The organism is Aeromonas sp. PS2Canimalfood6 (assembly GCF_048276795.1).
Classification (GTDB): domain Bacteria; phylum Pseudomonadota; class Gammaproteobacteria; order Enterobacterales; family Aeromonadaceae; genus Aeromonas; species Aeromonas caviae.
In genome coordinates, this window is the sequence record NZ_JBLUXC010000001.1 from 56,107 (window position 1) to 170,085 (window position 113,979).

Sequence of the window (113,979 nt, forward strand, 5' to 3'; positions counted from 1 at the left end):
CAACTGCTGCCGGATGTGAAGGTGATCGGGGTGGAGGCGGAGGGGTCCGCCTGCCTCAAGGCCGCGCTGGCGGCCGGCGAGCCGGTCAACCTGGAACGGGTCTCCCTGTTTGCGGACGGGGTGGCGGTCAAGCGTATCGGCACCGAGACCTTCCGCCTGTGCAACCAGTATCTGGACGAGGTGGTGACCGTCTCCAACGACCAGATTTGCGCCGCGCTCAAAGACATCTTCGACGACTGCCGCGCCATCGCCGAGCCGTCGGGGGCCTTGTCCCTGGCAGGCCTCAAAGCGTACAGCGAGCGAGAGCAGGTGAAAGGGGGGCGGATGGCGGCCATTCTGTCCGGCGCCAACGTCAACTTCCACAGCCTGCGTTACGTGTCGGAGCGCTGCGAGATCGGTGAGAAGCGCGAGGGCATGCTGGCGGTGACCATCCCCGAGCGCAAGGGGGCCTTCCTCGACTTCTGTCGTCAGCTGGGGCCGCGCATGGTGACCGAATTCAACTATCGCTATGCGGATGCCGAGCAGGCGTCGCTGTTCGTTTCGGTGCGCCTCACCGGCGGTGACGAGGAGCTGGGCCAGATCATCGATCAGCTCGGCGGCAACGGTTATCCGGTGGTCAACATGACCGAGAGCGAGCTGGCCAAGAACCACGTGCGTTACATGATTGGCGGCCGCCCGGCCCGGCCCCTCGGTGAGCGTCTCTACAGCTTCAAGTTCCCGGAGCAGCCGGGGGCCCTGATGCGCTTCCTCGAGACCCTGGGCTGTCGCTGGAACATCAGCCTGTTCCACTACCGCAACCACGGCGCCGACTACGGACGGGTGCTCTGCGCCTTCGAGCTGCCGGACGAGGACGTGGCGGCTTTCCACGACTACCTGCACGAGATTGGCTACGGCTGGAAAGAGGTGAGCGAGGATCCCGCCTACCGCTTGTTCCTGGCGAGCCAGGGCAGTCAGTGAGCGGGGAGCCATCCCCTTGCCAGATGAAAAACGAAGAGCCCGGCTCTTCGTTTTTTTATGGGCAACGCGCCGGCCCCCATGATTGGGGGCACGGTGGCTGATAATGTCGCCAATATCACACTCCTGAGTCCCTGGTCGTTTGAGGCTGGTTGCAGATGGGATAATCTGAATGCGGGGCTTGGGTTCAGGGCCCCGTCAGGGAAGAGAGACGCAGCAGCGTCATAACAATTCATTGCAGGGGCTCATCCATGAACAGATCTATGCTCGCCGTCCTGATCGGCGCTTTGATGGCAACAGGGACGGTGCAGGCTGCCGCCCAGGACAACACTTGGTATGTCGGCGGCAAGGCCGGCTGGTCAAATTATTACGGGGTGGATTACAACGCTCAGGTCGAAGAGCTGTTCGATGCGACCAAGGTGAACGAGAACAGCGATGATCTCGGTCTGGGGCTGTTTGCCGGTTATCAGGTGAACAGAAACGTGGCGGTTGAGCTCGGCTATGACTGGCTCGGCAAGTATCAGGTGGACAAGCACTACTCGGGCAACGGGGTTGATTTCGCACTCGATGGCGAGGCCAAGGCCCAGATGGTGCAGGCCACCATGAAGATCATCCTGCCTGCAACCTCGGCACTGGATATCTACGGCCGTCTCGGGGGGGCCTATGCCTGGACCGAGAGCTCACTCAACGTCAGGGCCAGCGATGGCACCAGCAGCCTCTCCGAATCCCATGAGGGCAACAAATATCATGGTGCAGCCTTTGTCGGGGCGCTGGGGGTCGAATACGCCATCGACAAGGATTGGGCCGCCCGCCTCGAATACCAGTACACCACCCCCCTTGGCAAGACTTCCCTCGACGAGTCAGGCATCGAGATGGACAACGGCCTGCTGTCGGTCGGCATGCTCTATCGCTTCGGCCAGATCGGCGACGAGCCGGTGGCACCAACGCCTGCGCCCGAACCTGCGCCCGCCCCGGCCCCCGTGCTGGTGGAGAAGCAGTTCAGCCTGGATTCCGATGTGCTGTTCGAGTTCAACAAGGCGACCCTGAAGCCGGCCGCCAGTCAGGCCCTCGACAACCTGTTTGCCCAGATCCTGGCGGCCAATCCGAAAGACGGGGTGGCGACGGTGATCGGTCATACCGACCGCATCGGCTCGGAGGCCTACAACCAGTCCCTCTCCGAACAGCGTGCCCGCACGGTGGCGGATTATCTCATCGCCAAGGGATTGTTTGCCGACAAGGTGCGTGCCGAAGGGCGGGGAGAGTCTTCGCCCGTGACCGGGGGCAGCTGCCCGGATGGCGCCAAGGCGCAGATGATCGCCTGCCTGGCCCCGGATCGCCGGGTCGAGGTGCGCCTGACCGGGGTCTCCCAGGTCGCCGAATAAGCCATCTTTGCCTTGCTATTAAACAACGAGGGGGCCTTGGCCCCCTCGTTGTTTATGTGGGTGTGAGCCGTGACGTTTGCAGCCGCCTGGCGCAATGGCTCACCATGATCAGCAGCAAGGCGCCGGGCAGCACTGTTTGCCAGAGGAAAGGCCAGGACTGGGTGGTGAGCAGGATCAACAGTGGATTGGCTCCGGCAGGGGGGTGGATCAGCCCCAGTCCCTGCATGAGTGCAATGGACAGGCCCACACCCAGCGCCAGCTTGAGCTCCATCGGTAGCGGGAGCAATTGCACCACCAACCCCACGGTGGCCGATAACAGGTGGCCTCCCAGCAGCACGTTCAGCGGACGGGCCAGCGGACTGTCCGGCAGTGAGAAGAGCAGCACACAGCTTGCCCCGAACGGTGCCATCAACAGGGTCGACTGCCAGCTCATGTCCAGCCAGCCGAGCAACATTATGGCCAGGCAGGCACCGAGCCCTGCCAGCCAGGCACTTCGCCATCGTCTTGTTTCCATCTCCTGTCTCCTTGTCTGTGCCGGATCACTTGATCCAGCCTGCGACATTAGGTAGACAGATCGGTGTACTTCAAGAGGAAAGTCACCATGAGCGAAAAACGGCAACAGCTGATGACGACAGCCTATCGGCTGTTCAATCGTCACGGCTTTCACGCCACCGGCATCGATCGCATCTGGGCCGAGGCGGGCAGTACCAAACGTACCCTCTATCGCCACTTCCCCACCAAGGATGCCTTGATCGAAGCGGTGCTGATGGCGCGGGATGCGGAGTTCTTTGCCCTGCTCGATGCCAGGATGGATGGGGTATCGGGGCGGGAGGCCAGGTTGCTCGCGCTGCTCGATGGCTTTGCGGACTGGTTTGGCCGCAGCGACTTCTACGGCTGCAACTTCATCAACGCGAGCGCCGAGTTCTCCGATCCTCGCCACCCGGTGCGCAAGCTGGTGGTGGCCCACAAGCGTGCGTTGCTGAACTGGGTCAGGGAGGCCCTCGAATGCACCGAGGTGCAGGCCACCGGATTATGCCTGCTGTTGGAAGGGGCCGTGGTGATGGCCCACAGCTATCAGCAGCCCCTGGCTCTGGAACAGGCCAGGGTGTTGGCGGAGGCCGTGCTGGCAGAGCCGCGCTAGTTCAGTTCCGTGGGGTCGATATCCAGACTCCAGCGCACCCGCTTGGTCTCGGGCCACCCCTCCAGCTCCGTCACTGCCCAGTCGAGCAACTGGGCCAGTGGCGCCCGGCTGGGCCCCTGCACCAGCAGCTGCATGCGAAACTTGCCCGCCTTGCGCTCCATGAAGCCGCTGATGGGCCCCAGCACCTGCACCTGGGGATAGCGGGCGCTGCGCAGGGTATCGGCGAGACGACTGAGGAACAGCTGTACCTCGTCGCGGCCGTTGGCCTCGGCCCGGAACAGCCCCTGATGGCTGAACGGTGGCAGCCCCAGCAGGCGGCGCTCTTTCAGCGCCGTGTCGGCGAAGTGGCCATAGCCGTTCTGGGTCAGATCTTGCAGCAGGGCGTGTTCGGGGTGGTGGCTCTGCAGCACCACCAGCCCGGGCTTGCTGGCGCGACCGGCACGGCCCGCCACCTGGGTGTAGAGCTGGGCCAGCTTCTCGGCGGCGCGAAAATCGGCACTGAATAGCGCGCCATCCACATCCAGCAGCCCTACCAGGGTCACATCCGGGAAGTGGTGGCCCTTGGCCAGCATCTGGGTGCCGATCAGGATCTTGTACTTGCCCGCCTTGATGTCGCCGAGGTGGGTCTCCAGCTCCCCCTTGCGACGGGTGTTGTCCCGATCGATACGCACCACCGGATATTGGGGGAACACGGTGCCGAGCAGCTGCTCCAGCATCTGGGTGCCGACCCCGGAGCCGATGAGCTCGCTGCTGCCGCACTCTGGGCAGTGATGGGGCAACGGGCGCACGCTGTCGCAGTGGTGGCAGTGCAGCCGCCGACCGGCCTGGTGCCAGGTGTACCAGGCGTCACAGCGCTCGCAGGCGGCACTCCAGCCGCACTGGTGGCAGATGAGTGCCGGCGCATAGCCCCGGCGGTTGAGAAACAGCATCACCTGGTTGCCCGCCGCCAGGTGTTCGGCCATCAGCTGCTCCAGCTGGGGGGAGAGCCCGGCCTGCAGCCGCACGTTCTTGATGTCGAGGATCACCTGGCGAGCGGTCTGGGCGTTGCCGGCGCGGCGAGTGAGAGTGAGGTGGTGATACTTGCCGCTACGGGCGTTGTGCAGCGTCTCCAGCGACGGGGTGGCAGATCCAAGCAGGATGGGAATGCCGGCGCGATGGGCCCGCATCACCGCCAGATCTCGCGCGTGGTAGCGAAAGCCGTCCTGTTGCTTGAAGGAGCCGTCGTGCTCCTCGTCGATGATGATGATGCCGAGGTCCTTGAACGGCGTGAACACCGCGGATCGGGTGCCGATCAGAATGGCGGCACCACCGTCGCGGCAGGCGAGCCAGGCGTCGAGCCGTTCCCTGTCGTTCATGGCGGAGTTCATTGCCACCACGGGCACGTTGAAGCGGCGGCGAAAGCGGTTGATGGTCTGGGGGGTGAGGCCGATTTCCGGCACCATCACCAGCGCCTGCTTGCCCGCCTTGAGCAGGGGCTCGAGGATGCTGAGGTAAACCTCGGTCTTGCCGGAGCCCGTGATGCCGTCCAGCAGGAAGGCACCGAACTTGTTGCTCTGGCTGGTGACGGCGGCCACCGCCAGCGCCTGCTCGCCGTTGAGGCGCAGCCCCTCACCCGGCTCGAAGCGGGTGGCCCAGTCGCCATCATGGCTCGGCTCCAGCGAGCGCTTCTCCAGCAGTCCCTTCTTCTCCAGCGCGGTGAGGGCCGCGCTCTGGATCTCCTCCTGTTTGAGGGCGGAGGGGGTCTGCGGCCCCTTGCGCAGCAAGGCGAGGGCCTGCTGCTGCTTGGCCGCCCGTTTGAGCTCGTTGAGGTCGATGGCCATGCCCGCCTCGGTAGCAAACCAGAATTCCAGCTCGCGATAGGCGGCGGGCTCCCCCTTGCGCACCAGCACCGGCAGGGCGTGGGGCAGCACCTCCCCCAACGGGTGCTGGTAGTAACCGGCGCTCCAGGCCATCAGCGCCAGGATGTCGGGCCCCAGCACGGGGGCGCTGTCGAGCACCCTCTTCAAGGGCTTTAATTTGTTGCGGGGGACCTGGCTCTCGGTCGGGTGATCCACCACCAGACCGACCAGGGTCTGCGGGCCGAACGGGATCTCGACCCGGCAACCGGGGGCAGGCAAGGGCAGGGGAGAGAGATAGTCGAAATGACGGCGTAACGGCACCGGCACAGCCACACGAACCAGATCCAGCGTTTGGGAAGAATTCACCAGGGGTTGCCTATTTTTTCTGCGAAGCCACTTGCCTGATCTCAGGCGTTTCCTATATTATTCGCAGCCTTTGAAACTGTGTTCAACAATCGTGTGGTGTCCGACAAGAGATCGGATGGCGACACGGCCTGATAATTGAGGTTGTCCATGAAAGCTGGTATCCATCCTGACTACGTAGCCATCACCGCCAAGTGCTCTTGCGGTAACGTCATCAACACCTTCTCTACCATCGGTAAAGATCTGAACCTGGACGTGTGCTCCGAGTGCCACCCGTTCTACACCGGCAAGCAGAAAGAAGTTTCTAGCGGCGGCCGCGTAGACAAGTTCAACAAGCGTTTCGGTGGCTTGACCTCCAAGAAGTAATCTTGCTTCTGAAGAATTCTGAAAAAGGCGCCCATCGGGTGCCTTTTTTATTGGCCGCCATTCTGTAATTCCCCGCTTTGCCCTATGGTGTTGGCTCAACCAAGGGAGAAGAGCCGATGCGCACATGTCTGGTGATGGGAGCTGCCGGGTACATAGGATCCTACCTGGTGCCTCATCTGCAGGGTCTGGGGTACAGGGTCATCGCCGGGGCCCGTCGTCCCTGCCGTCTGCCGGAGGGGGTGGCGTTTCGCCTCGCCGACAGCCTCAAGCCGGCCACCCTGCCCCCTGCGCTGGCGGGGGTCGACACCGTCTTCTATCTGGTTCACGCCATGGGGGCGGGGGCCGGTTTTCACCGGCTGGAGCAGCAGGGAGTGAAGAACTTCGCCGCCGCCGCCCGTGCCGCCGGGGTGCGCCGCATCGTCTATCTCGGCGCCATCCAGCCCGAGCCCTGCAACAGTCGCCACCTCAACTCCCGGCGCTACTGTGGGGAGCTGTTTCGCAGCGCAGGGGTGCCCACGGTAGAGCTGCGTGCCGGCATCATCATAGGCCCCGGCTCGGCGGCGTTCGAGGTGATGCGGGATCTGGTGTACAACCTGCCCATGATGGTGACGCCCAAGTGGGTGCGCTCCCGCACGCCCCCCATTGCCCTCTCCAACCTCTTGCACTATCTGGGCGGGCTGGTGGAAGCCGACGGGGTGGATGGCCAGATCTTCAATGCGGCCGGCCCCGAGCTGCTCAGCTACCAGCAGCAGCTCCAGAAGTTCGCAGCCCATATCGGCAAACGCTGCCCCATCATTCCGATACCTTTTTTGAGCCCCCGGCTCTCCGCCTGGTGGCTGCAGTTCGCCACCTCGGTTCCCCAACCCATCGCCAAGGCGCTGGTGGGGGGGCTCAAGCACGACATCCCGGCGGATGATGGCCCCTTGCGCGCCCTGCTGCCCCAGCATCTGCTCAGCTTCGACGAGGCGCTGGCCGAGAGCCTCTCTCTGGAGCAGCGGCTGGGCGCCGAGCAGCAGGGGGAGGAGACCCCGCTCGGCCTGCGCTGGCGCCATCCCGAGTACGGCTTCTATGACCGCACCGCCAGCGGCGATGCCATCTGCCTCGCCGCCCCCGAGGTGGTGTGGCAGGTGTTGCAACAACTGGGGGGTGAGCAGCGCTACTTCTACATGAACGAGTTGTGGGTGGTTCGCGAATGGATGGATCACCTGATTGGCGGCCCGGCCCGCACCCGTGGCCGCACCAATCCGGATCGTTTCGTGAAGGGGGACATGCTCGACTCCTGGCAGATCCTCGGGGTGGATGAAGGACGCAGGCTGGATCTGCTGTTCAACATGAAGGCCCCCGGCGTCGGTCGGCTGGAGTTCAACATCCAGCCCCTGGAGTCCGGCCTGACCCGGCTTAGGGTGACGGCCCACTGGCACCCGCAGGGGGCCTGGGGGCTGGCCTACTGGCTTGCCATGCTGCCGTTTCACCTCTTCATCTTCCAGGGGATGACGGAGGCCATCGCCCGGCAGGCAGAGGCAAAAGCCGGCATTCCAGTCATGGATTGAAATCGAATCTATAACTAATTGGGTAGTTTTGGGTGGCATGACATGCTACTGATTAGCCTGTCATTGCTATCCAGCGATATTTTATGCTGTGAAAGGGCGGGGGATTTCTTTATGATCCTCAGCCCTCGCCCGCTGGCGAGCCAACGCATCACTCATTCATTTCCGTATCGGGGTCCCCCATGTCCGATCAGCAGCACGATCTCCGCCAACAGGCACTCGACTACCACGCCCAACCTGTCCCGGGCAAAATCGCCATCGCCCTCACCAAGCCCGCCGAGACCGCTCGCGATCTGGCGCTGGCCTACAGCCCGGGCGTTGCCGAACCGGTACGCGAGATCGCCGCCAATCCGGCCGATGCCTACCGTTACACCGGCAAGGGCAACCTGGTGGCCGTCATCTCCAACGGCACCGCCATCCTGGGGCTGGGCAATCTGGGCCCGCTGGCCTCCAAGCCGGTGATGGAGGGCAAGGCCCTGCTGTTCAAGCGCTTTGCCGGCATCGACGCCATCGACATCGAGGTGAAGCACGAGACCAGCGCCCAGTTCATCGATACAGTGGCCGCCATCGCCGACACCTTCGGCGGCATCAACCTGGAAGACATCAAGGCCCCCGAGTGCTTCGAGATTGAAGAGGCGCTGATCGCCCGCTGCGACATCCCGGTGTTCCACGATGACCAGCACGGTACCGCCATCGTCACCGCCGCCGGGCTGCTCAACGCGCTGGAAGTGCAGGGCAAGGAGATTGGCACCAGCCGCATCGTCTGCATGGGCGCCGGTGCCGCCGCCACCGCCTGCATGGATCTGCTGATCAAGTGCGGGGCTGCGCCGCACAACATCTTCATGCTGGACCGCCAGGGTGTGATCCACAGCGGCCGCACCGATCTCAACCAGTACAAGCAGCGTTTCGCCAACGACACCCCCCTGCGTACCCTGATGGATGTCATCGACGGGGCTGACGTCTTCGTCGGCGTCTCCGGCCCGGACGTACTGCCTGCCGAGGCGGTGGCCCTGATGGCCCCCAACCCGGTGATCTTCGCCTGTTCCAACCCGGACCCCGAGATCAAGCCTGCCCTGGCTCACGGAGTGCGCGGGGATCTCATCATGGGTACCGGCCGCTCGGACTACCCGAACCAGATCAACAACGTGCTCTGCTTCCCCTTCATCTTCCGCGGCGCCCTCGACGCCCGTGCCAGCCGCATCAACGATGCCATGAAGATTGCGGCAGTGGAGGCGATCCGTGCTCTGGCCAAGGAGCCGGTGCCCGCCGAGGTGCTGACCGCTGCTGGCGTGAGTGAACTCGCCTTCGGCAAGGACTACGTCATTCCCAAGCCCATGGACGCCCGCCTGCTGCCGCGGGTTGCCCGTGCCGTGGCACTGGCGGCGGTTGCCTCCGGGGTGGCCCGCATCGAACTGCCGGCGGATTACATGCTGGGTTGAGTCACGGCAAGCGCGCAAAACAGAAGGGGCCCCCTGTCGGGGGCCCCTTTTTCATGGTGGAAGCGGGCAGCTTACTTGGTCTTGGGAGCAACCTTGACGGCCGGCGCCTTGGCGTGGGCAGCCTTGTGATGCTTTTTCACGACCTTGGTCTGGGTGGCGTGGGGAGCGGCGGCCTTGGTCGGGGTGGCAGCCATGGTGAAGCCGGAGGTCAGGGCGAAGACAGCGGCCAGAGTCAGGGGGATCAGCTTGTTCATATTCCAGTTCCTCGTTCGGTTTGATGACATGGAGCGTTTCTCCATGACTTCATCCTAGGGCGACGGCGTCTGGGGTTCAGTGAGGGACTGGTGACGGTTTGTATCCAAATGTACGGGCAGGGTCAGGCAGAAACGGGCACCGCTGCTGCCGGGCAGCAGTTGCACCTCGCCGCCGTGGTGGTGGGCGATGCTGCGCACGATGGCCAGCCCCAGCCCGGCGCCGCCGGTGCGTCTGTCCCGGCTCTGATCCAGGCGCACGAAGGGCTCGAAGATTTGCGGGGCCAGCGCGGGATCGATGCCGGGGCCATCGTCGGCGACCTCCAGCAGATAGTCGTCCCCCTGTCGCGCTATGCAGAGGCTTGCCTGGCTGGTGGCATGGCGCAGGGCGTTGCCGATGAGGTTTTCCAGCGCCCGGTCCAGCAATCGGGTGTCGCCGCGCCAGGGCAGAGCCATGGCCGGGCGCACGAAGTCGAGCCGCTTGTCCGGTCGCAGGGCCTGCCAGTCGGCCAGGCGGCTGCCGGCCCAGCTGCCGAGCTCCAGATCGCTGCATTGCAGCGGCAGTTCGGGGCGATCGAGCCTGGCATAGGTGAGCATCTCCTCGATGAGGGCATCGAGGGCGCCGAGGTCCCGCTCCAGTCCCTGCTGCTCCTCGGGTGAGGGAGGCTCGGCCAGCATGGCGAGGCGATAGCGCAGCCGCACCAGGGGGGAGCGCAGCTCGTGGGCGATGGCGTCGGTCAACTGCTTGCGACTGGCCAGCATGGCCTGCAACTGCGCCGCCATCTGGTCGAAGGTGCGGCCGACCCGGCCCAGGCTGCTGCCGGGCGGCAAACCGGTGCGACAGGAGAGATCCCCGTCGCCGACCCGGCGGGCGGTCTGTTCGAGCTGTTGCAGGCCGCGCCAGTGTGGGCGAAGCCAGAGCAGGATGGGCAGGCCGAGGGAAAGGCCGATGAGCAGCAGCAGCCCCACGTCCACCCAGTGCAGCTCGTGCAGGTAGGAGAGGTAGGGGACGGGGCCGACGATCAGCACCTTGTCGGTGTTCGGGATGCGCTGCAGGAAGGTGTCATCCTCCTCGACGATGACGATGTTTCCCGCCTCGAGGAAGGCCTGATCCTCGCTGGCCAGGGGCTGGTTGGCGAGGACGCCGATCTGCAGCGGCAGATTGAGCTGGCGGCTCTGCTCGCCGGTGCGGGTGGCCCAGTGTTCCGGCGGCAGCCGGGCCAGCTCGCCAGTGAGCAGGCCGAGGGAGCCCTGCATCATCCGCTCCAGATAACGGTCCCCCGCCCGCTCGGCGCTGACCTGATAGACCAGCCCGATGAGCAGAATGGCGAGGGTGAAGCAGCCTATCAGCAGCAGATAGAACTGGATAAACAGGCGTCGCATGGGGGCTCTCCTCTTGCCTGGATTGCGTCTGGGCATTGCCTTGTTGCCCCTCATCCCCAACCCTTCTCCCGCAAGGGGAGAAGGCTGAGTGCATCAAGGTCATTCGGCGGGGCTTATTCCCAGGCCTGGGGCACCAGCAGGTAACCTTTCTGGCGCACCGTCTTGATCCAGATCGAGTTGTTGCTGTCATTCCCTGGCTTCTGGTGTGCAGGCGTGTGAGACACCAGCTCATTCCCAAGCCTGGGGTACGAGTAGATAACCCTTCTGGCGCACCGTCTTGATGCGGGTCGGGTTGTTGCTGTCATCCCCGAGCCGGCGGCGCAGACGGGAGATGGCCACGTCCATGCTGCGATCCTGGCCGTCGTAGTCGCGCCCCCGCAGGCTTCGAAACAGCGCCTCCCGCCCCAGGATCTGGCCCGCGTGGCAGGCCAGCTCCCACAGGAGGTCGAAATCGGCGGTGGAGAGGGGAATGCTCTCCCCATCGAGGCGCACGTCCCGACCCGGGCCGTCTATCTGGAGGCGGCCGAACTGCAGGCGCTGGGGCGGGGCGGCGGGGACCACGGCCTGCTGGCTCTGCCCCTGCTGGCGGAACTGGACTCGTAGCCGGGCCAGCAGCACCGGGGGGGGCGTGGTCTTGAGGATGTAGTCGTTGGCCCCCAGCTCCAGGCTCAGGATCTGGTTCATGTCGCTGTCGAGCGAGGTGAGCATGACGATGGGGCCGGCAAAGCGCGGGCGCAGATCCCGGCACAGGGAGAGGCCATCCTGCCCCGGCAGCATGATGTCGAGCAGCACCAGATCCGGCTGCTCGGCCATGGCCCTGTCGAGTGCCCGGTCACCCCGGGTCTCCAGCAGCACCTCGATGTCGTGGCGACCGAGCCAGCTGCTGATGAGCTGACCTATCTCGGGATCGTCTTCAACAAACAGAACGCGTGGCATGGTGGCGTGGTTCCCCGGTCATGGCGTGAGTGGGCGTGTCGCCAGCATAACGGCTGCGTCCGCGCTCTGCACCGGGATAACTAATCAATGCGGGGGTTTTTGCCCCTTCTCCCGGGGGGAAGGGGGGGCAGGATGAACCGGTTGGCATCGGGCCGCCCCACTTGTCCCGTGGCGGGTCGGTCCGATGAGGCAGGATCCGCGCCCTTCAGTGGCCAAAGCGGCCCCGGCTGCCATGGGGCAGCCGGGGAACCGCCCGGATCAGCCGCCCTTGCGCTTCAGGTACACCCCGGCTTCCATGTGGTGGGTCCAGGGGAACTGGTCGAACAGGGCGAAGCGGGCGATCTCGTGGGTTTCACCGAGCACGGCCATGTTGGTCTGCAGGGTCTCGGGGTTGCAGGAGATGTAGAGGATGTTGTCGTAATCCTGCACCAGCTTGACGGTGGCGTCGTCCAGACCGGCCCGGGGCGGGTCGACGAAGATGGTGTTGCACTGGTAGGCGCCGAGCTCGACCCCCTTGAGGCGGTTGAACTCCCGCTCGCCGCGCATCGCCATGGTGAACTCCTCCGCCGACATGCGCAGGATGATCAGGTTGTCGACACCGTTGGCGGCGATGTTGAACTGGGCGGAGTCCACGCTCGGCTTGGCAATCTCGGTGGCCAGCACCTCGCGAAAGTTCTGCGCCAGGGCGATGGAGAAGTTGCCGTTACCGCAGTAGAGCTCCAGCAGGTCGCCCTCGCTCTCCTTGGTCACGTCCAGGGCCCAGCCCAGCATCTGTTCATTGATGGCGGCGTTGGGCTGGGTGAAGCTGTTTTCCACCTGCTTGTAGACCAGCTCGCGCCCCTGCACGGTCAACCGCTCGATGACGAAGTCATCCCCCAGGCAGATCTTCTGCTTGTGGGCGCGGCCAATCAGTTGCAGCTCGAACCCCTTGGCACGCAGGTCGGCCTGCAGCGCCTCGGCGGCCTGCTGCCACTCGGCTTCCAGCTTGCGGTGGTAGAGCAGGCTGACGCAGATCTGGCCGGACTGGGTGGAGAGGTAGTCTATCTGGAACAGCTTCTTGCGCAGCACGGGGTGCGGGCGCAGCCCGGCCAGCAGCACAGGCATCAGCCGGTTGATGAGCAGGCTGGCGGTGGGGAAGCTGTCGACCCGGATAATCTCCTTGGTGGCCGGTGCATACATGCAGTGGAAGAGGTCATCCCCCTCGTGCCAGATGCGGAACTCGGCGCGCATCCGGTAGTGCTCGGCGGGAGAGGCGTGCAGCTCCAGCGCGGGCGGATTGAAGGGGGCGAACAGCTGGGTGAGGCGATCGCGCTTCTCGTCGAGCTGGGCCTGGTAGTCGGCAGGAGTCCGTCTGCCCTGGGCGTCGGCGGAAGATGGCTGGGATTGAGTCATGGATACCTCGCATGCACCGGGCTGAGCCGGGGAAAGACCGGGGGAAGGCCGCAGCCAACCAAAGGGTGGGGATTTTAAAAGGCCGTTGCGGATTGTCCAAGTTTTTTGTGGTCAAGAAGTGGCCAGTCGGGCCGATAACCGATCCACCACTATAGGCGGGAGAGTAATGATGCAAATTGATGGCATGGGCACAGCCCAACCCAAGGGAGTGGGCATTGCTCCCAAATCGCCTCAACAGACGGAGTCGAAAACGGCGGACAAGGGGGATGAGGTCTCCCTGAACAAGCCCCCGAAATGGGCCCAGGTGCTGATCCAGCAGGCGCTGCAATTTGCGCTGGAGATCAACGGCCAGGGCTACAAGGCACCCAAGGTGCAGGAGCCCCAGGAGGTCACCCCGGAGACCCTGTTCGATTTCCAGTCGGTGGCGGACAACGTGTTGCAGTTCGTCACCGGGCGGATAGGCGCGGCCCGTGCGGACGGCAAGTCCGACGACGACCTGACCAAGATGATGGAGCAGGCCCGCAAGGGGGTGGACAAGGGCTTCGGTGACGCCAGGAAGCAGCTCGGTGACTGGGCGGACAACGAGGACATCAAGACCGGCATGGATCAGAGCTACAAGCTGATCCAGAAGGGGCTCGACGAGTTCGAGAAGGAGTTCTTCGGCAAGGTGTCGACCACGGATCTGGGGGATGCCAGGATGGCCAGCCGCCAGCAGGCCCTCCTCGAGATCGAGACACGGGACGGGGACAAGGTGATGCTGCGCTTCAGCGACAGCTGGCAGTTCAAGTCCCAGAGCGACGGGGGCGGCAGCCAGTTCAGCCTCAAGTCGAGCCAGAGCTTCGACTTCTCCCTGGAGGGGGATCTCGACAGTGCCGAGATGGATGCCATCGGCACCCTGGTCAAGGGGCTGGACGAGCTGGCCGGGCAGTTCTTCAAGGGGGGCGACGGCAAGACCCTGGCGGACGGGCTGAACGGGCTGCAACTGGATGACAGCCAGCTGGTGTCCTACTCCCTCAAGCTCAAGCAATCGGCCAAGTTGAGTCAGACCTACCAGGGGGCCAGTTCCCTGCAGGAGAGCCTCAAGCCCCTGGCGGACTACCTGCCGAGGCTCAGCCGGTTGCAGCAGCAGGCCGACGCCCTGTTGCCCCCTTCCCAGCAGGAGGCGCTGACGCCCACCGTGCTGGCGGCGCGGGGTCAGGACGGGGCGACCCAGGGGGCAGGCTTCATGGGCTTCAACCAGCGGATGCTGGAAGCCATGAGGCTGCTCGGCCAGCAGATGGCGACCGGCTAGTCTGGCGACGCCCCCGTGATGCTGGCGGGGGCGGGGTGTTTGCCAGCCCGTCCCCGGGCTGGCACACTGCCCTTTTCCCCAGCCCGGCGATGCCATGAACCCCAAGAAGCCAAGAGACAAGCGCGAGCTCTGCTACCCCTTCATCTTCGAAACCCAGTTCCAGTGCGACTACGAGATCGCCACCGACGAGCTCTGCTGCCAGGTGGGGGCCGTGCTCTCTCATCTGATGCCGGATGAGGATACCCGGCCCGTGATGGCGGATCTGGCGATCCTGCAGCGGCTCATCTACAACCTCAACGGCTCGGTGCGGGGACGGCTCGGGATCTTCGAGGAGGATCTGGACTGGCTGAAGGGGCGGTACGATCACTACAACGAGGCGAGTCGCGGCCGGGTGACCGGCTTCGTGCTGCCCCAGGGGCCCCAGCCCATTCCCACCCTGCACCTGTGCCGCTGTGGCAGCAAGAAGGTGGTGCGTCTGCTGGTACGCCTGGAAGAGAGCGGCGTGCGCTTCGATCCCATCCTCTATCGCTTCGCCAACCTGCTGGCCAACTTCTTCTTCGTGCTCACCGTCTACCTCAAGCAGGCGTGGGATGTGACCGAAGTCCCCTATGTCAGCATCAACTACTGATGAAGAGATGATGTTTGATGTATTCGTCGCATCACACATGGCGACGTAGGGCTATCGGATCGAAAAACAGCGATGAGGCAGCATCCGCCACTTCGGGGGATGCAGGCATAAAAAAACCGGCGCCCCGAGCGCCGGTTTTCTATTGCCGCGATCCCTAGCTCGACAGCAGTACCCTGGCGGAGTTGGCCGGGATGGTGAGCTGCACCTCCCCCTGCACCACCTCGAACTTGTCGCCGTTGAAGGCGTCGGTGAAGCGGCTGGCGGGGCTGGCGGTCTGCCACAGGGGCAGGCTGATGGTGCGCGGCTCCGTGGGGTGGCGGTTGCAGGCGACCACCACCTGATCGCTTTGCAGGGTACGGGCGAACACATAGCTGTGAGGGCCGGCGTAGAGGGTCTGGATGTCTCCCCGGCGCAGGGCCGGGCGCTGGCGGCGCAGCTGGATCAGGCGGCGATAGTGGTCGTGCAGCACGTGATCCCAGTCGGTGGTATCCCAGGGGAAGCAGCGGCGGCAGTCCGGGTCGTTGCCGCCGGAGAGCCCCACCTCGTCGCCGTAGTAGATGGAGGGCACGCCGATGTAGGTGATGAGCAGGGTGGCGGCGAGTCGCATCCGCTGCTTGTCTTCCCCCAGCAGGTGCAGGAAGCGGGCGGTGTCGTGGCTGTCCAGCAGGTTGAACTGGGCCAGCTGGTTCTTGAACGGAATATGGGCCCGCGCCAGCTTGAGCCAGTGATCCAGCTCGGTGGCGCTGATCTTGATGGGGTGATATGCGATGTCCTGCCCCGCCAGGAAGGCGCGGATGGGGTGGGCGAAGCCGTAGTAGTTCATGGCGCCGTCCTCCTGATCCCCCTGCAGCCACTGGCTCGCCTCGAAGAAGTGCTCGCCCAGCACGTAGGCGTCCGGATTCTCCTGCTTCACCGCACCGCGAATGGCGCGCACATGGCCGCGATTGCCCTCGGCAGTGCCCCGCTCCCCCAGCATGTGGATGACGTCAAAGCGCCAGCCATCGATCTGGTAGGGGGCGCGCATCCAGTAGCGCAGAATGGCGTTGTCTGCCCGATAAACGGCGTCCTGCACCTGTTCGCTTGAGAAATCCAGCTTGGGCAGGCTGCGGATCCCTTTCCAGCTAACATAATCCCCTTCTTGATCGAAGGTGTAGAAGCTGCGCCAGGGGGAGTCCGGGTTGCTCTGGGCGCCCAGCGGCGGGCAGAACCAGGGGTGCTCGGTGGAGGTGTGGTTGACCACCGCATCCAGGATGATCCTCATGCCGCGCTGGTGCAGGTTGCGGGTCAGCTCGGCAAACTGGGCATTGGTACCGAGGTGCGCATCCACCTTGAAGTAGTCCTGGGTGTCGTACTTGTGGTTGCTCGGCGAATCGAAGATAGGGTTGAGGTAGAGCGCCGTCACCCCCAGGGATTGCAGGTAGTGCAGTTTGGCGTCGATGCCCGCCAGATCCCCGCCGTAGAATTCACAGGCGCCGTGCCCCTCTTCGTGGCGGCTGACCGGCTCGCCCCAGGCCTTGCTGATGACCGCCTTGCCCCTGTACTCGTACTCGTGATGCTTGACGCTCAGCGACGGGTCGCCGTTGCAGAAGCGGTCGGGGAAGATCTGGTAGAACACCTGATCCTGCACCCAGGCCGGGGGCTGGTGATGGCTGTTGAAGCGGAAATGCTGCTCCCGCGGCGGCATGGCGGCACTGACGCCTGCCCCGTGCAGCCACCACTGCTCCTCGTCGGTGAGGCACTTGAAGCAGTAGAGGTGGATCTCCTGCCCCCTGGCCAGCGGCAGTTCGACCTGCCAGACCTGAAGCCTGTCCCGGGTGGCGACCGGCGTCATGGCGACCAGATACTCCTCGTTGTCCGGCTCGTGGCGCAGCCACACCTCGCGGATGGGGGCGTCCAGCTCGCTGAACAGGGTGAGCTGCAGGGTGTCGGCACTCTCTTTGAACCAGGGTGCCGCCTGGGGGTGAAACAGGAAGGGATGGGTCATGGTATCTACTGTGTCAGAGAGGCTCAGGAATGGGGGATGGGCGCAGGCCATCTTATCCCGTCCATGGGCGTGTGTATGTGACGACCGGCCAGAATGAGACGGTGCTTCCGGCTTGGCTGGGCGGTCTGCCGTGACGCGATTGGGTCAGCAAATCGGCCAGGGCGTTGCCCTGTTCGTGCAGCTGTTCGAGCTGATCCGCCAGAATGAGACGGGGATCCGGCTCCTGCTGATCGGCCGTTGTACATCTACTGGGTCAGCAAATCGGCAAGGGCGTTGCCCTGCTCGTGGAGCTGCTCCAGCTGATCCGCCAGGCTGGCGGGATCCAGCCCCAGCTGGTCAGCCAGGGTTCTGGGGAAACGGGCGATGATGGCCTGTGCCGGTACACCGGCCTGCCAGGCGAAGGAGACGAAGACGGCGAGCCGGATGAGCACGGCCTCCTTGCTGACCGGATCGTGGGAGAGGGGGTCGAGCTGCTGGGCGATGGCATCCACGAAGGCGGGCGACAGGTTCCAGCGCCGCGCCAGCTCTGCGCCGAGCTGGGCATAGTCGTAACCCAGCATCTCCCGCTGGGCATCGACCCGGCTGCTGCCTTTCTCGATGGCCAGATTGATGAGCCCCGCCTCTTCCGGCAGGGTGCTCTGGATCAGCAGCTCGCCGATGTTGTGAATGAGGGCGCAGGTGAAGGCGGTCTCGGGATCCACCGAGGTGGTCTGCTGTGCCAGGGTGCGGGCAATGGTGGCGACCTGGAAGGTCTGGGTCCAGAAGTGGAGCTTGTCAAAGCCGGGAGGGGCCTTGAAGCTGCTGATGATACCGGAGGCGACCACCACGGAGCGCAGGCGGTTGAAACCGAGGCGGATCACCGCCTGTTCGATGGAGGTGATTTCATTGCCACGGCGCAGGGCGGCGGAGTTGGCCATCCGCAGTACCTTGACGCTGATCACCTGGTCCATGGCGATCTTGGCCGCGATCTCGTCTATGCGGGCATTCTCGTCGTTGAAACTCTGCATCAGCTCGTGCAGCAGTTTCGGAATTGTGGGCAGTTGCTTGATCTTGCCAAACAGGCGATCCATCGACATGGCTGAGGCAGCCTCCATTGCTAACAATGCCTCATATTGTGCCACAGCCTGGCCAGTTGTTCCTGCTGGCGAGCGGTTTTGTGAGCCCTAGTACACCCAGTCTTGCAGCCTGTATTCCAAACGGTGCCGTTTTCCCTGAAGGATCAGGGTCTGGGTGGAACCGCTCAGTGTGGCCCCCTCCGTCAGGGTGGCGAGCACGGCCTGCTCTATCAGATCGAGCTCGGGGGGACATGCCATGGCGGTGCTGCCGAGGCTGGTGACCCAGAGCTTGTTCCCCTTGAGGTGACCCTGGCCGAAGTAGCGGTTGCAACCGGCGATGCCGTTGACGGTGAAGTGCTCACCGATCTCGATGTCGGGGGGATTGCTGCGGCGGCTGGCGATGGCCTGGCCATCCAGCCGATCGAGCACCCAGTGATGGTGTTGCAGATCTTGCGAGGCAAAGCGGGGAGCACTGCTGCAGGCGCTGAGCAGAAGCAGGGCGAGCAGCAGTAGCAGGTATCTGGGCATTGAAGGGGCTCCGGTGGTGGGTATGACAAGCATACCCGTCCCCGGGCCCGGGCGGCAGGGCGAGGGGGGAGGAGCCCGACCGCTTCTGTCGCCCCGGGGGAAGAGGGGGTGTCGGCAAATGGCAACACCCGCCCCGAGCGAACCTGTCTACAGGTCCCCCATGGCTCCCCTGGCCGTTTCAGTCCGCAAACAGGCGCTCGGCATAGCGGGCGAGGCCCGAGGCCACCGAACCGAAGTCATCACCCCCCTCCAGCGGTACCTTGGGCAGTTTCTGCTGGATGAAGGCCTTGATGAGGGGGGAGCGGGCACTGCCGCCGGTGACGAAGACCCGGTCAGGCTGCACGCCTGCCGCCAGGATAGCCTCGTCCATCAGCTCGCCAATCTTCTCCAGCAAGGGTGCGGAAGCACTGGCCAGCTGGGGGCGGGTGAGTGCCGCCTCCAGCCCTTTTTCCAGCTCGTTCAGGGTCTGGTGATTGTGCTCGTGGTCGGAGAGGGCGATTTTGCCCTGCTCGGCGCGCCACACCAGTTGATGGCTCAGCTTGTGGGCCCGCAGGCTGGCGAGGCGCGGGAGCTTGCTGCCGGGCTGGCTGTCGAGCTGGAGATCCTGCAACTGGCGGGCGGTATCCAGGCTGTAGAAACGGCTCTGGGCACTGACGTCATTGATGGCGGCGGCGTCCCAGAACAGGGGATGGGGCAGCGGCTTGCCGGTCTTGAGGGTCTCGTGCATGCCGAGCAGCGGCATCATGCCCTCCACGGTCAGGCGGATGTCGAAGTCGTTGCCCCCGATGCGCTGGCCGCTGTGACCGAGCAGGTCGCCGCTGCGATCCAGCTGGTCACGGTGGCTCGGGCCCATGCGCAGCACGGAGCAGTCGGTGGTCCCGCCCCCGATGTCCACCACCAGCACCACCGCATCCTCGGTGAGGCGCGCTTCGAACTCGAAGCCGGCGGCCACCGGCTCATAGAGGAACTCCACCCGCTCGAACCCGGCGAGGCGTGCCGCCTCGCTCAGGATGGCGATGGCCTGGCGGTTGCTCTCTTCCCCCGCCAGTCCCTGGAAGTTGACCGGTCGGCCGATCACCGCCTGGCGGATGGTGCTGCCCGTCTGCTGCTCCGCCTCCCGGCGCACGTGCAGCATCATGGCGCAGACGATGTCCTCGAACAGGGCGATCTGGGGAGCCTTGAGGCCATAGGCCCCGAGAAAGGATTTGGGGGACTTGATGTAGTAGCCCTCGTCCGGCTCTTCCAGATAGCGCGCCAGCGCCGCACCGCCGAAGCTCAGCTCGTCGATGAGTCCCTCTTCGCGCATCTGGCGGCGCACCGCCTGGGCCCGGGTCACCACGGGACCGCGCAGCTTGAGGTATTCGCTCTGCTGGACGGGGGCCAGCCCTTCGGCCAGGAGGCCGGCGATGGCGTCCCGGTGGGGGGCGTGCAGGGTGGAGGGAAGGTAATGGGAACCGGAGAGGGTCAGCAGCCTGGGGCTGCCCTGTTCCATCACGGCGACGGCACAGTTGGAGGTACCGTAATCAAATCCGATGAACATGCTGGCCAGACTCCTGTACAAAAAAGGGCTGGTAGCCTACCCGATGCCGCCGGGTCTCACAACCCGGCGGCGGGATCAATGGCGTGGCGACAACGCCTCAGGGATCACTCCACTTCGTTGTCAGAGCGGCCCTGGCTCTCGATGGCCTGGATGTTGCTGAGGGTGGTGTCGGCGATGGCGTGCAGTGCCTCCCGGGTCAGGAAGGCCTGGTGACCGGTGAACAGCACGTTGTGACAGGCAGACAGGCGGCGGAAGACGTCGTCGGTGATCACCTCGTTGGACTTGTCCTCGAAGAAGAGGTCTTCCTCCTCCTCGTAGACGTCCAGCCCCAGGGCGCCGATGCGGGAGGTCTTGAGGGCCTCGATGGCGGCGTTGGAGTCGAGCAGGCCGCCCCGGCTGGTGTTGATGATCATCACCCCGTCCTTCATCTTGGCGAAGGCCTCCTTGTTCAGCAGGTGATAGTTCTCCTTGAACAGGGGGCAGTGCAGGCTGATGACATCGGACTGACGGAATAGGGTGTCGAGATCCACGTACTCGGCGCCCAGATCGATGGCCGCCTGGTTCGGATAGGGATCGCTCACCAGCAGGCGCATGCCGAACCCCTTGAGGATGCGCAAGGTGGCGATGCCGATCTTGCCGGTGCCTATGATGCCGGCGGTGCGGCCATGCATGTTGAAGCCCACCAGCCCTTCCAGGGAGAAGTTGGCGTCCCGGGTGCGCTGATACGCCTTATGGATGCGGCGGTTGAGGGTCATCATCAGGCCCACCGCATGTTCGGCAACAGCCTCGGGGGAGTAGGCAGGCACCCGCACCACCTTGAGTCCCAGCTCCTTGGCGGCGGCCAGATCCACGTTGTTGTAACCGGCGCAGCGCAGGGCGATGACCCTGGTGCCGTACTGCGCCAGCTCGGTCAGCACTTCGCGGTCGGCATCATCGTTGACGAACAGGCAGACCACGGGGAAGCCGTGGGCGAGACGGGCCGTCTTGGCCTCCAGCCGCACGTCGAAGAACTCCAGATCGAAACCGTACTGGGCGTTGGCCTGGTGGAAATGTTCCTTGTCGTAGCTCTTGGTACTGAAAACGGCGACTCTCATGGTGCGCTCTCCGTAGATAATGATGTGGTTAAATTACAACAAATAGTGGCCGTCATCACGGGATAAGTGGTGCTGTTTCAACCCCAGGGCATGATGGGGACGGCACTCACTGCACTCTTGTACGAACCATCCACCAACTTGGTGCTGTAAGTCAGATAGACAAGGGCATTGCGCTTCTCGTCGTAAAAACGCACCACCTTCTGCTCCTTGAACACCAGCGAGGTGCTGACGTCGAACACCTCTTCCCCCGCCTTCAGCTTGGCGGGCAGGGTGATGGGGCCGATCTGGTGGCATGAGAGGGAGGCGTGGGAGGGATCTTCCGCCAGCCCGAGTCCGCCCTTGACGCCGCCGGTCTTGGGGCGGGCCAGATAGCAGGCGACACCGGCGATTTTAGGGTCGTCGAACGCCTCCACCAGGATCTTGTGGTTGGGGCCGAGCAGCTTGAAGGCGGTGCTCACCTCGCCGACGGGATCGGCCTTGTCGGCCAGCACCGGGCCGGCCATCAGTGCCCCCAGCAGCAGGGGCAGGGTGCGAGCAAGGGTCTGAAGATGTCTCATGGTCTCTCCTGTTGGCCTCCCTCAGAAAGGGATGCCCAAACGACGATAGAGGCTGGCCAGCACCCAGGCGGGGCCTACCAGCAGGAATTGCAGGTCGGTGAGAAAGGAGGGGCGTTTCCCCTCGATATGGTGACCGACGAACTGGGCTATCCAGAACAGCACGAACCCGATAAGGGCAGGCCACAGCAGCGGCCCCTGCCAGACGTGGCAGAAGGCCAGCCCCAGGGCGGTCAGGGCCGTCATCCCCGTAAAGATCGTCAACGACAGCCGCAGGTAGAAGACCAGCACCGGGATGGCCGCCAGCTCCGCCCAGTTGAGGGACGCTGGCAGGGGACCTGCGGGCAGGCACCAGAGCAGTGCCAGGATGCAGAGGTAGATGCCTGGCACCGCCACCTTGTGGATGGCCACATTGACGGGGTGTTGATGGCTCTGGCCATAGTCGCGAAACCAGTCATCCAGTCGTTTCATGGCACCTCCCTGGTGCGCGTATTGAGGACGGGCGACCTCGCGTTCCTGTGCGTCTGCGGCGGGCTGCGCCCACCGGATGGGATGACCCGCGGCTGATCACGCTCCCGGCGGCGGATATTCCCAACGTCGGAGGCCGTGTCCGTTCACGCTCGCAGCGGTGGATATTCCTAACGCCGGATACCGTGTCTGCTCACGCTCGCAGCGGTGGATATTTCCAACACCGGAGGCCGTGTCTGCTCATGCTCGCAGCGGTGGATATTCTCAACGCCGGATATCGTGCCCATTTACTCCTGAGACGGTGGATATTCCCAATATTGGGCCGGAATGCTTTTGAGCAAGGGGGTCATGTCGGGATTGGGCAGGGCGATGGTGACTCTCTGCTCCAGATTGGCGCTGGCCAGGGCCTCGCGGATCTTGGGGTTCTCCCGAAAGAACGCCATGAAGCTACCGTCGGCATAGGCACGCTCGAGGCCGGTCTGGATCGCCTTGGCCAGCTTCGGCGATTCCGGGCTGACGAAGAAGAACTCGGCGAAGGGGTAGCGGATCAGCAGGTGCTGATCGATCACCAGGTTGGGATATTGTGCCGCCAGCTCGCTGCGTTCGGCGAAGATTTCCACCAGACCACGGGGGAAGAAGTCCAGCTTGTCACCGTCATTCATCAGGCGAAACAGGTTGCTGTAGCGCCCGGCATAGGTGGGAATGCCTGCTAGTTCCAGGATCTTGTTGTCGGCCCAGCCCACTCCCTGGGCGGCTTTCAGTTTCTTGAGGTCTGCCAGGGTGTTGATCTGGTTGAACCGCTCCTGGGCATCGGCGTGGATGAAGGAGAGGCGCAGCCCTTCCAGGCCACGAAACAGCGGGATTGGCACTGCGGTGAGGGAGGATTCCAGCGCGCTGGAGGTACCCATCCAGAACACATTGATGACCTTGCCCTTGGCAAGCGCCTGCTGGAGGCTGTACTGGTTGAGATTGAGGTCGACCCGCTCCAGCTTGTAGGGCTGCCCGGCGTGGTTGAGCGCCAGTTCCAGCAGCTTGAGCTGGTATTCGTTGTCGAGATCGTTGATCGGTCGGCTGGGGACCTTGACGGTGAGCGTCTGTGCTTGTGCCAGCAATGGCAGGCACAAGCACAGCCTGATGAGCCATTTCACGCTTTGATCTCCTGTAGGATCCGGGACTTGCCCGGAGTCTAACAGAAGTTGTCATGCTCTTGCTGTGAAAGGGGCCGGGGATCACCCGGCCGCGTCATCTTCGGGCATGGCCTGCCCTGTGCCCGGCTCGTACCGAGGCCGGGCTTGTTCGCCGCATCAGGCGACGCGACGGAACACGTGAGTGTCGTTGAATTCCTTGGTGCTCTGGCATTCAACACAGAAGCGGGACTCGGGACGGGCCTGCAGCCGCTTGAGAGAGATCTCGTCGCCACAGGATTCGCAATAGCCAAAATCCCCTTCATTGATCCGCTTCAACGCCCCTTTCAGCTTGCGCAGGTGCAACTTGTCGTGCTCGATGCGGTTCAGCTCCAGGCGACGGGCCTCCTCGACACTGGCACGGTCAATTTCATCCGCCATCTCGTTGGTATCGGTGGCGATAGCCTGGCTGGCCTGGGAGTTGAGACGTTCTTCGAGCTCAAGGATTTGTCGCTCGATCTGGCCTTTGTAGAAGGTCAGTTGGTCTTCTGTCATGAAATCACACATACGGTTTGCTACCAGTCAGTTTCCCAATGTTACCCATTGATGGGGGCTGTCTGTCGTCAGACCAAGCCCTTGTATCCCGTTTTGCACCAAATCCATGCAGGAGAGTGCAAATCAGGGCGGGCCTTGTACCAAAAAAATGCAGACATGCAAAGGAAATTGGATAAGGAGTGTGCGCCCTTGCAAAGAAATGGGCCTTCTCCGACAGGGTCTGACTGAGTATCGAACGAGATCCCGCCGCCGTTGGCATCGAGCTTGCAGTGGGCTGATCGTGACACAAAGTGTTTAGTATTTGGTGCCGCGCTGGTCATTATACAGGCCGTTGTTTATAGTTTTTTAAACACCGCTGCTTGACAAAGGCCTTTATCACGGGCTTTTATGGTGTGGTCGATTACATTTTCTTAACAAGGGTGTTCCTTATATTAGACACCCTTGACAATGGCAACCGTAAAGTCGGGGTTTAACATGGACAGTATCAAGGGCTGGATGGAGAGCAATCGCATCACGGAAGTGGAGTGCCTGTTTCCGGATTTCACCGGCAATGCCCGAGGCAAGATCATTCCAGCCAACAAGTTTCTGCGCGAGGGGGGCATGCGGCTGCCCGAGGTCATCTTCACCCAGACGGTGACCGGCGAGTACCCGGATGACGACAGCATGATAGACCCGCTGGAGCGGGACATGCAGCTCTATCCCGATCCCAACACCATTCGTTTCGTACCCTGGGCGCTGGAGCCCACCGCCCAGGTGATCCACGACTGCTTTGACGTCAACGGCAAGCTCATCGACATCGCTCCCCGCTCCGTGCTGCGCCGGGTTCTGTCATTCTACGAGAAGCAGGGCTGGAAGCCGGTGGTGGCGCCGGAGCTGGAGTTCTACCTGGTGACCCGCAACGAAGATCCCGACTATCCGTTGGTGCCGCCGGTGGGCCGCAACGGCCGCCCGGAAACGGCCCGCCAGTCGTTCAGCATCGATGCGGTGAACGAATTCGACCCCATCTTCGAGGACATGTACGACTACTGCGAGGCCCAGGAGCTGGAGGTGGACACCCTGATCCACGAATCCGGTGCCGCCCAGATGGAGATCAACTTCCTGCACGGGGATGCCATCGATCTCGCCGACCAGGTGTTTCTGTTCAAGCGCACCATGCGCGAGGCCGCCCATCGCCACGGCATCTATGCCACCTTCATGGCCAAGCCCATGAGCAACGAACCGGGTTCCGCCATGCACATCCACCAGAGCCTGGAAGACATGGATGGCAACAACCTGTTTGGTACCAGCGAAGGGGGCAACTCCGATCTGTTCATGCATTTCATCGCCGGCCTGCAGAAATACACCCCGGCAGTGACCGCCCTGCTGGCGCCGAACGTCAACTCCTACCGCCGCCTCACCTTTGGCGAGAGTGCGCCGCGCAACGTGCAGTGGGGGGTGGAAAACCGCACCTGCGGCCTGCGGGTCCCCTTCTCCGAACCGAGTGCACGCCGGGTCGAGAACCGCTTCGCCGGGGCCGATGCCAATCCGTATCTGGCTCTGGCCGCCACCCTGGCCTGCGGCTACCTCGGCATGCTGGAGAAGCTCGAACCCATGCAGGAGATGAAGGCGAGTGCCTATGACCTGCCCTACAGCCTGCCCCGCTCGCTGGAGGAATCGCTGAGCCACCTGGAGCAGTGTGAACCCATCAAGGACATGCTGGGGGAGCGCTTCATCCGCGCCTTCGTGGCCGTCAAGCGCAAGGAGTACGAGACCTATTTCGGCGTGATCAGCCGCTGGGAACGGGAATTCCTGCTGCTGAACGTCTGATCTGTCCCCGGGGGAGGCGAGGCCTCTCCCCGTCATATCGCAAGCAAGGGGCCGAAGGCCCGCCTCGCGGCGGCGCCCGCGACCCGGAAGGCACCGAGTATAGGTGAGGCCCGCTCCCGCAATGGAGAGGGGCGTCACCTGCAATCAACTGGCGACGATGTTCGCCCCATGGAAAGGCATCGAGCAGGCAAGAGAGCGCCAGCCCCGTGAATGGCAGTGACCGGGCAGGCCACCCGCGCCCTCATGAATGGCGACAAGATTCGCCGAATCGAAGGAACCGAGGAGCAAGCAATGCAGCACACCACCCGTGAGTGGCAGCAACTGGAAGCCAGCCATCATCTGCATCCGTTTACCGATTTTCAGGCCCTGAACAAGAAGGGCAGTCGCATCATCACCAAGGCCGAAGGCGTCTATCTGGAAGACTCCGAAGGCAAGCGCATTCTGGACGGGATGGCGGGTCTGTGGTGCGTCAACATGGGCTACGGCCGTCAGGAGCTGGTGGATGCCGCCACTCGCCAGATGCAGCAACTGCCCTACTACAACCTCTTCTTCCAGACCAGCCACCCCCCTGCTGCCGAGCTGGCCACCCTGCTGGCCGAGATCACCCCTTCCCACCTCAACCACGTCTTCTTCACCGGCTCGGGTTCCGAGTGCAACGACACCGTGCTGCGCATGGTGCGCCACTACTGGGCCAGCAAGGGACAACCTGACAAGCAGGTGATCATCAGCCGCCACAATGCCTATCACGGCTCCACCGTGGCGGGGGCCAGTCTGGGGGGCATGAAGGGGATGCACGCCCAGGGCGGCTTGCCCATTCCGGGCATAGTCCACATCGACCAGCCCTATCACTTCGGTGAGGGAGAGGGCATGAGCGCCCACGAGTTCGGTCTGGCCCGGGCCCGCCAGCTGGAAGAGAAGATCCTGGCACTGGGGGTGGACAAGGTAGCCGCCTTCATCGGCGAGCCTATCCAGGGGGCGGGGGGGGTCATCATTCCCCCCGATAGCTACTGGCCCGAGATCCAGCGCATCTGCGACCAGTACGGCATCCTGCTCATCGCCGACGAGGTGATCTGCGGCTTTGGCCGCACCGGCCACTGGTTTGCCAGTGAAGGTTTTGGCATCAAACCGGACCTCATGTGCCTGGCCAAGGGCATCACCTCGGGCTATCTGCCGATGGGCGCCGTGATGGTGGGGGACAGGGTAGCCAGGGTGCTGGTGGAAGAGGGGGGGGAGTTCAACCATGGCTTCACCTATTCCGGTCATCCGGTCGCCTGCGCCGTGGCCATTGCCAACATCCAGCTTATGCAAAGGGAGAGCATAGTTAAGCGAGTTCATGATAGTATCGGCCCCTATTTGCAGCGCCGCTGGGCTGAGCTGGCGGACCATCCGCTGGTGGGGGAAACCCGTGGAAAAGGCCTGGTCGCCGCGCTGGAAATAGTGCAGGACAAGCAGACGAAACGTCGCTTCCCGGCCGAGCTCCATGCCGGGATGACCTGTCGGGAGTTCTGTTTTAACAATGGCTTGGTGATGAGGGCTGTCGGCGATACCATGATCATATCGCCCCCCTTGGTGATCACCGAGGAACAGGTGGATGAATTGGTCAAACTGGCCAGGCTCAGTCTGGACCTGACGGCTGCAAAGCTGCGGGAATAGGCGGGAACCGGGCAGGTTGGCTTACGCATACAATTTGCTTAGGAGACAAGGACTATGTCTTTTAAAAAGGGAATGATGGCTGCTTCCGTGGCGCTGGTCATGATGAGTACCGGGGCGATGGCCGACGAGAAGGTGCTGCACGTCTACAACTGGAGCGACTATATCGCGCCGGATACGCTGGAAAACTTCCAGAAGGAGACGGGCATCAAGGTGGTCTACGACGTGTTCGACAGCAATGAAGTGCCGGAAGCCAAGTTGCTGGCTGGCAAGTCGGGCTATGACATCGTCGTACCGTCCAACCCCTTCCTGGCCAAGCAGATCAAGGCAGGTGTCTTCCAGAAGCTGGACAAGTCCAAACTCTCCAACTGGCAGAACCTGGACGTCGACCTGCTCAAGGCGCTCGAACCGAGCGATCCGGGCAACCAATACTCCATCCCTTACCTGTGGGGCACCATCGGCTATGCCTACAACGCCGAGAAGGTGAAGGCCGTGCTGGGGGCCGATGCTCCGGTGGACTCCTGGGATCTGGTGTTCAAGCCGGAGAACATGGCCAAGCTGAAGGAGTGCGGTGTCTCCTTCCTCGACTCGCCGACCGAAATGCTGCCGGCCGCCCTGCAATACCTGGGCTTCAAGCCGGACAGCCAGAAGCCGGATGAACTGAAGAAGGCAGAGGAGCTGTTCCTCTCCATCCGTCCCTATACCGCCTATTTCCACTCTTCCAAGTACATTTCGGATCTGGCCAATGGCAACCTGTGCGTGGCAGTGGGTTACTCCGGTGACCTGCAGCAGTCCAAGGCGCGTGCCGCCGAGGCCAAGAACGGTGTCAGCCTGACTTACACCATTCCGAAAGAGGGGGCAGGCAGCTTCTTCGACATGATCGCCATCCCGGCGGATGCCAAGAACGTCGAGGCGGCCCACACCTTCATCAATTACCTGATGAAGCCGGACGTGATCGCGAACATCACCAACGTGGTGCAGTTCCCGAACGGCAACAAGGCGGCCACGCCGCTGGTGGACGAGGCGATCCGTACCGACCCGGGTATCTACCCGACGCCGGATACCCTCAAGAAGATCTACACCTTCCCGGATCTGCCGGCCAAGGTGCAGCGTCTGATGACCCGCAGCTGGACCAAGATCAAGTCAGGCAAGTAAGAGTGACGAGTACCCCTCCCGGTCCGCAGTTCGGCCGGGAGGGTGGTGACCACCCGACAGGTTGGACGGCGCGTATGGATGCGCGACTGGCAAAATCACACAAATGAGGACTGATAAGTGCACATGACCAAGATGGCAACGCTGGCCCTGACCCTGGGGTTTGCAAATCTGACCCAGGCAGCCCCTGTGGTTCATTTTTACAACTGGTCCGATTATATCGGCGAGACCACCCTCAGTGACTTTCAGCAGAAGACCGGGATCAAGACCGTCTACGACGTGTTTGACTCCAACGAGACGCTGGAAGGCAAGCTGCTGACCGGACGCACCGGCTACGATCTGGTCGTGCCCTCCAACAATTTCCTGGCCAAGCAGATCAAGGCGGGGGCCTTCCAGAAGCTGGACCTCACCCTGCTGCCAAACCTGAGCAACCTGGACCCCATGCTGCTCAAACAGCTCGAGAAGGTGGATCCGGGCCATCAGTACGCCGTGCCCTACCTCTGGGGCACCAACGGCATCGGTTACAACGTCGACAAGATCAAGGAAGTACTGGGTGTCGACAAGATTGACTCCTGGGCGACCATCTTCGAGCCGGAAAACATGAAGAAGCTCTCCCATTGCGGCGTGGCCTTCCTCGATTCGGCGGACGAGATGATCCCGGCTGCCCTCAACTACCTGGGGCTCAACCCCAACAGCCATGAGCCGGCTGCCCTCAACTACCTGGGGCTCAACCCCAACAGCCATGAGCCGGCGGACATCAAGCGGGCCGAAGAGCAACTGCTCAAGGTGCGCCCCTATGTGGCCTACTTCCACTCCTCCAAGTACATCGGTGACCTCGCCAACGGCAACATCTGCGTGGCGGCGGGTTTCTCCGGCGACATCCTGCAGGCGGCGTCCCGGGCCGAGGAGGCGGGCAAGGGGATCAAGATTGCCTACAGCATCCCCAAGGAGGGTGGCAATCTCTGGTTCGACATGATGGCGATCCCGACCGATGCCACCAACGTGAAAGAGGCTCACGCCCTGATCAACTACATTCTCGAACCGCAGGTCATCGCCAAGGTGAGCGACTATGTGGGTTACGCGAACCCGAACATCAAGGCGGGAGAGTTCATGGACAAGGCCGTGCGCGAGGACGAGTCAGTCTATCCCCCCCAGGCGGTGCTTGAGCGTCTGTATGTGCAGGAAGCACATCCCCGCTCGGTGCAGCGCCTGATCACCCGGAGTTGGACCAAGATCAAATCCGGAACCTAACCTTGGCGCCCATCCCGGGGCGCCAGATTGTATTGATGGATCGGCCCAGGCCGGAATCACCTTTGGGAGTTTGGTAATGGCGATAGCCTCCAGTGCCTACAAGAAAGCCCTCGAGGGCAGCCAGCAGCGTAAAGAAGTGCTGGTCAAAATAGACAGGGTAAGCAAGCAGTTCGACGAAACGCTGGCGGTCGACAACGTGTCTCTCAACATCCACAAGGGCGAGATCTTCGCCCTGCTGGGTGGGTCCGGCTCCGGCAAGTCCACCTTGTTGCGGATGCTGGCCGGGTTCGAGCGACCCACGGAAGGACGGCTGTTCCTCGACGGCGTCGACATTACCGACATGCCGCCCTATGAACGCCCCATCAACATGATGTTCCAGTCCTACGCCCTGTTCCCCCACATGACGGTGGCCCAGAACATCGCCTTCGGCCTCAAGCAGGATGGCCTGCCCAAGGCGGAGATTGATGCCCGGGTGGAAGAGATGCTCAAGCTGGTGCAGATGACCCAGTACGCCCGCCGCAAGCCGCACCAGCTCTCCGGTGGTCAGCGTCAGCGGGTGGCCCTGGCTCGTTCCCTGGCCAAGCGTCCCAAGCTGCTGCTGCTGGACGAGCCCATGGGGGCGCTGGACAAGAAGCTGCGCTCCACCATGCAGCTCGAGCTGGTCGAGATCATCGAGCGGGTCGGCGTGACCTGCGTCATGGTGACCCACGATCAGGAAGAAGCCATGACCATGGCCGAGCGGATCGCCATCATGCACCTCGGTTGCATCGAGCAGATCGGCAGCCCGATGGACATCTACGAGACCCCGGCCAGCCGGCTGGTGTGCGAGTTCATCGGCAACGTCAACCTGTTTGACGGCCTGCTGGTGGAGGATGAGCAGGACCACGCCATCATCGCCTGTGCGGATCTGGAGCAGCCCATCTATGTGGGTCACGGCATCAGCTCTCGGGCGGAGAACAAGAAGGTCACCTATGCCCTGCGTCCGGAAAAACTGCTGATGAGCCTGCAAAAGCCGGAAGAGATCGAGCATCCGGACTTCAACTGGACCAAGGGCGAGGTTTATGACATCGCCTATCTGGGCGGCCATTCCGTGTATCACATCCAGTTGCCCTCGGGCAAAATCGTTCAGGCTTTCATCGCCAATGCCGAACGCCACGGCAAACGGCCGACCTGGGATGACCAGGTGTTCCTCTACTGGGAAGATGACAGCGGCGTGGTGCTGCAATCATGAAGGCATTGAGACGACTCAAACAGGTGGGAGGGCGGCAGCTGGTCATCGGCATCCCCTTCTTCTGGCTGTTCCTCTTCTTCCTGCTGCCCTTCATCATCGTCGTGAAGATCAGCTTCGCCGAAGCGGACGTGGCCATCCCGCCCTACACGGACGTGGTGAGCTGGGCAGACAATCAGCTCACCATACTGCTCAACCTGGGCAACTACCTGCTGCTGCAGGAGGATGAGCTCTACATCGCGGCTTATCTGGGGTCCCTCAAGATAGCCCTGGTCAGCACCCTGCTCTGCCTGTTGATCGGTTATCCCATGGCTTACGCCATTTCGCGGGCCAACAAGGAGACCCAGACCGTTCTGCTGCTGCTCATCATGATGCCGACCTGGACGGCGATCCTGATCCGGGTCTACGCCTGGATGGGGATCCTCAGCAACAACGGCCTGCTCAACAGTGTCCTGCTGGGCATCGGGGTGATCGACGAACCGCTGCAGATCCTCAATACCAACCTGGCGGTCTATATCGGCATCGTTTACTCCTACCTGCCGTTCATGGTGCTGCCGCTCTACGCCAACCTGGTCAAGCACGACCAGAGCCTGCTGGAGGCGGCCTCCGACCTGGGTGCCCGCAACCTGACCCGGTTCTGGCAGATCACGGTGCCACTCTCCAAGAACGGCATCATCGCCGGTTGCATGCTGGTCTTCATCCCGGTGGTGGGCGAGTTCGTCATCCCCGAGATGCTGGGTGGTCCGGAGACCCTGATGATCGGCAAGGTGTTGTGGCAGGAGTTCTTCAACAACCGTGACTGGCCGGTGGCCTCCGCCCTGGCGGTGGTGATGCTGGCGGTGCTGATCATTCCCATCATCCTGTTCAACCGCAACCAGGCCAAAGAGCTGGAGGGCAAGGCATGAGACGTTTCGGTTTTGCCAAGCTGATGCTGTGGCTGGGGCTGCTGTTCATCTACCTGCCCATGATCATCATGGTCATCTACTCCTTCAACGCCTCCAAGCTGGTGACGGTGTGGGGGGGCTGGTCGCTCAAGTGGTACTTCGGCCTGCTCGACAACAAACAGTTGATCGGGTCCGTGTTCCGCTCCCTGGAGATCGCCTTCTACACCGCCATCGCGGCGGTGGCGCTAGGGACGGTGGCGGCCTTCGTGCTGACCCGGATCCCTCACTTCCGTGGCCGGACCCTGTTCGGCGGCATGGTGACGGCGCCGCTGGTGATGCCTGAGGTGATCACCGGTCTCTCCCTGCTGCTGCTGTTCGTGGCCATGGCCCAGCTGGTGGGTTGGCCCGCGGAGCGGGGCATGCTGACCATCTGGATAGCACATACCACCTTCTGTACCGCCTATGTGGCGATCGTGGTGTCGGCGCGGCTGCGGGAGCTGGATCTCTCCATCGAGGAGGCGGCCATGGACCTGGGTGCCAAGCCCTGGAAGGTGTTCTTCCTGATCACCATCCCGATGATAGCCCCGTCGCTGGCGGCGGGTGGCATGATGTCGTTCGCCCTGTCGCTGGATGATCTGGTGCTGGCGAGCTTCGTCTCCGGCCCGGGTTCGACCACCTTGCCGATGGAAGTGTTCTCGGCGGTGCGCCTCGGCGTGAAGCCCGAGATCAACGCCATCGCGAGCCTGATCCTGCTGTCGGTATCCCTGTTCACCTTCGGTAGCTGGTATCTGATGGCCCGGGCGGAGAAACGCCGCCGTGCCGAAATCGCCATGACCACCCAGATGCAGGCAGTTGCCTGACCTGCCCCGTGATAAGATCCGCATTCCCCCATCCGTCAGGAGAATGGAATGCGGATCTCCCTCTTCATCGGCCAGAGCGCCGAACTGAACCCAGAGCAGGCCCCCGGCCTCATCAGTGCCATCCACAAGCAGCCTGCCGACGCCCCTCTGTGGTGCGATTTCCTCGGCCTTCGCGGGGATGAGCAGAGCGACAGACGCCATCATGGCGGCCCGGATCGGGCCCTGCACCATTACCCTGCGGAGCACTACGCCTGGTGGAAAACCTGGCAAACCGCGCTGGGGCTGCCTGTACCACGCACACCCTGGCAGCCTGCCGCCTTTGGCGAGAATCTCTCTGGTTCGGGGCTGACGGAGGCGCAGGCCTGCATCGGCGATGTCTATCGACTTGGGGAGGCGCTGATCCAGATAAGCCAGCCCAGATCCCCCTGTTTCAAGCTCAACCAGCGCTTTGGCTATGGCCAGCTCTCCCAGGTGATGCAGCTGAGTGGTCGCTGTGGCTGGCTGCTGCGGGTGCTGGAAGAGGGAAGGGTGGATCCGCAGGGGGAGCTGACACTGGTGGACAGACCCTACCCTGAGCTGACGGTGAAGCGCACCGCCGACATCCTGTTCAACCAGGCTCGCAACGAGGAAGACCTGCAACTGCTGCTGGAGAACCCGGCGCTCTCTCCCAACTGGCGCCAGCATGCGGCCCATTGGCTTGAACATGGTGTGGTGGCGGATTGGAGCCGGCGTTTGCTGGGGCCGACCGAGTTCAGGTTGCCTCGACAGGACTGAAGGCAGGCGGAAAGATACCTTGTGGCGATTTTTGCTGCGACTCGCTGAATTATTGAGCGTAAAGCCATTTTTTTAGAGTGAATGCAAAAAAAGGCTTGTGTCGGGTCGGGGCTTTCGGTAAATTCTCGCCCCGCAGACATCGGTGTGTAGCGCAGCTTGGTAGCGCACTTCGTTCGGGACGAAGGGGTCGGAGGTTCGAATCCTCTCACACCGACCACATTTGAAAAGGCCGCTCAATGAGCGGCCTTTTCGCATTTGGTTTGTTGAAGCAAAGCTGACATTTCCATTGTCGATTGCTTCTACTGCTCCGATCTCCCTCATCTGCCCAACTAAAAGGGCCACCGCTCGGTGGCCCCACTGGTGGAGTCTGATCCTGACTCCGGCACTCTAGATTGTGACAATCTCGTTATGGGTCTTGTCGATGGTGCCCTCCTTGCGCCCCAGGCGCTCATTCAGATATGCCAGTGTTGATGCCGCAATGCCTTGAAACCGTGTTGGGTTTGCAGGGCCGCATGCTTGGGGTACTCACTAATGAAATGTGCTATTCCCTCCATCAGTTGTAAACGCAGCGAAGACACGGGCTCATGCCAGGCTTGCAGGCAGAGATGACCAGGGATCAGCTGCTCTCGATACGCTTCCAGCAGCGATTCCGGCCAGGGCTCGATATGGGAATCGTGACGCAGTAAATAGTGGGCGGCGGGTTCACGGGCATAGATGAACTGAACTTGGGCCAGGTCGCGTTGGCTTAGCGTTTGGCTGCCGATATGGCAAGTCAGATATTTCCCCGTCTTCAGATTCAGGAAGTGACCGCGTTGCCGACAGGCAATGATGCGATACCAGGGCAGGGGTGAACAGAGAGAATACCCCTCCAGCTCCTGTTCCAACCAGTGACGGCACTCTGGGGTCTGCACTTCTTCGCGCATGGCCTCAAGTCGTGTCAGCAAGGCTCTGGATGGTTGGGTAGCCAGTATCGCGCTCATCGTCTGCAATCCTCCCTCTGCACAGAATCCCGACTTTCAGTATGGACCCTGAGCGGAGGAGGGGGTAAGAATTCTAATGATTAAAATCAGCTTAGACGCGCACTTTTTATGCAATAAAAACCATTAGCCGACGAGGTAGGTGCCCGTGCCGAAGGCGATGTGGGTGCCCTCTTCGTTGTGCAGCTCCATGCGGGCGACCGCTACCTTGCTGCCTGCCCGGATGATGTGGGCGGTGGCGATGAACTCGTTGCCGCGACCGGGACGAAGATAGTCCACCCGCAGATCGATGGTGCCAAGCCGCGAGAAGCGCTCCTTGAGATAGCTGGGGGAGAAGTCCTCCAGCTCGTCGATGCAGGAGGCGGCGACTATCATGCCGCCCGCCACATCGAGCAGGCTGGCGGTGACGCCGCCGTGCAGTATGTTGTGGAAAGGGTTGCCGATGAGCTTCTGTTCCATCTTGATGCGCAACTCCACCTTGTCGAAGTCGTAGTGGGTGACTTGCATGCCGATCAGCTTGTTGAAGGGCATCCTCTCGGCGAACAGGTTGGCTATGCCACTGAGCGCCATCTTCTTGAGCATCTGTTTCATTCCTTCAGTCCGCCCTTTCATCAAAGCCGAGTAAAAACTCCAGCCAGTCTGCAACACTTCCTTAACACTCGCAATGGCAGGTTTATTGTGGGCGGCGGCTGCTTTAGAATGGCGACCCCAAAGGAGAGCCCATGACCGTCATTGCCGAAACCCTGCCTGACCCTCAGCCAGAGAATCCCCTTGCCCTGTTGCAGGCGGTGTTTGGCTATCAGCAGTTTCGGCCGGGCCAGCTCGAGATCATCGAGCAGATAGTGGCGGGGCGCGATGCCCTGGTGCTCAAACCCACCGGCGGCGGCAAGTCGCTTTGCTACCAGATCCCGGCGCTGCTGCGACCCGGGCTCGGTGTGGTGGTCTCCCCCCTCATCTCGCTGATGAAGGATCAGGTCGACACCCTGCGCGCCAACGGCGTGGCGGCGGTCTACATCAACTCGGCACTGAGCCGGGAAGAGATGATCCAGAACTTCGCCGCCATGCGCCGGGGCGAGATCAAGCTGGTTTATGTTTCCCCCGAGCGTTTGCTGCAGCACGAGTTCATGGACCGGTTGGCGGAGCTGCCCCTCGGCCTGTTCGCCATCGACGAGGCCCACTGCGTCTCCCAGTGGGGGCACGATTTTCGGCCGGAATACGCGGCGCTGGGACGGCTCAAGCAGTGGTTCCCCCAGGTGCCGGTGGTAGCGCTCACCGCCACCGCCGACGAGGCGACCCGCTGCGACATGCTGCACCGGCTGGAACTGAACGATCCCTTCATCCACACCGCCAGCTTCGATCGGCCCAATATCCGCTACAGCCTGGTGGAAAAGTTCAAGGCGGCGGAGCAGCTGCTGCGCTACGTGCAGAGCCAGAAGGGCAACTGCGGCATCGTCTACTGCTCCAGCCGCAATCGGGTGGAGGAGGTGGCCGAGCGGCTATCCCGTCACGGCTGCAAGGCGGCACCCTATCATGCCGGTCTGCCGCTGGAGCTGCGTCAGCAGACCCAGGAGGCCTTCCTCAAGGATGACATCGAGATCGTGGTGGCGACGGTGGCGTTCGGCATGGGCATCGACAAGCCCAACGTGCGCTTCGTGGTGCACTACGACATTCCGAAGAACATCGAATCCTACTATCAGGAAACCGGCCGTGCCGGGCGCGACGGCACCCCGGCCGAGGCGCTGCTGCTCTACGATCCCGCCGACATCGGTCGGGTTCGCCGGCTGCTCGACAACATCGAAAACCCACAGCAGTTGCAGGTGGAGCAGTACAAGCTCAACGTGATGGCGGCCTTCGCCGAGGCGCAGACTTGCCGCCGTCAGGTGCTGCTCAACTACTTCGGCGAGTACAACGACAAGCCGTGCGGCAACTGCGACATCTGCCTCGATCCGCCCCAGAGTTATGACGGCACCGAAGATGCCCAGAAGGCGCTCTCCTGCGTCTGGCGGGTGGGACAGAATTTCGGGGTGGGTTATGTGGTGGAGGTGCTGCGCGGATCGCTGAACCAGCGCATCAAGGATCACGGTCACGACAAGCTGTCGACCTACGGCATCGGCAAGGATCAGAGCCACGAATACTGGATGAGCGTCATCCGCCAGCTGATCCACAAGGGGTTGCTGACCCAGAACATCACCCGCAATCTGGTGTTGCAGCTGACCGAAGCGGCTCGACCCGTGCTGCGTGGCGAGATGAAGCTTGAACTGGCAGTCCCCCGCCTGCAGCCCATCTCCAGTCGCAAGGAGAAGCGCAACGGCCTGCTCGACAACGCCAACTATGACAAGCGGCTGTTCAAGGAGCTGCGCGCCCTGCGCAAGCAGATCGCCGAGGATGAAGAGGTGCCGCCCTATGTGGTGTTCAACGACGCCACCCTGGTGGAGATGGCACAGCTCATGCCGATGACCGAGGAGGAAATGCTGGCGGTCAACGGTGTCGGTCACCGCAAGCTGGAGCGCTTCGGTGAGGCCTTTATGGACCTGATCATCGACTACTGCCGCCGGTAGGGTCGGCCCTGGTAGACCTTGTCATCGACCGCAGCAGGCCCAGGCCGGTAGGCTGGCACAACACACAGTGAAAAGGCGCCCGTTGATCGGCGCCATGCATTATTTGAGGTTGGCGTAATAGGCCGCCAGATTCTCCATGTCCGCCTCGGTCAGCATCGCCATGAAGGGAACCATCAGCGGCTCGGTACGGGAACCCTCCTTGAACGCTTTCATCTGCTTGAGCAAATAGGCCTGGTTCTGGCCCGCGAGGTGGGGGTAGGTCGGGACGCTCGCCTTGCCATCCGCGCCATGACAGGCGGCACAGACCACGGATTTGGCCTTGCCTGCGTCTATGTCGGCCGCCTTGGCCTGATGGCCCCAGGCAAGCGCCAGCAGGGGCAGGGTATAGACCCACTTTTGCATCGTCTTCTCCTTGAAATGAATAATCGTGATCGCCTGTTAGCCTCGACGAGCCGACGGCGGTATAAAGAGTGACACGAGCATACGCAGGGACAACCCCCATCACCATGAAGTTGATCAACACTTTTGCCACCGAACTCCCCTGGGCTTGCGAGCCTGTTGCCCCGCAGCCGCTGCATGGCCCCAGATTGCTGCATCTGAACCGTGCGCTGCTTGGGGAGCTGGGGCTCGGGGAGGTGAGCGAGGCGCAGTGGCTCGCTTGTTGCGGCCAGGGGCAGCCCCTGCCGGGCATGCAGCCGGTGGCTCAGGTCTATGCGGGCCACCAGTTCGGCGGCTACAGCCCGCGTCTCGGGGATGGCCGCGCCCTGCTGCTGGGGGAGCAGCTGGCGCCTGATGGCAGCCGCTGGGACCTGCACCTCAAAGGGGCGGGCAAGACGCCATTCTCCCGCTTCGGCGACGGCCGTGCCGTGCTGCGATCCAGCATTCGCGAGTACCTGGCTTCCGAGGCGCTGCATGCCCTCGGCATTCCCACCACCCGGGCTCTGGTGCTGCTGGGCAGTGACGAGCCTGTCTACCGGGAGCAGGTGGAGAGCGGGGCGACCGTGCTGCGCACCGCGCCGAGCCATCTGCGCTTCGGTCATTTCGAGTATTTCGCCTGGAGCGGGCAGGGGGAGAAGATCCCGGCCCTCATCGACTATGTGCGGCGTTACCACTTCCCCGAGCTGGCCGATGGCGCCGAGCTGTTTGCCGAAGTAGTGCGCCGCACCGCGCGGCTCATCGCCAAGTGGCAGGCGGCGGGGTTCTGTCACGGGGTGATGAACACCGACAACATGTCCCTGCTCGGGCTGACCCTGGATTACGGCCCCTACGGTTTCATCGACGCTTATGTGCCGGACTTCGTCTGCAACCACTCGGATCCGGATGGTCGCTATGCGCTGGATCAGCAGCCTGCGGTCGGATACTGGAACCTGCAGAAGCTGGCACAGGCGCTGGCCGGCCATGTGGATGGCGACGCGCTCGCGTCGGCCCTGGCCCAGTACGAGCACCAGCTGATGTTGCACTACTCCGAGCTGATGCGCGCCAAGCTGGGGCTGGCGGTGTGGGAAGAGGAGGATCCGGCGCTGTTCCGCGAGTTGTTCCGGCTGCTGGCGGCGCACAAGGTGGATTACCACCTCTTCCTGCGACGTCTCGGTGAGGTGACGCGAGAGGGAGCGTGGCCCGCCAGCCTGCTGGCCCTGTTGCCGGATCCTGCCGTCTGGCAGGGGTGGCTTGAGGTCTATCGGGCACGCCTCGCCCGGGAAGGGAGCGAGGATGGCGTGCGCAAGGGGCAGATGGATGCAGTCAATCCCAAGTATGTGCTGCGCAACGCGCTGGCCCAGCAGGTGATCGAGGCGGCAGAGCAGGGCGACATGGCGCCGTTCGAGCGGCTGTTTGCGGCCCTGCAGCATCCCTATGATGAGCAACCGGCATACGAGGATCTCGCCACTCCGCATCCGGGCTGGTATTGCGGGGGCGAGCTCTCGTGCAGCAGTTGAGGAACCACAGATGAACTGGCGTATCACGCAGACAGACAGGGAAGCCGGGGTGGTGATGCTGACCTGCCCGGGCCTTGACTGGGACAGCTTCCCGACTCTGGCCGAGGCCCTGTTGCAGGAGTGGGAGCTGGCGGCCCTCGAGCGGGAGTGGGGGGCGGATCGCCACAGCTGGCTGCTGGAGTTTGAAGGCAGCCGCTTTCGGCTCGAGTACGAGCATTACAGCGGCTGCTGGCTGGCGGCGGTGCAGCCGGACGACGCGGAGGCGCTGCTCTGGCTGGCTCGGCAGTCCCGGGAGTGAGCTTGGCGTGCGATGCGAGTCAATCCCTTGAGATAACCACATAAAGATTGAACTATCAATTTTGGGGCGTATAATCTCGCCCCTTGATTATCGCCATGGTGGCGATATGGGTTCCCTAACCCCATTAACCAAAAAGGTCACAATATGAACCTGACTCCGGCTCAGTACCAGACGGCACTGATGCGTCTCTCGTTGTTCCACATCCTGATCATTGCCAGCAGCAACTACTTGGTGCAGCTGCCGATCACCATCTTTGGCTTCCACACCACCTGGGGTGCCTTCAGCTTCCCGTTCATTTTCCTGGCCACCGATCTGACGGTGCGGATCTTCGGCGCAGGCCTGGCGCGCAAGATCATCCAGACCGTGATGCTGCCGGCATTGACCGTGTCCTACGTGCTCTCGGTGCTCTTTTTCGAAGGGAGCTTCCAGGGGGTGGGCAATCTGGCCGAGTTCAATCTCTTTGTTGCCCGGATCGCGTTAGCCAGCTTTATGGCCTATCTGGTGGGCCAGTTCATGGACGTGGTGGTGTTCAACCGCCTGCGCCTGCTGAAAGCCTGGTGGGTGGCACCGGCGGCCTCCACCCTGTTCGGCAATCTGGTGGATACCATCGCCTTCTTCAGCATCGCCTTCTGGCGCAGCACGGATCCCTTCATGGCCGAGCACTGGGTCGAGATCGCGACCGTGGATTACGTATTCAAATTGCTGATAAGTCTGGGGTTGTTTGTGCCGCTTTACGGTGTGCTGCTGCGCTATCTCAGCCGCAAGCTGGTGGGGGAGGCCGGATTGGCTGGCCTGCAAGCTGCTACGCGACAAGCCTGATGAGATTGACTACCCCCATGGGTGGTCAATTTTTTTGCGATCTTCGCAAATAAGGCTTGCACAGTTAAATGAGAATGATTATTGTTAACTTGTTTTCCGGGAAAGACTTCATTTGTTCCAACGTGATGGACTTCTTGTGAAGGCACGACATTGCTCACATTGCTTCCAGTTAAGGGGCCAGTAGTTTACTGGCCCTCTTTTTTTGCGTCTTTTCCGCCATCAGCGGGCATAAAAAATGGGAGCCAGGGCTCCCATTTTCACTCAGCGCTGTTTACTCGATGTCGAGGGCATCGGGGGAGAGGATCACCCCAGTGGTATCGGCATAGAGGTGGTCATCCGGCAGGAAGGTGACGCCGCCGAAGTTGACCGGCAGATCGGTTTCCCCGATATCCTTGCTGTCGGCGCCCACCGGAATGGCCGCCAGGGCCTGAATGCCGATGTCGAGATCTTCCAGGATATCGACCTCACGGACGCAACCGTAGCAGACGATCCCTTCCCACTCATTTTCCGCCGCCGTGGTGGCGATCTCGCTGTCGATCAGGGCACGACGCATGGAGCCGCCACCGTCGATCAACAGCACGCGACCAACGCCGTTCTCCTTGACCAGTTCACGGATAAGACCGTTCGATTCGAAGCACTTGACCGTGGTGATGACGCCGCCGAAAGAGGCGCGGCCGCCGAAGGAGCAGAGCATGGGTTCGAGCACATCCACCATGTCCTGATAGATGTCGCACAGTTCTGAAGTGTTGTATTCCATTGTGTCAGATCCACCGCTGGAAACAGGTGGATCCAGTATAAGGAGTGGGGTTGGCATTTCAACGACTATTCCTTGCCCAGTGGCGTGAAATGCCGTTTTTGCGCGAAAGCGGCCCCGTGTCATGGCAGGAGCCGCAGACGGTCAGCCTTGGGCCCTAGAGCAGGAACAGGGTCGCCAGCCCCAGGAAGATGAAGAAGCCGCCGGTGTCGGTGATGGCGGTGATCATCACGCTGGCCCCCACCGCCGGGTCGCGCCCCAGCCGACTCATGGTCATGGGGATGATGACCCCCATCAGCGCCGCCACCAGCAGGTTGAGGATCATGGCGAGCGTCATCACGCCTCCCAGCGCCGCATCCTGATAGAGTAGGAAGGTGGCGATGCCCATGATGCCGCCCCACACCAGGCCGTTGATCAGGGCCACCCCCAGCTCGCGCCACAGCAGGAAGGAGACGTTGCCGGTCTGGATATGCTGCAGCGCCAGCGCCCGCACTATCATGGTGATGGTCTGGTTGCCGGTGTTGCCGCCGATCCCCGCGACGATGGGCATCAGCGCCGCCAGCGCCACCAGCTGGGAGATGGTGTGCTCGAACAGGCCGATCACCCGCGATGCAACGAAGGCGGTGCAGAGGTTGATGGCGAGCCAGGCCCAGCGGGTCTTGACCGCCTTGGAGACGGGGGCGAAGACGTCTTCTTCCTCGCTGATCCCCCCCATGCGGCGCAGGTCGGTGTCGCTCTCCTCATAGACCAGGTCCACCACCTCGGCGACGGTGAGCCGGCCCATCAGCTTGCCCCTTGCATCCACCACGGCGGCGGAGACCAGGTCGTCCCGCTCGAAGGTGCGGGCGGCGGCCTCGTCGTTGTCTTCCGGATCGAAGGTGACCGGATCCTTCTCCATCGCGTCGCTCACCAGGGTCTCGGGCTTGTGCAGCAGCACGGCGGTGAGGGGCAGCTCCCCCTGCAGCCGGTTGCGCCGATCGGTGACGAACAGCTTGTCGGTGTTGGCGGGGATCTGGCCGCGCAGGCGCAGATAGCGCTGGACGGTGGCCAGGGTCACGTCGGGCCGCACCGTGATGAGCTCGAAGTCCATCATGGCGCCGACCGTGTGCTTGCCGTAGCGGATCACCTCCCGCACCTTGTCCCTGTCCACCGGCGCCATGGAGGTGAGCAGCCGCCCCATCAGGTTGCGGGGAAGGTGCTGGCCCAGGTAGATCTGGTCGTCGATGTCGAGGGTGCTCAGGGCGTGCAGCAGCTCCTTGTCGCTCATGCCGCTGATGAGGCTGTCCCACACCGTCTCCGACGCTTCCACCAGGATCTGGCCGTGCTTGTCTGCATCCACCTGCTGCCACAGCACGTGGCGCTCGTCCGGCGGCAGGGATTCCAGCGCATCGGCGATATCGGCGGCGGGCAGGCTGTTGACCAGCCGGGTCAGCTCGCTGGTCTGGTCCCGAAGCGCTGCGTCCTGCTCCCCTTGCGGGTCGAGCAGGCTCTCGGTGAGGGCATCATCAGCCAGCAGCAGCGTGAGGATGCGGGCTCTGTCGTGTTCACGCTGTTTGGCGCTGTTCTTGGGGGGGAGGGACATGAAGCAGAATTCCTGAATTCGGTGATCCGGCGGACAGTCCCCATAGGATACCAGACTCAAAACAAGAGGTTATGACAGTAAATGCAGAAAAAGAAACGCCACCCGAGGGTGGCGTTGGAATGGATGCAGCGATCAGGCCGAAGCCAGGGCCGCGTCTGTGGCGCCTCCTTGCCCGAACCAGGCGAGCTGGTCCGCTAGGGTCACCACAGATCCCACCATGATGAGGGCCGGGCTCTCGACCCCCACAGCCAGCGCGGGCAACTGATCGAGGGTACCGCGAATGACCCGCTGGCTTGGCTGGGTGCCGCGCTCGATTAGCGCCACCGGGGTGTGGCCCGCCTTGCCGTGGGCCAGCAGTTGCTCGCGGATGGTGGCGCAGGATGAGAGCCCCATATAGAACACCAGCGTCTGTTTGTCCTTGGCCAGCAGCGGCCAGTCGAGATCCCGGGCGCCCCCCTTGCCGTGGGCGGTGACGAAGCGGACGCTCTGGGCGTGGTCGCGGTGGGTCAGCGGAATACCGGCGTAGGCCGCGCAGCCGCTGGCAGCGGTGATCCCCGGCACCACCTGAAAACCGATGCCGCTGCCGACCAGCGTCTCCAGCTCCTCGCCACCACGGCCGAAGATAAAGGGGTCACCCCCCTTCAGCCGCACCACCCGCTGGCCCTTCTTCGCCTCTTCCAGCAAGAGCTGGTTGATCCCCTCCTGCGGTACGCAGTGGTTGCCCGCCTGCTTGCCGACGAAGATGCGCTTGGCGTCGCGGCGCACCAGTGCCATCACCTCGTCCGAGACCAGCCGGTCATAGACCACCACGTCGGCCTGCTGCATCTGGCGCAGGGCGTGCAGGGTGAGCAGACCCGGATCGCCGGGGCCAGCCCCCACCAGCACCACTTCGCCACCGGTCTGGCTTTCATCGGCAAACAGGTTGTCGGCCAGCTGATTGGCAGAGGCGCTATCGCCCCGTGCCAGCGCCTGACCGAGCCGATCCGCCCCGAGCAGCCGTTCCCAGAAGCGGCGCCGCTCGCCCATGTTGGCGAAGCGGGCCTTGACCCGCTCCCGCAGGCTGCCGGCGAAGGCCGCGACGGCACCCAGATGCTGCGGCAGCAGGGCTTCGAGTTTTTCCCGCAGCAAGCGGGCCAGCACCGGGGCCTTGCCGCCGGAGGAGATGGCCACCATCAGCGGCGAGCGGTCGATGATCGACGGCATGATGAAGCTGGAGCGTTTCGGGTCATCCACCACGTTGGCAAAGATCCGCGCCTGATTGGCGCTCTGGTAGACCAGGGCATTCACCTCGCGCCGATCGGTGGCGGCCACCACCAGCCACTTGCCCGCCAGTTGCTGCGGCGCGAATTCACCGGCCAGCCACTCGATGCTCCCGTTGGCAGCCAGCTCCGCCAGCTCTGGGTCGAGATCGGGCGCGACCACGGTGAGCTGGGCACCGGCATCCAGCAGCAGGCGCGCCTTGCGCTCCGCCACCTCGCCGCCGCCGACCAGCAGCACGGGTTTGTTGTCGAGTCGGCAAAAGATGGGCAAGTAGTCCATGGGGCCTCCTGATCAGGCGGTTCGGGTCTGGCTGGCGGTGCTGGTGGTCTCGCTCACCGCGACCGGGCGCTCAGCCTTGGGAGTGGCATACCAGTAGCCGAGGCCCATGAAGAGGGCACCGGAGACGGTGTTGCCCAGGGTCACCCACAGCAGGTTGTGGCCGATGCCGCCCAGGGTGTAGGCCTCGGAATGGGCACCGAACCAGGAGAGGGCGAACAGGGTCATGTTGGCGATGGAGTGCTCGTAGCCGGAGGCGATAAAGGCCAGCAGACACCACCAGATGGCGATGAACTTGGCGGCCCCTTCGGTGCGCAGCGCCATCCAGATGGCGAGGCAGACCAGCCAGTTGCACAGCACGCCCTTCATGAACAGGGTCAAGGCAGGTGCCTGGGTCTTGGCCAGCGCCACCTTGTGGGCCAGACTGCCCGCATCCGGTAGCAGGCTGCCGCCGTAGGAGTAGATGAGCGCCACCACAATGGAGCCAATCAGGTTGCCGGCCCAGGTCTGCGGCAGGATACGCAGCAGGTCGGCCATGGTGATCTTGCCCGTCTTCACCCCGAAGGTGAGGAACATGGTGTGGCCGGTGAACAGCTCGGAGCCGGCGATGACAACTAAGGTCAGGGCGATGCCGAAGGTGGCCCACATCACCAGCGGACGGATGGCGGGATCCACCAGGTTGCCCAGGGTGAAGATGAGGATGATGCCAAGGCCAACATAGGCCCCCGCCATGGCCGAGCTGAGCCAGAAGCCGAGCTTGTCGCTGCGCTCGAAGCGATTGATGCGGGCCGCGTTGGCGGCGCACTTGTTGATGGTTTCGGTATACATCTTTGTTTCCTTCAAGAGGGCCGCCCGCGGGCAGCCCTGACTGTTTTTTAACCCCCTCCCTGCCTCCCCCTTGTCAAGGGGGAGGGGCTTTTTGCTCCCTCCCCTGTGAAGGGGAGGGCCGGGGTGGGATCTGGTGTTAGACGGCGACCCAGACCTGCTGGTCGCGCACTTCAACGGGGTAGCTCTGCACCGACATGACGGGGTTGTCGAAACAGTGGCCGTCGCTCAGGCGAAAGCGCTGCTTCTTGAGCGGGCTGGCGACCCAGAGCTCGCCGTCGTGCTCGCAGATCAGGCCCCGCGACAGCACGTTGGCGGCGAAGAAGGGGTCCCGGTTGTCGATGGCGAACACCTCGGCCGCCGCGCTCGGGCGGAACAGGGCGATCTGGCGACCTTCGATCAGGGCGCAAACCCCGGTGCCTGGGAAAATGTCATTGAGTTGGCAGGCTAATTTCATCATTTGGTCTCCACCTCGATCTGGTAGACGGGGATGCGCTCGGCCGGGGTCGCCGGTCGGTGCTGGTCGCGTTCGCTGACGAACTGGACGTCCGGATCGCGCTTGTCGCTGTTGATGAAGTGGCTGAAACGCTTGAGCGCTTCCTCTTCGTTGAGGGTGCGCGACCATTCGCACTCGTAGCTGTCGATGAGGGTCTGGATATCGCGTTCCAGCGTCTCGGCCAGCCCCAGCTTGTCATCGACGATCACCTCGCGCAGATAGTCGACGCCCCCTTCCAGGTTGCCGAGCCAGACCGAGGTGCGCTGCAGTTTGTCGGCGCTGGTGACGTAAAACATCATAAAGCGGTCGATCAGCTTGATCAGGGTCTCGCGGTCGAGGTCAGACGCCAGCAGATCGGCGTGGCGCGGTTTCATGCCGCCGTTGCCGCCTACATAGAGGTTCCAGCCCGCGTCGGTGGCGATGATGCCGACATCCTTGCCCTGTGCTTCCGCACATTCACGGGTGCAGCCGGAGACGCCGAACTTCATCTTGTGGGGGGTACGAATGCCCTTGTAGCGGTTCTCGAGGAAGACCCCGAGGCCGACGCTGTCCTGCACGCCGAAGCGGCACCAGGTGCTGCCGACGCAGGTCTTGGCCATGCGCAGCGCCTTGGCGTAGGCCTGACCGGTCTCGAAACCCGCCGCCAGCAGCTTGCGCCAGATGGCGGGCAGATCATCCTTCTGGGCCCCGAACAGGCCGATGCGCTGGGCGCCGGTGATCTTGGTGTAGAGCTTGTAGTCGCGGGCCACTTCGGCCACCGCCAGCAAGCCTTCCGGGGTCACCTCACCACCGGCCATGCGCGGGATGACGGAGTAGCTGCCGTCCTTCTGCATGTTGCCGAGGAAGATGTCGTTGGTGTCCTGCAGCGGGGTGTTGAGCGGGCTCAGCACATAGCCGTTCCAGCAGGAGGCGAGGATGGAGCCGACCGTGGGCTTGCACACCTCGCAGCCATAGCCGTGACCATGCTTGGCCAGCAGCTCGTCGAAGCTCTTGATCCCTTCCACCTTGACCAGATGGAACAGCTCCTGACGGGAGTGGGGGAAGTGGGCGCAGAGGTGGTTGTTGACCTCGATGCCCTGTTTCACCAATTCGGCGTTGAGCACCTGGCTGATGAGGGGCACGCAGCCGCCGCAGCCGGTACCGGCCTTGGTGTGCTGCTTGATGGCGGCCAGGGTGGTGTGGCCCTCGGCCACCGCCTTGGCGATGTCACCCTTGGAGACGTCGAAGCAGGAGCAGATCTGGGCGCTCTCCGGCAGGGCATCCACCCCCAACGTCGGTTTGGCACCGGCGTAGGCGGGCAGGATCAGGGTATCCGGGTGGCTCGGCAGCGGCAGGGCGTTGAGCATCATCTGCAGCAGGTTGCCGTAGTCATCCACGTCACCCACCAGCACGGCGCCAAGCAGGCGGCTGTTGTCTTCGCTCACCACGATCTTCTTGTAGACGCCGGCCTGATCATCCTGGAACACATAGCTGTGGCTGCCCGGGGTGCGGCCGTGGGCATCACCGATGGAGCCGACGGAGACGCCGAGCAGCTTGAGCTTGGCGCTCATGTCTGCCCCTTCGAAGCGGCTGTCGCCGCCGAGCAGATGGTCGACGGTGATCTGGGCCATCTTGTAGCCCGGTGCCACCAGCCCGAAGAAGCGGCCCTGCCAGGCGGCGCACTCGCCGATGGCATAGATGTCGGGGTCGGAGGTGAGGCAGTGATCGTCGATGACGATGCCGCCACGGTCGGCGATGGCGAGATCACCGTAACGGCCCAGGGTATCTTGCGGGCGAATGCCGGTGGAGAAGACCACCACATCCACTTCCAGCTGGCTGCCGTCGGCAAAGGCGAGGCGGTGTTTCGCCTGCTCGCCGCCATGCATCAGGATCTCGCTGGTGCTCTTGCTGGTGTGTACCTGCACGCCCATGGATTCAATCTTGCGGCGCAGCAGCTGGCCGCCCTGACCGTCGAGCTGCTCGGCCATCAGCACAGGAGCAAACTCCACCACATGGGTCTCGAGACCCAGCGCCTTGAGGGCGCCGGCGGCTTCGAGGCCAAGCAGACCGCCCCCGATCACCACCCCGCTCTTGCCGCTCTTGGCGGCGCTGCGGATGGCTTTCAGATCCTCGATGGTGCGATAGACGAAGCACTCGTGGTGCTGACTGCCCGCAATGGGCGGCACCCAGGGGTAGGAGCCGGTGGCCAGCACCAGCTTGTCGTACTCGACCACTGTGCCCTTGTTGGAATGCACTTCGCGGTTGGCCCTGTCGATTTTTTTCACCGCTTCGCCGAGCAGCAGGCGGATGCCGTGCTTGTCGTAGAAGCCGGGTTTGACGAGGGAGAGATCTTCGCTGGTGTGATGGGAGAAGTAGGAGGAGAGATGGACACGATCGTAGGCGGGACGGGGTTCTGCACCGAAGACGGTGATCTCGTAGCGGCCCGGATCGGCCCGCTCGATCAGCTCTTCGATGAAGCGGTGCCCCACCATGCCGTTGCCCACAACGACCAGTCTGACTTTGCTCATAGTTGCCTCAAGTTTGGAGTAATAAAACATCATTCTGGGGCTAGGCTACCCAGTCGGCAGGGGTGGGCGATTGATGCAAATCAAGTGTCTATTTATATATCTCCTCAGGGGTAATTCGAGAAAATTCAGTACTATACAAAAATAGGTATACCAGTTAATGATTTCTGCGTTAGCTCGGGGTGAGGGATGGTGGAGGGTAAGCCCGGTTTACCAACTGCCGGGGAGTGAAAACTTATGTCGGAAAAAGGCCGGTCTCGCACAGGGCGAGACCGGCATCAGCTGAACAAGGTGGCGCGTCAGGCAATATGGCGGCGGAACATGGCGAGCGCCAGCGACAGGGTGACGCCGGCGATGGCGAGCAGCGGCCAGAGCAGGGGCCAGGCGGCCGACCAGTCGAACCCCTTGAGGAAGACCCCCTTGAGCAGCACGATGAAGTGGGTGAGGGGGTCGATGGCCGCCAGCCACTGGAACACCTGGGGCATGTTCTCCACCGGCGAGATATAGCCCGAGAGGATCACCGCCGGGACGGTGAAGGAGAAGACCCCGAGAAAGGCCTGCTGCTGGGTCGAGCAGAACGACGAGATGAAGAGCCCGATCCCGGCCAGTGCCAGCCCGTAGCAGACCATGCCCGCCATCAGCAGGCTGAGGCTGCCGGCAAAGGGGAGGTGAAAGACAAAACGGGCGGCCAGCGCGACTATGCACCCTTGTCCCACCGCCACCATGATGCCGGGCACCGCCTTGCCCGCCATGATCCAGCCTGCGGTGAGGGGGGAGACCAGCAGCTGATCGAAGGTGCCCTCCTCACGCTCCCGCGCGACCGAGAGGGCGGTGACAATCAGGCAGCCGGTGGTGGTGATGATAGCTACCAGTGCAGGCAGGATATGCCAGTGGAACTCGACGTTGGGGTTGTAGAGGTTGCGTACCGCCAGCTCGGGTTGCCCCTTGCCCTCACTTTGCCAGCGGGCGATCACCTGACTGATGTAGCCCGCCGCCACCTGACCACCGTTGGAGCGGCGGCCATCGATAATCAGCTGCACCTTGGCCGGTTCGCCCCGCGCCAATCGGCGCGAAAAATCCCCCGGAATAATCAGCCCGAGCAGTGCCTGTTGCCCGGTGATGGCCGCGGTCATGCCCGCCTCGCCTTGCACCGGGATGATGGTGGTGAAGGCGGGCATATGGGTGAGGCGCTCCAGCAGCTCGCGGCTCTGGGCACCGCCATCCTGGTTGTAGATGGCCAGCGTGTTGCCGGTCACCTCCAGAGTGGCGGCGAACGGGAAGAGGGCGGTTTGCAGCAGCACCGGCATGATGAGCAGAAAGCGCCCCTGAGTATTGCCCATCAGGGCCTGCAGCTCTTTTCGGATCAGCCACCAGAGTCGGATCAGCATGGGTTACTCCAGGGTGCGCCGCGTCTTGCGGGCGGTCAGGGCTAGCCAGAAACCCGCCAGCAGCAGCAGACAGAAACCGTTGACCAGCAGGATCGAGAAGACGCTGCCCGCCTGATAGAGGGTCTGCAGGGAGCTCGCGAAGTAGCGGGCCGGAATGAGGTGGGTGATGGCCCGAAGCCAAGGCGGCATGCTGGCGATCTCGAACACGAAGCCCGACAGCATCACGGCGGGCAAAAAGGCGGCGATCAGCGCCGCCTGCGCGGCATTGAACTGGCTGCGCATCACGGTAGAGAGGAACAGCCCGAGCCCGAGGGCGCTGCCGAGAAAGACGCTGGTGACCAGAAAGAGCAGCAGCAGGGAGCCGCGCCACGGCACCGCCATCACCGCCACCGAGAAGAGCAGGCAGAGCAGCATGGCGATGATGCCAAGGCCATAGTAGGGCAGCAGCTTGGAGAGCAGCAGCTCCCCCTTGGTGACCGGGGTGGCGAGCAGCGCCTCCATGGTGCCGCGCTCCCACTCCCGCGCCACCACCAGCGAGGTGAGCAGGGCCCCAATGATGGTCATTACCACCGCAATGGAGCCCGGCACCAGAAAGTTGCGGCTCACCAGCGCCGGGTTGAACCAGGCGCTGCTCTCTATCGACACGGGCATGGCGACCCCTTCGCCCGCGAGCCACCCCTGCCAGATCCCCTGCACATAGTTGGTGACGAAGTTGGCGGTGTTGGGCTCGGAGCCGTCGGTCAGCAGCAGCGCCTGTGGCGTGCCATTACCCTGACCGGCCAGCGCGCGGGAGAAGCCGTCGTCGATTACCAGCAGGCCGCGGATCTCGCCACGGGCCAGAGTGGCGAGCAGGGACTCCTTGCTCGGGCCGCTGTGGATCTCCAGCGCGGTAGAGCCGCGCAGGGCCTGCTCCAGCCGCACCGCCGGGGCGCCGCTGTCGGTGCGCCAGATGCCGAGGCGCAGATGGTCCACATCCAGATTGATGGCGTAACCCATTACCACCAGCAGTACCACCGGCATGATGAAGGCGATGAGGATGCTGCTCGGGTCACGGACGATTTGCAGCGTCTCCTTGCGGCAGAGGGCCAGCAGTCGCCGACGGTTGATGCTCATGCTTCCTCCTCGCTGGCCCGCTCGACCAGGGTGATAAAGGCCTCTTCCATTGTTGGCAAAGAACAGGTCGGCAAGGAGCCGGTTGGCAAAGAGGTCGCCGCCTCTTTGGCGGCCAGCCCCTTGAGATCGTCCGGGGTGCCGAGGGCCAGCAGCTTGCCGCGATAGATGAGGGCAATGCGGTCGCAATACTCCGCCTCATCCATAAAGTGGGTGGTGACCAGCACGGTGACGCCGTGGTCGGCCAGCGCGTTGATGTGCGACCAGAACTCGCGCCGGGTCACCGGATCGACCCCGGAGGTGGGCTCGTCGAGGAACAGCAGCGGCGGCTCGTGCAGCAGGGCGCAGGCCAGCGATAAGCGCTGGCGCAGGCCGAGCGGCAGGGATTCCGCCTTCTGATCGAGCCAGGGGGCGAGGGCAAAGGCAGTCACCATGGCATCGATCCGCGTCTGCTGGTGGCGGCCGAACAAGCCGTAGATACCGGCGAAGAAGGAGAGGTTCTGGGCCACGGTGAGCTGCTTGTAGAGGGAGAACTTCTGCGCCATGTAGCCGAGGCGCTGGCGCGCTGCCGAGGGGCTGTGGGCCAGATCGATGCCGGTCACCAGCGCCTGCCCCTCGCTCGGGCGCAGCAGGCCGCACTCCATCTTGAAGGTGGTGGACTTGCCCGCCCCGTTGGGGCCGAGCAGGCCGAAGATCTCGCCGCGGCGCACCGCAAAGCTGACATCATCGGTGGCGGCAAAATCGCCGAAGCGCTTGGTGAGGTGGCGCGCCTCGATCACCGCCTCGGGGGAGACCCCCTGCGGCAGTTCCGCTTCCCGCATCCCCGCCGCCAGACTCGACTCCCCGCCGGGGCCGCCGCCGAGCAGGTCGATAAAGGCATCCTCCAGCCGGGGCTGGGCCGGTTGAAAGGCGCCGTTGGCAAGATGCAGCTCCGGGAGCGGCGGGGGCGTCATGCCCGGGTGCAGCAGCAGGCGAACCCGCTCCCCCGCCACCGCGCCATCCATCACCGCCGGGTGAGCCAGTGCCCGGCGCAGCAGGGCGCGCCGCTCGCGGCCATCCAGTTGCCCCGCCTCCAGCAGCCAGCAGCGGCTGGCCATGGCTCCCATCAGATCGGCCGGGGTGCCGCTGGTGCGCACCTCGCCATCCGCCATCAGCAGCACGTGGTCGCACAGCTCCGCCTCATCGAGATAGGCGGTACTCCAGAGCACCGTCATCCCCCCTTTTGCCAGCTCGCGCACCATCTGCCAGAGGGCGCGGCGGGAGATGGGATCGACTCCGACCCCCGGTTCGTCGAGCAGCAGCACATCCGGGGTGCCGAGCAGGGCGCAGGCCAGCCCGAGTTTCTGCTTCATCCCGCCAGAGAGCTTGCCCGCCGGCCTTGCGGTGAAGCGGGCGAGATCGGTGAAAGCGAGCAGCCGCGCGAAGGTGGGCGTGCGTTCGGGCTCCAGTACGCCGCGCAAGTCAGCGTAGAGGGTGAGGTTCTCCAGCACGCTGAGATCCTCGTAGAGGCCGAACTGCTGGGGCATGTAGCCGAGGCGCTGGCGCAGCAGATCCCCCTCGCTCACCGGATCCAGCCCCAGCACCCGGATGGTGCCCGCTTCGGGGATCAGCAGACCGGCCAGCAGGCGCAGCAAAGTGCTCTTGCCCGCGCCATCGGGGCCAACCAGCCCGGTGATGCCACCGGTCGGAATGGTGGCCGAGATGGCGTTGAGGGCGACCCGCTCGCCAAAGCGTTTGGTGAGTCCCTCAAGGGAGATGGCGCAGCTCATGGCGCCAGCCTGACGGTGACCGGCATCCCCTGGCGCAGGGCCGGGTCGGGGTCCTGCACCACGATGCGCAGCCGGTAGACGAGGTGAGTGCGCAAGTCAGGCGTCTCCACCGATTTCGGGGTGAACTCGGCGGTGGGCGAGACAAATCCCACCACCCCGTGATAGGGCTTGTCCGGCCGCGAGTCGGTGGTGAGGGTGACTTTGGCGCCGCTCGGGAAGTGGCCGAGCCAGGGCTCCTCCACATAGGCGCGCACCCAGACCGGCGCGGTCAGGGAGAGGTTGAAGGCGGTCGCTCCACTCTGGACCATGCTGCCGTTCTCGATGGCGCGACTGATGATGATGCCATCGCTGGGGGCGGTCAGGCTGGCATCCGCCAGCGCCAGTTCGGCACTGGCGAGCGCCGCTTTGGCCCCTTCCAGCTGGGCATCGGACTGGGCGATTTCCTCCGGGCGGTAGCCGGTTTCGAGCTGGGCGAGCTGTTCGCGGGCCGAGCGCACCTGCGCTTGGGTCTGATCCCGCTGGGAGCGGGCAGTATCGAGCTGACCGCGGGAGATGGCGCCGGTGGCGGCCAATGCGCTCTGGCGGCGCCACTGCTGGTCGGCTTCCAGCGCAGCGGCTTCGGCGGCGGCCAGTGCGGCCCGGGCGCGGTCGGTCTCTTCGCTGCGATAGCCTTTGTGGATCAAGGCGTTGGCGGCGGTGAGTGCGGCCAGATTGGCGCGGGCGCTGTCGCGGATGTGGGTGAGGGGAACCGGATCGAGGCGTGCCAGCAGTTGACCGGCTTTTACCCTATCCCCCTCATCGACCAGCACCTGATCGACGCGGCCGCCGACCCGAAAGGCCAGATTGACGTCGCGAATGTCGACATTGCCGTAGAGGATGGAGCCGTCGGCTGGGCGCCCCTGCCACCAGAGGTAGCCGCCGATAACGGTTAGCAGCAGGGCCACGATTGCAATGCGTTGTTTCATGCTGCTTCTCCTTGAGGATGGCTCTGCAGCCAGAGGTCACCACCGAGAACGGCCAGCAGCAGAGCTAGCATCGCGATGCGTTGTTTCATGCCGTTTCTCCTTCTTTCATGTCGGTGGGGCGCAGGCCGCGCAGTGCCCATACCAGCCGCTGTCTGGCGGCCTCGGGGTTGTCTATCTGGCTGAGAAAGGGGGCGGCCTCTTCGGGCAGCCAGCCGAGCTGACGACCGCTGCCTGCGATCACCAGCGGCAGGCCGACCGACCCCATGATGAAGATCATCAGCTGGAGCGGGTGACCCGCGACCAGCGACCCTTCCGCCTGTGCCATCCGTACCTGTTCGATCAGCAGCAGGGGGTGACGGCGCGGCAGGCTGAGCAGAAAGCGCTGGGCCGCCCCTTCCCCCGCCAGCGCATCGCCAAACAGGTGGTTGATGAAGCCGCGCTGGCGCGCCACCAGACCGATCAGCGCCTCCATGGTGGCCTCGAACATGGCGATGGCAGAGGGGTAGGAGCCTTTGGCTGCCACCGCCTTGAGCTCGTCATAGAGGGGGGCGTACCAGAGCTCCACCAGCTCGTCGATAAAGGCGTCGCGGTTGCCGAAGTGGTAGACGAAGGAGCCGAGGTTCACCTCGGCCGCTGCCGCCAGCTCGCGCACCGTCAGGCCGCGCAGCCCCTTGTCGGTGGCGATGGCGAGGCCGGTATCGAGCAGTTTCTGACGGGTGGGGTGCATCTGGCTGGTGCTCCTGGTGTATGCATTTTGTACGCAATTATACGACCGTATAAAAAATGCGGAAGCGGGCGGCAGGATCTTTTTGCCCGCAATGTGATCCGCCCCGCTCTGAGGGGCCGTGATCCCCGTCCGGCAGGGGGAAGGATCCACCACTTGTGCCCAAGCCACAGGCATGTCGGTGTGACGGGGTGGTGACAGGCGCTTCAGGTCCCGGGTGCGGGCGCCCGGGCCACAAGGGGCCTGTGATGGAGCCGGGAGCTGCCTGACCCGGATCAGGGGGTGTCGGTGGCCCCGGCGTGATAGGGGGGCCGGGCGCAGGTGTCCCGTATCAGGGCGCGCAGCCAGCGGTGGCCCGGATCGGCATCCTGACTGGGGTGCCAGAGCAGGGCGACCCGGATCCCTGGCAGAGCGAAGGGCAGGGGCAGGGTGACCAGATCGCCGAGCAGGCTGGCGCAGTGCAGGTGCGGCACCGTCGCCACCAGATTGCTCTCCCTGACCAGGGCCAGCGCCGTCGCAAACCCGGGGATCAGGGTGGTGATGGTGCGTCTCTTCCCCTGGCCTGCGAGGATCTCGTCGATGGGGCTGTGAGGCTGGCTCCGGCGGGAGACCAGTACGTGGCGCGCGGCGGCATAGCGCGCCACGGTCAGGGTGCCGTCGCAGAGGGGGTGGTCCGGGTGCACCACGGCGACGAAGTGGTCCTGGAACAGGGCCTGGGTGCGCAGCTCAGGGGCCGTGGTGGTGCCGATGACTCCGGTCTCGAAGTCCAGCTCGCCACGGCGCAGGGGGCCGCTCTCCTTGTCGGGTTTGGCCAGAAAGTGGAGCCGCACCCCGGGGGCCTCGACGGCGAGGCGCGCCAGCAGGGCGGGGCCCACCGCCTCCACGAAGCCGTCACTGGATCGCAGGCGGAAGGTGCGCTCCAGGCTCGCCGGGTCTACTTCCTGCTGGGGGCGCAGCACGGCCCGGGTCTCCTGAACCAGGCGGGCAACCTCATCCCGCAGGATCTGCGCCCGGGGGGTGGGGATCAGGCCGCGTCCCGCCCGCACCAGCAGCGGATCCCCCGTGGTTTCACGCAGCCTTGCCAGGGCCCGGCTCATGGCGGAAGCACTCAGGCCTAGCCGTCTGGCGGCGCCCGCCACACTGCCCTCTTCCAGCAGGGCATCCAGGGTGATCAGCAGGTTGAAATCCGGGGTCATGGTCGTCTCCTCGCAGGCGGCGCCTGACGGGCCGACCCCTTCATGATACGCGATCTGCCGTCTCTTCATATGGCGTCTGATGCAACTATAAGCTGCAATCCGTGCGTCTTCCGCCTTGTCATCCCCCCCCCCGCTAGCCTGGGTGCATCATCACTTGCCGGAGAGACTGCCATGTCCACACCACTTCTTGTTTCCCCTCCCGTGACGCGCCGTCTTGGTCTCGCGGGGCTCGGGCTCGCCACCCTGCTGCCCATGCTGGCGGGCAGCATGGCCAACCTGGTGCTGCCTGCCCTGGGGCAGGACTACGGCGTGCCCTTCGCCAGCCTGCAATGGGTGCTGGTGGCCTACCTGCTTGGGATCACCAGTCTGACGGTGGTGGCGGGCCGGCTTGGCGATCGTCTGGGGCGGCGTCGCCTGCTGCTCTGGGGGACCGGGGTCTTTGCGCTGGCTTCCCTGCTGTGCGCCCTGGCCCCTTCCATTGGCTGGCTCATTGCCGCTCGCACCCTGCAAGGGGCGGGTGCGGCCTGCATGCTGGTGCTCTCGCTGGCCATGGCAGGAGAGCTGGTGCCGCCAGCCCAACGGGGCTGGAGCATGGGATTGCTCGGCACCCTGTCGGCCTGCGGCACGGCGCTCGGCCCCTCCTTTGGCGGCCTGTTGATCGGCGGATTTGGTTGGCAGGCTCCCTTCCTGCTGCTGCTCCCCCTGACGTTGCTGGCGCTGGGGTGTGCCTGGCGGGATCTGCCCCGGGATGAGGCGGGCTCTGCCGAGGGAGGCCTCCCGCTCACCAGTCTGTTGCTGCTGGTGACGGCGCTGCTCTGCTACGGGCTGGCACTGACCCGGGGCAGCCCACTCGGGGTCTGGCCGGGGATAGGAGCGCTCGTCGCCATGGCGCTCTTCGTGCGTGCCGACTCGGGCGCCCGTCGCCCCCTGCTGCCCCTGGCGTTGCTGGGGGCGCCCAGGCAAAGAGGCGGGATCATCGCCAGTGCGCTGGTGGCCAGCGTCATGGTGGCGACGCTGCTGATCGGTCCTTTCTACCTGCACGGCGCCTTTGCCCTCGACATGGGGACGGTGGGGCTGATGATCTCCATGGGCCCCCTGCTGGCGGCGCTGTCCGGCATGCCCGCCGGCTGGCTGGTGGACAGGGTGGGGGCGAACCCTGTGGTGCGCCTCGGCCTGGGACTCATGGTGGTGGCCGCCGTCTTGCTGGCCTTGCTGGACAGGGCGCTCGGGCCCCTCGGCTACCTGCTGCCCATCCTGCTGCTCACCGCCGGTTATGCCCTGTTCCAGACCGCCAACAACAGCGCCGTGGTGGGGGAGGCGGAGGGGGCGAGCCGTGGCGCCGTGGCCGGGCTGCTGACCCTGTCGCGCAACCTGGGCCAGCTGACGGGGGCGGCGGGGCTGGGGGGCCTGTTCGCCGCCCTGGTAGGGCGGCCCGATCTCCCCCTCGCGACGGCGGACGAGCTGGCGTTTGCCACCCGGGTCACCTTCGCCCTGACGGCCTTGCTGCTGATGAGTGCGCTCTGGTTGGCGGGAAGGGAGGAGCGTGCCGTGCAGGGTGATGTGGCCCGGGACGGCTGCGAGTCGGGAGAACGCTGAAAACGAAGACGCCTCCACAGGGGAGGCGTCTTGCTATGGGATTGAGCAGGATAGTAAACCGCTCAGCTCCTCGTTATCGATCAACCGGTTACAGAATGAAGCGGCTCAGATCCTCGTCTTCAATCAGCTTGCCGAGGTGGGCGTTGACGTAGTCGGTGTTGATGACGAAGGTCTCGCCGGATTTCTCGGAGGCGTCATAGGAGATGTCTTCCATCAGCCGCTCCATCACGGTGTGCAGACGACGGGCGCCGATGTTCTCGGTGCGCTCGTTGACCTGCCAGGCCGCTTCGGCCAGACGGCGGATGCCATCCTGGGTGAACTCGATGTTGACCCCTTCGGTGGCCATCAGCGCCTTGTACTGATCGGTCAGGGAGGCGTTCGGCTCGGTCAGGATGCGCTCGAAGTCTTCGGTGGTCAGGGCGGTCAGCTCGACCCGGATCGGCAGACGGCCCTGCAGCTCGGGGATGAGGTCGGACGGCTTGGCGATCTGGAAGGCACCGGAGGCGACAAACAGGATGTGATCGGTCTTGACCATGCCGTGCTTGGTGTTGACGGTGCAGCCCTCGACCAGCGGCAGCAGGTCGCGCTGCACCCCTTCCCGGGAGACATCCGGGCCCGAGCTCTCGCCGCGCTTGCAGATCTTGTCGATCTCGTCGAGGAAGACGATGCCATTGTTCTCGACGGAGGCGATGGCCTTCTGCTTCAGCTCTTCCGGGTTGACCAGGCGGGCCGCTTCCTCTTCGATCAGCGCTTTCATGGCCTCCTTGACCTTGATCTTGCGCTTCTTCTTCTGGTTCTGGCCCAGGTTCTGGAACAGCCCCTGCAACTGGTTGGCCATCTCTTCCATGCCCGGCGGGGTCATGATTTCGACACCCATGGGGGAGGCGGCCAGATCCAGCTCGATCTCCTTGTCATCCAGCTGACCTTCCCGCAGTTTCTTGCGGAAGATCTGGCGGGTGTTGGAGTTGTCGGCTTTCTCTTCCTCACCCCAGCTGTTGCGCGGGTTGGGCAGCAGGGCGTCGAGGATGCGCTCTTCTGCGGCTTCCTCGGCGCGGTATTTCATCTTCTCCATCTCGGTCTCGCGCACCAGCTTGATGGCGACATCGGTCAGATCGCGGATGATGCTGTCCACTTCCTTGCCCACATAGCCCACTTCGGTGAACTTGGTCGCTTCCACCTTGATGAAGGGGGCGTTGGCCAGCTTGGCCAGGCGACGGGCGATCTCGGTCTTGCCGACGCCGGTGGGACCGATCATCAGGATGTTCTTCGGGGTCACCTCGTGGCGCATCTCCTCGGAGAGCTGCATCCGGCGCCAGCGGTTGCGCAGGGCGACGGCGACCGCGCGCTTGGCGTCGGCCTGACCAATGATGTGTCTGTCCAGCTCGTGGACGATTTCTCTCGGGGTCATCTCGGACATGATGGCGTTCCTGTATCCGGGGCGGGCAGGGCCCACCCCTTGGAAAATGGGGTTTGGCTGGCGGCCTTATTTGGCGGCCCTATTTCGCCGACTTATTTAGCTGAATAATCCAGCACTTCGATGGTGTGGTTGCCGTTGGTGAACACACAGATGTCGCCCGCAATCTTGAGGGACTTCTCGACAATGCTCTTGGCGTCGAGCTCGGTGTTCTCCAGCAGGGCGATGGCGGCGGACTGGGCAAAGTTGCCGCCGCTGCCGATGGCGATGAGATCGTGCTCCGGCTGCACCACGTCACCGTTGCCGGTGATGATGAAGGATTTGTGCTCGTCGGCGACGGCCAGCAGGGCTTCGAGGCGGCGCAGGGCGCGATCGGTGCGCCAGTCCTTGGCCAGCGCCACGGCGGCGCGCTCCAGGTTGCCCTGATGGGCCTGCAGTTTGGCTTCGAAGCGCTCGAGCAGGGTGAAGGCGTCGGCGGTGCCGCCGGCGAAACCAGCCAGTACCTTGCCGTTGTAGAGGCGATGAACCTTGCGGGCGTTGCCCTTCATGACGGTGTTGCCAAGAGAAACCTGGCCATCGCCACCGATGACGACCTGACCGTTGCGGCGAACTGAAACTATGGTAGTCACTTTACTTACCTCGCTTGAGCCGAATGACGGCCTGACTGTGCATGGAGGAAAAGATGGGGATGGCAAAACGGCTTTTCAAGCCTGTGCCGAGCACGGATCGCGGGGGAGGGATCGGGTGGGCGCGGGATGGCGCCAAAAGAAACAGGGCCGGGTGTTGCCACCCGGCCCTGTGCATGGACGCGGCGATCACCCCTTCTTGGGGATGCAGCCGCTGATGCCCGAGCCCTGCAGCTTGCGGTTGGCCGCGTCGGCCGCCGCCTTGCCGTTGAAGGGGCCCACCATCACCTTGTAGACGGCGCCACCGGCCCCGCTCACCACCTGCAGACTGGAGGAGAGCCCGGCGGTGAAGGCGATGCGCGCCTTGAGGGATTCCGCGGAATCCTGGGAGCGCAGGGCGGCACACTGCATCATGTAGCGACCGCCGTCGGCGGCTGCGGTCTGTGCAGTCTGGGTCGCCGCCTTGGCCCTGGCGGCCTCGGCACGCTCCCGCTCCAGTTCGGCGCGGATCTCCCGCTCCATCCGCTCACGCTCGGCCTTCTGGTCGATCACCTGCTCCCGGGCGCTGGCGACCGGGGCGCCGGTGGCCGGCTTGGCCGGTTGCACCGGTTGCGGCTGATAGGGCTTCACCTGACCGATGGGGGTTCCCGGCTGGGGAATGTCGGTCGCGACCGGCTTGGGCAGTGCCTCCGGTTGCAGGGTCATGGTCTCGGCGGGCGGTGGCGGCAGCACGCCCGGCTGGGGCGGCGGCTCTATGATGTCCACCTGCTTGTTCTCCAGCCGCTCGATGTAGCTCCACTTCTCCTGGGGCAGGGTATTGCCCTGTGCCTTGGGTTTGTTGGCCTTCACCTGCTCTTCGATGGTGGGGGCATCGGCGCCCTTGCCGTTGATGAGGTAGAGGAAGGCGCCGAAACCGACGACCAGGGCCCCGGCCAGCAGTGCCGGGATAACAGGAAAGCGGCGAGGGGCCGCTTTCTTGATGTTACGGCCACCCGCCCGTCGTCTCGGGCTGTTGCCGACGTAATCCCGGGTCGCCATCTATTACATGCGCTCCAGGGTGTGGATGCCCAGCACGCCCAGGCCCAGCTTGAGCACCTTGGCGGTGGCGGCGCACAGCAGCAGACGGCTCTGGCGGGTCGCCTCGTCCACGCCGTCCTTGTTGATCGGGCAGGCTTCGTAGAAGGTCATGAAGTTGCCGGAGAGCTCATACAGATAGGTACAGAGCAGGTGCGGCATCCCCTTGTCCGCCACGCCGTTGACCGCGTCGGAGAACTGGATCAGCTTCTGGGCCAGGGTCTCTTCGGCGTCTTCGCTCAGGACCACCTTGCCGCTCAGGGTGTCGGCATCGACGCCGGCCTTGCGGAAGATGGACTGGATGCGGGTGTAGGCGTATTGCAGGTAGGGGGCGGTGTTGCCTTCAAACGACAGCATCAGATCCCAGTCGAAGATGTAGTCGGTGGTGCGGTTCTTGGAGAGATCCGCATACTTGACTGCGCCCATGGCGATGGCGTGCACCACCTGGGCCTTCTCTTCGGCAGAGAGGTCGCTGTTGCGGCTCTCCAGCAGGGCGCTGGCGCGCTCTTCCGCTTCATTCAGCAGGTCGACCAGCTTGACGGTGCCGCCGGAGCGGGTCTTGTAGGGACGGCCGTCCTTGCCCAGCATCATGCCGAAGGCGTGGTGCTCGAGGGGCACGGACTCCGGCACATAGCCTGCCTTGCGGGTGATGGTCCAGGCCTGCATCAGGTGCTGGTGCTGACGGGAGTCGATGAAGTACATGACCCGGTCGGCGCCCAGGTTCTCGTAACGGTATTTGGCGCAGGCGATGTCGGTGGTGGTGTAGAGGAAACCGCCGTCGCTCTTCTGGATGATGACGCCCATGGGCTCGCCATCCTTGTTCTTGAACTCGTCCAGGAACACCACGGTGGCCCCTTCGCTCTCGACTGCCAGCCCCTTGGCTTTCAGGTCGGCAACGATCTGCGGCAGCATGTCGTTGTACATGGACTCGCCCATGATGTCCTTGTTGGACAGGGAGATGTTCAGACGGTCGTAGTTGCGCTGGTTCTGCTCCATGGTCATGTCGACCAGCTTCTTCCACATGGTGCGGCAGTACTCATCGCCACCTTGCAGTTTCACCACGTAGTTGCGGGCGCGCTCGGCGAAGGCTTCGTCTTCGTCGTAGTGACGCTTGGCCTGGGTGTAGAAGGCTTCCAGGTCCTTGAGTTCCATGTCGGAGGCGTGCTCGTTGGCCATCTTCTCCAGATAGGCGATCAGCATGCCGAACTGGGTGCCCCAGTCGCCGATGTGGTTGGCACGCACCACCTTGTGGCCCAGGAATTCGAGGGCGCGGGCGGCCACGTCACCGAGCACGGTGGAGCGGATGTGGTGCACCGCCATCTCCTTGGCCACGTTGGGAGCGGAGTAGTCCACCACCACGGTCTGCGGCGCTGGCAGTTTCACGTTGGCGTTGTCGGAAGTCACCATGGCTTCCACCTGACCGGCCAGCCAGCTCGGGTCGAAGAAGAAGTTGATGAAGCCGGGGCCGGCGATCTCGACCTTGGCGATCAGATCGGAGGCGGGCAGGTGCTCGATGATGGCAGCGGCCAGCTCGCGGGGATTCTTGCGGGCCGGTTTGGCCAGCAGCATGGCCAGGTTGGTGGCCAGGTCGCCGTGAGCCTTCTCCTTGCATCGGTCTACTTGCACCCGGGCTTCCAGGTCGGCGGGCAGGACGCCTGCGGACTTGAGATTGGCTACCGTTTGTTCAAGTAGATGATGAATATGCTCTTTCATAACTGACCACCGAGGTTGCGCGTCGAAAAGTGACTGACTGGATAAGGGCGTGAATTTTACCCGCATCGGGCCGAGAAAACTATAGGAACGGCCTGCACCCGTGGGCGTGGCGGATATATCACTGCGTTTTCCACCACATTACAGGATATTGATTTGGGTAAGTGGTGGTTATCCATTTCTACTGCATAACGAAACGGCTTGTCCAGGCTATTTTCCCCTGATTATGACAGGGTTATTTATACCGATTCGATCTGAATGATCCCGCTTCCCGTGGCGGTCGTATCCTTTGAGGACGCCGTTGGAGGATGATTCCCATGACACTGGTACTGTTTCCACTCTCCGCTCACCTGCTGCCGGGCGGCATCATGCCGCTGCGCATCTTCGAGCCCAGATACCAGCGCATGATCGCCGAGTCCCGGGAGCGGGAGTTCGCGCTCTGCATGCTGGACCCCCGCCAGCCCGACGCGCTGCGCAACATGTACCCCATCGCCACCCGGGTGCGCATCATCGATTTCGATCTGCTGCCCGATGGTTTGCTCGGCATCACGGTACTCGGGGTGGAGCGGGTGCGCATCACGGATCTCTGGCAGGAAGAGGACGGTCTGCGGGTCGGCGAGGTGGAGCCCCTGCCCCCCTGGCAGAGCGGCAGGCTCCAGGCGGATCAGCACTCCCTGGCCAAGGCGTTGCAGGACGTGTTCAACGACTATCCGGAGTACGCGGCCCTCTATCCGGAGCCGGACTGGGAGGATGCGAGCTGGGTCGCCCAGCGCTGGCTGGAGGTGCTGCCCATCCCGGTGGAACAAAAACAGTGGCTGGTGGCGGCCAAGGACAACCAGCCCACTCTCTCCCTGCTGAGCGGTCTGCTGGTCGCGAGCCATTGAATTCCCCTTCCCGGTGATCCTTTTTCCTCGCTCACCGTATTGGGGGTGAACACCACACGCGAGGGATGGCGCAATGGCATATACTGGCCAACCACAATCGGCTCCACGCAGGACATCGCCCCCCATGGACAACCCAGACGGCGACCTCACATCTTTGCTGGTCCGGGTGGCCGAGCGTGCCGACAAGGCTGCCTTCGCCACCCTGTTCCACCACTTCGCGCCGCGCATCCGCAGCTACGGGCTGCGCCACCTCGGCAGCGAGGCCAACGCCATGGAACTGGTGCAGGAGACCATGCTGCTGGTCTGGCAGAAGGCACGGCTCTATCACCCCGACAAGGGCGCCGCCACCACCTGGATCTACACAGTGATGCGCAACCAGAGCTTTGACATGCTGCGCCGCCGCCGCGCCAGCAAGGAGGAGCTCTGCGCCGAGGAGATCTGGCCGCTGCTGGAATTCCGGGCCGAAGAGGAGCACCTGAGCGGCGGTGAAGACGCGGTGCTGACCCGCCAGATGGCCCACTATGTCGCCACGCTGCCGGAGCCGCAGCAGCAGGTGGTGCGCGGCATCTACCTGCAGGAGCTCTCCCAGCAGGAGCTGGCCGACCGGCTCGGCGTGCCCCTTGGCACCATCAAGTCCCGGCTGCGGCTGGCACTACAGAAACTGAAGGAACAAGTGGAGCAAGGCCATGATTAAGACCCATCCGACTGAACCCATGCTGCGCGCCTTCGCTGCCGACGAGCTGCCTCTGCCGCTGGCCGTCGGTGTCTCCGCCCATTGCGAGTTCTGCCCCGAGTGCGCCGCCCGGGTGAAGCAATTTGAAGAGGCGCTGGCGTGCCAGCATCTCGCCCCTGACGCGCCGGACGAGGCGCTGCCCGCCGGATTCGATGCCATGCTGGCGGGCATACTGCAACAGCCGGTGGCGACGGAGGCGGCGCTCGCCCTTCCCGAGAGCCCGAGGCCAGAGCTCAGGGTGGCGGGTCACAGTTACCGGCTGCCGCGGGCATTGGCACGGCATCATGCCCCCAGGTGGCGTCATCTCGGGGCCATCCGTCAGGTCAGCCTGCCGCTGGACGAGATGGGTGCGCGGGCCAACCTGCTCCACATCGAGGCGGGGGGGCGGATCCCCGAGCACACCCACAAGGGATATGAGCTGACCCTGCTGCTGGCGGGCACCATCGAGGATGGCGACACCCGCTATCAGGCGGGGGATTTCATCTGGCGCGACGCCAGCCACGCCCACAGCCCCCGAACCCCGGACGGCTGCCTCTGCTACACGGTGCAAGATGCCCCCGTGCAGTTCACCAAGGGGCTGTCACGGCTGCTCAACGGCATCAGCCAGCACCTCTATTGAGTTGGGATCACGGCTGCTCGGCGATAGCGGGCTGCCGCGCGACTGAGGCGGTATCATGGCATGAAAAAAGGGACCCTCGGGTCCCTTTTGTGTTGCTTGGGGGCGCAGCCCATCAGGCCACGAAGACCAGGTAGACGACGAAGGCCAGCAGGAAGCGGTAGATGGCGAACGGGATGAAGTCGAGACGACGGATCAGCGCCAGGAAGGTCTTGATGGCGACCATGGCCACCACGAAGGCGGTGACGAAGCCCACCGCAAACATGGGGAAGTCCGCCATGGAGAGGAAGTCGCGGCTCTTGTAGAGATCCAGGCCGCTGGCCGCGATCATCATGGGTACCGCCATGATGAAGGAGAATTCCGCTGCCGCGTGGCGGCTGATGCCCATCAGCATGCCGCCGCTGATGGTGGCGCCGGAGCGGGAGAAACCGGGCCAGAGTGCCAGGCACTGGAACAGGCCGATGCCGAAGGCCTGCTTGTAGCTGATGTCGTCCAGGGTCTCCGCGGTCACGGCGGGGCGGAACTTTTCGGCGATGATGAGCAGGATGCCACCGGCCACCAGGGCATACATCACGGTTTCCGGCCCGAACAGATTGGCCTTGATCCAGCTGTGGATAGCCAGCCCGACGACCACGGCAGGCAGCATGCCGAGGATGACGTGCACCAGGGAGAGGGTCGCGTGGCCCGGGGTCGGTTTCTGACCGAAGTGAATGCCGATGAGTCCGAACAGGCGGCGCCAGAACATGACGACCACTGCCAGGATGGAGCCGAGCTGGATCACCACCTCGAAGGTGGCGGCCTTGGGTCCTTCAAACCCGAGGAGGTGGCCGACGATGATCATGTGGCCGGTGGAGGAGACGGGGAGGAACTCGGTCAGGCCTTCCACTATGCCCAGCACAAAGGCGACGAACAGGGCGTAGGATTCGGTCATGGTGCAGATCTCTTGGTTATGGGGTCTGGATAAAATCAACCCCGAACGGGTCGGGGCGGCCAATGATGGCGGAAAATCGCGCGGGCAACCAGTGAATATTGGGGATTTCAGCGCCCTGTTCCGGCCGGGAAAGGGCGCTGGCGGACCATGCAGGGCGCGGCTTGCCGCATGCTGTCAGAAGCCATGACGGCCCCGTCACGTTCTGACAGGTCAGTCACGCCAGTTGACCTCTGTTTTATGATCTCTTTGTGCTGTCAGGCCAGTATGGACAGGATTTTCTGTTGAAGATCATCGTCCAGGGGGGGCTGCCCCAGGGCGTCGACGGCGCTCGTTATCTGTTGGGGATGGCTGGCGCCGATCAGGGCGCAGCTCACCACGGGGTCGCGCAGCACCCATTGCAGTGCGAGTTGCGACAGGGACTGACCCCGTTGCAGGGCCAGTGCATGCAGGGCGCGGACGGTGGCGAGCTTCTCCTCGGTGATCTGGTCCGCCGTGAGGAAGGGGCTGGCACTGGCGGCGCGGGAATCCGCGGGAATGCCCGACAGGTAGCGATCGCTCAGCAGCCCCCCGGCCAGGGGCGAGAAGGCGACCACCCCCATGCCGTGCTCCCGGCAGGTCGGCAGGGTGTCGGGCTCAACATCGCGCTGGAACAGGGAGTATTTGAGCTGGTTGACCAGGCAGGGGGTGCCGAGCTCCGCCAGCCGGGCGGCAGCCTTGGCCGCGAGCGGGGCCGGGTAGTTGGAGAGGCCGATGTAGAGCGCCTTGCCCTGGCGCACCATCAGGGCCAGGGCCTGGCAGGTCTCCTCGAGCGGGGTGCGGGGATCCGGCCTGTGGTGATAGAAGATGTCCACGTAGTCGAGGCCCAGACGGCGCAGGCTCTGGTGCAGGCTGGCGAAGAGGTACTTGGCACTGCCGCCATCGCCGTAGGGGCCGTCCCACATCACGTAGCCCGCCTTGCTGGCGATGATGAGCTCGTCCCGATAGGGAGCCAGGCTCCTCTTTAGCAGCGTGCCGAAGGTCAGTTCGGCAGATCCCGGCGGCGGCCCGTAGTTGTTGGCGAGATCGAAGTGGGTGATCCCCAGATCGAACGCCTGGTGCACCATGGCCTTCGCGGTGGCGGGATCGCTCCCGGCGCCGAAGTTGTGCCAAAGGCCCAGACCGATGCCGGGCAGGCGCAGGCCGTGGCGGCCCGCCGGTCGGTAGGGCTGGCGCTGGTAGCGGTCGGGGGCGGCGAGGTAGTTGTCATCCATCACGGTGCGGTTCCTTGGCTGGTGTGCAATGAGGAGCGACGGGCCCTGCGGCGGGCCTCACCCCGGCTGATTCGGCGGTGCCATCGGGGCCGGGGCTGCCATGACGTGGCGGCGCGCCCGGGCCCCTTCGTCTGCCCGAGCGGGGCTGTCAGGGGGCAGGAATAAAGCGATAACGGGTCTGGTGGCGATAACGCTGCCCCGGCAGCAACCAGGGATCGCCGAGGGCGGGCCGGTTCGGGCTGTCGGGCAATTGCTGGGCCTCCAGGCAGAAGCCGTCGTAATCCCGGTAGGGTCGGCCCTGACGATCCGGTGTGCCGGTCAGCCAGTTGCCGCTGTAGAACTGCAGGGAGGGCTGGTTGGTGTAGACCGCCATGGTCAGCTTGCCATCCCCCGAGATCACCCGGGCGGCCCATGGCTGGTTGGACCCACCAAACGGCTCATCAACAGGCTCGAAATCGCTGTTGTTGAGCAGAAACGCGTGATCGTACCCCTTGGCCAACTGCTGCTGGGGGTGGTCCAGCCACGCCTGGCCGATGGGGCGGGGGGCGCGCAGATCGAAGGGGCCTTCCACCGGGGCGATGGCCAGCGGCAGGCTCTGGTCATCCGTGGGCAGGTAGCGGTCGGCGTCGAGGCTGATGGTGTGGTGGCGGATGTCGCCACCGCCATCCAGGTTGAAGTAGGCGTGGCTGGTGAGGCTGACCGGGCTGGGGGCGTCCGTGCTGGCGCAGAAGTCGACCACCAGATCGCACTGCTCCAGCCGATACTCCAGGCTCACCTTCAGATTGCCGGGAAAGCCCTGATCCCCCGCCCGGGAGAGGAGCGCCAGCTTGACCCTGTCCGCCTCCTGCTCCTTGATCTGCCAGGTGCGGCGATGGAACCCGTCGCGCCCGCCGTGCAGGCAGTTGGCCCCCTGGTTGGCGTCCAGCGTCCAGCACTGGCCTTCCCGCTCAAGGCGGGCACCGCCGATGCGGTTGGCAAAGCGCCCCGCCACAGCCCCCAGCCATACCTGCTGGGTGAGGTAGGCCTCGTCGGCGCAGCCCAGCAGCACCTCCCGCCGCTCTCCCGCCACCGGCAGGGTGAGGGAGGTGAGGGTGGCCCCGTATGCGAGACCGCGCAGCCGCAGTCCCTCCTCGTTTTCCAGCTCGAATCTCATCATGGTTTGCGGTTCCCCGTCGTGATCCCGTCGCCCCCTGCCGGCGTCGCGAGTGCCGGGCAGGGGGCGTCCCCCGTTGCCAGGCGTGTGTTACAGTCTGCCGGCCCCTGCGCTGGCACGGCAGACGTAGCAGTCCGCCTTGAGGCCGAAACGGGCCGGGTATTCCGCCTCCACCACGGCGATCACCTCGGCCACCTTCTCGGGGCGCAGCAGGGCGACCACGCAGCCGCCAAAACCGCCGCCGGTCATGCGCACACAGCCTTCGCTGCCGAGCCGGGCCTTGATGATCTCCACCAGGCCGTCGATGGGGGGCACGGTGATCTCGAAGTCATCGCGCATGGCGGCGTGGGACTGGCCCATCAGCTCGCCGAGGCGCACCAGATCGCCCTGTGCCAGCGCATCGGCCGCCGCCAGAGTGCGGGCGTTCTCGCCGACCACGTGGCGGGCACGGCGATAGCAGGCCTCGTCCAGACCGGCCTTGCCCGCTTCCAGGGTCGCCAGATCCAGGTCGCGCAGGGCCTTGACCCCGTAGTGACGGGCGGCGGTTTCGCACTGCTGGCGACGGGTGTTGTATTCGCTGTCCACCAGGCCGCGGCGCACGTTGGAGTTGACGATGAGCACCGCCAGATCGGTGGGCATGGGGATGAGCCGGGTCTCCAGGGAGCGGCAATCGAGCAGCAGGGCGTGATCCTGCTTGCCGCTCGCGGAGATCATCTGATCCATGATGCCGCAGTTGCAGCCGACGAACTGGTTCTCCGCCTGCTGGCCGTTGAGGGCGATTTCCGCCTGGCTGATGGCCAGCCCCTGGGCCTCCTTGAAGGCCTGGCCGATGGCCACCTCCAGGGAAGCGGAGGAGGAGAGACCCGTCCCCTGGGGCACGTTGCCGGAGACCACCAGATTAAGGCCGCGCAGGGCGTGGCCCCGTGCCTGCAGGTGTTTCACCACGCCGCGGATGTAGTCGCTCCAGCGCTGGCTGGGGTGGTGCTCGATGGGTTGATCGAGACTGAACCGGTCGCGCTGGTTGTCGTAGTCGGCGGCGATCACTTCGACCAGGTTGTCGCCGCGCAAGCCGATGGCGACGCAGGTCTCGTAGTCGATGGCGCAGGGCAGCACGAAGCCGTCGTTGTAGTCGGTGTGCTCGCCGATGAGGTTGACGCGGCCTGGAGCCCGTACCAGCAGGTCGGGTTGTTGCTCAAACTGCTCGGCAAACACGGCGCTGACGCGCTGGCTCGGGGTCATAGGGCCTCCTCGTTGGCCTGATTCTGGTCGTTGTAGTGGATGGGACTGAGGGCGTGCAGCCGTTCCGCCGCCTGTTCCGGGGTGAGATCGCGCTGGGTTTCGGCCAGCATCTCGAAGCCCACCATGAATTTGCGCACCGTGGCGGAGCGCAGCAGGGGCGGATAGAAGTGGGCGTGCAGTTGCCACGCCTCGGGGCAGTCGGAACGGGGCGGGGCGAAGTGCCAGCCCATGGAGTAGGGGAAGCTGCACTGGAACAGGTTGTCGTAGCGGCTGGTGAGCTCCTTGAGCGCGATGGCCAGATCCTGTTGCTGTTCCCGGGTGAGATCCAGCATGGAGGGGACATGGGCCTTGGGCAGCAGCAGGGTCTCGAACGGCCAGGCTGCCCAGAAGGGCACCACCGCCAGCCAGTGGGCCGTCTCCACCACGATGCGGGAGCGATCCGCCAGCTCCCGCTCCACATAATCCAGCAGCAGGGGGCGGCCGTGTTCGGCCAGCCAGGCGCGCTGGTGCGCCTCTTCTCGGGCAATCTCGTTGGGCAGGAAGTCGCTGCCCCAGAGCTGGCCGTGAGGGTGCGGGTTGGAGCAGCCCATGACGGCGCCCTTGTTTTCAAAGACTTGCACCCATTCCCACTGGTCAGAGAGCTCGGCCACCTGGTCCATCCAGGTGGTGATCACCCCTTCGATGGCGGGCAGGGGCAGCTCGGGCAGGGTCTTGCCGTGATCCGGCGAGAAGCAGATGACCCGGCTGGTGCCCCGGGCGGCTTCCAGCTTCAGCAGGGGATCCGGCGCCGCGTCAGCGGCCGGGGTGTCCTGCATCAGGGCGGCGAAGTCGTTGGTAAAGACGAAGGTGCCCTGATAGTCGGGGTTGATATCGCCGGTCACCCGGGTGTTGCCCGCACAGAGGAAGCAGTCGGGATCATGGGCCTGGCTCGGCGCCAGGCTCACCTTCTCGACCTGGCCTTGCCAGGGGCGCTTGGCCCTGTGAGGGGAGACCAGCACGTACTGGCCGGTGAGCGGGTTGAAGCGGCGGTGGGGGTGATCAACGGGGTTGAACATCATCACTCCAGTGTGTGAGTTGAATACATCCGAAGGCGCAGGCCAGGGCCTACGCCTCGTAACCATTGGGGTTGGCGGACTGCCAGCGCCAGCTGTCGGCGCACATGGCGGCGAGATCCCGGCTGGCGTGCCAGTCCAGTTCCCGAGCGGCCTTGGCGGGATCGGCCCAGCACTCGGCGATGTCGCCGGGGCGCCGTGGCTCGATCCGGTAGGGAAGGGGCCGACCGCAGGCGGCCTCGAACGCCGCGACCATCTGCAACACGCTCTGGCCCTGGCCCGTGCCCAGGTTGTAGGCGTGGACACCGCCCCGTCCGGCGCAGTGTTCCAGAGCCTTGACGTGCCCTTCGGCGAGATCCATCACATGGATGTAGTCGCGCACCCCGGTGCCGTCGATGGTTGGGTAATCGTTACCAAAGACCGAGAGGCAGTCGCGTCGGCCGATGGCGACCTGGGTCAAAAACGGCATCAGATTGTTGGGGATGCCCTGGGGATCCTCCCCCAGGGTGCCGGACTCGTGGGCGCCGACGGGATTGAAATAGCGCAGCAGGGTCATGCTCCAGTGGGGCTCGGCCCGCTGCAGATCCTCGAGGATCTCCTCGATGATCAGCTTGGATCGGCCGTAGGGGTTGGTGGCGCTGCGGGGGAAATCCTCCCGGATCGGGGTGCTGGCAGGATCGCCGTAGACGGTGGCCGACGAGCTGAACACCAGATTGCGTACCCCGGCCCGTTTCATCGCCTGCAGCAATACCAGGGTGCCGCTCAGGTTGTTCTCGTAGTAGTCCAGCGGGATGCGGGTCGACTCGCCGACCGCCTTGAGGGCGGCGAAGTGGATCACGGCGTCGATGTGCTGCTCGCTGAAGATGCGATCCAGCAGGGCCGGGTCACGGATGTCCCCCTCGTAGAAGCGGGGCTCGTGCCCGCTGATGGCGGCGACACGGGTCAGGACGCCCGCCTTGCTGTTGCAGAGGTTGTCCACCACCACGGGCTCCATGCCTGCGGCCTGCAAGGCCAGACAGGTGTGGCTGCCGATGTAGCCGCAACCGCCGGTGACCAGTACTTTCATCCGTTGTTCCACCCTCAACTCCTCGCATCAGGAAAGCCTGAGCAGGAGTCTAGCCGAGGGGCTGACGGGCAAACTGTGAGCTGCTTAACAAATACGTGTAAACGATTACACTTGTTTTCATCGACCAATGTGGCAAGTTCTGATTTTTCCCCCTGTTATCAGTGACATTGAACGGTATAATGCGGCCAGTTGCAGCGTGAAATAAGTGAAAACAGCATGAGCACCATCAAGGATGTCGCCCGTTTGGCCAATGTGTCAGTGGCAACGGTTTCACGGGTGATGAACAACTCACCCAAGGCCAGTGCCGCCTCCCGCGAGGTGGTGCTGAAGGCCATGGCCGAGCTGGGCTATACCCCCAACGCCAACGCGCGGGCCCTGGTCAGCCAGACCTGTGACACCATGGGAGTGGTGGTGGGGGACGTGGCGGATCCCTTCTTCGGCGCCCTGGTCAAAGGGGTCGCGGCGGTGGCGGTGGAGCAGGGCTTGCACCTGTTGATGGGTAATGGTTTTCACCGCGCCCAGCAGGAGCGGGAGGCCATCGAGCTGCTCATCGGCAAACGCTGCGAGGCACTGGTGGTGCACAGCAAGGCGCTCGGCGACGAGGAGCTGGTCGACTACGCCCTGCGTGCCCCCGGCATGGTGCTGATCAACCGCGACATTCCGAGTCTGAGGGGGCGCTGCATCGCTCTCAACAACCGCCAGGGTGCGGCGACCGCCACCCGTCATCTGCTGGATCTCGGCCACCGCCATATCGCCTTCCTGAGCTCGGATCACGCCATCGAGGATGCGCTGTTGCGCCATCAGGGCTATCAGGATGCCCTGGCGGAGGCGGAGGTCTTCGCCGATCCCGAGCTGGTGGAGAGCGGCATGCCCAATGAAGAGGGGGGTGAGCGCGCCATGCTCAACCTGCTGGCCAAGGGGTTGCCCATCACGGCGGTGGTGGCCTACAACGACGCCATGGCGGCAGGGGCCATCTCCGTGCTGGCGGACAACGGCCTCAAGGTGCCGGAAGAGGTCTCTGTGGTGGGCTTCGATGACATCATCTACGCCAGATACCTGAGACCCAAGCTCTCCACCATGCGCTATCCCATCGAGCTGATGGCGGCCCAGGCTGCCAAGCTGGCGCTACAACTCGCCGCAGGGGAGAGTGAATCGGTGCAGAGCCGCATCTATACCCCCACCCTGATCAACCGCCATTCGGTCGCTCCCGTCAGGTCCTGATCGCAGCGCTTGCGCCCCCGTCGGCGCAAGCGCTGCACCTGGCGAACCCGTACTGCAGCATATAAAGCGCCCCCATAGCTCAGACGATAGATAGCTCAGAGCATGGCTAGCGCAGACCATAAAGGACTGTCTGAGGAGTGATAACCGTCCCCTCACACTCCCTGCCTACTGAACTCGGCTGCTCTTCCCGCTCGTCTGCCACGAGCTCCTCTCCCCCGGCCTGCCGAGCCTCACTTCCGGCCAGATCCTGCCAGACACCCGCCATGGCTTTTCTCTGCGCCGGGCAGGGGCTCTCGTGGCCTCTGCGCGCTCCTTCGAGAGACCGGGCTGCGTGCCCGGAACCGGGTTGGGGCGAGGGGGCACGATGTCGGGTCTTGGCCATGGCTTGCTCCGCTGGTTCGGCCATTGCCTCCCGGTTTCACACTCCCGGGCATCTTTTGCCCTTCCTAAGGTCCGCTTTTCCCCCCTTGGGGTCATTTACCCGGATTTATCCGATTTTTACTCCGTTTTACTTAACAAAATGAGTGTAATCGTTTACATCTGTGTGAGCGGGATCGCCGATCACCGGGCAAAACTCTCCTACACTGCAGTGGTTTTCAGCGTGAATGCAGGGAGAAGTGAAGCATGCTCAGGGAGATAGTGGCCCGTCAGGATTGGCAGACCCAGGGGATCACCGCCGTGAACCGGTTGCCAGCCCATACCCCCTTGTCCAGTTGGCGCAGTGAAGGGGAAGCCAGGATGGGGGGGTTGTCACCTTCCCGCCTGCTGCTGGACGGCGAGTGGCAGTTCTCCTGGTTCGAGGCCCCGGAGCGGGTGCCGGAGCAGTGGCTGGTAGAGGATCTGCCGGATGCCTGCCCCATCAAGGTGCCGGGCAACTGGCAACTGGCTGCGGCCTATCCGGGGGCGCGGCCCATCACGGATGTGCCCATCTACACCAACATCAAGTACCCCTTTCCCTGCGACCCGCCCCGGGTGCCTGCCGAGAACCCCACCGGTTGCTACTCCCGCGAGTTCACCGTTGCTGCGGACTGGCTGGCCGAGGGGCAGACCCGGATCATCTTCGACGGGGTGGACAGCGCGTTTCACCTCTTCTGCAACGGCCGCTGGGTCGGTTACTCCCAGGACAGCAGGCTGCCGGCGGAATTCGATCTGACCCCCTTCCTTCAGGCCGGGGCCAACCGCCTCGCCGTCCTGGTGCTGCGCTGGTCTGACGGCTCCTATCTGGAAGATCAGGACATGTGGCGCATGAGCGGCATCTTCCGCTCCGTCAGCCTGCTGCACAAACCGACCCGTCATCTGATGGATATCCGGGTGACGCCCGAGCTCGACGCCTGCTACCGGGATGCCCACCTCAAGGTTGAATTGCAGGCGGCCAACGGAGCCGGTCTGTCGGTGGAGGCCAACCTCTATGATGGCGACGAGCGGGTCGCGACCCTGCGCCAGCGGATCGGCACCCAGGCCATCGACGAGAAAGGGGTGTATGACGATCGCGCCGAGTTGTGGCTGACGGTAACGGCGCCACACAAGTGGAGCGCCGAGACCCCGCACCTCTATCGCCTGACCCTGACCCTGCTGGACGAGCAGGGAAGCGCTCTCGAGAGCGAGGCCCATGACGTGGGCTTTCGGGCGGTGGAGATCCGTGGCGGCCTGCTGCGGGTCAACGGTCAGCCCCTGCTGATTCGTGGTGCCAATCGCCATGAACACCATCCCGCCACCGGTCACGTGGTGACCCCGGCCGACATGGAGCAGGATCTGCTGCTGATGAAGCGGCACAACTTCAACGCGGTGCGCTGCTCCCACTATCCCAATCACCCCGAGCTCTATCGCCTGTGCGACCAGCTCGGCCTCTATGTGGTGGACGAGGCGAACCTGGAGACCCACGGCATGACCCCCATGGGGCGGCTGGCGCGGGATCCCGCCTGGAGCAACGCCTTCCTGGAGCGGGTTACCCGCATGGTGGCCCGGGACTTCAACCACCCCAGCATCATCATCTGGTCTCTGGGGAACGAATCCGGTTATGGCCCGGCCCACGACGCCATGTATCGCTGGGTGAAGGGGGCGGACCCCAGCCGCCCGGTGCAGTACGAAGGGGGCGGGGCCGACACCCCGGCCACCGACATCATCTGCCCCATGTATGCCCGTACCCATCAGGATCAACCCTTCCCGGCGGTGCCCAAGTGGGCACTGGCCAAGTGGATCGGCCTGCCGGAAGAGACCCGGCCGCTGATCCTGTGCGAATACGCCCACGCCATGGGCAACAGCCTGGGGGGCTATGCCCATTACTGGCAGGCATTTCGCGATCATCCGCGGCTGCAGGGTGGGTTTGTCTGGGATTGGGTCGATCAGGGGCTGGACAAGCAGACCGACGATGGCCGCCATTTCTGGGCCTATGGTGGCGATTTCGGCGACACTCCCAACGATCGCCAGTTCTGCTGCAACGGCCTGCTGTTCCCCGATCGCACCCCCCATCCCTCCCTGTTTGAAGCCCGGCGTGCCCAGCAGCCCTTTGTTCTGACCCTGCAGGGTCGCCAGCCGCTGACGGTGGAGATCCGCAGCGAATACCTGTTCCGCGAGACGGACAACGAACGCCTGCAGTGGCGTCTGTGTGAAGACGGCGTGGTGGTGAGCCAGGGTGAATGCCCGCTCGAGCTGGCCCCCCGGGGGAGCGTGACGCTGACCCTGCTGGAGCAACTGCCGGCCTTTGCGCCGGGGGCGCTCGCCTGGCTGGATCTCGCCATCGTGCAGCCCACCGCCACGGCCTGGGCCGGAGCGGGTCACGAGGTGGCTCGCCAGCAATGCCTGTTGCCCGCGCCCCTGGCGCTGCCATCGGCCTGCCCGGCGGTCAGCCTGACCGAGCAGCGCGATCACTGGGTGCTTGGCGCCGCAGATTCCCTGTGGCAGCTCGACAAGGCCAGTGGTCGCATCGTCAGCTGGCAGAAACAGGGCCGCGAACGGCTGCGCGACGCCATCGCCGATCACTTCTATCGGGCGCCGCTCGACAACGATATCGGCACCAGCGAGGCGGATCACGCCGATCCCAACGCCTGGATTGCCCGCTGGCAGGAGGCCGGACTCAATGATCTGCAGCACCGCTGTCTCGGCCTGGAGGCGAGTCCGGAGCTGGGTCTCATCACGGCGCACCACGGCTACTTCGTGGGTGACGAACCGAAGATCCTGACCCGCTGGCATCACAGGGTGGACGGGGAGGGCGCCATGCACCTCGCCATCGAGGTGGAGGTGGCCGCCGATATGCCCTCCCTGCCGCGCATCGGTGCCCGGCTCTGGCTGGCCGATGAACCGGCCGAAGGTGCCCCGGTGAGCTGGCTGGGGCTTGGCCCCCACGAGAATTACCCGGATCGCCGGCTCGCCGCCGATCTCGGTCGCTGGCAATTGCCCATCGAGGCGTTGCACACCCCTTATGTCTTCCCCACCGACAACGGGCTGCGCTGCGATACCCGCGCACTGCAACTGGGGGATCTGGTGGTGGAGGGGCGCTTCCACTTCAGTGTCAGCCGCTACAGTCAGCAGCAGCTGACCGAAGCCCGTCACCAGACCGATCTGGTGGCTCTGGGGGGCACGCACCTGTGCCTCGATGGCTTCCACATGGGGGTGGGAGGCGACGACTCCTGGAGCCAGAGCGTGCGGCCCGAGTTCTGGCTGTTGCCGGGTTGTTATCAGTGGCACTGCCGTCTGAGCTAGCCGGACCCGCCGTCGCGAGATGGCGAGACCCAAAGGCAGTTTCTCACGTAACTATTTAATTTTTAACAATATTACGGCTATGTAACAGAGTGTAAACGTTTTCATTATGTTGCCAGGATCACAGACCGCCTCACAACAAACTGATTACATTAGGCTGGCGCCAGCTCAAACGGTGTACAGCATTCCCTACAAAAAACAGATAGAGATCGGAGCATAACAATGAAAAAACTCACGACAGTTGCCACCTTGCTGATGGGACTGATGGCGGGAGCCCAAGCCCAGGCCGATACCCGTATCGGTGTCACCGTCTACAAGTATGACGACAACTTCATGGCCGTGGTGCGCAAGGCCATCGAGAAGGAAGCGGCAGCCAATCCCGGCGTGGAACTGCTGATGAACGACTCCCAGAATGACCAGTCCAAGCAGAACGACCAGATCGACGTATTGCTGGCCAAGGGCGTGAAGGCGCTGGCCATCAACCTGGTCGACCCGGCGGCGGCCCCTGTCGTGATCGAGAAAGCCCGTGCGGACGAGATCCCCGTGGTGTTCTACAACAAGGAACCGAGCGCAGCCGATCTGGCCAGCTACGACAAGGCCTACTACGTAGGGACCGACTCCAAGGAGTCCGGCATCATCCAGGGCGAGCTGATCGCCAAGCACTGGAAGGCCCATCCCGAGTGGGATCTGAACAAGGATGGCGTCATCCAGTTCGTGCTGCTCAAGGGTGAGCCTGGCCACCCGGATGCGGAAGCACGCACCACCTACGTCGTCAAGACCCTGAACGATGGCGGCATCAAGACCGAGCAACTGCACATGGATACCGGTATGTGGGATACCGCCATGGCCAAGGACAAGATGGACGCCTGGATCTCCGGTCCGAACGCCAACAAGATCGAAGTAGTCATCGCGAACAACGACGGCATGGCGATGGGTGCCGTGGAATCCCTGAAGGCCCAGGGCAAGACCGCCATCCCGGTGTTCGGTGTTGACGCCCTGCCGGAAGCCCTGGCCATGGTCAAGAGCGGTGCCATGGCTGGTACCGTGCTGAACGATGCGGCCAACCAGGCCAAGGCCACCTTCGAGCTGACCAAGAACCTGGCCGAAGGCAAGCCGGCCGGTGAAGGCACCAACTGGAAGATCGACAACAAGGTCGTCCGCGTTGCCTACGTGGGCGTAGACAAAGACAACCTGTCCCAATTCGAGTAATTCCTCCCCTCAGGGCAAGGGAGATCCCCTTGCCCTCTTTTCAACCAGATGTGATGGCTGATATGACAACACGGCAACAATCAGAATGGCTGTTGGAGATGATTGACGTCAGTAAGAGCTTTCCTGGCGTCAAGGCACTCGATAATGTCAATTTACGGGTCCGTCCTCATTCTGTGCATGCGTTGATGGGCGAGAATGGCGCAGGGAAGTCCACGCTGCTCAAGTGCCTGTTCGGCATCTACGAGAAGGATCAGGGCAAGATCTTCTTCAAGGGACAGGAGATCAACTTCACCTCGTCCAAAGAGGCGCTGGAGAATGGCGTTTCCATGGTGCACCAGGAGCTGAACCTGGTACTGCAACGCACCGTGATGGACAACATGTGGCTCGGCCGCTATCCCACCAAGGGACTGTTTGTCGACCACGGCAAGATGTATCAGGACACCAAGCATATCTTCGAGGAGCTGGACATCGACATCGACCCCAGGGTCAAGGTCGGCACCCTGTCGGTTTCCCAGATGCAGATGATCGAGATTGCCAAGGCATTCTCCTATGACGCCAAGATCGTCATCATGGACGAACCCACCTCCTCCCTGACCGAGAAAGAGGTCAACCACCTCTTCAAGATCATCAACAAGCTCAAGGAGAAGGGGTGCGGCATCGTCTACATCTCCCACAAGATGGAAGAGATCTTCCAGCTCTGTGACGAGATCACCATATTGCGGGATGGCCAGTGGGTGGCGACCCAGCCCCTCCAGGGCATGACCATGGATCAGATCATCGGCATGATGGTCGGCCGCGAGCTCACCCAGCGCTTCCCGGAAAAAACCAACCAGCCCAAAGAGGTGATCCTCGAGGTCGAGCACCTGACGGCCAAGAACCAGCCTTCCATCAAGGACGTGACCTTCAACCTGCACAAGGGGGAGATCCTCGGCATCGCCGGTCTGGTGGGGGCCAAGCGCACCGACATCGTGGAGACCCTGTTCGGCATCCGCGATCGCAGCGAAGGGACCATCAAGCTGCACGGCAAAGAGGTGGCGAACCACAACGCCCACGAGGCGATCCAGAACGGCTTCGCCCTGGTGACCGAGGAGCGCCGCTCCACCGGGATCTATTCACGCCTCGACATCGCCTTCAACTCCCTGATCGCCAACATGGACAACTACAAGGGATCCATGGGGCTGCTCAGCGACAACAAGATGAAGAGCGATACCCAGTGGGTCATCGACTCCATGCGGGTCAAGACACCGACCCAGCAGACCCAGATCGGCTCCCTCTCCGGTGGCAACCAGCAGAAGGTGATCATCGGTCGCTGGCTGCTGACCCAGCCCGAGATCCTGATGCTGGATGAACCGACCCGGGGTATCGACGTCGGCGCCAAGTTCGAGATCTACCAGCTCATCCTGGAGCTGGCGAAGAAGGACAAGGGCATCGTCATCATCTCCTCCGAAATGCCGGAACTGCTCGGCATCACGGACCGCATCATGGTCATGAGCAATGGCCGGGTCGCGGGGATCGTCAACACCAAAGAAACTGACCAGAGCGAGATCCTGCGCCTGGCATCTCTGTACCTATAAAGACAGGAAGACATTATGGAGTCGGCTAAAAATTTCAATCTGATGCAGGCGCTCAAAGAGAACGGCATCTATGTGGTGTTGCTGGTGTTGCTCATGATCATCGTGATCAAGGAGCCTTCCTTCCTCAGCCTCACCAACCTCAGCAACATCCTGACCCAGTCCTCGGTACGGGTCATCATTGCCCTCGGGGTGGCGGGCATCATCATCACCCAGGGTACTGACCTGTCGGCCGGTCGCCAGGTCGGCCTGGCGGCGCTGATCGCGGCCACCATGCTGCAGGCCCTGACCAACGTCAACAAGGTCTTCCCCACCCTGGGGGAGGTGCCCATTCCGGCGGTGATCCTGCTGGTGTGCGTGGTGGGGGCCCTGATTGGTCTGGTCAACGGCCTGATCGTCGCCTACCTGAACGTGACGCCCTTCATCACCACCCTGGGCACCATGATCATCGTCTACGGCATCAACTCCCTCTATTTCGACTCCGTGGGGGCTTCTCCGGTGGCCGGGTTTGATCCTCGCTTCTCCAACTTTGCGCAGGGCTTCATCCGGATTGGCGGGTTCAAGCTCTCGTACCTGACCTTCTATGCGGCCATCGCCAGCGTCTTCGTCTGGGTGCTGTGGAACAAGACCCGCTTTGGCAAGAACATCTTCGCCATCGGTGGCAACCCGGAAGCGGCCAAGGTGTCCGGTGTCAACGTCGCCGTCAACCTGGTGGTCATCTATGCCCTGGCCGGTGTCTTCTACGCCTTCGGCGGCATGCTGGAAGCGGGGCGGATCGGCAGTGCCACCAACAACCTCGGCTTCATGTATGAGCTGGATGCCATCGCGGCCTGCGTGGTGGGGGGCGTTTCGTTTGCCGGCGGTGTGGGAACTGTCGCGGGTGTGATCACCGGCGTACTTATCTTCACGCTGATCAACTATGGTTTGACCTACATCGGTGTCAGCCCTTACTGGCAGTTCATCATCAAGGGCGGCATCATCATCCTGGCGGTAGCCCTGGACTCCATGAAGTACGCCAAGAAGAAGTAAGCATTGGCAGGGAGGGCCGGGTCATCCCGGCCCTTTCTCTTTGGAGGGACCCATACCATGGCATTCAAAGTCAAAATCAACGTGCTGTTGCTGCTCGCCATTCTGGTCACCATCGGTACCGCCTGGTTCAGCGTCAACCATTTCATCAGCGGCTACATCCGCACCCAGGCTACCCAGAACATCAACGAGCAGATCACCCTGGTCAGGGAGAAGCTAGCGGGTGACATCAACCAGAAGGTGCTGCTGGCCGCCAACCTCAACCTCGGGGTGACCAGCGTCAAGAAGGCGCTGCAGGAGACCGGCTTTCACAACATCGTCAAGCTCATTGGCGACATGGCATTCGACGCGAACGGGGTCATCGACGACAAGGCCAGGGTTGACGCACTGCGCAAGCTGATCCCCGCCGCCAACAACCAGATCACCGTCAGCCCGCTGGAGCAGCTGGACGGCAAACCCGTCATCTCCATCCTGGTGCCGCGCGGTGCCGACTCCGCCTACCTCTACTACCTCGACATGAGCGAGTTCAAGACGCTGCTGACCAAGGTAAGCGGGGAAGGGCGTTACTTCTCCCTCACCGACAGCCAGGGACAGGTGCTCTACAGCAGCAAGCCCCAGGGAGAGAGCGAGAGCCGCCCCAACAAGCTGGATATTCGCGGCAGCGAGTGGACCCTGACCGGTTATGTGGATCTCGACTATATCCGGGCCATGACCCAGGCGCTCAACGGCAAGATCACCCTGGCCCTGCTCGGGGTGGCGGCGCTGGTACTGGCCCTCTCCATGGTGGCCCTCAACCTGGCCTATAGACCCATCCTCTCCTTGCGCGACCTGGTGCAGGAGCTCTCCCAGGGCAATGGGGATCTGACCCGCCGGCTCACGGTGACCAGCAAGGATGATCTCGGCCAGATCTCGGCGGGCATCAACCGTTTCATCGAGCAGTTGCAGGGCATGATGGGGGAGGTGAGACAAGCGAGCGGCCAGCTCAATGAAGGGATATCGGCATTGGCGAGGCAGACGGGGTCGGCCCAGGGCCTGCTGGCGGAGCATGTGCGGGAGACCGAACAGGTGGTCACCGCCATCAACGAGATGAGCCGTACTGCCGTCTCGGTATCGGAGAGCGCGGCCAATACTGCCCAGCTGACCGGCCAGAGCCAGCAACTGGCCAACCAGTCGCGTCAGGTGGTGGATCAGGCCATGGCCAGCGTCACTGCGCTGGTGACGGAGGTGGAGGCCACGGCACACTCCATCGAAGCCATGCAGCAGGATGTGCAGCAGATAGGCTCGATTCTCGGGGTCATCGGTGGCATCGCAGAGCAGACCAACTTGCTGGCCCTCAACGCTGCCATCGAGGCAGCCCGGGCTGGTGAGCAGGGGCGGGGGTTTGCGGTGGTGGCGGACGAAGTGCGCTCTCTGGCGGGACGCACCCAGAAGAGCACTGCCGAGATCCAGACCATGCTGACCCGGCTGCAACGGGGTACCCAGACCGTGGTGGCCGCCATGGGCAACACCCGACAGAGCTGCCAGGATGCGGCGGAAAACACCAGCAAGGTGAATGCGTCACTGGATCTGATGGCGGGAGAAGTGGTGGAGATCAACGATCTCATCAGCCATATCGCCACGGCCGCGGAGGAGCAAAGTGCCGTCGCCGAGGAGATCAATCGCAACATGAGTGCCATCGCCGAGGTGATCACCCAGCTCAAGGGGAATGGCGAGCGCACCGTGGACAGCTCGAATGCCATGCAGCGCACCTATGACAGGCTGCGGGAGATAGTGGGGCACTTCCGGCTGGAATAGCGCCGGCTGGGCGAGTCCCGGGTACCCTGGCCAGCAATGCCGTGGCCGGGGTGACCCATCAGCGGGCAGACGTGAAAAATACCCAAAAAAGATGGGGGCGACTTGCGTCGCCCCCGATAGTCTTATCGCTCATATCCTTGAACGAAGTTGCTCCCTGCAATCCCTGACTATACCTCTTCCTTTAGGTTTCCCCTTCCCAATCCTTTGGGGTGTCCTTTAGCCATCATGGCCTGACGAGTCATCCTTTCCCGTCGCACTTTCTCCGTCCTGGGAGGTGTCCTTTACCACATCCTGTGGTGAGTCCATTTGCCCAACCCTGGCAGCCAGTCTTCCTGACCGACTTCATTGCGTCCGTGCAGGAGTAACTATAAGGATTTCACGCAGGGCGACAACGGCATGTTGAAAAACGTTTTTTCTCAACTCGTTTCTCGCGAAATGATATAGACATTATTTTGTTATTAATCATTGTGTTGTCAGTGTTGCTTGTGGTTTTTTCACGCTTATCTTCCGACTATGGCGAGAATTTTTATGGCGTTTTACTCACTCATGTAATGGCGAATGTCTCACAGGCCGTTTACCTGGGGTTCAGAAAAGTCGGCGCTACCGGTGTCGATCGCAGATGGGCGCATGCGGGAGCCGACATCCAGGGGCGTGGTGTCGGCCCAATGGCAATCCCGGGGGAGTGAAGCGACGGGTCTGGATGGGGGCGAGGGCGAACGAGGGAATGGCATCACCCAAGAGGAGTGCATCCCCCCTTGGGTGAGAGGACGTGGGTGGGAGGATCAGTGGTGCTGGCTGCCGCCATACCATTGGCAAAGGTAGGCGGGCACCAGCATCTGGGGTGCCTGGTCGACATGGCATACCACCAGCGGCATGGCGGGGGCGCCCTGGGCGTGGACCAGGGCCGGGGCCATGGGCAGGACCAGGGCGACGAGCAGAAACAGCGACTTGATCTTCATGGTTATCTCCTTGATGACAGAAAAGCGTGTGATCCCGATCACTTTCTGAGTTAAGGCGAACCACGGGTTGGTGCAAGGCGCTGCAATAAATTCAACTAATGAAAAAACTTTGAATCCAGGCTGCAATGGCGCTGATGAGAAAACTCCCGCCGGGATGCGTCCAAAATGCATATCCATATAAAAGACATGGCGTGAAAGCCGTGGGCGCGAAGCCTGCCGTGCGACTTGGCGCAAATGCCATGATCTGGAACAAAAGATGGATTATTCAACCGGAATGGCGAAAGTGACTATTTATGTGGTGAACTCAAGGGGAGTGAATGACGATAAATTCATGGAGAGATATAAAAAATTCAAAAACTGAAGTGGATTATTTTATCTTTTTGATTTTCAAGTGATTTTAAAATAAAAGCTATCTCTTTATGGATAATCAAAATGAATGAAAACGCTATCTTACCGGGATTTTACGGGCGTTTTTTGCTTGTTTATGCCATGGCGACCCTGGGGCAAATATCGTTTATGTACACTCCGTCATAAATTAACTCCGGAATTTATGCAGTCTGAGTTGAATGTGATCAATGTCTAAGTTTGATGTGACCTCCAGTCCTAATCTCTGCGTCGAAAGGCAATGGCAGGATAGAACACAAGCCGAGTACCCTACATAAAGAATATCCCGCCTTAGCCACGAGCCTGAATAGAAGGAATCTATTCAATCACTCGCAGGGACCACTGCTAGACGGAATATCATCATGAGCAAATTTTATGTGGGTTCTGAAGTTGGCCAGTTGCGCCGTGTCATGTTGCACCGCCCCAACCTCAGTCTGAAGCGTCTGACCCCTTCCAACTGCCAGGATCTGCTGTTTGACGACGTCCTGTCCGTGGAACGTGCCGGTCAGGAGCACGACAAATTCGCTCAGGTACTGCGCGATCAGAATGTCGAAGTCTTCCTCCTGACCAATCTGCTGGCGGAAACCCTGGACGTGCCGGAAGCCAAAGCCTGGCTGCTGCAACACCAGGTATCCGACTATCGCCTCGGCACTGCCCTGGCCAACGACGTGCGCTGCTTCCTGGCGGACATGCCTCACCGCGAGCTGGCCCGCATCCTCTCCGGCGGCCTCACCTACTCCGAGATGCCCTACAGCGGCGTCAACATGGTGGTCGGCATGCATGCCCCGACCGATTTCATCATCGAACCGCTGCCCAACCACCTCTTCACCCGCGATACCTCCTGCTGGGTCTATGGCGGCGTCTCCATCAACCCCATGGCCAAGGCCGCCCGTCGTCGCGAGACCAACCACGTGAAGGCCATCTACCGCTGGCACCCGCAGTTTGCCGGTCAGGAGTTCATCAAGTACTTCGGTGACGAGGAGCGCGACTACGACAACTCCACCATCGAAGGGGGCGACGTCCTGGTCATCGGCCGAGGCGCCGTGCTCATCGGCATGTCCGAGCGCACCACGCCGCAAGGGGTGGAGCATCTGGCCCGCAGCCTGTTCAAGCACGGTCAGGCGAAACAGGTCATCGCCATGGAGCTGCCGAAACACCGCAGCTGCATGCACCTCGACACCGTCATGACCCACATGGACATAGACACCTTCTCCGTCTATCCGGAAGTCATCCGCAAGGATGTGAACTGCTGGAGCCTGACCCCGGGAGGTGCCACCGGGATGAACATCAAGGAAGAGGGTTACTTCGTGACCGCCATCGAGAAGGCGCTGGGGGTGGATCAGCTCAGGCTCATCACCACCGGCGGCGACAGCTTCGAGGCCGAGCGGGAGCAGTGGAACGACGCCAACAACGTGCTGACCGTGCGCCCCGGCGTGGTGGTGGGTTACGAGCGCAACACCTACACCAACGAGAAGTACGACAAGGCCGGCATCACTGTGCTGCCCATCCCGGGTGAAGAGCTGGGACGTGGTCGCGGCGGCGCCCGCTGCATGAGCTGCCCGATGGAACGTGACGGCATCTGACAAGACGGCGTGGCGCCGGCAGAGGCTGGCGCCACACACACCAAGACTCGAGAGTAACACCCATGAAAAAACCAACTGTCGTCGTCGCCCTGGGGGGCAATGCTCTGCTCCGTCGTGGCGAGCCACTCGAAGCGGACATCCAGCGCAAGAACATCGCCACCGCCGCCAAGACCATCGCCCGCATCGCCGAGGATTACAACGTGGTGCTGGTGCACGGCAACGGCCCGCAAGTCGGCCTGCTGGCCTTGCAGAACAGCGCCTACACCAAGGTCTCCCCCTATCCCCTGGATGTGCTGGGTGCCGAGTCCCAGGGCATGATCGGCTACATGCTGATCCAGGAGTTGAAGAACCTGATGCCGAGCCGCAACGTCACCGCGCTGCTGACCCAGGTGCAGGTCGATCCGAAGGATCCGGCGTTTGCCAACCCGACCAAATTTATCGGCCCCGTCTACGAAGAGGCGGAAGCCCGCACCCTGGCAGAAGAGAAGCACTGGGTGGTCAAGGCAGACGGCAAGTTCTTCCGCCGCGTGGTGCCGTCCCCGCTGCCCCAGCGCATCGTCGAAGGCGACGCCATCGAAACCCTGATCGCCCAGGGTCACCTCATCATCTGTACCGGTGGTGGTGGCATCCCGGTGACCTGGGATGGCCAGAGCCTGACCGGCATCGAGGCCGTCATCGACAAGGACATGTCTGCCGCCTACCTGGCCAAGCAGATCAAGGCCGACGCCCTGCTGATCCTGACCGATGCCGATGCCGTCTATCTGGATTGGGGCAAGCCGACCCAGCGTCCGCTGCGGGTCACCAGCCCGGACGAGCTGGCCGGGGTCAAGTTCGATGCCGGCTCCATGGGGCCCAAGGTCGAAGCCTCCTGTGAATTCGTCAAGGCGACCGGCGGCATGGTCGGCATCGGCTCCCTGGAAGATGGCCTCGCCATCCTCAAGGGGGAAGCCGGCACCAACATCGTCGCCACCAATACCGTCAATGCCTGAGCCAAGGCTCTGGTCTGAACAACTGCGTAGTCAATGACACTGCCAAATTGGTCTGAACAAATATAGAGAGAACTCATCATGGCTTTTAATCTGCGTAACCGTAACTTCCTGAAACTGCTGGACTTCACCCCTCGCGAAATCCAATACATGATCGATCTGGCCATCGACCTGAAGAAAGCCAAATACGGTGGCTATGAGCGCAAGCATCTGGTCGGCAAGAACATTGCCCTGATCTTCGAGAAGACCTCCACCCGCACCCGCTGTGCGTTCGAAGTGGCGGCCTTCGACCAGGGCGCCCAGGTCTCCTACCTCGGCCCGAGCGGTTCCCAAATCGGTCACAAGGAGTCCATGAAGGACACCGCCCGGGTGCTGGGCCGCATGTATGACGGCATCGAATACCGCGGCTACGGCCAGGAGATCGTCGAAGAGCTGGGGGCCCACGCCGGTGTGCCGGTCTGGAACGGCCTGACCAACGAATTCCACCCGACCCAGATCCTGGCGGACTTCATGACCATGCTGGAGCACGGCAAGGGCAAACGTCTGGATCAGATCAAGTTCGCCTACCTGGGTGACGCCCGCAACAACATGGGCAACTCCCTGATGGTGGGTGCCGCCAAGATGGGCATGGACATCCGCCTGGTGGCGCCGAAAGCCTTCTGGCCGGAAGAGGAGCTGGTTGCCACCTGCCGCCTCATCGCCGAAGAGACCGGTGCGCGCATCCACCTGACCGAAGACGTGAAAGAGGGTGTGCTGGGTGCCGACTTCCTCTACACCGACGTCTGGGTCTCCATGGGTGAAGCGAAGGAAGCCTGGGATCAACGGGTCAAACTGATGACCCCGTATCAGGTCAACATGGATGTCATCAACGCGACCAAGAACCCGGATGTGAAGTTCATGCACTGCCTGCCGGCGTTCCACAACGACGAGACCACCATGGGCAAGGAAGTGGCCGACAAATATGGCATGAAGGGCCTGGAAGTGACCGAGGACGTGTTCGAATCCGAGCACAGCATCGTCTTCGACGAGGCGGAAAACCGGATGCACACCATCAAGGCAGTGATGGTGGCTACGCTGGGCGACTGACGTCGTCAGTGGTGCCGGGGGGTGACCCCCGGCTTTTCAACCATGTGACAGCGGCATAATACCTCCAACCCTACGACCCGCAGCCTGCATGGATACCACACCCACAGAAGGAAGCTGGACCATGACCAAATTCAAGTTCCCGTCAGCCTACACGATACTGTTTGTGCTGATCGCCCTGGTGGCCGCCCTGAGCTGGATAGTGCCGGCCGGCAAATACGAGATGACCATGAACGAGGCCCTCGGCAAGGAAGTGCCGGTGGCCGGTACCTACAAACTGGTGGATGCCAATCCCCAGGGGATTGTCGACGTGCTGCTGGCACCCATCGACGGTCTCTACAATCACGACACCTATGAGGCTGGCGCCATCGACGTCTCCCTCTTCATCCTGATCATCGGTGGCTTCCTTGGCATCGTGACCAAGACAGGTGCCATCGATGCTGGTATCGAGCGCGTCACCGATCGCCTGCGTGGCCGTGAAGAGTGGATGATCCCGATCCTGATGGCGCTGTTCGCCGCAGGGGGCACCATCTACGGCATGGCGGAAGAGTCTCTGCCGTTCTACACCCTGCTGGTGCCGGTGATGATGGCCGCCCGCTTCGACCCCGTGGTCGCTGCCGCGACCGTGCTGCTGGGGGCCGGTATCGGTACCCTGGGCTCCACCATCAACCCGTTCGCCACCGTGATCGCCGCCAACGCGGCCGGCATCTCCTTCACCGACGGCATCTGGTTGCGGGTCGCCATGCTGGTGGCCGGCTGGCTGATCTGCGTGGCCTATGTGATGCGTTACGCCAAGATGGTGCGAAGCGATCCCAGCAAGTCCCTGGTGGCCGACAAGTGGGAAGAGAACCGTGCCCACTTCCTCGGCAACAAGAGCGACCAGATGCTGGAGTTCACCACCACCCGCAAGATCGTGCTGGGTATCTTCGTCGCCGCCTTTGCCGTGATGATCTATGGGGTGGCCGTGCTGGGCTGGTGGATGGCGCAGATCTCCGGCGTGTTCCTGGCTGCCGCCATCATCGTCGGCGTCATCTCCCGCATGAGCGAGGAGGAGCTGACCTCCAACTTCATCGACGGCGCTCGTGACCTGCTCGGCGTGGCCCTCATCATCGGTATCGCCCGCGGTATCGTGGTGGTGATGGACAACGGCATGATCACCCACACCATTTTGCACAGCGCAGAGGGGATCGTGACCGGCCTCTCCACCATCGTCTTCATCAACGTGATGTTCGTGCTGGAAGTAGTGCTCTCCTTCCTGGTGCCGTCCTCCTCCGGTCTGGCGGTGCTGACCATGCCGATCATGGCGCCGCTCGCCGACTTCGCCAACGTGGGCCGCGAGCTGGTGGTCACCGCCTACCAGTCCGCTTCCGGCCTGGTGAACCTGGTGACCCCGACCTCCGCCGTGGTCATGGGGGGGCTGGCCATTGCCAAGGTGCCCTATGTGCGCTGGCTGAAGTGGGTGGCCCCGCTGCTCGGCATGCTGACCGTGCTGATCGTACTCTGCCTGAGCCTGGGTGCCCTGCTGGCATGAATGCCGACAGACATAGGGACAACAACGGGAGCCTGGGGCTCCCGTTTTTTATGGCAGGCAAGGCGGGGCGCCCGGCCTCTCCCGTGGCCTGACTCCTTGCCGCGCGGGCAACAAAAAGGCGACCCCGGGGTCGCCTTCTGGCATCCAGCAGGGGTCAGCGGGCGTTTTCCAGGGTGCGCACCACGGCGGCGTGAGCCTGGCGGGTTCGGCTGATGTGGCGCGGGGCGATCAGTACCACGTCGTTGCCGGCCACGGCCCCCAGGATCTCGGGATTGGCGTTGCGATCCAGCAGGCGAGCCACCACGGTAGCGGCCCCCGGGGTGGTATGCACCAGCACCATCTGCTGGTTGTGGACCACGGCGCGCACCATGTCGTGGATGGAGCGGGTGCTGCCGGCGGGCTCCAGCTGCTCGTCCACCAGGGTGTAGACCTTCTTGCCGTTGGCGTTCTGGGCCTTGGCGACCCCGAGACGGCGCAGCAGGCGGGAGATGGTGGACTGGCTGATGTCCGCAAAACCGCGGGCGGAGAGCTCGCGGCGGATCTCCTCCTGGGTGCTGTAGCAGTGCTGGCCGATGATCTGGCGGCAGGCGTCGAGCTGGGCCAGGTCGGACTCTGGTTCTGCTGGGCGGCTGAGGGTGTTGACCATGGCGACTTCCTTTGGCGATGAGCGATGGCGGTCTCGCCCAGTCTGTCGTTCCGGCTTTTCATAGCGAAAAACACTAATGAGGAGCACTCAAGCAGGGGATGAGCGAGGTATATCCATTACGGGATGGCAAATTATAACCAAAGGGGGAATAAGTGATGTGACAGGGTTCAAAAATGGGCCCGATGGGGCCCACATGGATATCTTTTGTCGGCAGGAAATCAGTAGCGTTCGCTGACGATGTCCTGGGTGAAGGACTTCTCGCAGTATTTGCACTTCATCCGCACCGCCCCTTTCACCTCGCGCACCCGGAAGTAGCTTTCCACCGGTTCGTTGTGGGAAATGCAGTTGGAGTTGGGGCAGTGGAAGACCCCTTCGATGAACTCCGGCAGCGCCAGCTGGTGCTTCTTCACCACCACGAAGTCTTCGATGATGTTGACGGTCGCCTTGGGGGCGAACAGGGCGAGCTGGTTGGCCTGCTGCTCGGTCAGACGGGTGTTCTCGATCTTGATGAGATCCTTCTTGCCGAGGGCGCCGGATTTGAGGTTGAAGCCGACGGTGATCCGCTCCTGGGTCTCGATCAGCTGGAACAGCTTGAGGATCTTGATGCCCTGGCCGGCGGGGACGTGGTCGATGACGGAGCCGTGACGGATGGCTTCGACTTGCAGTTGGTTCTTCTCGGACATGATGTTCCCCTTTCCCTTAGACGGTTTCGTTCAGTACCAGTGCCAGCAGTGCCTGGCGGGCATAGACCCCGTTCTCCGCCTGCTGGAAGTAGTAGGCGTGGGGGGTCTTGTCGACGGCGACCTCGATCTCGTCAACCCGGGGCAGGGGATGGAGGATCTTCATGGTGGGCTTGGCCCCTTCCAGGGTCGCCAGCTCCAGCACGAACTTGGCGGCCATGTGCTTGTACTCGGTCTCGTCGAAGCGCTCCTTCTGGACGCGGGTCATGTAGAGGATGTCGAGCTCCGGCATCACCTCTTCCATGGTCTCGTGCACGCTGAAGCGGATGCCCTTCTCTTCCAGCTCCTCGCAGAGGTAGTCCGGCATGGCCAGGGCCTCAGGGGAGATGAAGAAGAAGCGGCAGTTGAACAGGCTCAGGGCCTGGGCCAGGGAGTGGACGGTGCGGCCGTACTTCAGGTCACCGACGAAGGCGACGTTGAGGCCGTCCAGCTTGCCTTGGGTCTCGTGGATGGAGAAAAGGTCGAGCAGGGTCTGGGTGGGATGCTGGTTGGAGCCGTCACCGCCGTTGATGACCGGCACCCGGGAGAACTCGGAGGCCAGACGGGCTGCCCCTTCCTTCGGGTGGCGCATCACCACCGCATCGGTGTAGGAGCTGATGATCTTGATGGAGTCTGCCAGAGTCTCGCCCTTCTTGGCGCTGGTGTTGCCGCCGTCGGCGAAGCCGATGATGTTGCCGCCCAGGCGCTGGACCGCGGTCTCGAAGGAGAGACGGGTGCGGGTGGAGGCTTCGAAGAAGCAACTGGCGACCAGCTTGTCTTTCAGCAGGCGGCTGTCGGGTTCGGCCTTCAACCGCTGTGCGGTGGCGACCACCAGTTCCATGTCGGACCGGGTCAGATCCGAGATGGAGATGACGTGTTTGTTATAGAGTGGATTGGTCATCGTCTGCATTCCCTTTGGCATCAATGAAGGTTTTTCCGGCACAAAAAAAAGCCCCTGAAACAGGGGCTCTTTTCAAAAAAAACGGGGGATCTGTGGGACGGGAACCGGAAACAACGGGGCCGCTCTGGTGCGCTCCACCCGTCTGCAAGGCTGCTTTTTTCATCAAAAACGGCATTGTCCTGTCCCGACCTTTTTCAAAACCGCACCGATTATAGGGCTGGTTTTTGAATTGTCAAAAATTTATTTCAGAGGCAGGATTTGCCCAGAAAAACGTTTGAGTGTCGCGAACGGGTCGACAAATCCAGAGTGCGTGCTGCGCCTGCAAGGGGGCGCCATCGGCGGCCATGCTGCGCAGGTAGCCGAGCCTGTGGTGCCCCTCCAGCAGGCAGTAGGGATGGGGCAGGGGGTGACCGTCCGGGTAGCAGGTGCCCGGGGCGGTGGCGAGGACGATGACAGGCTCGGACCAGGTGCCCCGGTGCAGCATGTCATCGCCGAGCCAGGAGCGGCGCACGTAGCGGTTGCTGCGCAGCATCTCGCCCCAGCGATCGATCACCTCCATGTGGCGGGAGTCTATCTGCTCGATAATCTGCGCGGTGGGCCAGTGCTCGCACTCGAACTGGTGGCTGGCGAGATCGATAAAGCTCCAGTTGGATTCAAAACCGCGCCAATGACGGTAAATCCACTGGGCGAGCACATTGGAGGGAATGGAGGGCACCAGGGGAGAGACTCTGTCCAGATAGTCGGCCAGGGTCTCCGTCTTGCGCTCATCCCGGAAGTTGAGGGGCGCAAGCTGTTGCAGCAGTCGGTAATTGAGCATGGGCAGCCTCCCTGAGCCTGGTTTCACCCTACCCCCATTTGTGTCCCATTCCTACCCCGTCGGGGCTGCAAATACAGCAGCTTACCCCCGCTCCTTGTTGGAATTGCGGGGATCTGCTCGTCATTTGTTCGATCGCATCGAAAGTGAGAAAAAAAGCCTTTACCTTTGACCTCCGCTTTGTATACTACGCCTCGTTTGTTGCAGGGGCGTAGTTCCAATTGGTAGAACAGCGGTCTCCAAAACCGATGGTTGCGGGTTCGAGTCCTGCCGCCCCTGCCATTTTTCAGAAAGGCCAGCTCATTGAGCTGGCCTTTCGCATTTCCGGCGTTTGCCATCGCCTCCGTTAGCCTCTTTTTCCCCGCTTCGCCGCTGCCATTTCTGTCAATGGAGGCCGCTCTCCCCCTGTGCTACACCTTGCTTCCTGCCAGATGGCGCCTTCAGGCGCATCGCATCCGGCGGGCCCAAGGCGCTTCAACAAGGAGAGAGCGATGAACAAGGCAGTGGATACGCGTCACCCCCATGCCCATGCCGGTGGCTGGGTCCCCCGGGATCAGGCCCATGTGGCGCGCTGGGTACAGCGGCTGCGTCAGGCGGTCACCCGCCAGCCTCGCCCGCTGGTGGCCCCGATCGCCGGATTGAAGGCGCTGGTGGAGCAGGATCCTCTCCTGCATCAGCAGGCCCAGGGGATGTTTGACGAGGCGTGGCAGCACGAGCACAGCACGCCGCTCGGTCAGGTCCAGGTGCGCAGCTTCGATGAGTTCCTGCAGCTGCTCAACGGCATCATGACCACGGCCCCGGAAGCCTATCAGGATGTGCAGACCCAGGAGCCCGCCGGGCTGATCGGATTCCCCATCAATGCCCTGCTCAACTGGCCCATGGCGACGGCCGCCGGGTATGACTTCTTTGCCAATGCGCTGGTGAACCAGCAACTGCGCAAGATCCTCGGTTACTGGGCCGACTTCCTGCAAAGTTCCGCGTCCCGTTATGTGCTGACGGAGTCGGTGAGCCCCCTGGATCGCCAGACCCTGATCGTCCCCTGGCTCGGGGAGGTGGCGAAACGGGAGATGGTCAAGGTGGCGCAGGGGGCGCTCGGGGCCGGCGACAACCCCACCCCAGAGCGCTTCGAGGGGATCTTCCACACCGCGCCGGGAGAGGAATACGAGGGCTTCGCCAGCTGGGACGACTTCTTCACCCGCCGCTTCTGCCCCGGCGTGCGGCCGGTGACGGCCCCGGACGATGACAGCGTGATCGCTAACGCCTGCGAGTCGGCCCCGCTGCAGGTGGTGACCGGGGTACGGCGGCAGGACGCGTTCTGGCTCAAGGGGCAGCCCTATTCCCTGGACAACCTGCTGGACTTCGACCCGCGCGCCGCCGCGTTCGAGGGGGGCACCCTCTATCAGGCCTTCCTCAGCGCCCTCAGCTATCACCGCTGGCACAGCCCGGTGAGCGGCACGGTGCGCTCGGTCAAGGTGGTCAACGGCAGCTACTACCTGGCCAACCGCCACCAGGGTTTTGACAGCCCGGCGGGGCCCGACCCCAGCGCCCCGAACCAGTCCCAACCCTTCCTCACCGCGGTGGCGACCCGGGCACTCATCTTCATCGAGGCGGACAACCCCAGGATCGGCCTGATGTGCGTGGTGCCGGTGGGCATGGCGGAGGTGTCGAGCTGCGAGGTGACGGTGCAGCCGGGGCAGCGGATCGCGAAGGGGGAGCAGCTCGGCATGTTCCACTTCGGCGGCTCCACTCACTGCCTGCTGTTTCGCCCCGGGGTCGAGCTGGCGTTCGACTTTTACGGCCAGCAGCCGGGGCTGGAGGCGACCAACCTGAGGATCAACACGGCGCTGGCGCGAGTCGAATAGAACGATGAAAAAGGCCTCAATCACGCAGATTGGTGGCCTTTAAATTTAATAATTTTTGGAGTCTATTCATTATCCACAATTGGGGCCTTTAGTTTTCTGACGTTCTATTTCATTTTGGGACTAAAGTTATTGAGACAAACTTGGACTGACACCTGAATCACTACAACACTCAGCGTCCATATCAGGAAAGAATGATGGAAGGACAGAACCCATTGAAGGATGTTTAGAAAGGGACTGTAATTTCTTCCGAAGAAAATACGTTCTCAAATAACTCATACCTGACATCAGTCGGAGGCCGATGTCAGGTGATAACTAAATCTTTACAAGTAGATGTTAATTGTTCATATGAAAGCTTTACCGCTCATGACTTCCTGAACAGACTGAACTACTTTATTGTTTTGAGATATAATATTTACTAGCTCTTCAGTAATGAACTTCTCATACGTAACCCTTTCAGAAAGGGCTCCAAATTTCTCTCTTTCAAATGATGCCTTACATTCTTTACTCGTGAGAGGGACTCTTCTCCCTAGAATATTTAAGAGAAGCCCCTCAATACAAGGGGTAGCACCAATAAGTATAACCCCTATGTCCTTTGCTTCTCTTACTAAAGGTGCAGGCCAAGGTAAGTCGGTATCAAGGAGTATTGCGCAGTGATCATATCCAACGCAACGCCATGTTTGAATCGCATCATTAATGACATTATGTGGACCTTTACCTCCAGCGGACTTTATCGTTATAGCGTGGCTTCCATTCGCGAAAAATGGGCGCATATGTAAAAGAAAGTTTTTTTCAGCAAGTCCTTCACCAACAAAAAGAACAGTTTTCCTTATCTGTTTTTTCTTTTTCATATGCTTAGCCTATTGTCGGAACGCCACCGATTGCACCTGTAATATATTTTACATATAAATTATCTTGGCTTCTTAAACCCTCAATATCATCAAGTCGCCATACTTCAGAGGTAGAATTTGCTTTCTCAACAATAAAGCAATGATGTCTTTTCAGGTGTTTCAGCACCTCTGGCGTGTGAGTGGATATTATGAGTTGTGCATTGTTTTTATTTGTTTCCTTGTTTTTAAATATATCTATTATATCAATGAGTAAATGTGGGTGTAGATCGTTGTCTAGCTCATCTAGTATGGCGACACTGCCAAACATCAGAATTGATACTAAGCTAAACAGGGTGCAATAGGCCGCTTTTGTGCCACTTGATTCATGTATAAATGGAAGGATGAATCTCTTACCATTGTGTTCATGTACACCATAAGGAAGAAGTTTTTTTTCTTCATTGCCATCTTTATCTATGAATGTTTTTTCAACGACAGAAATATCCACTAAACCCATATCAAACGATTTAATTATCTTAAATGCACTTTCCTTTATTTCTGGGTTCTTCTCATATTCCTCTGCAATAAGTATTAGTTTTTTATCAATATCTTCATTGTATCGACCAGAAACGACTAAATTTGATTCGAAGTTAAAGAAGTAAATGAAGACAATGCTGCATATTGACGGTTTTATCTCAGTTGGAGATATAGTGTCATCAAGTCTTGATAAAAAGGAAATTATTGAAGAGTTGTGAGGGGTTTTAGATGCCAATAGTTCAGTAACGTCAGGCATGAATTTACTGAGAGTGACATCATATTTATTTTTTGCTTTATCAAATTCTCTATAAAAAACTCGTGAATACAGTCTTGACGTTTTAAGCTTTAATTCTTCTTTATAGACTCTATTTTGGTCTAATTCTACAAAATATTTACACTCAATAGCATCTGACTTGCCGTCATCAGTAAAATGTGGGATGCAAAACTCGACTTCAATTGTTGTTGGTTCATCAGGATTCGTCTCATAAGAGACTACAGGTATCTTGCCATCCTGTTTTATATCTTGAAAAGATGAAGTCATGAACCAGCTGAGAAATGCAAGGGGTTTCATCAGGTTTGATTTACCTGAACCATTTGCACCTAATATCGCAGATACCTTAGATATTTTTGTTCTTTCATCAATTTGAAAATCAAATGATGAAGTAGAAGACTTCATTCCAGATGTAAAGTCTACATATGTATCATCTAAGAATGAATGAAAATTCCTAAACCGATACCATTTAATCATGACTGTCTCCCAACAGTTTTAAGATTACTACCGATAATTATCTAACAAATCGACATTAACAAGGCTTTTGGACAAAAAAATGTCTAAAACAGACTACTGAGTGGTTTTTTGCCCTTTCTAAGGGGGCTTTTCACTAGTTTTCCTAGGATCTGGTTGTGTAATGATTTAGCCTACTGATTCGGACTCTAATGAGTTTTGTTTTTTGTATGAACTGATTTTCATGTCCTTTAACACGTCTTAACCATACATTCTGTTGTTGATAAAGAAGAAATTAACAGGATTCACTAAAGTCCAGTGGTACTGCCGCCGATATCACCTACCAAGATGGGGGTATTCCCGGCCCCCGGCTACCACAAGGATTCGTTGTCATGACTCTCTCGTTGCGCGGCAAGCTGCTCGCGGCCAGCCTGGGGGTAGTGCTGCTGATGGCAGCCCTGCTCGGTATTGTCGCCTTCCACACCCTCAAATCCCGCACCCTTGACGCCATCCAGAGCGAGGCGGTCAACTACGGCCACGCCCACTCGGTGGCCATCGGCAACTGGCTTGAGGATCGCAAGCACGCGGTCGACGCCCTGGCCGCTGTCATTGCGCGCGACCCCGACACGGCCCTGGTGCCCCACCTGTTGCAGACCCGCACCTCCGGCGGTTTCGGCCTCACCTATTTTGGTTCGGCGCAGGGGGAGATGACCCGCCACGATCCCGCCCTCAACACCGCCAACTATGACCCCAGGGCCCGCCCCTGGTACCAGAACGCCGACAAGGCGGGCAAGCTCATCGTCACGCCGCCCTATGTCAGCGTGACCATGCAGCAGATGGTGGTGACCCTGGCCGAGCCGGTGAGCCACCAGGGCCGGGTGATCGGGGTGGCCGGGGCGGATCTCTCCCTCGACGCCCTCATCGACGAGGTGCTGGCCATGAAGGTGCAGGGAGAGGGCTACGCCATGCTGCTCGACCGCACCGGCCTCATCGTCGGCCACCCGAACAAGGAGCTGGCGCTCAAGCAGGTGGCGGAGCTGGATCCCGGCCTCACCGGGGCGGCGCTGGATGCGTGGAGCCGCGACGGCGAGCTGCACGGCGCCAACCTGAACGGGCGCGAGGTGCTGCTCTCGGTGCAGGGTGTGCCCGGCACCGACTGGCTGCTCGCCATGGTGATGTACAAGGACGTGCTGGAGGCGCCGCTCGCCTCCCTGCTGTGGCAACTGGTGGGGCTGACCCTGGTGCTGCTGCTGGTGTTCGGTGCCCTGCTCATCGCCATGTTCAACTACCTGTTCGCGGATCTGGGACGGGTTTCCAGGGCGCTCGCCGACATCGCCCACGGGGAGGGGGATCTCACGGTGCAGATCGCCACCCGCAGCCAGGATGAGGTGGGGCAGCTGGCCCAGAACTTCAACCAGTTCGTGGCGCGACTGCACGGCATCGTCAGCCGGTTGCGGGACGCCACCGTCGAGCTGGCGGCCCAGTCCCGCACCCAGGCGGCGGGGGCCGAGGCCCGCAGCCAGCGGGTGCGCCAGCAGCAGGACGAGATCGTCATGGTGGCGACTGCGGTGACCGAGATGGCCTCCGCCACCCAGGAGATCGCCGGCAACGCCGAGTTTGCCGCCAACACCGCCGGCGATGCGGTGCGCCTCGCGGTGGCCGGCCAGTCCCAGGTCGGCCAGAGCCAGCGCAGCATCACGGGGCTGGCGGGGGAGGTCTCCGACGCCAGCCAGACCATCCATGAGCTGGATGGCCACGCCCAGCAGATCAGCGGCATTCTGGCCACCATCAGCGGCATCGCCGAGCAGACCAACCTGCTGGCCCTGAACGCCGCCATCGAGGCGGCCCGGGCCGGGGAGCAGGGGCGCGGCTTTGCCGTGGTGGCGGATGAGGTGCGGGTGCTGTCGCGCCGCACCCACGACTCCACCGCCGAGATCCAGCAGATGATCGAGGCGCTGCAGCAGACCACCCGCAAGGCGGTGGGCGGCATGGAGACCAGCCGCCAGCTGGCGGGCACCAGCGTGGAGGACGCCGAAGCGGCGAATCTCAGCCTGGGCAGGATCAACGAGGCCATCGGCGCCATCAGCGACATGGCGACCCAGATCGCGGCGGCGGCCGAGGAGCAGACCTCGGTGACCGGCGAGATCAGCCGCAACACCGAGAATATCCGCCACGTCTCCCAGGCGCTGGCGGCCCAGGCCGGCGAAGAGGCCGCCCAGGCGGCCCAGCTCAAGTCTCTCACCGAGCGGCTGGAGCAGGAGATCGGGCGCTTCCGGCTCTAGGCTGCGACCCGGATGTGACAAAGGCGACCCCGGGGTCGCCTTTATTCATTCTGTGTATGGATATTATTTCGCCATGCACCCGCTGAATAATGCCGGGTCCTGGCCCGGCAATCGGCCAGGCCAGGGGCTCAGAGGGGCTTGATGTAGCTGTAGAACTCGTTGTCCCGCTGGTAGCCGTGCCCTTCGTAGAGGGCCTGAGCCTGCCGGTTGTCGGTGGCGGTGCTCAGCATCAGGAAGGCGGCGCCCGTCTCCTGGCCGTGGCGATCGGCCCGCGCCAGCAGCGCCTGGGCCACCCCCTGCTGGCGGGCCGCCGGCGCCACGAACAGATCGTACAGCAGCCAGATGGGTTTCAGGGCGAGGGAGCAGAACAGGGGATAGAGGTGGGCAAATCCCAGCACCTCTCCCGCCTCGCTCTGGGCCACGAAGAGCACCGACTCCCCGGCGGTGCAGCGCTCCAGCAGGAAGGCTTCGGCGGCCTCGGGCCGGGCAGGCAGCCGGTAGAACGCCCGGTATTCCACGAACAGGGGGGTGACCAGGGGAATGTCCCCGGGGGTGGCCTGGAAGATCCTCATGGGGCGTTCCCCGCCGGATCCTGGCTGACCCAGATCAGCCGGTCGGTGGCAAAGCCGAGCCCCCGGGCCCGCTCGACCAGGGCCTCTACCTTCTCTTTGGGGGGATGGGGCGTGCGGGAGAGGATCCAGAGGTACTGGAGGTTGTAACTGCTCACCAGGGAGAGCTCATAGTCCGTCGCCAGCACGTTGTAGCTGCCGTAGAAGGGGCCGAAGAAGCTCACCTTGAGGCGCCCCTCGTCGCTGTCACCCACGAAGTAGGCGCGCCCCTCGGCCTCGCGCCACTCCCCCTGTTCGTCCTGCCCCCGGTTGATCACCCTGACACCGCCGTCATCCCGCAGGCTGTAGGTGGCGGTGACCCGGTTCAGGCCGCGCTCGAAACCGTGATCGAGGCGGGCCACCTCGTACCAGGTGCCCAGGTAGCGGTCGAGCTGGAAGGGCTTGACCACCTGGTGTCCCGGTGGAATGCCGGTGCAGGCGGTGGCCAGCAGGGTCAGAACGAGCAGGATCAGTGTGCGCATGTCATCCCTCCACGATACGCAGTTGTCCCGAGCGGAAGCGTGCCGCGTGTTCGCTCGGGGTGTTGCCAAAGAAGCGTTTGTATTCGCGGCTGAACTGGGAGCCGCTCTCGTAGCCTACCTTGTCCGCCGCCACCCCGGCCTTGAGGCCGTCGTGCAGCATCATCAGCCGCGCCCGGTGCAGGCGCAGGGTCTTGATGTACTGCAGGGGCGAGGTGGCGGTGGCCGCCTTGAAGTGGTGGTGGAAGGCCGAGACGCTCATGTTCGCCTCCCGGGCCAGCTCCTCCACCGTCAGGTTCTCGGTAAAGCGCTGCTCCATGATACGCAGCACCCGGGCTATCTGGCTCACCTGGCTGTGACGGCTGGCCATGGCCAGCAGGGCGGGGGCACCCCCTTCGTGCAGGGCGTGGAACAGGATCTCGCGCACGATCTGGGGCCCCAGCACCCGGGCGTGGAGCGGTTTGTCCATCACGTCGATGAGGCGCTCCACCGCGCAGAGCATGGTCTCGGAGAGGGGCACGGAGACGACGCCGCGACCCGGCTCCGCCGGGGCGGGGGCCGCGTCCCCCATCTCCAGCAGCAGGGCCTGCAGCGCCGCCACGTCGATCTCCACCGAGAGCCCCACCAGGGGGGATTCTGGGGAGGCGAAGCACTCGCACTCGCAGGGCAGCGGCAGGGTCATCATCAGGTAGTGCTCGGGGTCGTAGCGGAAGGTGAAGTCCGAGAGATAGCCCACCTTGTGCCCCTGCAGGATGATGATCATGCGCGGGCGGTAGAGCACCGGGATGCGGTCGTGATGCTCCGTGGTGTAGATGAGGTGCACGCCGGGCACGGGGGCGGCGGTGATCCCCGGGTGGGGTGCCAGGGCGGCGAGTCGGCTGGCGAGGGCGGACTGGTGGGTCGCCGCGATGGGCTGATTTGTACTCATTTATCCAGGCTCAGTAGAAATAGGCAAGAAATCGGCAGAAAGCTCCCTTGATGGTAGGGGGTTATAAGAGAAAAATGCAACCCATACCTTACCGACTACGACCACCCCGGGAGATCCCATGAACAACTTCATCCTGCACACCCCCACCAAGGTGCTGTTCGGCAAGGGCCAGGTGGCCCAGCTGCGCGGCCAGATCCCCAGCGACGCCCGCATCCTCGTCACCTACGGCGGTGGCAGCGTGGTGCGCAGCGGCCTGCTGGACCAGATCCGCAGCGAGCTGGCCGGCCTGACCCTGTTTGAATTTGGCGGCATCGAGCCGAACCCCACCTATGAAACCCTGATGGGCGCCGTCGAACTGGCCCGCGCCGAGAAGGTCGACTTCCTGCTGGCAGCGGGCGGCGGCTCCGTGCTGGACGGCTCCAAGTTCATCGCCGCGGCCGCTCACTACGATCCGGCCAGGGATCCCTGGCACATCCTCGAGACCGTCGGGGGCGAGGTGGCCTCCGCCATTCCTCTGGGCAGCGTGCTGACCCTGCCGGCCACCGGTTCCGAGATGAACATGGGCGCCGTCATCACCCGCAAGAGCACAGGGGACAAGCAGCACTTCTTCTCGCCCTTCGTGATGCCGCGCTTCGCCGTGCTCGACCCCGTGCTCACCTACACCCTGCCCGCCCGTCAGGTGGCCAATGGGGTGGTGGATGCCTTCATCCACACCCTGGAGCAGTACCTCACCTACCCGGTGGATGCCAAGGTGCAGGATCGCTTCGCAGAAGGGCTGCTGCTGACCCTGGCGGAAGAGGGGCCCAAGGCGCTGGTGGAGCCGGAAAACTACGACGTGCGTGCCAACATCATGTGGAGCGCCACCCTGGCGCTGAACGGCCTGATCGGAGCCGGCGTGCCCCAGGACTGGGCCACCCACATGCTGGGCCACGAGATCACCGCCCTGCACGGTCTGGACCACGCCCAGACCCTGGCGGTGGTGCTGCCCGCCCTGCTGCAGGCCAAGCGCGAGCAGAAGCGCGCCAAGCTGCTGCAATACGCCGAGCGGGTCTGGGATCTGCGCAGCGGCAGTGACGAGGCGCGTATCGACGGTGCCATCGCCGCCACCCGCGACTTCTTCGAGCGGATGGGGATCAAGACCCGGCTGCGGGATTACGTGGCCGACGCCCGGATAGACGCCCTGCTGGCCAAGCTCGAAGAGCACGGCATGACCGCCCTGGGTGAGCACGGCGACATCGACCTGGCCCAGAGCCGGCATATTTATGAGGCGGCCTGGTAAGCAGAGCGCGCCTGAACCGGGCCGCAGGCCCGGTTGCACCAGGGGGCCCGAACCCGCCAGCAGGCGGGGACGCGGCCCCCTGATCGTTGCAAAATGGTTACTTTTTCCCTTTTCATCTCATCAGATGAGCCAACGGCAGATTTCGTAAGAACAAAAAACGCTAAGGTAGAGGCCGGGTTAAACATTTTTTTTGACTGGTTGGATCACTTTTTTTAGCGCTTTTTGCTGGTATAAGCCCCTAATTTGGTTTGTTTTTTTTAATCACGGTCCGGGATGGGCTGAATTCTGTACCCGCCCGCCCGGGGCCGTGGTTGTAATAAAACTCCAAAATTTGATACTAATCACCCTCGCGCCTGAAAAGCGGGGGCCTGACCGTGACAGGAGGTCGAGGTGAAGCCTGCTGATTTTCATAACAAAGGGCCCGTGACCTGCACTTTGATCATGCCTTGTCCCCTCAGACATGAGAGACTTGGCGATGATTGTTTATTAACCATCAGGGAATAGTCATGCAGATTGGAATACCGAGAGAGAGTCTCGCCGGTGAGACCCGGGTCGCAGCGACCCCGGCCACTGTCGAGCAGCTGAAAAAGCTCGGCTTCGAGGTTGCCATCGAGGCCGGTGCCGGCCTGCGAGCCAGCTTCGATGATGCCGCCTTCGAGGCTGCCGGTGCCAGCGTGGTACCGAACGTCTGGCAAGCCGACCTTGTCTTCAAGGTCAACGCGCCGACCGAGGCCGAAATCGCACAAATTAAGGATGGTGCCACCCTGGTGAGCTTCATCTGGCCCGCCCAGAACCCCGAGCTGGTCAAGAAGCTTTCCGAGCGCAACATCAATGTGATGGCGATGGACATGGTGCCGCGGATCTCCCGTGCCCAGTCCCTCGACGCCCTCTCTTCCATGGCCAACATCGGTGGCTATCGCGCCGTCGTGGAAGCCGCGCACCAGTTCGGTCGCTTCTTCACCGGCCAGATCACCGCCGCCGGTAAAGTACCGCCCGCCAAGGTGCTGGTCATCGGTGCCGGTGTGGCCGGTCTGGCCGCCATCGGGACCGCCGGTTCCCTCGGTGCCATCGTGCGTGCCTTCGATACCCGTCTGGAAGTGGCCGAGCAGATCGAGTCCATGGGTGGGGAATTCCTCAAGCTGGACTTCGGCGGCGAAGATGGCGCTTCCAGCGACGGTTACGCCAAGGTGATGAGCGAAGAGTTCATCAAGGCCGAGATGGCGCTGTTCGCCCAGCAGGCCAAGGAAGTGGACATCATCATCACTACCGCCCTGATCCCGGGCAAGCCGGCACCCAAGCTCATCACCAAGGAAATGGTGGACAGCATGAAGCCGGGCTCCGTCATCGTGGACATGGCGGCCCAGGCCGGCGGCAACTGTGAATACACGGTACCGGGTGAACTGCATGTCACCGACAACGGCGTCAAGGTGATCGGTTACACCGATCTGCCGGGCCGCCTGCCTGCCCAATCCTCCCAGCTCTACGGCACCAACCTGGTGAACCTGATGAAGCTGATGTGCAAGGAAAAGGACGGCAACGTCGCCATCGACTTCGAAGACGTGGTGCAGCGCAACATGACGGTGGTCCAGGCCGGTGAAGTGACCTTCCCGCCCCCCGCCATCTCCGTCTCTGCCGCCCCGCAGAAACCGGCTGCCGCCAAACCGGCCGCCAAGAAGGAAGAGGCCAAGCCCTCCAACAAGAAGTTCGTGTTCGGTGCCCTCGGCATCGCCGCCTTCGGTTGGGTGGCCGCTGTGGCGCCTGCCGCCTTCCTCTCCCACTTCACCGTCTTCATCCTGGCCTGCGTGGTCGGTTACTACGTGGTGTGGAACGTCTCTCACGCCCTGCACACGCCGCTGATGTCGGTCACCAATGCCATCTCCGGCATCATCGTGGTCGGTGCGCTGTTGCAGATTGGACAAGGGTCGACCCTGGTCACCGTGCTGGCCTTTGTCGCCGTGCTGATTGCCAGTATCAACATCTTCGGTGGCTTCACCGTCACTCAGCGCATGCTGAAGATGTTCCGTAAGGATTAAGGGGGGTTTAACGTGTCTCAAGGACTGGTAACAGCATCCTATATCGTTGCCGCCGTGCTCTTCATCCTCAGTCTCGCGGGACTGTCGAAGCAAGAAACGGCCAAGCATGGCAACCTGTTCGGTATCGCGGGGATGGCCATCGCCCTGCTCGCCACCGTCTTCAACCCGGAAACCAGTGGCGTCCACTGGATCATCCTGGCCATGGCCATCGGTGGCGCCATCGGCGTGCGTCTGGCCCTCAAGGTCGAGATGACCGAGATGCCCGAGCTGGTGGCCGTGCTGCACAGCTTCGTGGGCATGGCAGCGGTGCTGGTGGGCTTCAACAGCTTCATCGATCTGCACCCCTCCGCCCCCGCTGAAGTGGTGGTCTCCGTCGGTTCCAACCTGGATGCGACCCTGGCAGCCGCCCGGGCGGCGTTCGAGCAGGCGGCAAGCGTCGCCCAGGTCGAGCACCTCTCCGGCGCCATGCTGAACATCCACCTGGTGGAAGTGTTCCTGGGCGTCTTCATCGGTGCCGTGACCTTCACCGGTTCCGTGGTGGCGTTCGGCAAGCTGCGTGGCCTCATCTCTTCCAAGCCGCTGATGCTGCCGCACCGCCACAAGCTGAACCTGCTGGCCGTGGTGGTCTCCATCGCGCTGATGATCCACTTCGTCAACGCCGGTGGCTCCACCTTCGCCCTGCTGGTGATGACCCTGATCGCCTTCGCCTTCGGCTGGCACCTGGTCGCCTCCATCGGCGGTGCGGACATGCCGGTGGTGGTCTCCATGCTGAACTCCTACTCCGGTTGGGCGGCGGCGGCGGCGGGCTTCATGCTTTCCAATGACCTGCTGATCGTCACCGGTGCCCTGGTGGGTTCCTCCGGTGCCATCCTCTCCTACATCATGTGCAAGGCGATGAACCGCTCCTTCATCTCCGTGATCGCCGGTGGCTTCGGCTCCGACGGCGTGGCCTCCACCGCCGAGCAGGAGCTGGGCGAATACCGCGAGACCAACGCCGAAGACGTGGCCGACATGCTGAAAAACGCCAGCTCCGTCATCATCACCCCGGGCTACGGCATGGCGGTGGCGCAGGCCCAGTACCCGGTGGCCGAGATCACCCAGAAGCTGCGTGATCGCGGCGTCAAGGTGCGCTTCGGCATCCACCCGGTGGCCGGTCGTCTGCCTGGTCACATGAACGTGCTGCTGGCGGAAGCGAAAGTTCCCTATGACATCGTGCTGGAAATGGACGAGATCAACGATGACTTCGCCGACACCGACGTGGTGCTGGTGATCGGTGCCAACGACACCGTCAACCCGGCCGCCATGGAAGATCCGGGCAGCCCCATCGCCGGCATGCCGGTGCTGGAAGTGTGGAAGGCGCAGAACGTCATCGGCTTCAAGCGCTCCATGAACACTGGCTACGCCGGTGTCCAGAACCCGCTGTTCTTCAAGGAGAACACCCAGATGCTGTTTGGCGATGCCAAGGCCAGCGTCGAGGCCATCCTGAAGGCGCTGTAAGCGTTGACCGGATGAGACAAAAAGGGGGCTTCGGCCCCCTTTTTTTATGACCAGAGTGGATGACCGTGGCAGGGAACAGACAGGCTGTGGTGCCTGCCTGCCTGTCCGGACTGACTGACGAGCCCTGGCTCAATTAAAGTTGAGCAAAAGCACCAAAAAACCACCTTAAAGGCCTCTCATGGGGCCTTTTTGTCATTTCAGTCGTGATTTTGCTCACATTTTGTGGTGTTGTCTCACCAGTCGGGCATAATGCCCGCGCAAAAAGCGGATTTGCTCAATTTTATTTGAGTCCGCTGTGAATATCCTTACCCAACGTTGACCGGATGACCCCATGACCGAGGTAGCTCCCTTGCGCGACGCCAGCACACTGACCGATGAAGAGCGCCATCTGATCGCCAGCTTCGAGCCTGCGGTGGCGGCGCTGTCCGCCCTGTTTGGCCCGGGCTGCGAGGTGGTGCTGCACGCCTTTGACAGTCTGCACGCCTCCGTCATCAAGATTGCCAACGGCCACATCACCGGCCGCCAGGAGGGAGCGCCGGTCACCGATTTTGCGCTCGACAAGTTGCACAGTGCTGCCGGCAGCCAGTGGAGCAGCTATTTTTCCCGCACCCGGGAGGGCTCCCTGCTGAAGTCCTCGTCCATCACCATCAGCAACCGCGAGGGCAAACCCATCGGCATGCTGTGCGTGAATTTCAGCCTGGACACGCCCCTTGGCAGCCTGCTCGACACCTTTGCCCCGCCCGCAGTGCCCCCTGCCCACGGCACCGAGACCTTCGCCAGCTCGGTGGATGATCTGGTGGCGCAGGTGATCGCCAAGGTGGACAGGGATCCCGGGCTGGGCAGCAACGTGCGCAACAAGGCGATCGTGCACCGGCTCTACGACATGGGGATCTTCGAGATCAAGGATGCCGCCCAACTGGTGGCCGAACTGCTCGGCATCTCCCGCCATACCGTTTACCTGCATATCCGCAATCACAAGGCGGAACTGGCCGAACAACAATGACGAGCCCGCACGTGGGCGTCATGAACATGAGACATATCGCAATGAACGCACAATGGACCGACTTTATTACCCTGCTCAAGCGTGAAGTGGTGCCGGCCCTCGGCTGCACCGAGCCCATGTCGGTCGCCCTGGCGGCGGCCAACTGCCGCAAGCTGCTGGGGCAGGTACCGACTCGCACCCGCGTCTGGGTCAGCGGCAATCTGTTCAAGAACGGCATGGGGGTCGGCGTGCCCGGCACCGGCATGATCGGCCTGCCGGTGGCCGCCGCAGTGGGCATCACCGGTGGCAACCCGGGTGCCGGGCTGGAGGTGCTCAAGAGCCTCACACCGGATCAGGTCGAGGCGGCCAAGGGGCTGCTGCCCACCATAGAGGTGGATGTGAAGGATGTGCCCGACGTGCTCTACGCCGAGGTGCTGGCCGAAGTGGAGGGGCACAGCGCCCGGGTGGTGATCTGTACCGACCACACCCGCATCGTGCTGATGGAGAAGGATGGCGAGGTGCTGATGGTGCAGGACAGCGCCCCCGGGGTGCAGATCCAGCCAGCCAAGGCCGACAAGCCCGCCATGACCCTGAAGGAGATCGTGGCCTTCGCCCTGGAGGTGCCGCTGGCCGAGATCGACTTCATCCGCGAGGCGGCCACCATGAACCAGGCGCTGGCGGACGAAGGGCTGCAGGGCTATGGCCTGCGCATCGGCAAGATCCTCACCGACCAGGTGGAACGCAAGCTGCTTTCCGACGATCTGATGACCCTGGCCATGCGCCTGTCGTCTGCCGCCTCCGATGCGCGGATGGATGGCGCCATGCTGCCCGCCATGTCCAACTCCGGTTCCGGCAACCAGGGCATTGCCGCCACCATGCCGGTGGTCGCCGCCGCCCGCTTCCTCAAGGCCGATGACGAGCAGCTGGCCCGTGCCCTGGTGATGAGCCACCTGGTTGCCATCTACATCAAGGCCTACCAGAACAAGCTCTCCGCCCTGTGTGCCGCCAGTACCGCCGCCATGGGATCGGGGGCCGCCATCACCTGGCTGCTGGGGGGCCAGTTCGAGCAGATCAGCCACTGCATCAACAACATGATTGGGGATGTTTCCGGCATCATCTGCGACGGCGCCGGCAGCGCCTGCTCTATGAAGGTCTCCACCTCCACCTCGGCGGCGGTGAAATCCTCGCTGATGGCCATCAACAACCTGCGTGTGCCCCAGAGCGAAGGCATCGTCTCGGACGACGTGGACCAGACCATCGCCAACCTGGGCCGCCTCTCCAGGGAGGGGATGCTGGATACCGACATCGAGATCATCAACATCATGCGGGCCAAGCAGCAGGGTAAGCACCAGTGACCCCGGAGTGCCGCCGTCGGCCATAAAAAAACCGAAGCCAGTGGCTCCGGTTTTTCATTGTCCGTTCGCTACTCAGCCGCGACCGAGACGGTTGTCCGGGTAGTTTTTGGCCAGCACTTCTCGGGCATGCTGGGCCAGGGTCGGCATCTTCAGGGTGTCATAGGCGTTGACCATGATCTCCAGCGCCTTCTCGGTTTCCATCGTGTCGGGATAGGTCTCGACGATCAGCTTGGCGCGGTTGGCGGCGGCGATCAGGGCGTCACGCTTGACGTAGTACTCGGCTACCCCCAGGTCATAGCGGGCAAGACGGTTCTTCAGGCCGATCATGCGGGCACGGGCATCGGCTGCATAGCTGCTGTTGGGGTAGTTCTGCAGCAGGGTCTTGAAGTCCTGGAAGGCCTGACGGGCGTAGGAGGGGTCCTTGTCATCCCGATTGATGCCGAGGAAATCCTGGAAGAAGTTGTAATCCGCCGCCATGTTGGTCAGGCCGCGCATATAGAAGACGTAATCGATGTTCTTGTGCGCCGGGTTCAGGCGGATAAAACGGTCGATGTTGGCGATCGCCTGGGCGGTATCATCCTGCTTGTAGTAGGCATAGATGAGATCGAGCTGAACCTGGTTGGAGTAGGCACCGAACGGGTAACGAGAGTCCAGCGCTTCCAGCAGTTCAATGGCATTGAGGTAGTTGCCGGTATCCAGTTTGATGCGGGCTTTATGGTACAGAACTTCCGGCGGTTCGTCGGGAACCTTGGGTTTGGTGCTGGAACAGCCAGTGATCAGGGTAGCGACCAAGGCGAGCGACATCAGCAGGTGAGACTTCTTTCCCATCAACAACATCCGGTCCATTTCCACGAAATTGGCAAAGTATCCGTTATGCTTGGCTAAAAGAAAAGCTAGAATACCCGGATTATTTCGAATTGATACCCCCGCTCAAGAGACCATACATGAGCCAGCATATTGAACTGACAGGCGAATTTCAGGATCACCAATTCGGGCAACGACTCGACCAGGCCCTGGCCGAATTGTTTCCCGACTACTCCCGGACCCGCATCAAGGAGTGGATTTTACAGGACAGAGTGACCCTGGACGGTCAGGTTGCCAATACCCCGCGCGAGAAAGTGGTGGCCGGGCAGCAGGTACATGTGAATGTGGAACTGGCAGACGACACCCGCTGGGATGCCCAGAACATCGAGCTGAACATCGTTTATGAAGATGAACACATCCTGGTGATCGACAAGCCAGCCGGCCTGGTGGTTCACCCGGGCGCCGGTACGCCGGACGGCACCGTGCTCAACGCCCTGCTGCACCGCTACCCCGGCATCGCCGAGGTCCCCCGCGCCGGTATCGTGCACCGTCTGGACAAAGACACCACGGGGTTGATGGTGGTGGCCAAGACCATTCCCGCCCAGACCCACCTGGTGGAAGCCCTGCAGGCACGCCAGATCACCCGTGAGTACGAGGCGATTGCCATCGGCCACATGACCGCCGGCGGCACCGTCGATGCCCCCATCGGTCGTCACCCGACCCAGCGTACCCACATGGCCGTAGTGCCCAACGGGCGCGAGTCCGTCACCCACTACCGGGTGCACGAGAAGTTCCGTGGTCACACCCGTCTGCGGTTGCGGCTGGAGACCGGCCGTACCCACCAGATCCGTGTCCACATGGCCCACATCAAGCATCCGCTGGTGGGGGATCCCGCCTACGGCGGTCGTCTGCGTCTGCTGCGCAACGCCACCCCCGAACTGACCGAGGCCCTGCGAGGTTTCCACCGTCAGGCGCTGCACGCCACCATGCTGAAGCTGGCGCACCCCATCACGGGTGAAGTGATGGAGTGGCACTCCCCCACGCCGCAGGACATGGTGGCGCTGATGGAAGTGCTGCGGGCGGATACCCTGGCCAATCCGGACGATCTGGTCTGGAACTGATCCCGAGGGCGGCCTTGCGACGATTCCTGCCGTAACCTGCCCTCCATGATCTGATGCGGGGCCCCTTGACTGGTTGCAGCCAAGGGGCCCCGTTTTCATATGAACGAAAGGAGCCACAGATGAACTGGATCGCACCCGACTGGCCCGCACCGGGCAATGTCAGGGCTCTCTCGACCACCCGGGACGGCGGCATCAGCGAAGGGGTCTTTGCCGGCCTGAACCTCGGGGCCCATGTGGGCGATGCACCGGCCAGGGTCGAGGCCAACCGCGCCCGACTGCAGCAGGTGGCGGGGATCCCCGGCACTCTCAACTGGCTCAACCAGGTACATGGCATCGCCGTCCATCCGGTGAGCGACCGTTATGAGCGCGTACCAGATGCCGATGCCGCCTGTGCGCATGAGACGGGGCAGGCCTGCATCGTGATGACTGCCGACTGCCTGCCGGTGCTGTTCTGCGATCGGGCAGGCACCGTAGTGGCGGCGGCCCATGCCGGTTGGCGCGGACTGCAGGGGGGCGTATTGGAGGCAAGCATCGCCGCCATGGGCTGCGAGCCTGGCGAGATCCTGGCCTGGCTGGGCCCGGCCATCGGTCCCGCTGCGTTCGAAGTGGGTGGCGAAGTGCGTGAGGCCTTCATGGCGGAGCAGGCGGAAGCGGCGGCTGCGTTCGTGCCATCCCTCAACGAAGGGAAATGGCTGGCGGATATCTACCAGCTGGCCCGACTGCGCCTCGCCCGCGCCGGCGTCACCGCCATCTATGGCGGCGAATACTGCACCTTCAGCGACAGCGAGCGCTTCTACTCCTATCGCCGCGACGGGCAGACGGGTCGCATGGCCTCCCTTGTGTGGCTGGAAAAATAGCCGAAGAGGCGCTCGCGAGTGGCCGCAAGCGCCTCTTCACTCCCTGGTGATGGCCCTTTGGCGGCCATGTCTTGCTGCCGAGCAGGCTCAGGGTGCAGGCTGCCATTGCGAGGTCGTTTTCCCTCGGTCACCGCTATTGAGGAAAAAATAAACAGCCACCCCTTGAAATTGCCCTTCAAGACCACATCTTCCTTGTCAGAAAGCGATGTTGTTGCCGCGCATGCGGCGTCTGTCTTGAAGGGGGAGTGCAATGCGCCTCGATCGCCTGACCAGCAAATTCCAGATTGCCATTTCCGATGCCCAGTCTCTTGCACTGGGTCGTGACCACCAATTCATCGAACCCGTCCATCTGATGAGCGCCTTGCTCAATCAGGACGGCGGATCCATTCGTCCGCTGCTCACCTTGACCGGGCTCGACATCAATACCCTGCGCTCGCGCCTCGGCGAGGAGCTGGATCGCCTGCCCCGCGTCAGCGGGGTGGAAGGGGACGTACAGCTCTCCAACGGCCTCGGCCGCCTGCTCAACGTCTGCGACAAGCTGGCCCAGCAGCGCAAGGATCAGTTCATCTCGTCCGAGCTGTTCGTGCTGGCGGCCCTGGACGAGAAGGGGACGCTGGGCGAGCTGCTGCGTGCCCAGGGGCTGACCAAGGAAAAACTCGAGGCAGCCATCGACAAGGTCCGTGGCGGCAAGAAGGTGGAGGATGCCAACGCCGAGGAGAATCGCCAGGCGCTGGAGAAGTACACCATCGATCTCACCGAGCGGGCAGAACTCGGCAAGCTCGACCCGGTGATCGGCCGGGATGACGAAATTCGCCGCACCATCCAGGTGCTGCAACGCCGCACCAAGAACAACCCGGTGCTGATCGGTGCCCCCGGCGTCGGCAAGACCGCCATCGTCGAGGGGCTGGCCCAGCGCATCATCAATGGCGAAGTGCCGGAAGGGCTCAAGAACAAGCGGGTGCTGTCGCTCGACATGGGGGCCCTGGTGGCCGGTGCCAAGTATCGCGGCGAGTTCGAGGAACGCCTCAAGGCGGTTCTGAACGATCTGGCCAAGGAAGAGGGCAGCGTCATCCTCTTCGTGGACGAGCTGCACACCATGGTCGGCGCCGGCAAGGGCGAGGGGGCCATGGACGCGGGCAACATGCTCAAGCCCGCCCTGGCCCGCGGCGAGCTGCACTGCGTCGGGGCCACCACCCTCGATGAGTACAGGCAGTACGTGGAGAAGGATGCCGCGCTGGAGCGCCGTTTCCAGAAGGTGCTGGTGGAGGAGCCCTCGGTGGAGGACACCATCGCCATCCTGCGTGGCCTGAAGGAGCGCTACGAGCTGCACCACCATGTGCAGATCACCGACCCCGCCATCGTCGCGGCGGCCCAGCTCTCCCACCGCTACATCGCGGATCGCCAGCTGCCTGACAAGGCCATCGACCTCATCGACGAGGCGGCGGCCAGCATCCGGCTCCAGATCGACTCCAAGCCGGAATCCCTGGACCGGCTCGAGCGGCGCATCATCCAGCTCAAGCTGGAGCAGCAGGCGCTGATGAAGGAGGACGATGACGCCAGCCGCAAGCGCCTCGATCTGCTCAATCAGGAGCTGACGGAAAAAGAGCGGGAATACAACGAGCTGGAAGAGGTGTGGAAGGCCGAGAAGGCTGCCCTCGCCGGGACTCAGCACATCAAGGCGGCGCTGGAGCAGGCCCGTCAGGATCTCGAGGTGGCGCGCCGCGCAGGGGACTTGGGCCGCATGTCCGAGTTGCAGTACGGCCGCATCCCCGAGCTGGAGAAACAGCTGGATCTCGCCACCCAGGCCGAGATGCAGGAGACCAGCCTGCTGCGCAACCGGGTCACCGACGTGGAGATCGCCGACGTCCTGGCCCGCTGGACCGGCATTCCGGTGGCCCGCATGCTGGAAGGGGAACGGGAGAAGTTGCTGCGGATGGAGGATCAGCTGCACAGCCGGGTGATCGGCCAGGAAGAGGCGGTGGACGCCGTCTCCAACGCCATTCGCCGCTCTCGTGCCGGGCTGTCCGACCCGAACCGCCCCATCGGCTCCTTCCTCTTCCTCGGCCCCACCGGGGTGGGCAAGACCGAGCTGTGTAAGGCGCTGGCGGAGTTCCTGTTCGATACCCAGGACGCCATGGTGCGGATCGACATGTCCGAGTTCATGGAGAAACACAGCGTGGCCCGTTTGGTGGGGGCGCCTCCGGGATACGTGGGTTACGAGGAAGGGGGGTATCTCACCGAGGCGGTGCGCCGTCGCCCCTACTCGGTGATCCTGCTGGACGAGGTGGAGAAGGCGCATCCCGATGTCTTCAACATCCTGTTGCAGGTGCTGGACGATGGCCGCCTGACCGACGGTCAGGGGCGTACCGTCGATTTTCGCAACACGGTCGTCATCATGACCTCCAACCTCGGGTCTGATCTCATCCAGGAGCACCACTCCGAGAAGGATTACGACGAGATGAAGACCATGCTGATGGAGGTGCTGACCCGCAGCTTCCGGCCGGAGTTCATCAACCGGATCGACGAGACCGTGGTGTTCCACCCGCTCGGAGAGGAGCACATCAAGTCCATCGCCCGCATCCAGCTCAAGAGCCTGATGAGCCGTCTGGAGTCCCAGGGCTTCGAGGTGGAGGTGAGCGAGGAGCTGCTGACCAAGCTGGTCCACGCCGGGTTCGATCCCGTCTACGGGGCGCGCCCCCTCAAGCGGGCGATCCAGCAGAAGGTGGAGAACCCGCTGGCCCAGGCCCTGCTCAGCGGTCGGGTCATCCCGGGCAAGACACTGCGGCTGGGGGCCGACAGCAACGGCCTCACCATGACCCAGTAATGGGATTGTCGATGAAAAACGCAGGCCTCGTGCCTGCGTTTTGTTTTCTGAGGGATTGAGATGCTGAAGTTTTCCGTGCTGGTGGATGACGACGTTCATCTGCCTGGCTGTCTGCCCGAGCGAGGGTTGGCGCTGCTGCTGGAGTGTGACGGCCTCAGGGTGCTGTTCGACAGCGGCCGTGGCCGGGCGTTGTGCCACAACGCCGCCGTGATGGGGATCGATCTCGCCTCTCTCACCCATGTGGTGCTCTCTCACGGTCATTATGACCATGTGGGCGGGGTCGGCTCGCTGCCCGCCTATCCAAGACCCATCCCGCTCATCGCCTGTCCGGACGTGTTCTGCGAGCGGGGCTACTTCCTGTCGCTGCCCTTCTGGCGGCGCAACCTCTATCGCCTGTCGGGGGCGCTGGCTCGGGAGTCGCTGCCGGCCAGAGGCTTGCTTCCCCACTGCTCGTCCGAGCCGGTGTGGCTCTCGGATCGTCTGGTGTTCCTCGGCAGCATTGTGCGGCGCGACCGGGCTGCGCCTTCGCTGCTCGGCTACATAGTGCGGGGTGGGCGGGTGGAGAAAGACCTCATCAGCGACGACTCGGCGCTGGCCTACAAGAGCGAGCAGGGGCTCATCGTCTTTATCGGCTGCGGTCACGCCGGGGTCGAGAACATCATCGAGTGGGCCAAGGAGGTGTGTGGCGACGAGCGGATCCACGCCGTCATCGGCGGCCTGCACCTGAAGTTTTCCGGCCCAGAGCGGGCGGTGGCGCTCGGAGCCTATCTGCAGGAAGAGGCGGTGGAGCGGTTGTTTGCCTGCCACTGCACCGGCAGCAGAAAGGCGGGGTTGCCGCGCCAGCACCAGATCGGGGCGGGTTTTGAGCACAGTTTTTCGGCGTAAAAAAACGGCAATCCGAAGATTGCCGGGAGGAATGTATTCGATGCGATCTGACGTGGGTTGAGCGGATCGCAGGGGCAAGCCCCAGGGTCGGCAGGCACAGTCAGCGACCATGCCCGCCTTACAGTCAGTCGGGATACGCTCTCCACCCCGGCTGACCAGCTTCGCTATCGCGTCTGTCCCGCGCCGTGTTGCCGCGATAGGAGGACAGATGCAATCAAATCAATTCGTTACAGCATGCCTGGGATGGCAGCCTTCATTTCAGATGGCCAGACGCCGACCTGGACCTGACCGATGTGCTCTTTTTGCAGCAGCAGCATGGCCAGACGGGATTGGCCGATGCCGCCGCCGATGGTTTGCGGCATCCGTGCTGCCAGCAGATCCTGATGCCAGTCGTACTGCAGGCGATCCTCGTCCCCGGTGATGGCGAGCTGGCGGCGCAGGGCCTCTGCGTCCACCCGGATCCCCATGGAGGAGATCTCGAAGCTGTCTTCCAGCACCGGGTTCCACACCAGGATGTCACCGTTCAGACCCGCCAGCCCCAGCTCGCTCTCGCTGCTCCAGTCGTCGTAGTCCGGGGCACGGACGTCGTGGCGTTCGCCGTGGGAGAGGGCGCCACCGATACCGATGAGGAAGACCGCTCCCAGCTCTTTGGCGATGGCGCGCTCGCGTCCCTTGGCATCGAGGTCCGGGTAGCGGGTCAGCAGCTCTTCACTGTGCAGGAACTGGATATCCGCCGGCAGGAAGGGGGTCAGGTCGTGTTCGGCACAGACCGCGCGCTCGGTGGCCTTGATGGCGGTCCAGATGCCGCGCACCGTCTCCTGTAGATAGGCCAGATCCCGGCGCTCGCCCGGCATCACCTTCTCCCAGTCCCACTGGTCGACGTAGACGGAGTGAATGGGGCTGAGACGATCCTCGTCCGGACGCAGTGCCTTCATGTGGGTGTAGATGCCTTCACCCGGGCCGAAACCGAAGCGACCCAGAGTCTGGCGCTTCCACTTGGCCAGGGAGTGGACCACTTCATAGCTGTGCTCCGGCAGGGTTTTCACCTTGACCTGCACTGCATGCTCGCAGCCGGAGAGGTTGTCCTGGGTGCCGTCACCGACCCGGCTCAGAATGGGGGCTTGTACCTCCATCAGGCCGAGTTGCAGTGCGAGTTGGCGGGAGAACATCTCTTTGACGAAGCTGATCTGCTGTTGGCTGCGGATGTAGTGCTGTTTCATGCTGAATTACCTGTCGTGAATCCGTTGAATGCGGTGATTCTTCAACAGAATGCCAACTAAATTCAATATTCGATAATTGAAATAGGCTTTGTGTGTTTTTTTCTTCAAAATAAGCCATCAATTAATGATGAATCATTAAAAGGAGCGCAAAAAAGTGTCAGAAAATTATCGGATCGATAATCTCGATCAGGCCATCCTCACCGCCCTGATGGAGAATGCGCGCCTGCCTTACGCCGAGCTGGCCAAACAACTGCTGGTGAGCCCGGGCACCATCCACGTGCGGGTAGAGAAGATGAAGCAGGCGGGCATCATCGAGGGAACGCGGGTGCAGGTGAACCCCAAGAAGCTGGGCTACGACGTCTGCTGCTTCATCGGGATCAACCTGAAGAGCGCCAAGGATTACCCGTCGGCCCTGGCCAAACTGCAGGCGCTGGACGAGGTGGTGGAGGCCTACTACACCACGGGCCACTACAGCATCTTCATGAAGGTGATGACCCGCTCCATCGACGAGTTGCAGACGGTACTGATCCACAAGATCCAGACCATCGACGAGATCCA

Annotated in this window: 98 protein-coding genes and 2 tRNA genes (2 of these 100 cut by a window edge); 48 read left to right on the top strand and 52 right to left on the bottom strand. The window is 62.8% G+C overall.

Going from position 1 to position 113,979, the window contains the following annotated elements; translation table 11 throughout:
* Both ilvA and ompA read left to right on the top strand, forming a co-directional pair.
* Positions 1-957: the 3' portion of a threonine ammonia-lyase, biosynthetic gene (gene ilvA, locus ACNPAA_RS00265; RefSeq protein ID WP_069652401.1), read on the top strand. Its footprint begins 576 nt before the window's first position; 957 of the gene's 1,533 nt are visible here — the last part of the coding sequence; the start codon falls outside the window, past its left edge; its stop codon occupies positions 955-957.
* Between the two features lie 248 nt (positions 958-1,205).
* Complete coding sequence (ompA, locus tag ACNPAA_RS00270; protein WP_048209598.1) at positions 1,206-2,336, top strand: porin OmpA; 1,131 nt, start codon at positions 1,206-1,208, stop codon at positions 2,334-2,336.
* 52 nt (positions 2,337-2,388) lie between these two features.
* Here the strand turns inward: ompA and ACNPAA_RS00275 are convergent, their stop codons facing one another.
* Positions 2,389-2,787 (bottom strand): HPP family protein, encoded by a 399-nt coding sequence (locus ACNPAA_RS00275; RefSeq protein ID WP_323938145.1) that lies wholly within the window; start codon positions 2,785-2,787, stop codon positions 2,389-2,391.
* A gap of 150 nt (positions 2,788-2,937) precedes the next feature.
* Between ACNPAA_RS00275 and ACNPAA_RS00280 the strand changes: the two genes are divergently transcribed.
* The gene (locus ACNPAA_RS00280; RefSeq protein WP_043153422.1) at positions 2,938-3,477 is read left to right on the top strand and encodes a TetR/AcrR family transcriptional regulator; all 540 of its coding nucleotides are present in this window, start codon (positions 2,938-2,940) and stop codon (positions 3,475-3,477) included.
* Here the strand turns inward: ACNPAA_RS00280 and priA are convergent.
* Positions 3,474-5,681: a primosomal protein N' gene (gene priA / locus ACNPAA_RS00285; RefSeq protein ID WP_417891490.1), complete on the bottom strand. Its 2,208-nt coding sequence runs from the start codon at positions 5,679-5,681 to the stop codon at positions 3,474-3,476. The two genes, ACNPAA_RS00280 and priA, sit on opposite strands and share 4 nt — an antisense overlap.
* Positions 5,682-5,828: 147 nt before the next feature.
* Between priA and rpmE the strand changes: the two genes are divergently transcribed.
* From rpmE to ACNPAA_RS00300, 3 genes are all read left to right on the top strand, one after another.
* Complete coding sequence (gene rpmE / locus ACNPAA_RS00290) at positions 5,829-6,044, top strand: 50S ribosomal protein L31 (RefSeq protein ID WP_010676078.1); 216 nt, start codon at positions 5,829-5,831, stop codon at positions 6,042-6,044.
* Between the two features lie 116 nt (positions 6,045-6,160).
* Positions 6,161-7,594: a DUF2867 domain-containing protein gene (locus ACNPAA_RS00295; RefSeq protein ID WP_417891491.1), complete on the top strand. Its 1,434-nt coding sequence runs from the start codon at positions 6,161-6,163 to the stop codon at positions 7,592-7,594.
* 179 nt (positions 7,595-7,773) lie between these two features.
* A complete protein-coding gene (locus ACNPAA_RS00300) occupies positions 7,774-9,030 on the top strand; it encodes a malic enzyme-like NAD(P)-binding protein (RefSeq protein WP_043153426.1) in 1,257 nt (418 codons plus the stop codon).
* 71 nt (positions 9,031-9,101) lie between these two features.
* Here ACNPAA_RS00300 and ACNPAA_RS00305 read toward each other — a convergent pair whose 3' ends face one another.
* From ACNPAA_RS00305 to trmA, 4 genes are all read right to left on the bottom strand, one after another.
* Positions 9,102-9,284, bottom strand: a complete 183-nt coding sequence (locus tag ACNPAA_RS00305) for a hypothetical protein (protein ID WP_010676075.1) — start codon at positions 9,282-9,284, stop codon at positions 9,102-9,104.
* A 54-nt stretch (positions 9,285-9,338) separates the two neighbouring features.
* The gene (gene rstB, locus ACNPAA_RS00310) at positions 9,339-10,664 is read right to left on the bottom strand and encodes a two-component system sensor histidine kinase RstB (protein WP_417891492.1); all 1,326 of its coding nucleotides are present in this window, start codon (positions 10,662-10,664) and stop codon (positions 9,339-9,341) included.
* Positions 10,665-10,892: 228 nt separating this feature from the next.
* The gene (gene rstA, locus ACNPAA_RS00315; protein ID WP_417891493.1) at positions 10,893-11,600 is read right to left on the bottom strand and encodes a two-component system response regulator RstA; all 708 of its coding nucleotides are present in this window, start codon (positions 11,598-11,600) and stop codon (positions 10,893-10,895) included.
* A 258-nt stretch (positions 11,601-11,858) separates the two neighbouring features.
* The gene (gene trmA / locus ACNPAA_RS00320) at positions 11,859-12,992 is read right to left on the bottom strand and encodes a tRNA (uridine(54)-C5)-methyltransferase TrmA (protein WP_171864745.1); all 1,134 of its coding nucleotides are present in this window, start codon (positions 12,990-12,992) and stop codon (positions 11,859-11,861) included.
* 169 nt (positions 12,993-13,161) lie between these two features.
* Here trmA and ACNPAA_RS00325 point away from each other — a divergent pair, with 169 nt between their 5' ends.
* Positions 13,162-14,283 carry a DUF5610 domain-containing protein gene (locus ACNPAA_RS00325; protein WP_103243913.1) on the top strand — a complete coding sequence of 374 codons (1,122 nt, stop codon included), beginning with the start codon at positions 13,162-13,164 and terminating at the stop codon, positions 14,281-14,283.
* A 94-nt stretch (positions 14,284-14,377) separates the two neighbouring features.
* A complete protein-coding gene (locus ACNPAA_RS00330; protein ID WP_113069216.1) occupies positions 14,378-14,911 on the top strand; it encodes an ATP--cob(I)alamin adenosyltransferase in 534 nt (177 codons plus the stop codon).
* Positions 14,912-15,065: 154 nt separating this feature from the next.
* Here ACNPAA_RS00330 and malZ read toward each other — a convergent pair whose 3' ends face one another.
* The 9 genes from malZ to ACNPAA_RS00375 form a co-directional block, all read right to left on the bottom strand.
* The gene (malZ, locus tag ACNPAA_RS00335) at positions 15,066-16,895 is read right to left on the bottom strand and encodes a maltodextrin glucosidase (RefSeq protein ID WP_029314873.1); all 1,830 of its coding nucleotides are present in this window, start codon (positions 16,893-16,895) and stop codon (positions 15,066-15,068) included.
* Positions 16,896-17,140: 245 nt separating this feature from the next.
* On the bottom strand, positions 17,141-17,989 hold the full coding sequence (locus ACNPAA_RS00340; RefSeq protein WP_039039670.1) for an HDOD domain-containing protein: 849 nt from the start codon (positions 17,987-17,989) through the stop codon (positions 17,141-17,143).
* A 69-nt stretch (positions 17,990-18,058) separates the two neighbouring features.
* Positions 18,059-18,478: an META domain-containing protein gene (locus ACNPAA_RS00345; RefSeq protein WP_010676067.1), complete on the bottom strand. Its 420-nt coding sequence runs from the start codon at positions 18,476-18,478 to the stop codon at positions 18,059-18,061.
* Positions 18,479-18,656: 178 nt separating this feature from the next.
* Positions 18,657-20,018 (bottom strand): molecular chaperone, encoded by a 1,362-nt coding sequence (gene yegD / locus ACNPAA_RS00350; protein WP_042878606.1) that lies wholly within the window; start codon positions 20,016-20,018, stop codon positions 18,657-18,659.
* A 104-nt stretch (positions 20,019-20,122) separates the two neighbouring features.
* A complete protein-coding gene (locus ACNPAA_RS00355) occupies positions 20,123-21,112 on the bottom strand; it encodes a 2-hydroxyacid dehydrogenase (protein WP_042878605.1) in 990 nt (329 codons plus the stop codon).
* A 77-nt stretch (positions 21,113-21,189) separates the two neighbouring features.
* The gene (locus ACNPAA_RS00360; RefSeq protein WP_041214236.1) at positions 21,190-21,669 is read right to left on the bottom strand and encodes a CreA family protein; all 480 of its coding nucleotides are present in this window, start codon (positions 21,667-21,669) and stop codon (positions 21,190-21,192) included.
* Positions 21,670-21,690: 21 nt separating this feature from the next.
* Positions 21,691-22,137: a DUF962 domain-containing protein gene (locus ACNPAA_RS00365; RefSeq protein WP_043153437.1), complete on the bottom strand. Its 447-nt coding sequence runs from the start codon at positions 22,135-22,137 to the stop codon at positions 21,691-21,693.
* A gap of 284 nt (positions 22,138-22,421) precedes the next feature.
* Positions 22,422-23,282 (bottom strand): hypothetical protein, encoded by an 861-nt coding sequence (locus ACNPAA_RS00370; protein ID WP_010676062.1) that lies wholly within the window; start codon positions 23,280-23,282, stop codon positions 22,422-22,424.
* A 156-nt stretch (positions 23,283-23,438) separates the two neighbouring features.
* A complete protein-coding gene (locus tag ACNPAA_RS00375; protein WP_010676061.1) occupies positions 23,439-23,825 on the bottom strand; it encodes a TraR/DksA family transcriptional regulator in 387 nt (128 codons plus the stop codon).
* Positions 23,826-24,287: 462 nt separating this feature from the next.
* On the opposite strand from ACNPAA_RS00375, the gene ACNPAA_RS00380 reads away from it, so the two are divergent.
* From ACNPAA_RS00380 to ACNPAA_RS00420, 9 genes are all read left to right on the top strand, one after another.
* Positions 24,288-25,619, top strand: a complete 1,332-nt coding sequence (locus ACNPAA_RS00380) for a glutamine synthetase family protein (protein ID WP_010676060.1) — start codon at positions 24,288-24,290, stop codon at positions 25,617-25,619.
* A 291-nt stretch (positions 25,620-25,910) separates the two neighbouring features.
* A complete protein-coding gene (locus ACNPAA_RS00385) occupies positions 25,911-27,272 on the top strand; it encodes an aspartate aminotransferase family protein (RefSeq protein WP_052815806.1) in 1,362 nt (453 codons plus the stop codon).
* A 54-nt stretch (positions 27,273-27,326) separates the two neighbouring features.
* A complete protein-coding gene (locus ACNPAA_RS00390; RefSeq protein ID WP_417891494.1) occupies positions 27,327-28,424 on the top strand; it encodes a polyamine ABC transporter substrate-binding protein in 1,098 nt (365 codons plus the stop codon).
* 123 nt (positions 28,425-28,547) lie between these two features.
* Positions 28,548-29,672, top strand: coding sequence for a polyamine ABC transporter substrate-binding protein (locus ACNPAA_RS00395; protein WP_417891495.1), 1,125 nt, complete (start codon positions 28,548-28,550; stop codon positions 29,670-29,672).
* 76 nt (positions 29,673-29,748) lie between these two features.
* Positions 29,749-30,903 (top strand): polyamine ABC transporter ATP-binding protein, encoded by a 1,155-nt coding sequence (gene potA, locus ACNPAA_RS00400; RefSeq protein WP_010676056.1) that lies wholly within the window; start codon positions 29,749-29,751, stop codon positions 30,901-30,903.
* Positions 30,900-31,805 carry an ABC transporter permease subunit gene (locus ACNPAA_RS00405; protein ID WP_010676055.1) on the top strand — a complete coding sequence of 302 codons (906 nt, stop codon included), beginning with the start codon at positions 30,900-30,902 and terminating at the stop codon, positions 31,803-31,805. Before potA ends, ACNPAA_RS00405 begins: the two co-directional genes overlap by 4 nt.
* A complete protein-coding gene (locus ACNPAA_RS00410; protein WP_010676054.1) occupies positions 31,802-32,644 on the top strand; it encodes an ABC transporter permease subunit in 843 nt (280 codons plus the stop codon). The genes ACNPAA_RS00405 and ACNPAA_RS00410 overlap by 4 nt, the downstream gene beginning before the upstream one ends.
* Positions 32,645-32,692: 48 nt before the next feature.
* Positions 32,693-33,418: an MOSC domain-containing protein gene (locus ACNPAA_RS00415; protein ID WP_109111940.1), complete on the top strand. Its 726-nt coding sequence runs from the start codon at positions 32,693-32,695 to the stop codon at positions 33,416-33,418.
* Between the two features lie 140 nt (positions 33,419-33,558).
* Positions 33,559-33,635: transfer RNA gene (locus tag ACNPAA_RS00420), tRNA-Pro, on the top strand.
* A 235-nt stretch (positions 33,636-33,870) separates the two neighbouring features.
* On the opposite strand, the gene ACNPAA_RS00425 is transcribed toward ACNPAA_RS00420, so the two are convergent.
* Entirely contained in the window at positions 33,871-34,398 is a 528-nt protein-coding gene (locus ACNPAA_RS00425; protein ID WP_043153443.1) for a hypothetical protein, read from the bottom strand.
* A 123-nt stretch (positions 34,399-34,521) separates the two neighbouring features.
* Entirely contained in the window at positions 34,522-34,986 is a 465-nt protein-coding gene (locus tag ACNPAA_RS00430) for a thioesterase family protein (RefSeq protein WP_069784940.1), read from the bottom strand.
* Between the two features lie 131 nt (positions 34,987-35,117).
* On the opposite strand from ACNPAA_RS00430, the gene recQ reads away from it, so the two are divergent.
* Positions 35,118-36,953, top strand: a complete 1,836-nt coding sequence (gene recQ / locus ACNPAA_RS00435) for an ATP-dependent DNA helicase RecQ (protein ID WP_069784941.1) — start codon at positions 35,118-35,120, stop codon at positions 36,951-36,953.
* 99 nt (positions 36,954-37,052) lie between these two features.
* Here recQ and ACNPAA_RS00440 read toward each other — a convergent pair whose 3' ends face one another.
* Complete coding sequence (locus ACNPAA_RS00440; protein WP_041211966.1) at positions 37,053-37,355, bottom strand: c-type cytochrome; 303 nt, start codon at positions 37,353-37,355, stop codon at positions 37,053-37,055.
* Positions 37,356-37,459: 104 nt separating this feature from the next.
* Here ACNPAA_RS00440 and ACNPAA_RS00445 point away from each other — a divergent pair, with 104 nt between their 5' ends.
* The 3 genes from ACNPAA_RS00445 to ACNPAA_RS00455 all read left to right on the top strand — a co-directional run bounded on the left by ACNPAA_RS00445 (position 37,460) and on the right by ACNPAA_RS00455 (position 40,004).
* Entirely contained in the window at positions 37,460-38,887 is a 1,428-nt protein-coding gene (locus ACNPAA_RS00445) for a protein adenylyltransferase SelO (protein ID WP_069784942.1), read from the top strand.
* 10 nt (positions 38,888-38,897) lie between these two features.
* Positions 38,898-39,185 (top strand): DUF3630 family protein, encoded by a 288-nt coding sequence (locus ACNPAA_RS00450; RefSeq protein ID WP_041211964.1) that lies wholly within the window; start codon positions 38,898-38,900, stop codon positions 39,183-39,185.
* Positions 39,186-39,329: 144 nt separating this feature from the next.
* A complete protein-coding gene (locus tag ACNPAA_RS00455; protein WP_010676046.1) occupies positions 39,330-40,004 on the top strand; it encodes a 7-cyano-7-deazaguanine/7-aminomethyl-7-deazaguanine transporter in 675 nt (224 codons plus the stop codon).
* Positions 40,005-40,275: 271 nt separating this feature from the next.
* Here ACNPAA_RS00455 and rraA read toward each other — a convergent pair whose 3' ends face one another.
* The 12 genes from rraA to ACNPAA_RS00515 all read right to left on the bottom strand — a co-directional run bounded on the left by rraA (position 40,276) and on the right by ACNPAA_RS00515 (position 54,853).
* Positions 40,276-40,761: a ribonuclease E activity regulator RraA gene (gene rraA, locus ACNPAA_RS00460; protein WP_010676045.1), complete on the bottom strand. Its 486-nt coding sequence runs from the start codon at positions 40,759-40,761 to the stop codon at positions 40,276-40,278.
* A gap of 154 nt (positions 40,762-40,915) precedes the next feature.
* Positions 40,916-42,340: a magnesium transporter gene (gene mgtE / locus ACNPAA_RS00465; protein WP_043153452.1), complete on the bottom strand. Its 1,425-nt coding sequence runs from the start codon at positions 42,338-42,340 to the stop codon at positions 40,916-40,918.
* 132 nt (positions 42,341-42,472) lie between these two features.
* The gene (gene cysG / locus ACNPAA_RS00470; RefSeq protein ID WP_043153455.1) at positions 42,473-43,879 is read right to left on the bottom strand and encodes a siroheme synthase CysG; all 1,407 of its coding nucleotides are present in this window, start codon (positions 43,877-43,879) and stop codon (positions 42,473-42,475) included.
* 12 nt (positions 43,880-43,891) lie between these two features.
* The gene (nirC, locus tag ACNPAA_RS00475; RefSeq protein ID WP_417891496.1) at positions 43,892-44,704 is read right to left on the bottom strand and encodes a nitrite transporter NirC; all 813 of its coding nucleotides are present in this window, start codon (positions 44,702-44,704) and stop codon (positions 43,892-43,894) included.
* Positions 44,705-44,840: 136 nt separating this feature from the next.
* Entirely contained in the window at positions 44,841-45,158 is a 318-nt protein-coding gene (gene nirD, locus ACNPAA_RS00480) for a nitrite reductase small subunit NirD (protein WP_043153488.1), read from the bottom strand.
* Complete coding sequence (gene nirB, locus ACNPAA_RS00485; protein WP_417891497.1) at positions 45,158-47,704, bottom strand: nitrite reductase large subunit NirB; 2,547 nt, start codon at positions 47,702-47,704, stop codon at positions 45,158-45,160. Before nirB ends, nirD begins: the two co-directional genes overlap by 1 nt.
* A gap of 296 nt (positions 47,705-48,000) precedes the next feature.
* On the bottom strand, positions 48,001-49,089 hold the full coding sequence (locus ACNPAA_RS00490) for an ABC transporter permease (protein WP_161470389.1): 1,089 nt from the start codon (positions 49,087-49,089) through the stop codon (positions 48,001-48,003).
* A 3-nt stretch (positions 49,090-49,092) separates the two neighbouring features.
* Positions 49,093-50,202, bottom strand: coding sequence for an ABC transporter permease (locus ACNPAA_RS00495; RefSeq protein WP_043153466.1), 1,110 nt, complete (start codon positions 50,200-50,202; stop codon positions 49,093-49,095).
* Positions 50,199-51,968 carry an ATP-binding cassette domain-containing protein gene (locus ACNPAA_RS00500; protein WP_417891498.1) on the bottom strand — a complete coding sequence of 590 codons (1,770 nt, stop codon included), beginning with the start codon at positions 51,966-51,968 and terminating at the stop codon, positions 50,199-50,201. The genes ACNPAA_RS00495 and ACNPAA_RS00500 overlap by 4 nt, the downstream gene beginning before the upstream one ends.
* Positions 51,965-52,933: a secretion protein HlyD gene (gene hlyD / locus ACNPAA_RS00505; RefSeq protein ID WP_043153471.1), complete on the bottom strand. Its 969-nt coding sequence runs from the start codon at positions 52,931-52,933 to the stop codon at positions 51,965-51,967. The genes ACNPAA_RS00500 and hlyD overlap by 4 nt, the downstream gene beginning before the upstream one ends.
* An 85-nt stretch (positions 52,934-53,018) precedes the next feature.
* Complete coding sequence (locus ACNPAA_RS00510) at positions 53,019-53,660, bottom strand: TetR/AcrR family transcriptional regulator (protein WP_043153473.1); 642 nt, start codon at positions 53,658-53,660, stop codon at positions 53,019-53,021.
* 272 nt (positions 53,661-53,932) lie between these two features.
* A complete protein-coding gene (locus tag ACNPAA_RS00515) occupies positions 53,933-54,853 on the bottom strand; it encodes a LysR family transcriptional regulator (protein WP_043153476.1) in 921 nt (306 codons plus the stop codon).
* Between the two features lie 171 nt (positions 54,854-55,024).
* On the opposite strand from ACNPAA_RS00515, the gene ACNPAA_RS00520 reads away from it, so the two are divergent.
* Entirely contained in the window at positions 55,025-56,449 is a 1,425-nt protein-coding gene (locus ACNPAA_RS00520; RefSeq protein WP_417891499.1) for an MFS transporter, read from the top strand.
* Positions 56,450-56,537: 88 nt separating this feature from the next.
* Here the strand turns inward: ACNPAA_RS00520 and hslU are convergent, their stop codons facing one another.
* The 4 genes from hslU to argS form a co-directional block, all read right to left on the bottom strand.
* Positions 56,538-57,866 carry an HslU--HslV peptidase ATPase subunit gene (hslU, locus tag ACNPAA_RS00525; RefSeq protein ID WP_010676031.1) on the bottom strand — a complete coding sequence of 443 codons (1,329 nt, stop codon included), beginning with the start codon at positions 57,864-57,866 and terminating at the stop codon, positions 56,538-56,540.
* A 92-nt stretch (positions 57,867-57,958) separates the two neighbouring features.
* Entirely contained in the window at positions 57,959-58,492 is a 534-nt protein-coding gene (gene hslV / locus ACNPAA_RS00530) for an ATP-dependent protease subunit HslV (RefSeq protein ID WP_005306539.1), read from the bottom strand.
* A 186-nt stretch (positions 58,493-58,678) separates the two neighbouring features.
* Positions 58,679-59,527 carry an SPOR domain-containing protein gene (locus ACNPAA_RS00535; protein WP_043153969.1) on the bottom strand — a complete coding sequence of 283 codons (849 nt, stop codon included), beginning with the start codon at positions 59,525-59,527 and terminating at the stop codon, positions 58,679-58,681.
* Between the two features lie 3 nt (positions 59,528-59,530).
* Positions 59,531-61,276 (bottom strand): arginine--tRNA ligase, encoded by a 1,746-nt coding sequence (argS, locus tag ACNPAA_RS00540; protein WP_010676028.1) that lies wholly within the window; start codon positions 61,274-61,276, stop codon positions 59,531-59,533.
* A gap of 314 nt (positions 61,277-61,590) precedes the next feature.
* Here argS and ACNPAA_RS00545 point away from each other — a divergent pair, with 314 nt between their 5' ends.
* The 3 genes from ACNPAA_RS00545 to ACNPAA_RS00555 all read left to right on the top strand — a co-directional run bounded on the left by ACNPAA_RS00545 (position 61,591) and on the right by ACNPAA_RS00555 (position 63,509).
* Entirely contained in the window at positions 61,591-62,157 is a 567-nt protein-coding gene (locus ACNPAA_RS00545; RefSeq protein WP_010676027.1) for an LON peptidase substrate-binding domain-containing protein, read from the top strand.
* 124 nt (positions 62,158-62,281) lie between these two features.
* Positions 62,282-62,851, top strand: a complete 570-nt coding sequence (locus ACNPAA_RS00550; RefSeq protein WP_010676026.1) for a sigma-70 family RNA polymerase sigma factor — start codon at positions 62,282-62,284, stop codon at positions 62,849-62,851.
* Positions 62,844-63,509, top strand: coding sequence for a ChrR family anti-sigma-E factor (locus ACNPAA_RS00555; protein ID WP_043153968.1), 666 nt, complete (start codon positions 62,844-62,846; stop codon positions 63,507-63,509). The genes ACNPAA_RS00550 and ACNPAA_RS00555 overlap by 8 nt, the downstream gene beginning before the upstream one ends.
* Positions 63,510-63,621: 112 nt before the next feature.
* Here the strand turns inward: ACNPAA_RS00555 and bacA are convergent, their stop codons facing one another.
* From bacA to galE, 6 genes are all read right to left on the bottom strand, one after another.
* Positions 63,622-64,437 carry an undecaprenyl-diphosphate phosphatase gene (bacA, locus tag ACNPAA_RS00560; RefSeq protein ID WP_010676024.1) on the bottom strand — a complete coding sequence of 272 codons (816 nt, stop codon included), beginning with the start codon at positions 64,435-64,437 and terminating at the stop codon, positions 63,622-63,624.
* Positions 64,438-64,691: 254 nt separating this feature from the next.
* On the bottom strand, positions 64,692-65,687 hold the full coding sequence (locus ACNPAA_RS00565; RefSeq protein ID WP_417891500.1) for an aldo/keto reductase: 996 nt from the start codon (positions 65,685-65,687) through the stop codon (positions 64,692-64,694).
* A gap of 148 nt (positions 65,688-65,835) precedes the next feature.
* Complete coding sequence (locus tag ACNPAA_RS00570; RefSeq protein WP_268843149.1) at positions 65,836-66,903, bottom strand: galactose-1-epimerase; 1,068 nt, start codon at positions 66,901-66,903, stop codon at positions 65,836-65,838.
* Positions 66,904-66,930: 27 nt separating this feature from the next.
* Positions 66,931-68,079, bottom strand: a complete 1,149-nt coding sequence (galK, locus tag ACNPAA_RS00575) for a galactokinase (protein WP_417891501.1) — start codon at positions 68,077-68,079, stop codon at positions 66,931-66,933.
* On the bottom strand, positions 68,076-69,134 hold the full coding sequence (locus ACNPAA_RS00580; RefSeq protein ID WP_201872550.1) for a UDP-glucose--hexose-1-phosphate uridylyltransferase: 1,059 nt from the start codon (positions 69,132-69,134) through the stop codon (positions 68,076-68,078). The genes galK and ACNPAA_RS00580 overlap by 4 nt, the downstream gene beginning before the upstream one ends.
* A 49-nt stretch (positions 69,135-69,183) precedes the next feature.
* Positions 69,184-70,197 carry a UDP-glucose 4-epimerase GalE gene (galE, locus tag ACNPAA_RS00585; RefSeq protein WP_045522836.1) on the bottom strand — a complete coding sequence of 338 codons (1,014 nt, stop codon included), beginning with the start codon at positions 70,195-70,197 and terminating at the stop codon, positions 69,184-69,186.
* Positions 70,198-70,413: 216 nt separating this feature from the next.
* On the opposite strand from galE, the gene ACNPAA_RS00590 reads away from it, so the two are divergent.
* From ACNPAA_RS00590 to ACNPAA_RS00615, 6 genes are all read left to right on the top strand, one after another.
* Entirely contained in the window at positions 70,414-71,418 is a 1,005-nt protein-coding gene (locus ACNPAA_RS00590) for a substrate-binding domain-containing protein (protein ID WP_010676018.1), read from the top strand.
* Between the two features lie 624 nt (positions 71,419-72,042).
* Positions 72,043-75,117, top strand: coding sequence for a beta-galactosidase (locus tag ACNPAA_RS00595; protein ID WP_417891502.1), 3,075 nt, complete (start codon positions 72,043-72,045; stop codon positions 75,115-75,117).
* A gap of 219 nt (positions 75,118-75,336) precedes the next feature.
* Positions 75,337-76,323 (top strand): galactose/glucose ABC transporter substrate-binding protein MglB, encoded by a 987-nt coding sequence (mglB, locus tag ACNPAA_RS00600; protein WP_417891503.1) that lies wholly within the window; start codon positions 75,337-75,339, stop codon positions 76,321-76,323.
* A 53-nt stretch (positions 76,324-76,376) separates the two neighbouring features.
* The gene (gene mglA / locus ACNPAA_RS00605) at positions 76,377-77,897 is read left to right on the top strand and encodes a galactose/methyl galactoside ABC transporter ATP-binding protein MglA (RefSeq protein ID WP_043153953.1); all 1,521 of its coding nucleotides are present in this window, start codon (positions 76,377-76,379) and stop codon (positions 77,895-77,897) included.
* Positions 77,898-77,912: 15 nt separating this feature from the next.
* Positions 77,913-78,923, top strand: a complete 1,011-nt coding sequence (gene mglC, locus ACNPAA_RS00610) for a galactose/methyl galactoside ABC transporter permease MglC (RefSeq protein WP_010676014.1) — start codon at positions 77,913-77,915, stop codon at positions 78,921-78,923.
* Between the two features lie 57 nt (positions 78,924-78,980).
* Positions 78,981-80,714, top strand: a complete 1,734-nt coding sequence (locus tag ACNPAA_RS00615; protein ID WP_039039635.1) for a methyl-accepting chemotaxis protein — start codon at positions 78,981-78,983, stop codon at positions 80,712-80,714.
* 782 nt (positions 80,715-81,496) lie between these two features.
* On the opposite strand, the gene ACNPAA_RS00620 is transcribed toward ACNPAA_RS00615, so the two are convergent.
* A complete protein-coding gene (locus tag ACNPAA_RS00620; RefSeq protein ID WP_152551730.1) occupies positions 81,497-81,673 on the bottom strand; it encodes a hypothetical protein in 177 nt (58 codons plus the stop codon).
* A 746-nt stretch (positions 81,674-82,419) separates the two neighbouring features.
* Between ACNPAA_RS00620 and arcA the strand changes: the two genes are divergently transcribed.
* The 4 genes from arcA (at position 82,420) to ACNPAA_RS00640 (ending at position 87,240) form a co-directional block, all read left to right on the top strand.
* Positions 82,420-83,640 (top strand): arginine deiminase, encoded by a 1,221-nt coding sequence (arcA, locus tag ACNPAA_RS00625; protein WP_417891504.1) that lies wholly within the window; start codon positions 82,420-82,422, stop codon positions 83,638-83,640.
* 62 nt (positions 83,641-83,702) lie between these two features.
* Positions 83,703-84,629: a carbamate kinase gene (arcC, locus tag ACNPAA_RS00630; protein WP_200164618.1), complete on the top strand. Its 927-nt coding sequence runs from the start codon at positions 83,703-83,705 to the stop codon at positions 84,627-84,629.
* A gap of 78 nt (positions 84,630-84,707) precedes the next feature.
* Complete coding sequence (argF, locus tag ACNPAA_RS00635; RefSeq protein ID WP_010676009.1) at positions 84,708-85,712, top strand: ornithine carbamoyltransferase; 1,005 nt, start codon at positions 84,708-84,710, stop codon at positions 85,710-85,712.
* Between the two features lie 121 nt (positions 85,713-85,833).
* A complete protein-coding gene (locus tag ACNPAA_RS00640; RefSeq protein WP_417891505.1) occupies positions 85,834-87,240 on the top strand; it encodes a YfcC family protein in 1,407 nt (468 codons plus the stop codon).
* Positions 87,241-87,394: 154 nt separating this feature from the next.
* Here the strand turns inward: ACNPAA_RS00640 and ACNPAA_RS00645 are convergent, their stop codons facing one another.
* The 4 genes from ACNPAA_RS00645 to ACNPAA_RS00660 form a co-directional block, all read right to left on the bottom strand.
* Positions 87,395-87,886 carry an arginine repressor gene (locus tag ACNPAA_RS00645; RefSeq protein WP_039039633.1) on the bottom strand — a complete coding sequence of 164 codons (492 nt, stop codon included), beginning with the start codon at positions 87,884-87,886 and terminating at the stop codon, positions 87,395-87,397.
* A 218-nt stretch (positions 87,887-88,104) separates the two neighbouring features.
* Positions 88,105-88,569, bottom strand: coding sequence for an aspartate carbamoyltransferase regulatory subunit (gene pyrI, locus ACNPAA_RS00650; protein ID WP_010676006.1), 465 nt, complete (start codon positions 88,567-88,569; stop codon positions 88,105-88,107).
* Positions 88,570-88,585: 16 nt separating this feature from the next.
* Positions 88,586-89,506 carry an aspartate carbamoyltransferase gene (gene pyrB / locus ACNPAA_RS00655; RefSeq protein ID WP_010676005.1) on the bottom strand — a complete coding sequence of 307 codons (921 nt, stop codon included), beginning with the start codon at positions 89,504-89,506 and terminating at the stop codon, positions 88,586-88,588.
* 232 nt (positions 89,507-89,738) lie between these two features.
* Positions 89,739-90,323: a hypothetical protein gene (locus tag ACNPAA_RS00660; RefSeq protein WP_201872886.1), complete on the bottom strand. Its 585-nt coding sequence runs from the start codon at positions 90,321-90,323 to the stop codon at positions 89,739-89,741.
* A gap of 202 nt (positions 90,324-90,525) precedes the next feature.
* Here ACNPAA_RS00660 and ACNPAA_RS00665 point away from each other — a divergent pair.
* Together ACNPAA_RS00665 and ACNPAA_RS00670 are read left to right on the top strand one after the other, a co-directional pair.
* Positions 90,526-90,602 (top strand) — tRNA-Trp (locus tag ACNPAA_RS00665).
* A gap of 209 nt (positions 90,603-90,811) precedes the next feature.
* A complete protein-coding gene (locus ACNPAA_RS00670; protein ID WP_201872887.1) occupies positions 90,812-92,182 on the top strand; it encodes a phosphatidylserine decarboxylase family protein in 1,371 nt (456 codons plus the stop codon).
* Positions 92,183-92,523: 341 nt separating this feature from the next.
* On the opposite strand, the gene ACNPAA_RS00675 is transcribed toward ACNPAA_RS00670, so the two are convergent.
* Both ACNPAA_RS00675 and ACNPAA_RS00680 read right to left on the bottom strand, forming a co-directional pair.
* On the bottom strand, positions 92,524-93,030 hold the full coding sequence (locus ACNPAA_RS00675) for a hypothetical protein (protein ID WP_201872888.1): 507 nt from the start codon (positions 93,028-93,030) through the stop codon (positions 92,524-92,526).
* Positions 93,031-93,034: 4 nt separating this feature from the next.
* Entirely contained in the window at positions 93,035-94,291 is a 1,257-nt protein-coding gene (locus ACNPAA_RS00680) for an AAA family ATPase (RefSeq protein ID WP_201872889.1), read from the bottom strand.
* A gap of 368 nt (positions 94,292-94,659) precedes the next feature.
* Between ACNPAA_RS00680 and ACNPAA_RS00685 the strand changes: the two genes are divergently transcribed.
* Positions 94,660-96,549, top strand: a complete 1,890-nt coding sequence (locus ACNPAA_RS00685; RefSeq protein ID WP_201872890.1) for a methyl-accepting chemotaxis protein — start codon at positions 94,660-94,662, stop codon at positions 96,547-96,549.
* 128 nt (positions 96,550-96,677) lie between these two features.
* Here the strand turns inward: ACNPAA_RS00685 and ACNPAA_RS00690 are convergent, their stop codons facing one another.
* From ACNPAA_RS00690 to ACNPAA_RS00700, 3 genes are read right to left on the bottom strand one after another with little or no spacing between them, the layout of a single operon-like run.
* Positions 96,678-97,121 (bottom strand): GNAT family N-acetyltransferase, encoded by a 444-nt coding sequence (locus tag ACNPAA_RS00690; protein ID WP_069652370.1) that lies wholly within the window; start codon positions 97,119-97,121, stop codon positions 96,678-96,680.
* Positions 97,118-97,639 carry a lipocalin family protein gene (locus ACNPAA_RS00695; RefSeq protein ID WP_041211937.1) on the bottom strand — a complete coding sequence of 174 codons (522 nt, stop codon included), beginning with the start codon at positions 97,637-97,639 and terminating at the stop codon, positions 97,118-97,120. The genes ACNPAA_RS00690 and ACNPAA_RS00695 overlap by 4 nt, the downstream gene beginning before the upstream one ends.
* A 1-nt stretch (position 97,640) precedes the next feature.
* A complete protein-coding gene (locus tag ACNPAA_RS00700; RefSeq protein WP_010675998.1) occupies positions 97,641-98,564 on the bottom strand; it encodes an AraC family transcriptional regulator in 924 nt (307 codons plus the stop codon).
* 118 nt (positions 98,565-98,682) lie between these two features.
* On the opposite strand from ACNPAA_RS00700, the gene yqhD reads away from it, so the two are divergent.
* The 5 genes from yqhD (at position 98,683) to ACNPAA_RS00725 (ending at position 105,710) form a co-directional block, all read left to right on the top strand.
* The gene (gene yqhD / locus ACNPAA_RS00705; RefSeq protein ID WP_201872891.1) at positions 98,683-99,843 is read left to right on the top strand and encodes an alcohol dehydrogenase; all 1,161 of its coding nucleotides are present in this window, start codon (positions 98,683-98,685) and stop codon (positions 99,841-99,843) included.
* Between the two features lie 506 nt (positions 99,844-100,349).
* Positions 100,350-101,876 (top strand): Re/Si-specific NAD(P)(+) transhydrogenase subunit alpha, encoded by a 1,527-nt coding sequence (locus ACNPAA_RS00710; RefSeq protein ID WP_025202523.1) that lies wholly within the window; start codon positions 100,350-100,352, stop codon positions 101,874-101,876.
* 12 nt (positions 101,877-101,888) lie between these two features.
* Complete coding sequence (pntB, locus tag ACNPAA_RS00715) at positions 101,889-103,373, top strand: Re/Si-specific NAD(P)(+) transhydrogenase subunit beta (protein ID WP_010675995.1); 1,485 nt, start codon at positions 101,889-101,891, stop codon at positions 103,371-103,373.
* 331 nt (positions 103,374-103,704) lie between these two features.
* On the top strand, positions 103,705-104,376 hold the full coding sequence (locus ACNPAA_RS00720; RefSeq protein ID WP_043153940.1) for a helix-turn-helix transcriptional regulator: 672 nt from the start codon (positions 103,705-103,707) through the stop codon (positions 104,374-104,376).
* A 26-nt stretch (positions 104,377-104,402) separates the two neighbouring features.
* Positions 104,403-105,710, top strand: coding sequence for a serine dehydratase subunit alpha family protein (locus ACNPAA_RS00725; RefSeq protein WP_199767377.1), 1,308 nt, complete (start codon positions 104,403-104,405; stop codon positions 105,708-105,710).
* Between the two features lie 72 nt (positions 105,711-105,782).
* Here the strand turns inward: ACNPAA_RS00725 and ACNPAA_RS00730 are convergent, their stop codons facing one another.
* Positions 105,783-106,538 carry an outer membrane protein assembly factor BamD gene (locus tag ACNPAA_RS00730; protein ID WP_199767275.1) on the bottom strand — a complete coding sequence of 252 codons (756 nt, stop codon included), beginning with the start codon at positions 106,536-106,538 and terminating at the stop codon, positions 105,783-105,785.
* A 116-nt stretch (positions 106,539-106,654) separates the two neighbouring features.
* Between ACNPAA_RS00730 and rluD the strand changes: the two genes are divergently transcribed.
* The 4 genes from rluD (at position 106,655) to ACNPAA_RS00750 (ending at position 112,201) form a co-directional block, all read left to right on the top strand.
* Complete coding sequence (rluD, locus tag ACNPAA_RS00735) at positions 106,655-107,635, top strand: 23S rRNA pseudouridine(1911/1915/1917) synthase RluD (protein WP_010675991.1); 981 nt, start codon at positions 106,655-106,657, stop codon at positions 107,633-107,635.
* 119 nt (positions 107,636-107,754) lie between these two features.
* A complete protein-coding gene (pgeF, locus tag ACNPAA_RS00740; RefSeq protein ID WP_323907183.1) occupies positions 107,755-108,492 on the top strand; it encodes a peptidoglycan editing factor PgeF in 738 nt (245 codons plus the stop codon).
* Between the two features lie 250 nt (positions 108,493-108,742).
* Positions 108,743-111,316 (top strand): ATP-dependent chaperone ClpB, encoded by a 2,574-nt coding sequence (clpB, locus tag ACNPAA_RS00745; RefSeq protein ID WP_041211934.1) that lies wholly within the window; start codon positions 108,743-108,745, stop codon positions 111,314-111,316.
* A gap of 60 nt (positions 111,317-111,376) precedes the next feature.
* Positions 111,377-112,201 carry an MBL fold metallo-hydrolase gene (locus ACNPAA_RS00750; RefSeq protein ID WP_043153935.1) on the top strand — a complete coding sequence of 275 codons (825 nt, stop codon included), beginning with the start codon at positions 111,377-111,379 and terminating at the stop codon, positions 112,199-112,201.
* Positions 112,202-112,428: 227 nt separating this feature from the next.
* Here ACNPAA_RS00750 and asnA read toward each other — a convergent pair whose 3' ends face one another.
* Positions 112,429-113,421: an aspartate--ammonia ligase gene (gene asnA, locus ACNPAA_RS00755; RefSeq protein WP_043153933.1), complete on the bottom strand. Its 993-nt coding sequence runs from the start codon at positions 113,419-113,421 to the stop codon at positions 112,429-112,431.
* A 154-nt stretch (positions 113,422-113,575) separates the two neighbouring features.
* On the opposite strand from asnA, the gene asnC reads away from it, so the two are divergent.
* On the top strand, positions 113,576-113,979 hold the 5' portion of the coding sequence (asnC, locus tag ACNPAA_RS00760) for a transcriptional regulator AsnC (protein WP_010675986.1). 58 nt of this gene lie beyond the right edge of the window; 404 of the gene's 462 nt are visible here — the first part of the coding sequence; its start codon is at positions 113,576-113,578; its stop codon lies off the right edge, out of view.

What these genes read in the sequence shown, in the direction of transcription:
- ompA (WP_048209598.1), top strand. Translation starts at nt 1,206, where the DNA reads ATGAACAGATCTATGCTCGCCGTCCTGATCGGCGCTTTGATGGCAACA.
- ACNPAA_RS00280 (WP_043153422.1), top strand. Translation starts at nt 2,938, where the DNA reads ATGAGCGAAAAACGGCAACAGCTGATGACGACAGCCTATCGGCTGTTC.
- rpmE (WP_010676078.1), top strand. Translation starts at nt 5,829, where the DNA reads ATGAAAGCTGGTATCCATCCTGACTACGTAGCCATCACCGCCAAGTGC.
- ACNPAA_RS00295 (WP_417891491.1), top strand. Translation starts at nt 6,161, where the DNA reads ATGCGCACATGTCTGGTGATGGGAGCTGCCGGGTACATAGGATCCTAC.
- ACNPAA_RS00300 (WP_043153426.1), top strand. Translation starts at nt 7,774, where the DNA reads ATGTCCGATCAGCAGCACGATCTCCGCCAACAGGCACTCGACTACCAC.
- ACNPAA_RS00305 (WP_010676075.1), bottom strand. Translation starts at nt 9,284, where the DNA reads ATGAACAAGCTGATCCCCCTGACTCTGGCCGCTGTCTTCGCCCTGACC.
- rstB (WP_417891492.1), bottom strand. Translation starts at nt 10,664, where the DNA reads ATGCGACGCCTGTTTATCCAGTTCTATCTGCTGCTGATAGGCTGCTTC.
- rstA (WP_417891493.1), bottom strand. Translation starts at nt 11,600, where the DNA reads ATGCCACGCGTTCTGTTTGTTGAAGACGATCCCGAGATAGGTCAGCTC.
- trmA (WP_171864745.1), bottom strand. Translation starts at nt 12,992, where the DNA reads ATGACTCAATCCCAGCCATCTTCCGCCGACGCCCAGGGCAGACGGACT.
- ACNPAA_RS00325 (WP_103243913.1), top strand. Translation starts at nt 13,162, where the DNA reads ATGCAAATTGATGGCATGGGCACAGCCCAACCCAAGGGAGTGGGCATT.
- ACNPAA_RS00330 (WP_113069216.1), top strand. Translation starts at nt 14,378, where the DNA reads ATGAACCCCAAGAAGCCAAGAGACAAGCGCGAGCTCTGCTACCCCTTC.
- malZ (WP_029314873.1), bottom strand. Translation starts at nt 16,895, where the DNA reads ATGACCCATCCCTTCCTGTTTCACCCCCAGGCGGCACCCTGGTTCAAA.
- ACNPAA_RS00340 (WP_039039670.1), bottom strand. Translation starts at nt 17,989, where the DNA reads ATGGAGGCTGCCTCAGCCATGTCGATGGATCGCCTGTTTGGCAAGATC.
- ACNPAA_RS00345 (WP_010676067.1), bottom strand. Translation starts at nt 18,478, where the DNA reads ATGCCCAGATACCTGCTACTGCTGCTCGCCCTGCTTCTGCTCAGCGCC.
- yegD (WP_042878606.1), bottom strand. Translation starts at nt 20,018, where the DNA reads ATGTTCATCGGATTTGATTACGGTACCTCCAACTGTGCCGTCGCCGTG.
- ACNPAA_RS00355 (WP_042878605.1), bottom strand. Translation starts at nt 21,112, where the DNA reads ATGAGAGTCGCCGTTTTCAGTACCAAGAGCTACGACAAGGAACATTTC.
- ACNPAA_RS00360 (WP_041214236.1), bottom strand. Translation starts at nt 21,669, where the DNA reads ATGAGACATCTTCAGACCCTTGCTCGCACCCTGCCCCTGCTGCTGGGG.
- ACNPAA_RS00365 (WP_043153437.1), bottom strand. Translation starts at nt 22,137, where the DNA reads ATGAAACGACTGGATGACTGGTTTCGCGACTATGGCCAGAGCCATCAA.
- ACNPAA_RS00375 (WP_010676061.1), bottom strand. Translation starts at nt 23,825, where the DNA reads ATGTGTGATTTCATGACAGAAGACCAACTGACCTTCTACAAAGGCCAG.
- ACNPAA_RS00380 (WP_010676060.1), top strand. Translation starts at nt 24,288, where the DNA reads ATGGACAGTATCAAGGGCTGGATGGAGAGCAATCGCATCACGGAAGTG.
- ACNPAA_RS00385 (WP_052815806.1), top strand. Translation starts at nt 25,911, where the DNA reads ATGCAGCACACCACCCGTGAGTGGCAGCAACTGGAAGCCAGCCATCAT.
- ACNPAA_RS00390 (WP_417891494.1), top strand. Translation starts at nt 27,327, where the DNA reads ATGTCTTTTAAAAAGGGAATGATGGCTGCTTCCGTGGCGCTGGTCATG.
- ACNPAA_RS00395 (WP_417891495.1), top strand. Translation starts at nt 28,548, where the DNA reads ATGACCAAGATGGCAACGCTGGCCCTGACCCTGGGGTTTGCAAATCTG.
- potA (WP_010676056.1), top strand. Translation starts at nt 29,749, where the DNA reads ATGGCGATAGCCTCCAGTGCCTACAAGAAAGCCCTCGAGGGCAGCCAG.
- ACNPAA_RS00405 (WP_010676055.1), top strand. Translation starts at nt 30,900, where the DNA reads ATGAAGGCATTGAGACGACTCAAACAGGTGGGAGGGCGGCAGCTGGTC.
- ACNPAA_RS00410 (WP_010676054.1), top strand. Translation starts at nt 31,802, where the DNA reads ATGAGACGTTTCGGTTTTGCCAAGCTGATGCTGTGGCTGGGGCTGCTG.
- ACNPAA_RS00415 (WP_109111940.1), top strand. Translation starts at nt 32,693, where the DNA reads ATGCGGATCTCCCTCTTCATCGGCCAGAGCGCCGAACTGAACCCAGAG.
- ACNPAA_RS00425 (WP_043153443.1), bottom strand. Translation starts at nt 34,398, where the DNA reads ATGAGCGCGATACTGGCTACCCAACCATCCAGAGCCTTGCTGACACGA.
- ACNPAA_RS00430 (WP_069784940.1), bottom strand. Translation starts at nt 34,986, where the DNA reads ATGAAACAGATGCTCAAGAAGATGGCGCTCAGTGGCATAGCCAACCTG.
- recQ (WP_069784941.1), top strand. Translation starts at nt 35,118, where the DNA reads ATGACCGTCATTGCCGAAACCCTGCCTGACCCTCAGCCAGAGAATCCC.
- ACNPAA_RS00440 (WP_041211966.1), bottom strand. Translation starts at nt 37,355, where the DNA reads ATGCAAAAGTGGGTCTATACCCTGCCCCTGCTGGCGCTTGCCTGGGGC.
- ACNPAA_RS00445 (WP_069784942.1), top strand. Translation starts at nt 37,460, where the DNA reads ATGAAGTTGATCAACACTTTTGCCACCGAACTCCCCTGGGCTTGCGAG.
- ACNPAA_RS00450 (WP_041211964.1), top strand. Translation starts at nt 38,898, where the DNA reads ATGAACTGGCGTATCACGCAGACAGACAGGGAAGCCGGGGTGGTGATG.
- ACNPAA_RS00455 (WP_010676046.1), top strand. Translation starts at nt 39,330, where the DNA reads ATGAACCTGACTCCGGCTCAGTACCAGACGGCACTGATGCGTCTCTCG.
- rraA (WP_010676045.1), bottom strand. Translation starts at nt 40,761, where the DNA reads ATGGAATACAACACTTCAGAACTGTGCGACATCTATCAGGACATGGTG.
- mgtE (WP_043153452.1), bottom strand. Translation starts at nt 42,340, where the DNA reads ATGTCCCTCCCCCCCAAGAACAGCGCCAAACAGCGTGAACACGACAGA.
- cysG (WP_043153455.1), bottom strand. Translation starts at nt 43,879, where the DNA reads ATGGACTACTTGCCCATCTTTTGCCGACTCGACAACAAACCCGTGCTG.
- nirC (WP_417891496.1), bottom strand. Translation starts at nt 44,704, where the DNA reads ATGTATACCGAAACCATCAACAAGTGCGCCGCCAACGCGGCCCGCATC.
- nirD (WP_043153488.1), bottom strand. Translation starts at nt 45,158, where the DNA reads ATGAAATTAGCCTGCCAACTCAATGACATTTTCCCAGGCACCGGGGTT.
- nirB (WP_417891497.1), bottom strand. Translation starts at nt 47,704, where the DNA reads ATGAGCAAAGTCAGACTGGTCGTTGTGGGCAACGGCATGGTGGGGCAC.
- ACNPAA_RS00490 (WP_161470389.1), bottom strand. Translation starts at nt 49,089, where the DNA reads ATGCTGATCCGACTCTGGTGGCTGATCCGAAAAGAGCTGCAGGCCCTG.
- ACNPAA_RS00495 (WP_043153466.1), bottom strand. Translation starts at nt 50,202, where the DNA reads ATGAGCATCAACCGTCGGCGACTGCTGGCCCTCTGCCGCAAGGAGACG.
- ACNPAA_RS00500 (WP_417891498.1), bottom strand. Translation starts at nt 51,968, where the DNA reads ATGAGCTGCGCCATCTCCCTTGAGGGACTCACCAAACGCTTTGGCGAG.
- hlyD (WP_043153471.1), bottom strand. Translation starts at nt 52,933, where the DNA reads ATGAAACAACGCATTGCAATCGTGGCCCTGCTGCTAACCGTTATCGGC.
- ACNPAA_RS00510 (WP_043153473.1), bottom strand. Translation starts at nt 53,660, where the DNA reads ATGCACCCCACCCGTCAGAAACTGCTCGATACCGGCCTCGCCATCGCC.
- ACNPAA_RS00515 (WP_043153476.1), bottom strand. Translation starts at nt 54,853, where the DNA reads ATGACCCCGGATTTCAACCTGCTGATCACCCTGGATGCCCTGCTGGAA.
- ACNPAA_RS00520 (WP_417891499.1), top strand. Translation starts at nt 55,025, where the DNA reads ATGTCCACACCACTTCTTGTTTCCCCTCCCGTGACGCGCCGTCTTGGT.
- hslU (WP_010676031.1), bottom strand. Translation starts at nt 57,866, where the DNA reads ATGTCCGAGATGACCCCGAGAGAAATCGTCCACGAGCTGGACAGACAC.
- ACNPAA_RS00535 (WP_043153969.1), bottom strand. Translation starts at nt 59,527, where the DNA reads ATGGCGACCCGGGATTACGTCGGCAACAGCCCGAGACGACGGGCGGGT.
- argS (WP_010676028.1), bottom strand. Translation starts at nt 61,276, where the DNA reads ATGAAAGAGCATATTCATCATCTACTTGAACAAACGGTAGCCAATCTC.
- ACNPAA_RS00545 (WP_010676027.1), top strand. Translation starts at nt 61,591, where the DNA reads ATGACACTGGTACTGTTTCCACTCTCCGCTCACCTGCTGCCGGGCGGC.
- ACNPAA_RS00550 (WP_010676026.1), top strand. Translation starts at nt 62,282, where the DNA reads ATGGACAACCCAGACGGCGACCTCACATCTTTGCTGGTCCGGGTGGCC.
- ACNPAA_RS00555 (WP_043153968.1), top strand. Translation starts at nt 62,844, where the DNA reads ATGATTAAGACCCATCCGACTGAACCCATGCTGCGCGCCTTCGCTGCC.
- bacA (WP_010676024.1), bottom strand. Translation starts at nt 64,437, where the DNA reads ATGACCGAATCCTACGCCCTGTTCGTCGCCTTTGTGCTGGGCATAGTG.
- ACNPAA_RS00565 (WP_417891500.1), bottom strand. Translation starts at nt 65,687, where the DNA reads ATGGATGACAACTACCTCGCCGCCCCCGACCGCTACCAGCGCCAGCCC.
- galK (WP_417891501.1), bottom strand. Translation starts at nt 68,079, where the DNA reads ATGACCCCGAGCCAGCGCGTCAGCGCCGTGTTTGCCGAGCAGTTTGAG.
- ACNPAA_RS00580 (WP_201872550.1), bottom strand. Translation starts at nt 69,134, where the DNA reads ATGTTCAACCCCGTTGATCACCCCCACCGCCGCTTCAACCCGCTCACC.
- galE (WP_045522836.1), bottom strand. Translation starts at nt 70,197, where the DNA reads ATGAAAGTACTGGTCACCGGCGGTTGCGGCTACATCGGCAGCCACACC.
- ACNPAA_RS00590 (WP_010676018.1), top strand. Translation starts at nt 70,414, where the DNA reads ATGAGCACCATCAAGGATGTCGCCCGTTTGGCCAATGTGTCAGTGGCA.
- ACNPAA_RS00595 (WP_417891502.1), top strand. Translation starts at nt 72,043, where the DNA reads ATGCTCAGGGAGATAGTGGCCCGTCAGGATTGGCAGACCCAGGGGATC.
- mglB (WP_417891503.1), top strand. Translation starts at nt 75,337, where the DNA reads ATGAAAAAACTCACGACAGTTGCCACCTTGCTGATGGGACTGATGGCG.
- mglA (WP_043153953.1), top strand. Translation starts at nt 76,377, where the DNA reads ATGGCTGATATGACAACACGGCAACAATCAGAATGGCTGTTGGAGATG.
- mglC (WP_010676014.1), top strand. Translation starts at nt 77,913, where the DNA reads ATGGAGTCGGCTAAAAATTTCAATCTGATGCAGGCGCTCAAAGAGAAC.
- ACNPAA_RS00615 (WP_039039635.1), top strand. Translation starts at nt 78,981, where the DNA reads ATGGCATTCAAAGTCAAAATCAACGTGCTGTTGCTGCTCGCCATTCTG.
- ACNPAA_RS00620 (WP_152551730.1), bottom strand. Translation starts at nt 81,673, where the DNA reads ATGAAGATCAAGTCGCTGTTTCTGCTCGTCGCCCTGGTCCTGCCCATG.
- arcA (WP_417891504.1), top strand. Translation starts at nt 82,420, where the DNA reads ATGAGCAAATTTTATGTGGGTTCTGAAGTTGGCCAGTTGCGCCGTGTC.
- arcC (WP_200164618.1), top strand. Translation starts at nt 83,703, where the DNA reads ATGAAAAAACCAACTGTCGTCGTCGCCCTGGGGGGCAATGCTCTGCTC.
- argF (WP_010676009.1), top strand. Translation starts at nt 84,708, where the DNA reads ATGGCTTTTAATCTGCGTAACCGTAACTTCCTGAAACTGCTGGACTTC.
- ACNPAA_RS00640 (WP_417891505.1), top strand. Translation starts at nt 85,834, where the DNA reads ATGACCAAATTCAAGTTCCCGTCAGCCTACACGATACTGTTTGTGCTG.
- ACNPAA_RS00645 (WP_039039633.1), bottom strand. Translation starts at nt 87,886, where the DNA reads ATGGTCAACACCCTCAGCCGCCCAGCAGAACCAGAGTCCGACCTGGCC.
- pyrI (WP_010676006.1), bottom strand. Translation starts at nt 88,569, where the DNA reads ATGTCCGAGAAGAACCAACTGCAAGTCGAAGCCATCCGTCACGGCTCC.
- pyrB (WP_010676005.1), bottom strand. Translation starts at nt 89,506, where the DNA reads ATGACCAATCCACTCTATAACAAACACGTCATCTCCATCTCGGATCTG.
- ACNPAA_RS00660 (WP_201872886.1), bottom strand. Translation starts at nt 90,323, where the DNA reads ATGCTCAATTACCGACTGCTGCAACAGCTTGCGCCCCTCAACTTCCGG.
- ACNPAA_RS00670 (WP_201872887.1), top strand. Translation starts at nt 90,812, where the DNA reads ATGAACAAGGCAGTGGATACGCGTCACCCCCATGCCCATGCCGGTGGC.
- ACNPAA_RS00675 (WP_201872888.1), bottom strand. Translation starts at nt 93,030, where the DNA reads ATGAAAAAGAAAAAACAGATAAGGAAAACTGTTCTTTTTGTTGGTGAA.
- ACNPAA_RS00680 (WP_201872889.1), bottom strand. Translation starts at nt 94,291, where the DNA reads ATGATTAAATGGTATCGGTTTAGGAATTTTCATTCATTCTTAGATGAT.
- ACNPAA_RS00685 (WP_201872890.1), top strand. Translation starts at nt 94,660, where the DNA reads ATGACTCTCTCGTTGCGCGGCAAGCTGCTCGCGGCCAGCCTGGGGGTA.
- ACNPAA_RS00690 (WP_069652370.1), bottom strand. Translation starts at nt 97,121, where the DNA reads ATGAGGATCTTCCAGGCCACCCCCGGGGACATTCCCCTGGTCACCCCC.
- ACNPAA_RS00695 (WP_041211937.1), bottom strand. Translation starts at nt 97,639, where the DNA reads ATGCGCACACTGATCCTGCTCGTTCTGACCCTGCTGGCCACCGCCTGC.
- ACNPAA_RS00700 (WP_010675998.1), bottom strand. Translation starts at nt 98,564, where the DNA reads ATGAGTACAAATCAGCCCATCGCGGCGACCCACCAGTCCGCCCTCGCC.
- yqhD (WP_201872891.1), top strand. Translation starts at nt 98,683, where the DNA reads ATGAACAACTTCATCCTGCACACCCCCACCAAGGTGCTGTTCGGCAAG.
- ACNPAA_RS00710 (WP_025202523.1), top strand. Translation starts at nt 100,350, where the DNA reads ATGCAGATTGGAATACCGAGAGAGAGTCTCGCCGGTGAGACCCGGGTC.
- ACNPAA_RS00720 (WP_043153940.1), top strand. Translation starts at nt 103,705, where the DNA reads ATGACCGAGGTAGCTCCCTTGCGCGACGCCAGCACACTGACCGATGAA.
- ACNPAA_RS00725 (WP_199767377.1), top strand. Translation starts at nt 104,403, where the DNA reads ATGAGACATATCGCAATGAACGCACAATGGACCGACTTTATTACCCTG.
- ACNPAA_RS00730 (WP_199767275.1), bottom strand. Translation starts at nt 106,538, where the DNA reads ATGGGAAAGAAGTCTCACCTGCTGATGTCGCTCGCCTTGGTCGCTACC.
- rluD (WP_010675991.1), top strand. Translation starts at nt 106,655, where the DNA reads ATGAGCCAGCATATTGAACTGACAGGCGAATTTCAGGATCACCAATTC.
- pgeF (WP_323907183.1), top strand. Translation starts at nt 107,755, where the DNA reads ATGAACTGGATCGCACCCGACTGGCCCGCACCGGGCAATGTCAGGGCT.
- clpB (WP_041211934.1), top strand. Translation starts at nt 108,743, where the DNA reads ATGCGCCTCGATCGCCTGACCAGCAAATTCCAGATTGCCATTTCCGAT.
- ACNPAA_RS00750 (WP_043153935.1), top strand. Translation starts at nt 111,377, where the DNA reads ATGCTGAAGTTTTCCGTGCTGGTGGATGACGACGTTCATCTGCCTGGC.
- asnA (WP_043153933.1), bottom strand. Translation starts at nt 113,421, where the DNA reads ATGAAACAGCACTACATCCGCAGCCAACAGCAGATCAGCTTCGTCAAA.